Below are 115,343 nucleotides of genomic sequence, written 5' to 3'. Positions count from 1 at the left end.
CAAGGTGCTCTCATTGTGCTTGCCAGTCATGACGAGGAAGACCGTCGGATACTGGCAGATAGCGTCTGCAGTCTCTAAGCTAGTAAGCTAATAAACCGGACAAACCAACCTTTGGAATTCTGACACCCGTGCAAATACGTGCCAGTTCCCCAGAAAATGAAAACGCCTCCCAGGCCAGTCGCCAGCCTGGAAGGCTGACCGTTGAAAGCGGCGAGCTGGCTATCCACGGGGACTGGATGCTCGCCGACTATCAAACACTCAAACAGCGGGCGGCGGAGTATTCGGGCCAGCAGTGGAACTCTGACAACATTGATATCAAAGGCCTGGGACGAGTTGATACAGCAGGCGCATCTCTTCTGGCGAACCTGCTAGGCCCGGACTGCCTTGCCGCACTAGCGACGCAGGACAGCACCCTGCCCCAGGAACAAAGCGCACTGCTGCATGCTGTGGCGGATGCCATGCGGGAAAAGCAGCCGCCCCAGCCCGAAGGCCCTGCACCGGTCTCGCTATTCCTCACCGAAACTGGCAAGACGGTGGAGGCCCTTTGGCATCAGCTCTACTTGCTGGCCGGGTTTATTGGCCAGATTCTCGCAACATTGTTTGTTATTTTGCCAAGGCCCGGACGCTGGCGCATCACGCCGTTTGTCGCCGCCGTTCAGAACACAGGGCTCAATGCCCTTCCTATCGTTGCTCTACTCACGTTCCTCGTGGGCGCCGTGGTGGCCTTTCTTGGCGCCACAGTTCTGAAAGACTTTGGCGCCACGATATACACAGTCAATCTGGTCGCCTTCTCATTTTTGCGCGAGTTCGGTGCTCTGCTCGCCGCGATTCTGCTTGCGGGCCGCACCGCCAGCGCCTTCACTGCACAGATCGGCGCCATGAAAGTAAACGAAGAACTGGACGCCATCCGAACTCTGGGGCTGGATCCGGTTGAGCTGTTGGTGATTCCAAGGGTTCTGGCGATGATGGTGAGCCTGCCCATTCTTACCTTTGTGGGAATGCTCTCGGGCTTAATAGGCGGCGGTGTGGTTTGTGCGATTTCCCTGGACATTTCCCCGGCCCAGTTCATAGCGATTGTGGAACGGGATATTGCACTCAAGCACTTCCTTGTCGGTATGTCGAAAGCGCCCATCTTTGCCTTTCTGATCGCAGCCATTGGCTGCCTGGAAGGGCTCAAGGTAGGCGGTAGCGCTCAATCGGTTGGCGTGCATACGACATCCAGCGTGGTTCAATCCATTTTTATCGTTATTCTTCTGGATGCCGTTGCTGCACTTTTCTTTATGGAAATGGGCTGGTAAATCATGACCGACACAAAAGCTCAGAAAGCCGGCAGCGGGCCAACACCCGTCATCAAAGTCCGGGGGCTTGATAACCGCTTTGGCAGCCATGTTGTTCATGAGAATCTTGATCTGGATCTTTTCAAGGGCGAGATCCTGGGCGTTGTTGGCGGTTCGGGAACCGGCAAATCGGTGTTACTCAGAAGCATCGTGGGGCTACATAAACCCTCAAAAGGACAAATACGGGTATTCGGAAAGGATCTGGCCGGGTTGGGCGCCAAAGAGCGCTCGGAAACCGAGCAACGGTTTGGCGTTCTGTTCCAGAGAGGCGCGCTGTTCACCTCGCTGAACCTGCTGCAGAACATTGCCCTGCCATTGATTGAGCATTGCGGCCTGCCTCGTTCCGACGCGGAGGAACTTGCCCGCATGAAGCTCGCATTGACCGGTTTGCCGGCCGATTCCGCCCTCAAGTACCCGTCGGAACTCTCCGGTGGTATGGTCAAACGCGCAGCTCTGGCGCGATCCCTGGCGATGGACCCCGAAATCCTTTTCCTTGATGAGCCCACCGCTGGCCTTGATCCGATTGGTGCGGCGGCTTTTGACAAGCTGATTGTTACTCTCCGGGATGCACTGGGGCTGACCGTGTTTCTGGTCACCCACGATCTGGATACGCTGTATACAACCTGCGATCGGGTTGCCGTTCTGTCTCAAAAAAGGGTTCTGGTCGCAGACCGGATCGAAAAAGTCGCGACAACAGACGATTCATGGATTCAGGACTATTTTCAGGGCCCTCGCGGGCGGGCCGCCAGTTACGCATTCCGGGCTCAGGAAGAGCGCCGGCTAAGGGAGTAAGAGACTATGGAACCAAAAGCACATCATCTGATCATCGGGCTGTTTACGCTGATTGCGGTGGTGGCGGCACTGTTGTTCGCTTTGTGGCTGGCCAAGTCATCTGCTGACCGGGAGTGGGCCTATTATGAAATCGTTTTTGATCACGCTGTTGGCGGCCTGAGCAAGGGCAACCCGGTTCTTTATAGCGGTGTTGCAGTAGGCGATGTGCTTGAGCTGAACCTGGATCCGGACAACCCCAGCCACGTGCGGGTTCTGGTGCGGGTGGAGCAAAGTGTTCCGGTTCGAAAGAACACCCGGGCAGGAATGGTACTGGCTAATATCACCGGCAGCATGAGCGTTCAGTTCAGCGGTGGCAGCAAAGACAGCCCGGTGCTGAAGAAAGGCAGCAGAGATCACCCAGCGCTGATTACCGCTGAGCCTTCGCCGTTCAATAGCCTCCTGACCAACGGTGAAGTTCTGTTGACCAAAGCAGATACGTTGCTCACCCGCGCGAATAAGGTTCTTTCGGAAGAAAACACTGAAAACCTGACGATAATTCTCCGCAACGCCAGGGAAGCAAGCGACTCTCTGCTTGGCGGCCGTGATCAACTGATAGCCCTGCTTGAGCGTATGGACGATGCCAGTAAACGGACTGCCGAAGCGGCATCCAAGGTGTCTGCAGTCTCGGATAGCGCCAATGCCCTGATCCAGAACGAGGGCAAGACGGTACTGATAACAATGAACGCAGCCATGACAAGGGTTCAGGAAACAGTCAAACGTATTGATCAGTTAACCCGTGATAACGAAGGCGCTCTGGATTCGGGGCTACAGGGTATGGGTGAACTGGCCCCGGCGCTGAGAGAGCTTCGCAATACTCTCAGAAATCTGAACCAGTTTACCCGCCGACTGGAAGAAGACCCCACAGGCACTCTCTGGGGCGGCCCCACAATCAAGGAGGTACCCCAGTGAATAGAACTTATGCAAAAATTTTCAAGGCTGCAGGTACCGCGCTGGTGTTTTCCGGGATGATGACCGCCTGTACTGTTTTCCCGTCACCGGAAGCGCCGCGAGTGATGGACTTTCCGGTTCCGCAAAACCTGAAAAAGAGTGAAACCAGCCGGCCTCAAGGCCTTCGTATTGATACTCCTTTTGCTTCCGAACCCTTCAACAGCACACGGATTCTGGCTAAGCCTGAGCCTTGGGAATTCAGGGCTTATGGTGGAGTCCGGTGGCGGGATACGGCGCCGGTTATTCTGCGGGATATGCTGGTGGGCGCCTTCAGGGCAAACGCAGGCTTCCGTGATGTGACCATGGATACAGGCCCTGGCAATACTGATCTGACCCTGGTTACTGAAATTACGGCTTTCCATGCCGTCAGCCACGGTGACAGCACCCGGGCAACCGTTGCTGTCTATGGGCAACTGATCGATAACCACTCACGGGAAACACTCTGCTCCGATAACTTTATAGTTTCCACGCCTGCCGGAGACAATAGTATAGATTCGGTTGTCCAGGCGTTCGGAAGCGCCGGAGGAAGGCTGGCAGAACAGGTTATCGACTGGGCAAACGCCTGTGAAACGCGTCCTGTCAGCCCTCTTCAGGGAACAGGTCCGGCAAGGCGGCCTTGATGTAAAGCCCCATAGACCAGAGTGTTAAAACCGCTGCGACATACAATAGAGCCACGGCAACCTCTGAAAGAAGCTGACCCGGAGGAAACGCCAGCAACCCCACAATAGATGCCATCTGCGCCGTGGTTTTGATCTTGCCAATGTAGGAAACAGCAACGCTTGCGCGACTGCCGATTTCTGCCATCCATTCCCGCAGCGCGGATATCACAATTTCCCGGCCGATAATGATCGTGGCCGGTATCGTTAGCATAATCGCGGAATATTCCTGGATCAGCAGCGCAAGGGCTACCGCCACCATCAATTTGTCGGCAACAGGATCGAGAAAAGCGCCAAAAGGCGTGCTCTGGTCAAGCTTGCGGGCAAGATAACCATCCAGCCAGTCTGTCGCGGCCGCTATGGCGAAAATCGCCGCACTCAACATATAGCTCCACTGTACGGGGAGATAAAACACCACCACAAAGACCGGAATCATGATGATGCGGGAGAGTGTAAGCAGGTTGGGTAAATTCATACGGTTATTACTCGTCGTGCAGTGCTGCGTATATGTTTTCAGCCAGTGATTTGCTAATGCCCTGAACCTTGGTCATTTCATCAACGCTGGCCTTGCGTAGATCCTGTATGCCGCCAAAATAACGGATCAGCTCCCGACGACGTTTGGGGCCAACCCCTTCAATACCTTCCAGGGTCGACTGGCGGCGTTTCTTGTCACGTCCAGCACGGTGCCCGGTAATGGCGAAGCGGTGAGATTCATCCCTTATGTGCTGGATCAGGTGCAGTGCCGGCGAATCGGCAGGCACTCGGAACACGTCACCGGTCAGGGCATCAATCAACTGCTCCATGCCTGCACGCCGGGTTACGCCCTTAGCCACACCGATCAGGGGGATATCAGAAACCCCCAGTTCATCAAAGACTTCCCGGGCAATGCTCAACTGCCCCTTACCACCATCAATGAACACAAGATCCGGACGCTTGCCCTCACCCGCGACCATACGGCGATAGCGACGAGTCAACACCTGACGCATGGCGCCATAATCGTCTCCGGCTGTCACACCTTCGATATTATACAGTCGGTAATCACTTTTGAGGGGGCCATTCTCATCGAAAACCACACAGGATGCGACGGTATTTTCACCGTGGCTGTGACTGATATCAAAACACTCCATCCGTGACGGCGTTTCGGTGAGCTCCAGCATGTCTCGCAGCGCCAATAAGCGGCGATAGACGGTTTCTTTACTGGCGAGATGCGTAAGCAAGGTTTGCCGGGCGTTGGTCATGGCCAGTTCGAGCCAGCGACGGCGCTCACCCCGCACATTTTTACGTATGCGGGTCTCGCGGCTTGCCGCATCGGAAAGCGCCTGAGCAAGAAGCTCCTGGCCGTCGACATCGACAGGTACCAGAACATCTCTCGGAATTTCGCGGCGGGTGTTGCCGCCAAAATAATATTGACCGAGAAAGGCACTGAGCAGCTCGCCTTCGGACTGCTCCAGGGAATAGCGGGGAAAGTAATCCTTGGTCCCCAGAACCCTGCCGCCGCGCACAATGATAACCACAATGCACACAACACCGGCATCCTGCGCAATGGCAACAACATCAGCATCGCCGCCCTCGCCGTCTACCGACTGCTGTTCCTGTACGTGGCGCAGATGGTTGATCTGATCACGGCAGGAAGCGGCTTTCTCAAACTCAAGATTTTTGGCGGCCGCCTCCATGGCGTCCATCAAGTCACGAATAATGACCGGGTTTTTGCCTTCCAGAAACATGGTGGCGTGACGGATATCCTGAAGGTAGTCCTCGGGTGAAATGTACTCCACGCAAGGTGCCGTACAGCGGTTAATCTGATACTGCAGACACGGGCGCGTCCGATTTTTAAAATAGCTTTCACTACAAGATCTTATGCGGAAAACCTTCTGCAATACATTAAGACTTTCCTTGACGGCACCCGAGCTCGGAAACGGCCCATACCAGGTACCTCCTCCCTTTTTCGTGCGCCCACGCCGGAACGTCAGCGAGGGGTAATCGCTGTGGGAAGAAACGTAAATATAAGGATAGGACTTATCATCCCGGAGCAGGATGTTGTAAGGCGGCCGCAGTGACTTGATCAGGTTCTGCTCCAACAACAGAGCTTCTGTCTCACTGCCGGTGATGGTCACTTCAATAGAGGCAATCTTTGCGACCAAAGCTTCCGTTTTCGGTGCGAGGCCGGTCTTGCGGAAATAACTGCTGACCCGTTTTTTCAGGTTACCCGCTTTTCCGACATACAGAACGGAGCCGCCGTCGTCATACATTCGGTAGACACCGGGCCGCTCCGTCAGCTGTTTCAGGAAGTTTTTACTGTCGAACTCCCCGCTGCTTTCGCTCGTGGAATCAGACCTTGTGGGCATCAAGTAACCCGAGTCGCACTGCCATCAGGGCCAACTCAACATCGCTGGAGATCTCCAGCTTTTCAAAAATGCGGTAACGGTAGCTGTTAACAGTTTTCGGGCTGAGGCAGAGTTTGTCAGAAATGTTCTGAACTTTCTGGCAGTCCACCACCATCATGGCTATCTGCATCTCACGCTCGGAAAGGCGATCAAACAGCGACAACTCGCCCTCTTCGTCCTTGTCACCGCCCAACTGCTTGAGCGCCATTTTCTGGGCAATTTCCGGGCTGATGTACCGCTGCCCTGAGTGGGCCATGCGAATTGCACGAACCATTTCCTGGATATCAGCACCTTTGGTGATATAGGCGGAGGCACCGCTTTGCATTACACGGGCAGGATAAGGATCATCGGCGCAGGCGGTTACCACGATCACACGGATTGTATCGTCAATTCGCAAAATACGCCGCGTAGCTTCCAGCCCGCCAATGCCCGGCATCCGGATATCCATTAGTACGATATCCGGGCGATCTTTACGCACAAATGCTATAGCGTCTTCACCAGACTCAGACTGACCGAGAACATCAATATCCGGATTGTCCGCGAGCATCCGGGTTATCCCGGAACGAACCAGCTCATGGTCATCTACAACCAGTACCCTGATCAAAATTCACCTCGCACACTGCTTTCGGAAATCAGCGCGATTGTAACGGTTACAGACGTCCCCGGGTAGGTGCAAACCGAAATACACCGGGAGGTTAAGCATTCATTTCGGCGCACCAAGCCCGGCTATATTCTCCACCGGATCAAACCAGACAACCAGGTCGCCTCTGCTAATGGCCGCCAATACGTGACTCCGCTCGGCCAGAGGGTTTTCAGTATCATTAAGCCCATGGAGGCGAGTGCAATACTCCTCTGCCAGACCATTCAGTTGATCTTCCGTCAGCAATTCCTTGTCTACAATGAATTTTTCCTGGCGGGGATCGGGCTGTGGCTGGTGCGCGGCTTCGTCACTCATATAATCTCCAGTAAAGAACGCTATCTTAAGGATTATGCCGGCCAAGGAGAAGCCTCACCCACTTTCAAAATCCGCAACGATTCTCTATTATCCCTCGTTTTCAAAACGTTTGGATGCTAATGAACTCATTGGTTTTTCGCCTGACACTTCCGATTCTGTTCGGTTACCTCCCTCTCGGCATGGCTTTCGGGGTGCTCTTCACAACCCAGCTTGATTACCCATGGTGGGCTGCTCCGCTCATGGGCGTGGTGATCTATGCCGGTGCCGGCCAGATTCTCGCGGTCAGTCTGCTGGCAGCGAGCGCGGGCTTGCTGGAAGTATTCATAGCCATGTTCGTACTAAACGCCCGCCACCTTTTCTACGGACTTTCGTTGCTCGGGCAATTCCGGGGCGCAGGCTGGCGCAAGCTCTATCTGATTTTCGGGCTGACTGACGAGACCTACTCACTGCTCACCAGCCGGCCCCGCTCTCAGGACGCCATTCATGAGCTCGACGTGGATTTTCGGATCACGGCATTCAATCAGGTTTACTGGGTGATCGGCTGCACCCTGGGGGCGCTTCTGGGGCGGAATCTGGTCTTCGACAGCACAGGCATTGAATTCGCGCTTGTGGCTCTGTTTATCGTGCTGACCATAGAACAGCTCAAAGCCCTGGGGGATGCTTTTCCGGTCTGGGCCGGCGCGGCAGCTGCCGGGGTCGCTATGATTCTGCTGCCACCCGCTCATCAGCTAATCGGCGCGATCGCCATCGTTACTGCCGTGCTTTTGCTGCAATACCGCAATCTGCGGGCCAGATCCAGCGCGGAAGGCGACAACCATGTCTGAAACAGCCTATCTCGTTGCATTCATCGCCGTTGCTGCAATCGCGACCTTTGCAACCCGAATCATTCCTTTCCTGTTTTTTGAGCGTCATACCGAGCACCCTCTCATCAAACATCTGGGGCGTTATCTGCCAGCAGCCGTTATGGCTTTGCTGGCCACGGTGTTTTTGCAGCGTTCGGGGGATTGGTCAGCGACAGTGCCCGGGCTTGACGCCATTCTGGCGGGCGCGCTGGTGGTGATCGTTCATCTGTGGCGCCGCAATGCCCTCCTCTCGATTGCAGCAGGTACGGCGGTCTATATGCTAATACGCCAGACTGGCGTACTGGAATCGTTGCTCGTCGGCTGAGGCTTTGCCTCAGCGCTGTCCTTCCAGATTAGCAACCAGCCTTGAGTCACTCAGAGCAGCAGTGCGATGTTTGACCACCCCTTTGTACTCAGAGCTTTCAATCATTGTCATAAACGCGTCGATTGATGGATAGCGTACAAGCAGAACCTGATCCCAGGATTCATCTGGCGGCGCAATGAGTGAGCCAACGCTGCGACCAGACCAGATGACTTCGGCTCCCACGGTGCTGACACATTCAGCCGCCTCGCGCAGATAGAGCTGATAGGCTTCGCGCCCGCTTCGCTCAGCGGATTCATCGTCGTAGCTTGCTTTGTCGCGGAACCGTAGCAGGTTAAGCATCACCACAGGCTGGTCTTTAGGCGTGTCTGCCAGAACTCTCTTCAGCTGTTCCGGCGCGGGATTTACGGCGTTCATGCTGGCCCTCTTGTTCTGATAAGTTGCGGGTACTATAGCCCACCCGCTATGGCTCTCGGCAAGTGATTTCATTACCTTTGCGTCAGATCTATTATATGAGCTTCACTCCTTTGCCCCCTGGCCACCCCGAATGGATCTGATCAGCCTTTTTCAACAGACACTGGAAACCATCCTCCCGGTTTTTGCCATGGTGTTTATCGGGCTCGGGCTCCGAAAAGTTAGCTGGATTGACGACACCTTCGTGCACACGGCTTCAGCTCTGGTCTTCAAGGCAACACTGCCAACTCTGGTTTTTCTCAGCATTATAAAAGCCGACCTCAGTGCTTCACTCAATCCCCGGCTGCTGAGCTTCTACCTCTTTGCGACCCTGGCCAGCTTTGCCCTTGCCTGGCTGTGGGCCCGCTGGCGCGTAATCCAACAAGATCGCGGCGTCTATGTGCAGGGGGCCTTTCGGGGCAACTGCGGCATTGTCGGGCTGGCATTGGCGGCAAGTCTGTACGGGGATTTCGGGCTTTCAGCGGGCAGTATTCTGCTGGGGCTGGTCATTCTTTCTTACAACGCACTTTCGGTGATCGTGCTCGCAGCTTACCAGCCAGGGCAATCCCCGGAGTGGCGACGCATCCTTCAGGATATTCTGCGTAATCCTCTGATACTTTCAGTGTTCGCCGCCATTCCTGTGGCCTGGCTTGATCTGCAGCTGCCTGACTGGGTAATGACCAGCGGTGACTATTTTGCCTCTCTTACTCTGCCGCTAGCTTTGCTGTGCATCGGCGCAACGGTTTCGCTCAGCGCTCTGCGCAGTGACAGCTCAACCGCATTCAGCTCCGCGCTGATGAAAATGGTGATACTGCCTGCACTGTGCACCAGTGCTGCGTGGGCGGTAGGTTTCTCCGGCCCCGAGCTCGGCCTGTTGTTCCTGTTCTTCGCGAGCCCGACCGCCGCCGCCAGTTTTGTGATGGCCAAAGCGCTCGGCGGAAACGACCGACTGGCGGCGAACATCATTGCCATAACCACGCTGATGGCGAGTGTCACCATAACCTTGGGAGTATTTCTCCTGAAAGGTGCAGGGCTGATTTAACCTTCGTCCTGAGAAACCACTCAAAGGTGGCCGGCAACCTGCTTCACCATCAAAAATCCACGCCTGCAACCCTCCAGATAACCTGAACCGAACAGGTTGTAGTGGTTCAAATAATGGTAAACCCAGGTTGCTGACCAGCGGTTCGGTTGCGGCGACAGCCCTATGTAATTGTCGCCTCCCCAGCCATATTGAAGCTTCGGAGACTTGTGCATTTGCGCAAGCCCGTCGCCAAGCATCTGGAATGTGGCCGTTGTTGCGGCACCCGAATCAATCGCCTCAATCTCCATTTCCGTCTCGCCGACACTGCGTACCTCTGGCACCCGAATGCAGAATACTCCCGCATCACGAAGCGCGGCCCTTAGGCTATCAAGACCTTCCGCTTCACAGATCAATGCATCCGCATATCCGGCACCGTTATGTTTGGTGAATACGCCCGCCATTAGCCGTTAATCTCCTTGGACACTCGCGCGTTCAAACGTTAGATTCATACGAAGCTTGGCATTTCGAGCATTCACCGACAAATCAGGGCCACCGATGACTGAAGGAAAGCCGTTTTCTCAAGCCTGTGAGAACAATAAACAGGTTATTCTCGAAAAACTTGCTGCGGTATTCAGCAGCCCCGGAACCATTCTGGAGATCGGCACAGGCACCGGACAACACGCGGTTCATTTTGCCGGAAACCTGCGGCACGTAACTTGGCAACCAAGTGACCATCCGAGCAATTATCAGCTCTGCGAGCCACGGCTAGCAGAGGCACGGCTGCCAAACATCAGCAAACCATTGGCCCTGGACGTCAGTATCAGCGACTGGCAATTGCCACCGGTCAACGGCGCCTTTTCCGCCAACACCGCCCACATCATGTCGTGGCAGGAAGTTAAAGCCATGTTCCGGGGCGTCGCTGCCAATCTCCAGCAAGGCGAGGCTTTCTGCTTATACGGACCGTTCAATTACGGTGGAACGTTCACCAGTGCCAGCAACCAGCAGTTTGACGCATCGCTGAGGCGACAGAAACCGACAATGGGCATTCGGGATATGGACGATTTGGAGCAAATCAGCAGTGAAAACGGGCTGATTCTGGAGTCGGACTTTGAGATGCCGGCCAATAACCGGCTGCTGGTATGGAGAAAGCATTAAGCGTGGCGAGCGCGCACTGCTCAGTGCTGAAGAGTCTCCGTCGTCCAATGAAGCACAACGACGCACATTGAATGATTGCTCAAATTAATGTTGAACGATCACTCAAGTTCAGTTAATGTTGGTTCCTCAGGCGCACTCAACGAAAAATTACGCCCGAATATGAGCGATCGCTCAAGTTTGGATCGCCATCGTTGAGATAATGTAAGCATTTAACTTTCAAGCCCATTTTGAGGAGTCATACCATGACCAATCTTACCCTTCACGATAAGCAAAGCGCACCACAAGAAAGCCATGATCTGCTCGACAAATCCGTCAAGGCCTTCGGGAGACTTCCGGGCCTGCACGCGGTCATGGCTGAAGCGCCCGGACTGCTCGAAGGTTATCAGCGGCTTCATCAGCTGTTCCTGGACAGCAGCTTTGATGACGAGGAAACCACTGTGGTGTGGCAGACCATCAACGTTGAGCATGCTTGTCACTACTGCGTGCCAGCTCACACCGGCATCGCCAAGAGCATGAACGTTGATGACGCCATCACCGACGCGCTGCGTAATGAAACGCCGTTGCCGACGGATCGACTTGAAGCCCTCCGTGACTTCACCCTCGCCCTTGTGCGTGGCCGTGGCAACGTTGATGACAGCGCTATGAAAGCATTTCTGGATGCTGGCTTTACCAAGCGTCAGATCCTTGAGGTCGTTCTTGGCACGGCTCAGAAGGTCATGAGCAACTACACCAATCACCTCGCTGACACGCCGATAGACAAGCCGTTCCAGAAGTTTGAGTGGCACAAGGCTGATTAATTGCACAGCAAGTCAGCGGCGAGCAGTTTTAAACAACCCGCCATCTTCACTAAAGCAATGAGAGCCGGCAGATACGCACAGAATATCAGTGCGTATCTGTGTCTGTATCTGTACCACCATCTATACGCAGTGCTTCCAGAGACAGCGCCATATCTTCTGCCAAGGCGTGCACGGCAGCACTGCCCACATCACGCTGAGCAAAAGCCCGCAGCCCCATCACCTCTGCCTGTAACCGACGGCCGAGCCGAACCGGATCAAGACTGCTATCCAGCTCACCCACCTGTTGTGCGTCGGCGAAACGATCCACAAAGCGCTTTTCCATGCCAGCCAGCAAATCTTCGGCCTTGCGCCGGGCTACCTGTTCTCGCTCACCCAGCTCCAGCAAACTTTTTACCAGCATGCAGGCACGACTTGGCAAATCCTGGTCACAAAGCCCACCGAGCCCTCTTAAATAAGCTGCCAATCCCGCCAACGGTGACTCGTGGGCATACAACGTACGCTCGAGATTCGCCAGCCCCAGACTGGCATAACGTTCCAGAGACTCCTGGAAAAGCCCGTCTTTACTACCAAAGGTTGCATAGATGCTGCCCGGTCGCATGTCGAGCGCTTTCTCCAGGTCCTTCAGCGAGGTGGCATGAAAGCCTTTCTGCCAGAACAGGAGCAACGCCCGCTCCAGAGAATCCTGCCGGTTGTGAATCATTGCACGAGCCATGGTGATTTCCAGTTATCGGTGCCGCAATACAGCGCGGCAATGGAGTCTGAGTGATTACTCAACTTTATATTGAGCAACCACTCAAGTCCAGCTACAGTCCCTGAGTTGAACTACCATTCCGACACGCACCTGCGCCAGAAACAGCAAGAGGATGCCCCATGCAAAATAAAGCCTTCCCCTCGATAATCGTATTCGACGTAAACGAAACACTGCTCGACATCACTGCCCTGGAACCTTTGTTCGATCGCATCTTTGGCGATCCGCGCGTGCTTAGAGAATGGTTCGCCCAGCTTGTGCTTTACTCGCAGACAATGACCCTTTCCGGCCTTTTTACACCCTTCGGCGAGCTTGGCATCGGTGCGCTGAGAATGACGGCGAGTATTCATGAAGTGAGTATTACGGATGCAGATATTGCAGAGCTGAAAGAACGGATGAGTTCGATGCCGGCACATCCCGACGTTGTGCCGGCCCTCACCCGCTTGCAGAATGCCGGATTTCGCATGGTGACATTAACTAATTCCGCCAGCAGCGCTTCACCAACCCCGCTCGAAAAAGCAGGCTTAAGTCGTTTTTTTGAAAGGAATTTCAGTGTCGACGCTGTCGGCAAATTCAAGCCGGCCCCTGAAACCTATCGCCTGGTCGCCACAGAGCTATCTGTCGAAACTTCAGACCTGTGCCTTGTAGCCTGCCACCTGTGGGATACCATTGGCGCCCAGGCCGCCGGCTGCCGTGGAGCTCTTCTTACACGGCCCCACAACGCGCTACTGCCCGCCGCAGGCGTACCCTCTCCGCATCTTGTTGCAGCGGAACTCACAGCTCTGGCCGATGAGATTATCAGCCTTCAGTAAGCACCCTCAAATCTGGCTGGCTCCATTTAGGCCCCCTCAAGTTTTGACATTTTCCTGATAAAACCTCCACAAAGTCGTGACACGGAGTGGGCTATGGTACCCGCTCAATGTCAGGCCGACTTTGTCAGTCCTCAAGGTGGTTGTTTTCGTCATGAAAAAATTCTTACCGCTCCAATTGCAAGGATTTATTGCTGCCGGCGGCCTTGCCACGTTGTTTCACTGGCTTGTTATGGCTGCGCTGATCGGCGCAGGGCTTGAGCCAACGTTGGCGACCGCAACCGGAAGCGTATCTGGAGCCGCACTAAACTACGGCCTCCAGCGGCGTCTGGCGTTCCGAAATGCCGGCCCTCACAGATTCACCCTATGGCGCTATGTTGGCTCCTGTTTTGTCGCCTGGCTCTGCAATCTCGTTTTTTTCTTCCTGCTCAACAGTTTCCTGGAACTTCCTGTCATGCTTTCACAAGTCATTACCACAGGTCTTGTTGCTGCACTGAATTACATCGTCTACCAAAGGCTGGTTTTCCATGAACAAACACAGTGAATTTTCCGCTATGCCTTTCGACACGCCGCTGTTATCACTGGTGGTACCGCTATTCAACGAGCGCCCGATGCTGCCGCTTTTCTTTGAACGGGTTTTGCCTGTGCTTGCCAAGCTGGACCTACACTGGGAAATCGTACTGGTGGATGATGGCAGCGACGATGGCAGTGCCCAGTATATCCGCAGCGTTATCGATCGAACGCCCGGCGTCCGACTTATCAAACTGAGCCGAAATTTCGGCAAGGAAGCCGCCATGACGGCGGGGCTGGAGCACGCCAGGGGGGATGCGGTGATTGTGCTGGATGCCGATCTGCAAGATCCGCCTGAGCATATCCCCGCAATGGTCGAGTGCTGGCAGTCCGGGGTTGACGTTGTCCTGATGCAGCGTCGCTCACGGGCGGGCGAAACCGCGTTCAAACGCTGGAGTGCACACCTTTTTTACCGGTTGCTGAACCGAACAAGCCACACCGATATTCCGGTGGACACTGGCGACTTTCGGTTGATGAGCCGAAAAGCGATTGACGCTCTGCTGGTGCTGAAAGAACGGAATCGCTACATGAAAGGGTTGTTTGCCTGGATCGGCATGCCGACCCAGATAATCCAGTACGACCGTGAGCCTCGAGTGGCCGGGGAGACAAAATGGGATTACCCCGGGCTGGTAGGCCTAGCTCTTGAAGGGCTGACCTCGTTTTCTGTTTCGCCATTGCGCTGGGCGACCGTGATCGGGCTCATTGCCGCCAGCGTGGGTGCGGTATTCGGCCTGTGGATTGTAGTCAAGGCACTAATGCTGGGCGATGCCACCGCCGGTTATCCCTCGCTTGTGGCCATCATCAGCTTTCTAGGCGGCATCCAGTTGATGAGTGTGGGCATCGTGGGTGAATATGTCGGCAAGACCTACATGGAATCGAAACAGCGGCCGGTGTACCTCACAGAGGAAGTGATCGAAAGCCCGGAAGGTGTGCGTCAACACGCTAACCGCAAAATGACGGAGACGCGTCATGTCAAAGCGGTTTAACGTATGGCTGCTGATATTGGCAGCGATATTGATTAGCCGATTCATCGGCATGGCGCTGTTCCCCTTCGCCGACACCACCGAGCCTCGTTACGCGGAAATTGCCCGCTTGATGGCCGAAACCGGTGACTGGATTACGCCCTGGTTTGAGCCTGGTGTCCCTTTCTGGGGTAAACCGCCCTTGTCGTTCTGGGCCCAGGCGGCAGCCATCAAAATATTTGGTGTCTCGGAGTTTTCGCTGCGCTTTCCGTCCTGGCTGGCAACGCTTGCCATGGTCTGGCTGGTCTGGCGACTGGCGCGGCAACTCTGGAGTGTTCAGGTGGCTCAATGGAGTTGCCTGGTCTTCGCAACCATGGCGCTCACTTATATCAGCGCCGGTGCCGTGATGACAGACGCCTTCCTGGCGCTGGGCACCACGCTCACTCTGGTCAGCTTTTGTTTGGTAATGTCGGGAGAAAGCGGCCTTTGGCGATGGCTTTTCTTTCTTGGAATGGTTATCGGACTCCTGTCCAAGGGGCCGTTGGCCCTGGTGCTGATCGGGATTCCCATCGTATTGTGGTTACTCCTCTCATGGCGGGAAGCGACCAACAACCTGCGACGGCTGCCCTGGTTTAGAGGAACACTGATGACGGCCCTGCTGGTCTGTCCCTGGTACATACTGGCTGAGTTAAAGACCCCTGGATTTCTGGATTACTTTATCGTTGGGGAGCATATTCGCCGGTTTCTGGACCCGGGGTGGGCGGGAGACCTCTACGGCAGCGCCCATGATCAGCCCAAAGGCATGATCTGGATGTTCTGGTTGTGGGCCTCGTTCCCCTGGGGCATCGTCGCGCTTTTGAGCCTGACACTGGCGTGGTTAAGGGGCAAAAGAAGCGGCATTGTAAGCAAGACAATATCGAATCCCGGCGTTAGCTTTGTGCTGCTTAGCGCACTGGCACCGATGCTGTTTTTTACGCTCGCAGGCAATACACTCTGGACTTATATACTGCCGTCGTTGCCGTTTACCGCCATTCTGATCGGTCGCTGGGTGTCAGAATGCAAGTCTTTCTGGTTATCCTCTATACGGGGTGGCCTGGTGGCGTTTGTGCCTGTTTTACTCACCGTGCTCGTGGGTCTGGTCGCCATAGGCTGGATGCCGCTCAAGACAGAGAAAGAACTGGTAAGCTATTACCAACAGATCAGGGAAGCCAATGACAGCCCGCTGATCTATCTGGATGATCTGCCATTTTCAGCCAGATTTTACTCAGGCGGAACTGCCTTGGAAGTCACCAAGAACGGTTTGATCAACTTGCCCGGCGCCCGCGCATTTCAACACCTGTATGTCGCGGTGCCCAGAACCTGGTCAAGCGACAGAGTGGCTGATCTATCCCCGTCAGCTCGAAAGGTTATGGAAAATAATCGCTATCAATTGTTGGTCATTGGGGGGTTGCTCCGCGATCAGCAGCCGATGTCTGACGCCAACGGAGTTCGCTCGAATGACATCTAATCAAGCTTCTCTCAGGCTATTGATTGTAGAGGACCAAATGGACCTGGCGGAAAACCTGTTCGAGTTTCTGGATGAAGACCGCTACACCCTGGACTTTGCCGCTGACGGTTTGACCGCATTGCACCTGCTGGCCACGCAAAGCTATGACGTTATCGTGCTCGACCTGATGCTACCCGGTGTCAATGGTTATGATATTTGTCGGCGCATCCGTCAAGACCTGCAATGCCAGACCCCCGTTATTCTGATGACGGCATTAAGCTCCCTGACCGACAAGGAAAAAGGGTTTGATTGTGGTGCGGATGATTACCTCGTGAAGCCATTTGAACTGCGTGAGCTACAACTACGAATTGAAGCCTTACATCGTCGCTATTCGCCGCAGCGGCCGGTTTTAGCGGCCGGTGATATTCTGTTTGACCCGGGCACACTGGAAGTGGAGTTGCACGGGTTAAAAACGGCTTTATCCGGCACACCAGCGCGCCTGTTTGAATTGCTGGTGCGGGCGTATCCCAGTTTTCTTAGCCATGAGGCGTTAACTGATGCCTTATGGGGAGCCCACCACGGTGAAACGGAAGGCAATAGCCTCCGTACTCATATTTATACACTTCGTAAATCTCTGCAGACAGGCGTGGGCAACGGCCTGGTAAAAACAATCCATGGACGGGGGTACAGTTTGGAAGTCCCTGCAAAAGAGAACGCCGATACACCATGAAGTCATCTTTGACCAAACGCCTGGCCCGAACTCTGTTTTTCCTGCTTGCTGCGACCACAGCCACTTCCATGTTGATTGTCGAGCTGTTCGTTAATGACGTTGAGGACACCATTCTGGCCTTGGAGCTGAAGGCTGAAGCCGACTATTTCACGGAGCAGCTGGGGGACGGAAGTTTTCATCCCGTAAAAACGGCGCAACTGGAGGTGGTTTTCCTGCCACAAGGCGAGGCCGAGGCTGTACTACCGGAATATTTCCGGGGTCGATCCTTGCCATTTTCCCGGGAAATCATGGTGGGCAAGACAACACTGTTGATATACGGCGAACAGCTGAAAGCACCTTATGGCAAGCTCTTCCTGGCCCAGGATATTACCATCATGGAAAATCGTGAGTCCTTGGTTATGCTTGCCCTGGTTGGTGTGGCCGGCTTGATGCTACTAATCGGCTTTTTTGTTGCCCGAGCAGGAGCACGGCACCTGGTCCGTCCTTTCAAGAAACTAACTCATGAAGTCCAGAGCACGGTCCCCGGATCATCGATGCAGAAAATCGCCACGGACTACCGTGATCATGAGTTTTGCGATATCGCCGAGGCGTTTAACCGGTTTCTATCCGCGCTTGAACACCATATCGAGCGGGAAAAATCGTTTGTGAAGTTGGCCAGCCATGAACTTCGCACACCTCTGGCCGTGATGAGTGGCGCCCTGAACGTACTGGAACAACGCCAAAGCTTGTCGGCGGCGGATCAGAAAACCCTCGCCCGCATCCGTCGGGCCATGCAAACCATGAGCGACGATACAGAAGTCCTGCTTGAACTTGCCCGCAGTGAAGCATCCAGAGGCGATGCCAGAACCATTGTGCTGCAAGAGGTCGTCCAGAACACAATTGATGACCTGGAACATGGACACCCGGTCCATGCAGGCCGGATCAAGGTCTACAACGACAGCCCCGGGCTGAGAGTCAAAACCCATCCCGCTCTGGTACGTATGTTAATGCGCAACCTGTTGCAGAATGCGCTGCGCCACACCCGTGCTGACGTTGAGATTCGAATGATTGAAAACAGAATCTCGGTGCGAGACTTCGGGGCCGGGCTTCCTGATAAAGTAACCGAGCACCTGAGCTCTATTGCAGCGCCCAGTGCCATTACCTCCCCGACCGGAGAGCTCAGCAACACCACCTTTGGGTTGCTGATCGTCCGGCTGGTTTGTGAGCAACTGGGCTGGGATCTCGAGGTCGCACAATCAGACAACGAGGGAACGGAGTTTCTGATCCACGTTCATAGCGTCGTCTGATAATCGGGAGTGGAGAGTAGACCTCATCAGTAGCGGGTCAAGAAAGTACCAAGGAGTCGTCAAAGCCCACAGCGGCAATAGTCGGGGCCTTAAAATGAAAAACCCTGACTTTCGAGATGAAAGTCAGGGTCTTAAATTGGCGGAGAGAGAGGGATTCGAACCCTCGAAACGCTATTAACGTTTACACACTTTCCAGGCGTGCGCCTTCAGCCACTCGGCCACCTCTCCAATAACCTGTTTCAAATCAGCGATATCGTCGCTCATTTGAGGGCGCAAACTTTAATGGTTTTAGCGACGATTGGCAACTCCAATCGGATAAATCCCGGCAAAATTTACGGTTTACGGCAATAAATATCTGTATGGTGTTCGCCGCCCTCGTGCGAGTACCATGGTATGCATATGCTGTTCAGCGTGTTTACAAAGCTTGGAGGCTATCAATGCTCATGAAATCGGAACAATCCACCCTGCTGTTGATCGACGTTCAGGAAAAGCTGATGCCCGCGATTATCCATGGCCGAGATGTGATCAATCAGTGTGTCACTCTCGCCACGATTGCCGGGCTTCTGGAGGTTCCTGTTCTCGCTACCGAGCAGCTGCCGGAAAAACTGGGGCCGAACGTTGAGGGTGTGAAGGAGCTTTGTCTCCATACGCTGGCCAAATACCACTTCGACGCCTGCCCTGACGGGTTGGTTGAACACCTTCCGGAAGGCCGACAACAAATTGTTATTGCAGGCTGCGAAACCCATGTATGCATGATGCAAACGGCGCTGAGCCTGCTCGATGCAGGCTATAAGGTTTGGGTCGTTGCGGATGCGACGGGCTCCCGCAATGAATTCGACCGGGATGTTGCCCTTGACCGGCTCAGTAATAGCGGCGCACGCATTGTCACGACAGAAATGGTGGCTTTTGAATGGATGCGACACTGCAAACATCCTGCGTTCCGTGACGTGCAGATGCTGATCAAGTAGCCGAAAACCGGCTCATCTGTTCGTAGCTCTGCGTCGTAAACAACACCCCGACTTTGATCAGAGAGGCACGCAATGCTGAACATGGATTTTGGCCGTAAGGTTGTCGTCCGCACCAACGAACAGGAGTGGGTTCCCAGCCCCTCAGGCGGAGTCGTCAGGAAACCTCTGGCCAGGGAAGAAGCTGAGCGCGGACACGCTACCAGTATTGTTCGCTACGAGCCAGGTGCCTCATTCAACCGGCACGAACATCCTCTTGGTGAAGAAATACTGGTTCTGGACGGCGTATTTTCGGATGAAACCGGCGACTACCCTGCCGGTACCTATCTGCGCAACCCACCCGGGAGCGGCCATGCGCCGTTCAGCAAACCGGGCTGTACACTGCTGGTAAAATTGCATCAGTTCAATGAGCGCGATCTGGCTACGGTGCGGGTTGATACCCGAAACAGCGATTGGCTGCCCGGGATCGGTGGTCTTGAAGTGATGCCGCTTCATGAGTTTGAGCACGAACATGTAGCGCTTGTTAAATGGCCAGCCAATGAGGTGTTTCAGCCCCACAGGCATTTCGGTGGCGAAGAAATCTTTGTGCTTTCCGGGGAGTTCTGTGATGAACATGGCCGTTATCCGGAGGGCTCCTGGATAAGAAGCCCGCACTTGAGCCAGCACCACCCTTTTGTGGACCAAGAGACCGTTATCTGGGTAAAAACCGGCCATTTACCCTTCTGAAAGACAGCTATTCAACAGGGCTTTGATCCACTACAACAAGTTCCTCCAGATCAAAGCCCGCCTCCGCAGCCACTTCTCTGAACCGGGCGATAGCTTCTGCACTGACTTCGGGCGTCCGTGAGAGAAACCAAAGGTAATCCCGGTCGTAGCCGGTAACGTAGGCGTACTGGTATTTTTTCTTGTCCAACTCAAAAATAACGTACGAGGCATAGAACGGGCCGAAGAACGAGACCTTGAGGTGCCCAGTGCTCTCATTTTCTACAAACACCGCCCTGCCCTCGGCAACACTCCATTCGCCGGTCGCCGCATCAAAACCACGATTGGTCACTTTAATGCTACCGTCATCTTGCAGTTCGTACTCCGCAGCTACTCGGCTAAGCCCTTCCTCGAACGAATGATCCAGCCGGGCAATTTCATACCATTTACCCAGATATTTATCGGCATTCAGACCTGTTACGGGCTTTATGCCTTGTGGTACCCCTGTGCAGGCGACAATTAACGATAAAAGCGATAACAGGAATAACAACTTTAGACGACTGTTCGAAAATGCCATGGAAAGCCCTCTGTTCAAAACATAGGAAAGGTCTCAACCGCTTATTCTACGCAATGATTAACAGAAGGAACAAAAAGAGCCCCGGAGGGCTCCTGAAGAAGGGGAAGATAACGAAGCGAAAACTGCCTCACCAATCCGAAGAGGCTAAAGGCTGATTAATCAAAGCGTCATTCTCAGGTTTGACGCCACCAGACTCACCTTCTGAGGGAACTGCGAATACGTGGTACGCCTCAGGGCCGAATTGATCCAGCGCAGTGTCTATATATTCAAAGGTTCTGGGTACCGGCTCCCCGGAAAGGGCTACGCGGAACTGCCGCTTCAGTGCAGTGGCCCCCACATTCAGTGGTTGCTCTACCCACAGATAAACCGCTTTGTGTGGAACAATGTACTCACTCCGAACTACCCGGTAACCTTCGGTGAGCGATAAGGTGGTCGGCTCTTTACCCGGTTCAAGACGGAATTTATGGATAGTTTTCATGGCTGCTTCTCCTGTTCGGTTGCTGCCTTTTACATCTCCATAATGCCGGGAATTAAAGCTCGATAAAATAATGTTCTATAATCAATTCACATCGGTTTTTTCGATGCTTTTCTGGCGCTCCTGAAATCGATGCGCGCCTCACAAATGGCCCGGACGGCCTCGTGGTTCAGTCTGCTACCGCGAGTGATGGCGAACAGCTCATCGGTCACGTCATCAATTGCCAGGATGTGTTCCACTTCATATTGCCGGCAAACCTCATCCTGAATGACGGTGGGCGCAGCAAAAATACCATAACCTTCACGTCCGAAAACCTTGATCAACGCGCTGTCATCCACTCGTGCCACAAGGTTGACACGCACCCCATTCAATGAAAACCAGTTCATCAGACGCTCAAAGTAAGGCACATCGGTAGCATTGGCGAGAAACGGCTCCCCATTGAGTGACCCCGGCAATCCAGGCCTTAACCTTTGGGCCAGAGCAGGCGCTGCGAAAAGGCTGATACTGGAACTGGCAATCGGATGAACCGTCAAGTTGGTCTCTTCCTGGACACCCGGCATACGGTCTGTGAGAACAACATCCAGCTCTTTTCGCTTGAGACTGAGAATTAGCCCCTGGGTCCGGCCTGTCTGGCACTCAAGCTGAATCGGACGCTTAATCGCCATAGCCGGCTGCAGAAGATAATAAACGAGCAGTTTATGGATGGAGGCTGAGATACCGGCTGAGAGCGCCAACGGGCGATCTGCGGGGCCAGAGTGCAGGGTTTCCGTCAACTCTCCGGTCAGCGCAAAAATATCATCAGCGTACCCAAGTATCAGCCGCCCCAGGTCAGTAAGGATGAGCTTGCGCCTTTCCCGCAAAAACAAGCGACCACCTACGGAAGCCTCAAACGTGGCCAGCTGGCCACTCAAGGTTTGTGGCGCCAGCTCCAGAACGTCGCTGGCACGGGCAATGGAGCCTTCACGGCTTATCACCCAGAAATAGTATAGATGGCGCAGATTAAGCTGGTCCATAAACGCCTCAGGTTATGAAGGCTCAGTGACTCTGGCCTCTCCCCGGCTTAGCCAGAGCATCATCAGTACACCATGGATTATAAGGAAGGGCACAGCGAACATCACCAGCGCTGACCAGCCAAGCCAGGAGAGAATAACGCCCGCCGATAGAGCGGCTGTGGCTTGCGAGCCAAACACAAAAATATCATTGAGGCCCTGCACTCTGAAGCGCTCGGCGTCTGAGTAGCCGCGGGGCAACAAGCTGGTACCGCCCACAAACAGAAAGTTCCAGCCAACACCCAGCAACAACAGAGCAGACAGATAATGGTGAAAACTGACGCCACTGGCGGCCAGCACAACACACCCCAGATAGGCCAGCAGACCAGCTGCCATCATCAAAGGTATGCCGACAACTCGTGTCAGCCAGCCACTGATAAGCGATGGTAGATACATGGCCATGATGTGTAGCTGAATAACCCGCTTGGCGTCATCCAGATCATGTCCGGCCATTTCAGTCATGCTCAGTGGCGTTGCGGTCATGATAAAGCTCATGACTGCATAGCCAATCGCAGCGGCACTGATAGCCGCCCAGATCAGAGGGTTAGCGAGAATTTCCCGTAACGGCCTGCCACCACCGGCATGAGTTTCTCTTACCCGCTCATCCTGCGCCCGGTAACCCAGGCCAAGTATTACCAATGCCGAAAACTGAACACCAGCCAGGCCAAGCCAGCTTGTGAGAAACGGATAGCTTGCTTCTGTACCACTGCCGAGTGTGGCGATTTCAGGCCCAAGCCACGCAGCGACCAGCCCGCCGAGCAATACCCGTGCAGCGGCAGAGCCGGCCATGTTATCCGGCACTGACTCCATGGCCGCAAAGCGATACTGATGAACCACCGCCAGCCCGGTGCCACCTAAAACAGCAGCCAGACAAAGCAACGGGAACAGGCCGAGCCACGAAGCCAGGGCACCAAGAGTACCTGCCAGCATGCCCATGGACGCACCCAGCAGCATCACCCGCTTGCGACCAAGCCTCTGCATTAACCAGGTAGCAGGTTTGATGGCCAGAACAGTGCCGACTACAACCAACCCCACGGGCAGCGTCGCGTACTCCGGGGCCGGCGCGAGCATACGCCCTTGAATGCTTCCGATGAACACGATGAAAGGTGCTGTACACATAGCCAGCGCCTGTGCCGCCACCAGAACCCATACGTTAAAGGGCATTACTCATTTCTTCCTGTAGATGATTCCAGGCTGGCACTGCACCATCTCGTAAAGATCCGGTAGGCCGTTAAGGGATTCCGAAGCACCCAGTATCAGATAGCCACCGGGATTCAGCGTGGCATGAATGCGGGTCAGGATGTCTTTCTTCAGGTCTGCGGAGAAGTAGATCAGCACATTCCGGCACATCACTATATCAAACTTGCCCAGCATGTAGCGCTCGAGCAGGTTTAGCTCCTTGAACTCAACCATGCTTTTGATCTGTGGCCGGATCTGCCAGCCACCATTTGCAGAAGGTGTGAAGAACTGTTTCTGGCGTTCCGGCGACAGCCCACGGCCAATGGCGATCATCTCGTATTCACCGCGGCGCGCCACCTCGAGTACGCTTTTCGATATATCCGTCGCTGTAATTTTTACATCACGGAGTTTCCCGGGCTTCTGGCGCCTGAACTCATCGACGATCATACCTGCCGAGTACGGCTCCTGCCCTGTAGAGCATGCAGCCGACCAGACTCGTAAGGGCGCGAGAGAGGAGCGCGCCGCAAATTCCGGAAGCAGCTTTTCCTGCAGAATACGGAACGGATGATTGTCCCGGAACCAGAGAGTTTCGTTGGTGGTCATAGCATCTATTACCACCTCCTTGAGGCTGGCCCGCCCCGGCCTTTTCAGGCGTTCAAGTAACGCCCCAAGAGAATTCAGCCCATTCTCTTCCAGAACCCGCCGTAACCGGCTTTTCACAAGGTATTGTTTGTTGTCTCCCAACAAAATACCACACGCATCCTGCAGGAACGATTTGAAGGCTTCATATTCCTGTGGGGTAATTTCCGCTTTCATTGGCTCTCAGTTCTTAATGAATTACCGGATGAATAAAGGGTCAGCTCTGGTCGACGATTTCCATGATTCGTTCAGCGAGCTCATCAGGGCTGAATTTTGCCATAAAATCATCCGCGCCGACTTTCTGTACCATCGCTTTGTTGAATACGCCACTCAATGAGGTATGGAGCATAACAAACAGATCAGCGAGTGCGGGATCACTCTTGATCCGGGTAACCAGTGTATACCCGTCCATTTCGGGCATTTCTACATCGGAGATTATCAGTGAAAGAAGGTCCTTTGCTTTTGAGCCGTCTGCCGTAATTTCTTTGAGGTATTGGAGGGCCTGCTTACCATCATTCCGAGTTACCACTTCCATGCCAATCGCTATAAGGCAGCGCTCTATCTGGCGGCGTGCCACCGCGGAGTCATCAACTACCAGAACCGGCAGATGCCCCGAAACCCGCTCAGCGCTTTTGCTCAGAATTGCTTCGGTTACATCCTCCCGGAGAGGAGAAACCTCTGAAAGAATCTTCTCTACATCTATGATTTCAGCCAGTTTATCATCGATTTTCGTGACCGCCGTAAGGTAGATATCCTTACCAGTGCCCTTGGGGGGAGGAAGAATATCTTCCCAGTTCATGTTCATGATGCGGTCTACCGCGGTTACCAGGAACCCCTGAGTTTTGCGGTTGTACTCGGTAATAATCACAAAGCTGTTGGGCAGGTCTTCCTGAGGAATACCCGGCAGACCAATAGCCATACCCAAATCAATTATCGGGATTGTTTCGCCCCGGGTGTGGGCCACACCGCGAACTACCGCACGGCTGTTAGGTATGGAAGACAGTTTGGGGCACTGCAGCACCTCCTTAACCTTAAACACATTGATGCCGTATATCTGTCGCCCACGCAAACGGAACAGAAGAAGTTCAAGGCGATTCTGCCCGACAAGCTGCGTACGCTGGTTAACACTGTCCAATACCCCTGCCATAGCAGTCTCCTCTGGCCGGCCGGAAGCACCGGCATGCATTTTGCTGTTCTTTAGAATGAGTTGCCTGGATGACAGAATAACGTCGCCCAAAAGCGGATTAACCAGTTTAACGGCCGGAATACCGCAATCCTTAGGCATTTACATGCGTAATTTTGCCGTAATACTGACAGCATAGGACAAACCAGGACATATGCGCACCACGCTTTTAGTCTCGCTCATATTCATGTCGGCCTTGGCCACCCCTGTGCTGGCAGAAACGACTGCGGATGATATTCGCCTGGCGACCACATCATTTCTTGCTGCCTTTGGCCGCACCCAAGCCAAAGAGGGTTATAAGGTTACGTTTGAGACAGGCGGTATCGATAGCAGAATTGCCCTCGCACCTTGCTCGGCCCCTCTTGCTGTGGAATTTACCGGTGATCCCTGGAAAAGTGAGCATCCCTCTATACAGGTAGCCTGCAGCGGCGAGCGACCCTGGCGTATGTTCGTAACAACCACGGTTTCGATCAGTGGCCCCGCGCTGGTTGCAGCCCGTCCTTTCGGACGGGGTGAGCGGATAACAACCGGCATGCTTAAAACCCGTTCTGTCGTCGTTAATGCCACCCGACGAGGAATAATGACCGACGTTGACCTTATAGAAGGCATGGTTGTTCGCCGACCGGTAAATGCGGGCTCGGTTCTGACGCCGGATCTTCTTGAAGCACCTGATGCCGTTACGCGGGGCGACCATGTTATTATCACTGCCCGCAGCGGATCCTTTTCGGTTCGTTCCCGTGGCAAAGCCCTGGCTAACGCATCCATTGGCGAGCAGGTTCTGGTAGAAAACCTTGCCTCGTCTCGCACCGTAAGGGCGAACGTTACTGCACCCGGCCACGTCGAGGTGCCAATGTAGTGGTCTCTGCGACTATTGACTGGCAGATTCTTTCCGCCGGCAAAAAACTGCCACCGGATGACCGCCGTCGCAAATACCCGTCATGAATGTGACGAAATGTTAACAAAAAGCATATATCCGCCCCTAAAGTATGCCGGCATTGTGCCGTTAAGTGGATATAAACCCGAGTCAGCCCACGTATGTGCGGCTCAACTGTAAAGCAGGTAATGATATGTCAGTTGACTTAAATGGAATTGGCCAAGGCCAGGTCAACACCCAGAGAACAACGGCCGACAAGCCCGCCACCAGCCAGAATACCGGGAAAACGACCCCGGAACAGGCCAATGCCAAGGCCCAGAGTGCGCGCGGCGAGAACGTAAACCTGAGCAGTCAGGCCAAGAATCTTAAACAGCTTGAACAGAAGCTGGGAGATTATCCTGAAATGGATGATGGGCGGATTGAAGAGATTCGCTCAGCGCTCGAAAACGGCACCTATAAAGTCGATGCAGAAAAATTGGCCCAGAAAATGCTTGATATGGATAAAAGCATTTTCGGGTGAGTAAATCATGGCTGCAATTGATGATCTGAAGAATCTCCTTTCCCTGGATGTCCGCCAGCTTGAAACTCTGGCGGAGATTCTGCAAAAGGAGAAGTCCTGCCTGTCCGGTTCTGATACCAAAGTTCTCGAGACACTGACTCAGGAAAAGAACGCCGTTCTCGGAGAAATACGGGAGCGCGCAAAGCAAAAGATCCGCACACTTGTAGCAATGGGGTTCCGGCCAGACAGCGGCGACCCTTCCCGCTTTATCCGCAGCGCCGGCCTCAATGATCTTTACGCCCTCTGGCAGGAAGCTGATACAAAGCTTCGGGAATGCCACATTCTTAACGAAAACAACGGGCGGATTATTAACCATCTGCAGAAGCGCCTGACCCGGCTTACGGACATCTTCAGGGGCGCCTCCGGCCAACAGAAGCTATACGGCGCCAAGGGCCAGCAAACAACCGTATCAAGCCGCACGGTTCTTGCCAGCGCCTGATCAGCGCGCCGCACTCACCAGAGACACTCTCCGCCATACCGGCAATGAGGCCAATGCGGTCAAGCAGCGAGCTATCGTCAATTCTGCGCTGGCGTGCTTCTCGAACAATGAATCAAATCTGTTAAGATCGAAATACGATCAAGTCCATGTGATTATTGCAGGAACTCTACCTGCCGCTAACCGACTGAGAGCCCCGGAAATGACAAATTTGGTAAAACCACTGACTAACGTGATGCACGTCCTGATTATGATTCTAGGTTTGTCCTTTTTAACGCTTCAGGCCCACGCCCAGACCGACACTACTGACACGAAAGCGGCGCTGCCGAAAGTACGGATCCTGACCAGCGAAGGTGCCATTGAACTGCAACTCCGCCCGGATGTCGCTCCGAAAACGGTCGAGAACTTTCTGCAGTATGCCCGCGATGGTTATTTTGATGGCACGATTTTCCACCGGGTCATTCCGGGGTTCATGATCCAGGGCGGCGGGTTTACAGGCGACATGGTGCGCAAGGAAACTCGCACACCTATCCAAAATGAAGCCTCGCCAACCATGCCCAATCTGCGTGGTACGGTTGCCATGGCACGCACCAATGCCCCCGATTCCGCAACCTCCCAGTTTTTCATCAATATAACAAACAACGATTTCCTGAACGCTGGTGTTCGAGGAGCCGGCTACGCGGTCTTCGCAAAGGTTACGGCAGGCATGGGCGTAGTTGATACCATTGCCGGCGTGAAGACTGCGCATGTGCGGGGCATGGCTGATGTACCCGTAAATCCTGTGGTAATCGAAAGCGTTACCCTGCTGGAACAGGAATGACGGCAGGGCACTCAAAATGACTCTTTCCACTGCTCCACCAGCAATAGAGCCGGCGGAGCTAAGCTGGCACCACGGTGTTCCCGAATCCAAGCAATTCGGGGATGGCTATTTCAGCCGCAACAAAGGGCTGGAGGGATTTCGTTCCACGTTTATCGAACACAACAACTTGCCGGCGCGTTTCTCCTCAGTTCCTGAAGCAGGATCTTTCGTGGTTGCAGAGGCCGGGTTCGGCACAGGCCTTAATTTTCTTGCCACATGGCAGGCTTGGCAAACTTGGGGCCCATCCCACGCTGCGACACTTCATTTCGTCGCCTCTGAACGTTTCCCGCTGACCCCGCAAGATCTCAAAAAAGCGCTTTTGGTGTGGCCAGAGCTCGGGGAGCTAGCTGAAGAACTGGTTGCCAGCTATCCACCACTGGTTCGCGGCACCCACCGCATTGTTTTGGCTGGAGGCCGGGTTCGTCTGACACTGTTCTTTGGTGACATGCACGACGCTTGGAACACACTGCACTTTAAGGCCGATGCCTGGGTACTGAACGGTTTTGAGCCAGCTATAGCCCCTGAAACCTGGCAAAAAACCACTACCAGCGAGACCCGCCAACACAGTAAGCCAGGCACGCCTGAAGCGCCGGCACCCTCCGTGGCTGTTATTGGGGCTGGCATTGCGGGGTGCCTGCTCGCAAACAACCTCGCACGAAGAGGTTACGCCGTTACACTGATAGATTCCGCAGATGAGGTTGGCTCGGCTGCATCCGGTAACCTTCAGGGCGCCATGTACGTAAAACTCGGCGTGGAGTTTAATCACCAGACCGAACTCGCTCTCTCTGCGCTGACGTTTAGCCAGCGGTACTACGACACCTATCGCGATCAGCTTTGGCATCCGACCGGTCTGCTGCAGCTGGCCTGGAGTGACAGCGAGCAGGATCGTCAACGCCGGTTCATTGAGCGCAACCAGTACCCGGAAGACGTTTTGCGCCCAGTCACCAGACAGGAAGCCGAAGCTCTTGCAGGCGTTGGCCTCGAGAGTGGAGGGTTGTGGTTTCCAGGCAGCGGCTGGCTGGAACCAGGCAAACTTTGCAAATCACTCGCTTTGCATCCGTGCATTCACAAAGTATTTGGTTTCTCAATGGAGCAGATGGCGATCTCTGATGGTAAATGGCGTCTTTCCGGGGCTGACTCTGAAACCCCGGACATTCACGCAGATCAGGTTGTTATCTGCGCCGGGCATCTCAGCCCGCAACTGCTTCCAGGCTCGGGCACATTCCGCTTCAAGGCGATTCGTGGGCAGGTAACTCACCTGCCTGAGCCCATCATAGACAGCCCCCAGGCTGTTATCTGCGGCGCCCGCTATTTCAACCCGACCCACGACTCCCAGGGTCAACGGTTGGCGGTTATAGGTGCTACATTTGACCTTCACAGTGATGAGCCTGATCCCACGACGGAGAGTCACCGGGAGAATATCCGGGAGCTTTCAGCAATGGTGCCACAAATGCTGCCAACGGAAATGGCAACCGGTGACCTGCCAGAGCAGCTTACGGGCCGCGTCGGGTTTCGCTGCACAACTCACGATTACCAGCCTGTTGCAGGGCCATTCTTTGATGCCGAGGGGCAGGAGATGGAAGGGCTCTATCTTTTGACCGGCCTGGGCAGCAAAGGCCTCACCTATGCTCCCCTGCTCGCAGAGTTTGTCGCAGACCAGTTAACGGGGCAGCCGTCCGCCCTTCCAGTGTCTCTGGCCAGAAGGCTGGCGACCGGGCGCATGCATCAGACAAAGGTGGCGCCTTCGTAATCAATTACCGCTAATGATCCGCGCTCCTGCGCCGATACACGATCTGAAAGGTGTGTTCTCCAGAGGGTAAGGCAAGTGTCCATTTTTGTCAGCGAGCCAGGGCGTCCCGTCGGGACAAGATTGCCGGAAATATTCCGTGGGCGACGCGTGGGTGATGTCAGCGAGCTGACAGAGAGCCAGCCGATTAACCCCGGTCGCAGTGAAGCAACGGACGCCGAGTTTCAGCTAGCAGCGCGGTCGGGCCGGCATCGCGCACTGGAAGAGTACGGGGCGGCCGCCGCAGGCGAACGCAAAGACCAGCGGCCTTATCTGCCGGTCTCCTCTATCTGCTCCCCGGCACTTTACTCTATACCCGCCTCAGCTACCGTGGCAGAGGCTATCACCATGATGGACGAACATAGCGCCAATCATCTGGTAGTGACCGCAGACACTCACGTTGCCGGGCTGGTAGGACAGCAATGGCTTTTGGCCTGGCTTCACGAGCACCAGGCCGATGCAATGAGCCAGAGCCTGACCTATATCGAGTTGCCGGCGTTCCTGACCGCTTTCCCTGAAACCGATGCCCACCAGCTCGCCAGGCTTATGCTGGCACACCAGCTCAGTGCCGCTCTGGTTGTGGACGCTCAAGGCGAGGCCATTGGTGTTGTCACCAGCACAGACTACCTGCGCCTTTACGCCAGCGTTGGCGGACAGCAAGGCAGCGTTTAGGGGCCGCCAGCCAAGGATCCAGGAACTAAGGGGTCAGCAACACACCCTCAGGGCTAAACAGCAGTATCAACCGATAATCAGTAATCAGCTGGCAGTGCCGGCCACTAAAAGCTCAAGAAAACGAGGGTATCTGAGAACTGCGACGCCAGTGCTTACAACAGATCATATTCCTTCAGCATTTCCAGCAAAGCCTGCTCATCCAGCACCTGCAAACCTAGCTGTTCAGCCTTCGCCAGCTTGGAACCAGCTGCCTCACCCGCCACAACACAAGCTGTTTTTTTGGAAACACTGCCAGCCACTTTTGCGCCAAGCGCTTCCAGTTTTTCCCGGGCCTCATCCCGAGTCAGTTCTGACAAGGTGCCTGTCAGTACCCAGGTCTGGCCCTGAAGCGGCTTGGCGCCAGCGGTAATCTCCTCTTCCTGCCAATTCACGCCGGCTTCACGCAGGGCGTCGAGTGTTTCCCGGTTATGGAGTTGCTCGAAAAAGCTGCGGATATGACCGGCTACAATCGGCCCGACATCCTGTACCGCTATGAGGGACTCTTCATCAGCTTCTGCAACAGCCTCAAGCGTGCCGAAATGAGACGCCAATGATTTCGCCGTGGCCTCACCCACTTCCCGGATACCCAACGCATAAAGAAAGCGCCAGAGCACCGGCTGCCGGGAGCGATCAATGGCCGCGACCAGGTTACTGGCAGATTTTTCCCCCATGCGTTCCAGTCGTGTCAGGTCCCTGGTGGTAAGGTGATAGATATCCGCAACGGTTTTAACCATGCCCTGGTCAACCAGGATATCGACCCACTTATCCCCAAGTCCTTCAATATCCAAGGCCTTTCTGGACGCATAATGCCGGATCGCCTCTTTTCGCTGGGCGGGACAAAACAGACCGCCCGAGCAACGCGCGACCACTTCGCCTTCTATCTGGATAACATCCGAGCCGCAGACAGGGCACTGCTTGGGGAGTTCGACCGATTTAGCGTTTGCCGGGCGCTTTTCCATAACCACTTTAACAACTTTCGGAATAACGTCGCCGGCCCTGCGGATAAACACCGTGTCACCGATATGAAGGTCCAGGCGGCGGATCTCATCCATGTTATGAAGCGTGGCATTGCTTACCGTCACACCACCCACAAAGACCGGCTTGAGACGTGCAACCGGTGTAACCGCTCCCGTGCGCCCCACCTGAAACTCAACATCTTCGATAACGGTCAGCTCTTCCTGAGCGGGAAACTTTTGGGCAATGGCCCAGCGCGGCGCTCGGGAGACAAAACCCAGTTTTTCCTGTTGGTCCAGCCGATTCACCTTGAATACGATGCCATCAATCTCATACGGCAGCGCATCGCGCTTCTGCATCAGTTCTTCATAGGCCTCGAGGCATTCGCCTGCACCCAGGGCCTTACGCATCTCGGGATTAATCCGAAACCCCCAGCGTTGAACTTGTTGGAGACTCTCCCATTGCGTACCTGGCAACAGGCTTTCGTCAGTGACCGCAACGCTGTAAGCACACATTTCCAGGGGGCGCCGTGCAGTGACCGTGGACTTTTTCTGGCGCAGGCTGCCGGCTGCCGCGTTCCGGGGGTTTACGAAGGTTTTCTCACCCTGGTCTGCCAGCCGGCGGTTCAAACCCTCGAAGCCGGCTCGCGGCATGTAAACCTCGCCCCGGACTTCCACCAGATCGGGAACATCGTTGCCTCTCAACCGCAGCGGAACCGACGGAATAGTACGGATGTTTGCCGTGATATCCTCCCCGGCATAACCGTCGCCCCTGGTCGCCGCCCGCACAAGCGAACCTTGCTCGTAATGCAGGCTGACAGCCAGCCCGTCCAGCTTCGGCTCACAGACGTATTCAACGTCGTCATCGATGCCGAGCCTTTCCCTCACCCTACGGTCAAAATCACGGAGCTCGTCTTCGCTGAATGCATTGTCCAGCGACAGCATGGGCAAACGGTGGATCACCTCCTCAAAGCTGGTTTCTGCACTACTGCCTACACGCCGGGTCGGCGAATCTTCCGATGCCAATTCAGGGTATTCGATCTCAAGCTTCTGCAGCTCCCGAAACAGACGGTCATACTCCGCATCCGGAATACCGGGATCGTCGAGCACGTAATACCGGTAATTATGCTCATCAAGGGTAGAGCGCAGTTCCTCTGCCCGCGTGATAGTGTCCGGTGAAGGCTTGCTCATAAACTCGTGCTCTTGGCTGTCAAAATAATGCCCGGATAATTCCGGGCATTATTATTTCAGATCTGACTCAGGCGGGCTCAGTGCTGCGGCGATCGCTGCTTGCGCTCGAACTCGCGAATGCGCTGGCGGCAGTGCTCAATCGTTTGGGCCGTCATCACGCTACGACGTTCATCCTTAAGCTCGCCGCCAAGATTTCGAACAACGCATTGTGCAGTTTCGAGCATGAAATCAAAGGCCTGCAACGCGCTGGTCGGGCCCGGTAGACTCATGAAAAAGCTGATTCCTGGTGTCGTCATAGCAGCTACGTCGTTGGGTTTAAACGTGCCCGGCTCCACGGCATTCGCGACGCTGAACTGCACGGGGCTGATGGTGTCCTCTGCTTCATGGCGGTGATAGATTTTCATATCACCATGAACCAGGCCGCAGGCTTCAAACAGCTTCTGCAATGCGCTTCCACTAAAATCCTCTCCCTGGCGGGCGAGCACGTTGATCACAATAACCTCACGGGCTTCCGGCCGGTTAGCGCCGGCCAGCGGCTGCTCCGGACCAACGTTTCGAGGCTCACGGCGGGCCGTATCTTCTTCCACGTCGATGGTCGTTTCAGCAGACTGTTCTGGCGGAGAGAGATCGTCATCTTCCGCGCCCCAACCTGTATCAACCGTTAAATCTTCCTGCTCAATGGAGGACAGACCAGAATCTTCACCATCACTCTGAGGTGAATCGTCGGGCAAAATGTCATCTTTCAACCGAGCTTCACGAACGGGCCGTGTCGGCTTTTGTTTTATAACGCGGGAGCGCGACGGTTTTTCACGTCGCACATACCCGCGCTCTTCCAACGTATCTTTTGAAATAGTCCTCGCCCCTCCATTCGGGAGCTCAGGATTATGATTTTCATCCAGCGGAGATTCTTTCAGGTCATCAACGCCCATACCGGAAGAAATCTCAATAGACTCCTTTCGGGCGCGGCGCATGCGCCTTAAACCGTCTATAACAATGCCGATGATAACGAGGGTACCGATGGCAATTAACCATTCCCTAAGTGACATAGTGCTGCTGTCCTGTTTGCAGATCGGGTCCGGGAGCGAATGAAAAGCTCCCGCTGCTACTCTAAAAAAAGCCCGTAGTGAATACAACGCAAAGCCGCTTCACATGGCCTTTTTGTCATTCTTGGCGGATTTCTGGCCAACCAGGTTTCAGGCCTCTGCCAAAGCAGCCGCCTCTTCCACATCCACGGAAACCAGACGCGAACATCCGGGTTCGTGCATGGTAACGCCCATAAGCTGGTCCGCCATTTCCATAGCGATCTTATTATGGGTTATGTAGATAAATTGTACCTGTTTCGACATTTCTTTCACCAGATTCGCATAACGGCCGACGTTGGCGTCGTCAAGAGGCGCGTCTACCTCATCCAGCATACAGAAAGGCGCCGGGTTGAGCTGGAAAATGGAAAATACCAGAGCAATCGCGGTCAATGCCTTCTCGCCACCGGAAAGCAGGTGGATGGTGCTGTTCTTCTTGCCCGGAGGGCGCGCCATGATCGTCACGCCCGTTTCCAGAAGGTCCTCGCCCGTCAGTTCCAGATAGGCATTGCCGCCGCCAAACACTTTCGGGAACAGTGCCTGCAAGCCTCCGTTAATCTGATCAAAGGTTTCCTTAAAGCGCTGACGGGTTTCGCGATCAATCTTGCGGATCGCTGTATCAAGAATCTCCAGAGCTTCCATCAGGTCTTCGTGCTGGCTATCAAGATAGGTCTTGCGCTCACTCTGAACCTGATACTCATCAATCGCCGCAAGGTTTATGGCACCAAGGCGCTGAATGCGGCTACCGATTCTTTCAAGCTCTGCCGCCCATTCATCCTGATTTGCATCCCCAGGCAGCTGAGGCAATATGTCCTGAAGCTTTACATCCAGCTCTTCAAGCTGCTCAATATAATTCCCGGAGCGGATCTCGAGCGCCTGAGATTCCATTTTCAGCTTTTCGAGCTTTGACCGGACGTCCTGTATCCGGTGGTCCGTACCACTTCTGCCCTGCTCTTTTTCCCGCACCTCGCGATCAATTTCCTCCAGCGCATCACGGGCCGCACCCAGCTTTTCTTCCTCCGCAAGCCGGCGATCCAGCAGCCCTTCAAGCTGCATCTGAAGATCTTCCATAGGCTCTTCCGCACTTTCCCGGGATTCCCTGAGCATTTCCAGGCGTTCCTCCAGCCGCTCTTTCTGCAGCTGCATGCGGTCTATGGTCTGGCTAAGCCCGTCGCGCTGACTGCTGAGCGTCTGCATCTGAAGTTGCAGCTGATGGGCGTGATCCCGGTCGTGGCGCGCTTCCTGGCGCAGGCCATCGAGCTTTTCTCTGAGCATGTCGCGCTGCTCAAGCAGGCGCTCTTTTTCATCATCCCCGTCTTCCGTCAGGATCAGCGCCTGCTGCCATTCTTCACGGGCGACGCCGAGATTTTCCTGCTGCTCTGCCAGGTTTAGCGCTACGTCCGATACATCCTCGTGAATCCGTGCAAGTCGCGCATCAATCTGTTCGGCGCGAGCGCGAAGTCCACTAATCCTGGAGACCACCAAACCAAGCTCTCGATCTGTTTCGCTCAGCCGTGCCTGGGTATCATCCCTTGCTGTTTCTGCCCTTTCAGTGCGTTCCTGTAATGCCTCATGACGAGCCCTTACCTCTTCCAGAGACTGTTCCGCTTGCGTCAGCTGATGCGCCAGATCATCCACTTTTTTCTGGCGTTCGATAACGCCAATCTGACCGGCGTCAGAATCTGGCATCAGCACCCAGTCACGCGCAATCCAGACACCCTCACGGGTAATGATACTGCGGCCTTCTGCAAGCTCAGCTCTCAGTGACAACGCATCAACGAGGGTTTCGGCAGTATCGATTCCCGCCAGCATGGCATTTACAGAAGTCATTCCATCTACTTTGCCTGCCAGTCCCTGAGTGGGAGCTGAAGCACCGCCGCCTGTGCCAGGCTGAATAACGGCAAGGCCCTTTGGCGCTCCTTGCAAGGCCTGTGAAAACTGATCAATTTCCGGCAACAAAAGCCCCTGACTGAAGCGCCCGATCACCTGCTCCAGCGCAAATTCCCAGCCATCAAGTATGCGAAGCTGGCCGGCCACCCGGGGCAAGTTGCCCAGATTGTGTTCCGACAGCCACGCCTGCAGGGTGTCATTCTGCCCGCCCATTTGTTCATCAAGCAAAGCCTGCTGGGATTCCAACGCCGCCTGCAGGCTCTGAACCCGCTGTCGCGCATCAGCCAGACTCTGCTCTGTATCACGCTGGTTATGACGAGCATCATGGAGTTCATCCTGCACTGCTTCGATGCGCTCAGCGGCTTCCTCGCGCTGAAGCTCCAACGCCTCCTGCTGTTCCTGAAACTCCTCAAGCCCTGCCCGATCAACCTGCCCGTCCAGCTGCGCCTGCTCATCGTGAAGCTTGCTCTGGCGTGCGAGCAACTGGTCTATAGCCTCTTCCAGGGAACGGATGCGGGATTGTGCAAGCTCCGCCTCGCGGCGGGCATCTGCGGAGCGTGAGCTGAACTCTTCCCAGCGCTGCTGCCACTCGCTCATGGCGTCTTCCGCTTGCTGAAGCTTGTCACCGGATTCTTCCGAGCGGATAACCAGAGCCTCCTGCTCCGGCTCAATCATGTCGAGCTCTTCACGGATCCCGGCCAACTTGTCTTCATCCTGGTTCAGTTCCCGGGCAAGCTCTCGCTGGTTGGCCATGGCCTGATCCAGCTCTGCAGCGGTCTGTCGGCTGCGATCGCGCTGATGCTCAAGGCTTTGTTCGATGCGGGCAATATCAGCGCCAGCCTCATAATAACGGGCCTGGGCGCGGTTAAAGTGTTCAGTTCGTTCGTGGTGGCCATCCCGAAGCGATTCGAGAGACGTTTCCAGGCTAATGCGCTCTGTCAGCTGCTTTTCAAGCTCCAGCTCAGTATCGCGGATTTTGCTGCGCCAGCTTTGCAGATCGTTGTCCAGTGACTGCCAGCGCAGAACCGTGAGCTCGGCTTTTTTCTGGCGCTCATCGTGTTTGTAGGTTTTGTACTTTTCTGCTGCCGCAGCTTGCCGCTCAAGATGCTGCAACTGCCGGCCAAGTTCTTCGCGAAGATCAGTCAGGCGCTCAAGATTTTCCTGGGTGCGCCGCATCCGGTTTTCAGTTTCCCGGCGGCGTTCCTTGTATTTCGATATGCCGGCCGCTTCCTCAATGTAGGTCCGCAGCTCTTCCGGCTTGGCTTCAATCAACCTTGAGATCATGCCTTGTTCAATAATGGCATAACTCCGAGGCCCAAGGCCTGTGCCCAGAAACAGGTCGGTGATATCCCGGCGGCGGCATTTTGCGCCGTTGAGGAAGTACTCTGACTGGCCTTCACGTGAAACCCGGCGGCGCACTGAGATTTCGTTAAAGCGAACAAATTCACCGGGAGCAGAGCCGTCGCTGTTATCAAATACAAGCTCGATTGATGCCTGACCCACCGGCTTGCGGGCACTGGAACCATTGAAGATGACATCGGTCATGGATTCGCCCCGCAGATACTTGGCAGAGCTCTCTCCCATCACCCAACGGACGGCGTCGATAATGTTGGACTTTCCGCAGCCATTGGGGCCAACCACCGCCGTCAAATTCGTAGGGAACGGAACCGTAGTGGGGTCTACAAACGACTTGAACCCGGCAAGCTTGATGGACTTCAGGCGCATGTCACGCGCTCTCCTCCTCCCTGAGAATACTTAACACCTGCTGACGCTGATGTTCGCCAAAGGCTTTTATTGCCGACTGCAAACGGTCTGCATCCCCACTCACGGCAGCTTCTCCGAGACGGCTGAAGAAAACAGCCGTCTGTCCAATGCCTTCCCGAAAATTCTCAAGGGCGACAAAATAGGTGCGACTGATGGCCGGTCGAAAGTTTTCCAGAGTTTCCTCGAGAAACGGATTGTCTACTAGGCCGTAGGCGTAATGCATGACACCAAAACCCGCATCGATAACTTTCTCTGCCGCATCCGGGCCCGTGGAGTTCACAGCCTGGATGACTGCCTCAACTTCCCGGACTCGCCCCATAACGCCGCCCAGTTCATCACCCGTCCAACGTTCGATGACTTTGCGTCCGAGCATGCACAGGAGGTCGATGTAAATATCATAGAGACCGTTAACGCTGGCCACCGTCAGGCTGGAAACGACCGCGCCTCGACGCGGGAAAATCTCCACCAGATGCCGGCGCTCCAAAACCAGCAAGGCTTCACGCACCGAGCCGCGGCTGACGTTGAGGTCGCCGGAGACCTTAAGCTCCTGGATTCGACTCCCGGGCTTCAGATCCCGTGTAACGATCCGCTGCCCCAAATGCTGGGCGATCTGTTCGGAGAGACTCTCTGGGGCCTGAAACGTCATACGGAATATTGCTCACTTCTGAAAAAGGCGCGGATATAAGATCGGGAGTTTAACACAGGGACTCTTCATCCCCATCCCCCTTGAAGGGCATTTTGCGCCTGTGTGTGCATCCGCAGGAAGAAGCTTGCCGGGTTTTTGACGCTTTGCCCGACACTTGCCAAAAGTCCCATTAAAATGCTTTAGAGATAAACTATATAAATCTGATTTATATGAAAAAAAATAAACAGGCACGATCGATGCTTGAAACGTTAAAACGCATGGATAAATTCTGCCAGAGAGTGAGCCGTAGTGAAAAACATACCGTCGATACAGCGAACCACCACTCAGCCAAAAGATCTGGTGGCATTGAGGCAGGCGTACCAAGGCTGGTCAAACACTCCCGACCCCCTCACAAGACTTACGCGCCGCCTTTCCACGACTCTTTCTCTGGAAACTCAGCTTGGTATTCTGGCCGAGGAGATGGGCAGTATCATTCCGTTTGATGCCCTGAGCTACCGGCACCAGATCGCACGCCGTGATTTCGTATACGCAACCGGGATGGGAGGGCCTCACCGCTGTGAATACCGGCTTGGTCTCGAAGGCGTGTGCTACGGAACGCTGACCCTGAACCGCAGGCATAAATTTTCGGATGAGGAACTGCAGGGCGTTGAAATGATCATCAGTGCGGCCATCTGCCCGCTCCGCAATGCCTGCCAGTTTATTGCGATTGAGCAGGCAGCGCTGACCGATGCGCTTACGTCGATTCCCAACAAACGCGCCCTGGACGAACACCTTCAGCGCGCAAGCCTGCTTGCTGAACGTCACGCCGAAGAGTACTCCCTGATTCTCTGCGATCTGGATCATTTCAAAGAGGTAAATGATCAGCACGGGCATGTGGTGGGCGATCACCTGCTGCGATTGACCGCTGGGGCACTGGAAACTGCTATCAGAAACTCAGACAGCGTTTACCGGTTTGGTGGAGAAGAGTTCGCCATTCTGCTGCCCCACACGGGCGAGCAGGAAGCACGGGATGTAGCAGACCGCGTACGCAGCGCTGTTGCAAATCTTCGGATAGACTGCGGAGGCACCGAGCTGTCTGTAACGATCAGCTGCGGTGTTGCCCGATATATGCCGCCAGAAGGCGCGGAACAATGGATAACCCGCGCCGACGAGGCTCTTTACAGAGCTAAGGATCAGGGCCGGAACTGCACCCGCGTGTTTGCCACCATTCGCTGAACTGCCCGGCTCAGAATCAACACACGGCCTTACCTGCCCGACTTACCGGCACTTCCGGAATGGGCTTTACGAGGCCTGCCAGATCCTGTCTTCGGCTTACCCGCCCCGCCTCGGGACTTATCAGAGCCCCCATTGCGAGTCGGTTTGGTATCGCTGACATCCCAGCGCCGACTTCCGGTTTTTTTGCCACCACTCCCCGGGCTCTTTCTTCTCTGCCGGTCATGGACAGCCTGCTCATCCGGGGTTTTCTGCGGAATATCAACAGGGGCAAGGCCGACAGATCCGCTTAGAGCATCCACCGCTTTCTGATCCAACTCTTCCCATTTGCCAAGTATCAGCCTGCTGGGCAGAAAAATCGGCCCATAACGTACACGCTTCAAACGACTTACGCGCACCCCCTGGGACTCCCACAAGCGCCGAACCTCACGGTTACGACCTTCCAGAAGCGTAACGTGGAACCAACGGTTGATTCCGCTGCCGCCCGCGGGGCTTAAATCACTGAATTTGGCAATACCGTCTTCAAGAAGGACACCCGCCATCAGTCGCTCGATCATGGCGTCATCAACCTCGCCAAAAACCCGGACTGCGTATTCCCGGTCAATCTCACTTGAGGGGTGCATCAGGCGATTAGCAAGCTCACCGTCGGTGGTGAACAACACAAGCCCGGTGGTATTGATATCCAGGCGCCCTATGGATATCCAGCGGTTATCCTTGAGCCTGGGCAGGCGGTCGAATACCGTAGGCCGGCCCTCGGGATCCTTCCGGGTAGTCACCTCGCCTTCCGGCTTGTTATAGATAAGCACCCGGCGCACATTGCCAGCCGCGGCCGCGACCTCCAACCGCTTCTCGTCCAGCTCGAAACGATCATCCGCGGTTGCCTTCTGGCCCGGCACTGCGGCCTCACCATTGACAGTCAGGCGCCCAGTTTCCATCCAGCCTTCGATTTCCCGACGCGAGCCGATACCAGCACGGGAAAGAAGCTTCTGGATCCGCTCCGGGCCTTCGTTAGTAGCCGTATCTGCGGCCGGTTTTGCCTTTCTTCCGGGGCGTTCTGACGCCATGAACATAATCCTTAATCGCTGACTGACACCCGAATGGTATCAGTGAAATGTCTCACCCGGAGGATTATCCTCGGCGGGCTGTGCCGGAGCTGAATCAAACTTGATCTCGGCCTGAATACTTTTTTCAATTTCCCTGCCTATTTCTTCCAGATCCCGGATCTCGGACAAAGGTGGCATCTGATCCAGGCCAGAAAGATTGAAATAATCCAAAAACTGCCGGGTCGTCGCATACATGGCAGGTCGACCCGGAACATCCCGATAGCCCACAACGCGAACCCACTCTCGCTCAAGTAATGTGCGAATGATATTGCTGCTTACCGTAACACCCCGGATGTCTTCAATCTCCCCGCGGGTGATGGGCTGACGGTAAGCAATAAGGGCAAGCGTTTCCAGCAGGGCCCGGGAATAGCGCGGAGGCTTTTCCTCAAAAAGCCGACTGACCCAGGGAGCAAACTCCTCACGAACCTGAAGCCGATAGCCGCTGGCCACTTTACGAAGCTCAAACCCCCGGCCCTTGCACGCACCGTCAAGGAGCATCATGACATGCTCCATAACCTGCCGGGCCGGGCGCTCATCTTCCGTAAACAGTGCTCGTAACTGGTCAAGGGACAGAGGCTTGCCCGCTGCCAGAAGCGCGGCTTCGGCAATCGCCTGGATTTTGGAAAGTTGTTCTTCATTCATGATCGCTATCCGTTCTTCGGTGCGCCGTTTTCCGCTGCGGAATGATCTAGCGGGCAGCCCGGGCGCGCACGTGAATCGAACCCAGCACTTCTGTCTGCACCACTTCAATCAGCTGCTCTTTCACCAATTCCAGCGTTGCCAAAAACGTAACCACCACACCGAGCCTTCCTTCTTCTACGGTAAACAGGCTCTGGAAGGTAACAAACTGATCATCCTGCAACACCGACAGAATGGCAGACATGCGCTCCCGGGTGGAGAGCTTCTCTTTTTCCACATGATGACTGGTGAAAAGGTCGGCTCGTGCCAGTACACCCCGAAGAGCATGAAGCATATCCCGAAGATCGACATCGGGATGCTGTTGAGTGGACGGCAACTGCGGCAGCGCTGCTGATGCAGAAAAACTGTCACGCTCCATACGCGGCAATGCGTCGATATCCTCAGCGGCCTGCTTGAAACGTTCGTACTGTTGCAGCCGGCGAATCAGTTCAGCCCTTGGGTCCAACTCTTCTTCTTCATCGCTTTCGTGCCTCGGCAACAACATGCGGGATTTTATTTCCGCCAGAGTAGCCGCCATCACCAGGTATTCTGCAGCCAACTCGAAGCGCATAGCTTCCACGGCTCCGATATAGTCCATGTATTGCCGGGTTATTTCGCTCACGTCTATATCCAGAATATCCATATTCTGGCGACGGATGAGGTAAAGCAAAAGATCGAGCGGCCCTTCAAAGGCTTCCAGAAATACCGCAAGGGCATCCGGCGGAATATACAGATCTTTGGGAAGATCAATCAGCGTCTTCCCTGACACCCGCGCCAATGGGGCCTGCTCTGGCTTAGCGATAGCTCAGGCCCATTGCTGCGCGGACTTCTTCAAGCGTGTCACGGGCTGCGTCCCGGGCATGTTCACGCCCTTCCTGCAGAATCGAATGCACAAGATCTGCATTGCCTTCGTACTCAAGAGCCCTCTCACGCAGGGGGCGCTGCTCTTCTACAATCGAATCAATCAGCGGCTTTTTGCAGTCAAGGCAGCCGATACCCGCGCTGCGACAACCCGTCTGGACCCACTCTTTTGTTTCTGCATCCGAGTAGACTTTATGCAGGCCCCATACCGGACACTTCTCTGGCTCGCCAGGGTCTGTACGCCGAACACGCTGAGGATCGGTCTGCATGGTACGGACCTTCTGTGCCACGCTGTCCGGCTCTTCCCGCAGGCCAATAAAATTGTTATAGGACTTGGACATTTTCTGCCCGTCCAGCCCGGGCATTTTGGATTCTGGCGTCAACAGAGGCTGCGGCTCTGGAAGAATCACCTTGCCGCCGCCTTCAATGTATCCATACAAGCGTTCACGATCACCAATGGAAGTATTCTGTTGCTCCATCAGTAAAGCGCGAGCTGTATCCAGAGCCTCCATATCGCCCTCTTCCTGGTATCTCTTTTTGAGACTGCGATAGAGTTTGGCGTTTTTCTTGCCCATCTTGACGATGGCCGCCTCCGCCTGTTCTTCAAATCCGGGTTCGCGGCCGTATATATGATTAAAGCGGCGAGCTATCTCACGAGTGATTTCAACGTGGGATACCTGGTCTGCACCAACAGGCACCTTACCCGCACGGTACATTAGTATGTCGGCGGTTTGCAGCAACGGGTAGCCCAGAAACCCGTAGGTGGCCAGGTCCTTTTCCCGCAGCTTTTCCTGTTGATCCTTGTACGTCGGGATACGTTCCAGCCAGCCCAGAGGCGTAATCATGGATAACAACAGGTGCAATTCCGCATGCTCGGGCACCTGTGACTGGATAAACATGGTGGATGAACCAGGGTTTACCCCGGCGGCCAGCCAGTCGATCACCATATCCCAGACACTTTGTTCGATGCCGGAAGGGTCATCGTATTGCGTAGTCAGGGCATGCCAGTCGGCAATAAAGAAGAAGCACTCAAATTCGTGCTGGAGTTTCACCCAGTTTTTCAGCACACCGTGGTAATGACCAAGATGAAGCTTGCCGGTCGGACGCATACCGGACAAAACCCTTTGCTGGGAATCTACAGAACTCAAAGCACAAACTCCTTCTTTTGAATGGTATTCGCCCATAGTAGATCAGACGGCCCGGCATTATAAATAAAAAACCCCCGCTCTGCAGAACAGAAACGGGGGTTTTAGTGAAAGAAGCCAGCTTACCAGCCAGTTACTTCCTTCAGCGCCTTGCCAATCTCGGCCAGACTGCGCACGGTTTTAACACCAGCGTCATTCAAGGCCGCGAACTTCTCGTCCGCCGTACCCTTGCCGCCAGAGATTATGGCGCCGGCGTGGCCCATACGCTTGCCCGGAGGTGCTGTTACACCGGCAATGTAGGAAACCACCGGCTTGGTGACGTTATCCTTGATGAAGGCTGCCGCTTCTTCTTCAGCGGTACCACCAATCTCACCAATCATCACGATAGCTTCTGTCTGCGGGTCGTCCTGCAGCAATTTGAGAATATCAATGAAGTTGGAACCCGGGATCGGGTCACCACCAATGCCCACACAAGTGGACTGGCCGAAGCCAAAATCAGTGGTCTGCTTGACCGCTTCGTAAGTCAGGGTGCCGGAACGGGATACGATACCGACCTTGCCTGGCTTGTGAATGTGACCCGGCATGATACCAATCTTGCACTCTCCCGGAGTGATAACGCCCGGGCAGTTAGGACCAATCATGCGCACGCCTTTACGATCAACGTATTCTTTGGCGTACAGCATGTCGATGGTTGGAATGCCTTCGGTGATGCAGACAATCAGTTCAAGGCCCGCATCTGCCGCTTCAATGATGGCGTCTTTACAGAACGGAGCCGGAACATAGATCACGGTAGCCTGAGCACCGGTTTTTTCCACAGCTTCACGTACGGTGTTGAATACCGGCAGACCCAGATGTTCAGTACCGCCTTTCCCCGGGCTAACGCCGCCAACCATCTTGGTGCCATACTCGATGGCCTGCTCAGAGTGGAATGTACCCTGCGCGCCGGTAAAGCCCTGGCAGATTACCTTGGTGTCTTTATTAATCAGGATGCTCATTATTTACCCCCTGCGGCTTTAACGACTTGCTCTGCAGCATCCGCCAGACTAGTGGCGGCGATAATGTTAAGGCCACTTTCGGCGAGTACCTTGGTGCCCTTCTCCGCGTTGTTACCTTCGAGGCGCACAACCACAGGAACCTTGACGCCCACTTCCTTAACGGCACCAATAATACCCTCGGCGATCATATCGCAACGAACGATGCCACCAAAGATGTTCACCAGAACGGCCTGCACGTTGTCGTCAGACAAAATGATCTTGAACGCTTCGGATACGCGCTCTTTAGTCGCTCCGCCGCCAACGTCCAGGAAGTTGGCCGGGCGGCCACCAGAAAGCTTGATGATGTCCATGGTACCCATGGCCAGACCAGCGCCGTTAACCATGCAGCCAATGTTGCCTTCAAGCGCAACATAGTTCAGTTCCCAGGCTGCGGCTTCCGCTTCGCGAGCGTCTTCCTGCGAAGGATCACGCATGGCCTGAAGCTTCTTCTGGCGGTAGAGTGCGTTGCCGTCGACGCCAATCTTGGCATCCAGGCAGTGCAGGTCACCGGCCGGAGTGATAACCAGCGGGTTGATTTCCATCAGTGCCAGATCGTAGTCTTCAAACAACTTCGCCAGGCCCATAAAGATCTTGGCGAATTGCCCAATCTGCTTGCCTTCCAGGCCAAGCTTGAACGCCAGTTCGCGACCCTGGTATGGCTGTGCGCCAACCAGCGGATCGATTTCAGCTTTCAGGATTTTTTCCGGAGTTTCTTCCGCAACCGTTTCAATTTCAACACCACCTTCGGTGGAAGCCATGAATACGATACGGCGAGTGCCACGGTCTACAACCGCACCCAGATACAACTCCTGATCGATATCTGTCAGGGATTCAACCAGAATTTTGCTGACCGGCTGGCCGTGCTCGTCGGTCTGGAAGGTAACCAGATTCTTACCCAACCACTTTTCTGCAAACGCGCGGATGTCGTCGGTATTCTTGACCAGCTTTACGCCGCCGGCTTTACCACGGCCGCCAGCATGAACCTGAGCCTTGACAACCCAGCTGTCGCCGCCAATCTTTTTTGCAGCTGCTACAGCTTCGTCCGGGGTATCGCAGGCGATGCCCTGTGATACCGGCAAGCCATATTCAGCGAAAAGCTGTTTGCCCTGATATTCGTGCAAATTCATAGTTAGTGTCCCGCTTTTTGATGAAGGATAACCACGTACGGAAAGTGAACCCGCGACTCCCCATCCGGAGAGTCTTCACTGCGAATTCGGTTCGACGAGAAGGGGGTCACCTCTGCTCGCCATGATCGCAACAGGAAATCAGCTGTTTTTATGGTAAAGGGGCGCCATCACGGGCGCCCCTGCTTCCTGGTCTGCGTTACTTCTTTTTGCGACGGTTCGCGATATGAATCGCGCCATCGTTAACGGCCAGCGCTGCCTCATGCACAGACTCGGACAGAGTCGGATGTGCAAAACAGGTCAGGGCCAGATCTTCTGCACTGGAGCCAAACTCCATGGCAATAACGCCCTGAGCAACGATCTCCGATGCTTGCGGACCTATGACATGGAAGCCCAGAATCCGGTCAGTCTTCTCGTCGGCGATTATTTTCACCATGCCAGAAGCAGAGTTTGCCGCCATCGCACGACCGTTAGCCGCAAACGGGAAGGTACCAACCTTATAGGCTTCACCATCACTCTTGAGCTGCTCTTCCGTTTTACCAACCCACGCCACTTCCGGCGATGTGTAGATAACATTTGGAATGCAGTCATAGTTTACCTGAGGCTTATGGCCGGCAATACGCTCCGCCACCATAACGCCCTCTTCCGAAGCTTTGTGCGCCAACATCGGACCACGTACCACATCGCCCACGGCCCAGACACCTGGGGCGTCGGTTTTGCACTTTTCATCAACAAAGATGAAGCCACGCTCATCCATGTTAACGCCAGAATCTGCTGCAAGAAGATTATCCGTGTATGGCCGACGGCCAACAGCAACAATCAGCTTGTCGACTTTCAGTTCCTGCTTACCCTTGCTGTCTTCGTAGTTCACATAGACCAGCTTGCGCTTGACCTCGGCGCCAGTTACCCGACCGCCCATTACGATATCCAGACCCTGCTTACGGAACTGTTTCAGCGCATCCTTGGCAATCTGCTGATCAACTGCAGGCAGGAAGGTGTCCTGAGCTTCCAGTACGGTGACTTCGGAACCCAGCCGCGCCCAAACGCTGCCCAGCTCAAGTCCGATAACACCGGCACCGATAATGCCAAGCCGCTTGGGAACTTCATCAAATTCCAGCGCGCCTTCAGAGTCCACAATATAACCTTCCGTCATCGGAGCGGGCGGAATATCAATGGGTTTGGAACCAGTGGCGATAATGACGTTTTCAGCTTCGTAGGTGGTTGTCTTGCCGTCATTGTCCGTGACTTCAACCTGACGATTAGCAAGTAGTTTGCCGTGGCCATGAATGGCTGTTACACCATTGGATTTAAACAGCCCTGCGATACCGCCAGTCAACTGTTTAACGATGCCACTCTTGCGCTCCATCATCTTGGCGATGTCGATTTTGACATCCTTGGCAATGATGCCCTGCATTTCGTAACCGTGACTCGCTTCCTCAAACTTGTGGGAAATTTCCAGCAATGCCTTGGAAGGAATACAACCCACGTTCAGGCAGGTGCCACCAAGCACCTGGCTTTTGCCATCTTTAGAGTTCCACGACTCGACACACGCAGTCTTAAGGCCGAGCTGAGCGGCTTTTATGGCGGCAACATAGCCACCGGGGCCGGCGCCAATGACGATTACGTCGTACTTATCAGACATAGTTAATCCTGTTTTCCGATTCGTTAAGTGTCAGCTCAGACGTCCAGCAGAATACGCGCCGGGTCCTCGAGCATTTCCTTGATGGCGACAAGGAACTGCACCGCCTCCTTGCCATCGACCATACGATGGTCATAGGACAACGCAAGGTACATCATTGGACGGATTTCCACCTTGCCATTGACCGCCATCGGGCGCTCCTGAATTTTGTGCATACCCAGAATAGCCGTCTGCGGTGGATTAAGGATCGGCGTGGAAATAAGCGATCCAAAAATACCGCCATTGGTAATGGTGAAGGTACCACCGGTCATATCATCAATTGAAAGCTTGCCACCTTTTGCTTTGGTGCCGTATTCAACAATCTTCTTCTCGATATCAGCAAGGCCCAATGCATCAACATCACGGATGACCGGAACCACCAGACCACGCTCGGTAGACACAGCCACACCGATGTCCTGATAGCCGTGGTACACCATATCGTTACTGTCGATAGAGGCATTAACCGCAGGGAAGCGTTTAAGCGCTTCGGTTGCAGCTTTGGCAAAGAAAGACATAAAGCCCAGCTTAATATCGTGACGCTTCACAAAGCTTTCTTGGTATTGCTTACGCAGCTCCATAATGGGGCCCATGTCGACCTCATTGAAGGTCGTCAGCATGGCTGCGGTTTGCTGGGCATTCACCAGACGTTTGGCGATGCTGGCGCGCAGGCGTGTCATGGGTACACGTTTTTCTATGCGCTCACCTGCAGAAACATTGACCTCAGGCATCGCAGCCGGTGTCGCAGCCTTCGAGGAACCACCCGAAGACTTAGCGCTATCCACATGATTCTGAACGTCTTCTTTTGTCACGCGACCGTCTTTTCCAGTGCCCTTCACGGAACCCGGATCGACACTATTCTCGTTGGCCAGCTTGCGCGCGGCCGGACTGAGGATAGCGTCGTCAGAACTCTGGCTTTGCTCAGCCTTGGCTTCGTCCTTGTCGGCGTCGGCTTTACTGTCGTTGCTTTCTTTACTGTCTTTGCTGTCGGCAGAGCCGGTATCGCCCACAGCACCTTTTTTAAATGTGCCGACAACTTCACCGCTTTCCACGGTGTCACCTTCGCCTTTGATGATCTCCTCAATCACGCCGTCAGCTGGCGCTACCACCTCAAGGACCACCTTGTCGGTTTCAATATCGACAATCAGGTCATCACGTGAACAGGCTTCGCCAGGCTGCTTATGCCAAGTCGCGACGGTACCCTCTGCGACCGACTCCGGGAAAACGGGTGCTTTAATCTCAGTAGACATTACAGTTCCTTAGTTCGGTAGCTCGTCAGATTTCAAACGCATCATTAACAAGTTTTTTCTGCTGCTCAATATGGACAGACATATGACCTGCTGCCGGGGCAGCAGAAGCATCACGACCGGCGTACTGAAGATTAAGCTTGGGGTTCAGCCGTTGTAGCGCATTACGCATGTGATGCTGACTGCAATACCAGGCACCCTGGTTCATAGGCTCTTCCTGACACCACACCACGTGTTTCAGCTTTACGTACTGGGCCAGAGTTTCATCCAGATCTTCGCCGGGGAACGGATAGAGTTGCTCAATGCGCACAATGGCAACATCATCACGCTCGTCGGTTTTCTTCTTTTCCAACAGGTCAAAGAAGACCTTGCCGCTGCAAAGAATAACCCGGGTGACTTTCTTGGCGTCCGGCAGTTCTTTCTCGGAAAGAACGGTCTGGAACGTGCCGGAGGTCAGGTCATCCAGATTTGAGGTTGCTTCTTTGTGACGCAGAAGACTCTTGGGCGTGATGGCTATCAGCGGCTTACGCAGCGGACGCTTCACCTGACGACGCAACATGTGGAAGACCTGGGATGGCGTCGTCGGCACACACACCTGAATATTCTGTTCTGCTGACAGCTGCAGAAAACGCTCAAGGCGCGCAGAACTGTGCTCAGGACCCTGCCCTTCATAGCCGTGCGGCAAAAGCAGGGTCAACCCACACAGGCGCCCCCACTTATGCTCACCACTTGTGAGGAATTGATCGATAACAACCTGGGCGCCGTTAGCGAAATCGCCAAACTGGGCTTCCCAGACCACAAGCGTATCCGGTGTGGTCGTTGAATACCCGTATTCAAACGCCATCACGGCTTCTTCAGACAACAGCGAATCGTATATTTCAAACTTCGGCTGTTTCTCGGAAAGCTGAGCCAGCGCGATGTGCCTGGAGCCATCCTTCTGGTTGTGCAGCACCGCATGCCGGTGAGAGAAGGTTCCACGCCCCACATCCTGACCGGTGAGCCGGATCGGATGTCCTTCGTTGAGCAGAGTGGCATAAGCCATAATTTCGCCGTAGCCCCAATTGATGGGTAGCGCCCCTGCTGTCATTTTCTCGCGATCGGAAACGATCTTGGAAACCTGACGCTGAACGCTGAACCCTTCAGGAACCTGGGTCAGCTTTTTGCCCAGCCTCTGAATCGTTTTCAGCGCAACACTGGATTTACACTTGGCCGTCCACTCATGGCCAATATGAGGCGTCCAGTCAACGTACAGATCCTTGTTTGGTTCTTTCACAAGAGATTTGACCACGTGTTCACCGTTATCGAGCGCGTCACGGTAGTCGTTTTCCATCTGCTTGGATTCATCTTCGGTAATCACGCCGGCAGCGATCAACTTATCCGCGTAAAGAGTACGCGTGGTCTTCAGTTTACGAATCTTCTCGTACATCACCGGCTGGGTTGCAGCAGGCTCGTCGGCTTCGTTATGCCCCCGACGACGATAGCAAACCAGATCTATAACAATGTCACCCTTGAATTCGTTACGATAGTCCATCGCCATCTGGGTCACAAACACAACTGCCTCAGGATCGTCGGCGTTCACGTGGAGTATCGGCGCGTGAACCATTTTTGCGACGTCAGTACAGTACTCCGTGGAGCGGGCGTCTTCCTGCCTGCTGGTAGTGAAGCCGACCTGATTATTGATAACGATGTGGATAGTACCGCCCACGCCGAAACCACGGGTCTGGGACATCTGGAAGGTTTCCATGACGACGCCCTGACCCGCAAACGCAGCATCACCGTGCATGATGACCGGCACCACCTGATTACCTTCGTTGTCTTTGCGACGGGTCTGACGGGCACGCACTGAACCTTCCACCACCGGAGATACTATTTCCAGGTGCGACGGGTTGAACGCCATCGCAAGGTGTATTTCACCACGATCCGTCATTACGTTGGATGAGAAGCCCTGGTGATATTTGACGTCACCGGAGCCTGAATCGGCTAGCCTCTTACCCTCAAATTCGTCAAACAATTCCTTGGGGTTCTTGCCCAGGGTATTTACCAGGATGTTCAGACGGCCGCGGTGGGCCATACCCAATACAATTTCCTTGGCGCCATAATGGCCTGCGCGCTGGATCAATTCGTCCATGCAGGGAATAAGGCTTTCTGCACCTTCAAGCCCGAAACGCTTGACGCCCGGGTAACGGGAACCAAGATATTTTTCCAGGCCTTCAGCCGCCGTGAGGCGTTCCAGAATATGTTTGCGGGTATTGGATTCATAACCGGGTTCAGAGCGAACAGGCTCCATGCGCTGCTGAAACCAGCGTTTAATGCGGGTATCAACTATATGCATATATTCGGCGCCGATGCTACCGCAGTATGTCTGCCGCAGTCCGTCGACAATATCGCCGAGCTTCATGGTTTCAGAGCCGAAGCTCAGGGAGCCGGTCTGGAACTCCAGATCCCGGTCAGATTCTGACAAGTCATGAAAAGACGGATCAAGATCCTCTACTTTCGGACGCTGCCAGACACCGAGAGGATCAAGCTTTGCTTCCTGATGACCGCGGAAGCGATAGCCATTGATTAACTGGAGAACACGGATCTGCTTTTTATCAGCATCCGACGTTGCACTGACAGGCACGCCGTTATTCGCGAGAAAACGCTGATTGCGGGATATGTGCTCAAACTGCTCGCGGATCGAAGAGTGAATGACATCACGGCCTTGATAGCCGTCAACGCTCGGAAGCTTGTCAAAATAACTGCGCCACTCTTCGGGAACGGCATTAGGGTCTGTCAGGTAGGTTTCAAAAAGCTGTTCAACATAGGCCAGATTTCCACCCTGCAAGTGGGAAGTCTGCCATAACTGCTCCATGATGCTTTCTTGCATTTTGACTAGCTCACCTTGGGCTGGTGCGGGGGAGCCCGGTATGGTCGGCCAGGGGTAATTATCAGTCAATACGGGTTTTTACGGGATCGACTGTGGCAACCACGCCCAACACGGATGTTTTCCGTTCCCCAATGATTTTTTTGTACTCAGCAAAACCGAAGGAAAACATGATGAGTTCCCGCCACGGCTTGCGTAGTGTGCACCCGGGTAAGACCATTGACTATAAGCCTTTGGTTGAAGGCCCCGCATATACGCGAGGCCTTCCGGGTTCCAACCTGATCAGATCAGTATAGCGTCTGTCTGCAATTTTGCTGCTTAAGTCGCCCGATGCAGCAGAAGATTACGGATATGACCGATGGCCCTTGTGGGGTTAAGGCCTTTCGGACAAACGCTGACACAGTTCATGATGCCTCTGCAACGGAAAACGCTGAACGGATCGTCGAGATCGGCAAGGCGCTCTGCCTGAGCGGTATCACGGCTGTCCGCGAGGAAGCGGTAGGCCTGCAGCAGTCCAGCCGGTCCAATAAACTTGTCCGGGTTCCACCAGAACGACGGGCAGGACGTTGAACAGCAAGCACAGAGAATGCACTCGTACAGGCCATCCAGCTTTTCGCGGTCCTCCGGTGACTGCAGTCGCTCAATGGCGGGCGCCGGCTTGTCGTTAACCAGGTAAGGCATCACCTTTTCATACTGCTTGTAGAAAAGGCTCATGTCGACGACCAGATCGCGGATAACCGGCAGGCCTGGCAGCGGGCGTAATACCAGCTTGTCATTCTTGACGACCTGGGACATCGGCGTGATACACGCCAAGCCGTTCTTGCCGTTCATGTTCATGCCGTCAGAGCCGCATACACCTTCACGGCATGAACGGCGATAGGCCATTGATGAATCTTTCTCTTTAATGAGATTAAGCACATCAAGGACCATCAGATCCTTGCCAGCCGGAAGCTCGACATCGACGTCCTGCATATAAGGGGCGTTGTCAGTTTCCGGGTTATAACGGTAAAGGCTTACCAACATAGTGTACGTCCCCCTTTAATAAGTCCGGATTTTCGGCTGGAAGGTATCAACTGTCTTCGGCGAGAAGTTTACAGCGCGTTTGCCGATACGCTTGTCCAGCGGGAAGTAGAGAGAGTGCTTCAGCCAGTTCTCGTCATCACGCTCGGTGAAGTCGTTACGGGCGTGAGCGCCGCGGCTCTCTTTACGCTCATTCGCGGAAATTGCGGTAGCCTGAGCCACTTCATACAAGTTATCGAGCTCGAGGGCTTCGATACGTGCAGTGTTGAAGGCATTACTGGTATCGGTCAGCTTGGTGTTACGCACACGCTCGCCAATTGCTTCCAGCTTTCTCAGACCTTCTTCCATGCTCTTGCCGTCACGGAAAACACCGAAATAAAGCTGCATGCAGTTCTGGAGATCCTTGCGAACGTCGGCAACACTTTCACCTTCCGATGCACTGTTCAGACGATCCAGACGCGCCATGGCACGCTTGATATCCTCATCAGTTGCACCATCTGTCACAAAACCACCGCGCAACTGCTCTTCAATGTGAAGGCCGGCTGCACGTCCGAAAACAACGAGATCCAGCAGTGAGTTGCCACCAAGCCGGTTTGCGCCGTGAACAGAAACACACGCCGCTTCACCACAGGCAAACAGGCCCGGGATCGGCTGATCGCTGCCATTTTCGTCCTGGGTCAGCGCCTGACCACCTACATTTGTAGGAATGCCACCCATCATGTAATGACATGTTGGCACAACCGGAACCGGCTCTTTCACCGGATCCACGTGGGCAAACGTGCGAGCCAACTCGCAGATGCCTGGCAGGCGCAGGTTCAGTGTTTCTTCACCCAGGTGATCCAACTTCAGTAGAACGTGGTCCTTGTCCGGGCCACAGCCGCGACCTTCGAGAATCTCGATAACCATGGAACGCGCAACAACGTCACGTCCAGCCAGATCTTTGGCGTTCGGAGCATAACGCTCCATGAAGCGCTCGCCGTCGGCGTTAATCAGGTAACCACCCTCACCCCGGCACCCTTCCGTTACCAGCGTACCGGCACCGTAGATACCCGTCGGGTGGAACTGCCACATTTCCATGTCCTGCATCGGGAAACCCGCACGCAGCGCCATGCCAATGCCGTCACCGGTGTTGATCAGCGCGTTGGTAGTAGAGGCATAAATCCGACCTGCGCCGCCTGTTGCTAAAACCGTCGCCTTGGCCTTGATGTACGCCACTTCACCGGTTTCAATTTCAATCGCAACAACACCAACAACTTCATTTTTGCTGTTTTTGACCAGATCAACAGCGTACCACTCGTTCAGAAAGGTAGTGCCACCTTTGAGGTTCGCCTGGTAAAGCGTGTGCAGCAGCGCGTGACCGGTACGGTCTGCAGCAGCACAAGTACGAGCAGCCTGAGTAGAATCATTCGGCCCTTTGGACTGGCCACCGAACGGACGTTGATAGATACGACCCTGTTCGGTCCGGGAAAACGGCAAGCCCATATGCTCAAGCTCAAAAACCGCCTGAGGCCCGACTGAACACATATATTCAACCGCGTCCTGGTCAGCAATGTAATCAGACCCCTTGACGGTGTCGTACATGTGCCAGCGCCAGTCATCATTGGGGTCAGCACTTGCGATCGCACAGGTGATACCACCCTGGGCAGATACTGTGTGCGAACGGGTAGGAAATACTTTTGTAATGCACGCTGTCTTAACGCCCGACTCAGTTAACTGCAGGGCGGCTCGCATACCGGCACCACCGCCACCGATAACAATCGCGTCGTATGACATGGTCTTGATATTAGCCATCAATTAAAGCCCCCAAATAATCTGAATGCCCCAGACCACATACACGAAAATCACGAGAATGCATGCTGCCTGAAAGAGAAAACGCTGCATCGCGGATTTGATGTAGTCGGTAGAAACTGTCCAAAGCCCGACCCATGCGTGAGCACCGATCGAAAGCAACGCCAGCAACGTGAAGATTTTGAACCAAGTCTGATCAAAAAGCGCCGACCACGATTGGTAATCAACATCTGTTGTCACAAAAAAGCCGAGCAAAAACAGCGTATAGAAAGCTAATACGTAAGCAGAGACTCGCTGGATGAGCCAGTCCTGGATACCGTTTCGGCCTATATTGGTCACACTATTCATGCCCATACGAAGACTCCTGCCAGAACGATGAGGATGACGGAAACTGCAATTGTGATCTTCGCGGCCGTACGCCCGCTCTCCAGCTCTTCACCGATGCCCATGTCCATGAGCAGGTGCTTGATGCCAGCAACCAGATGGTAAAGCAGAGCAGACAGAATGCCCCAGGTAATCAGCTTGGCGAAGAAGCTGTTCAGCAATTCACTGACCTGACTGAAGCCTTCTTCCCCGGAAAGGGAAAGCTGAAGTCCATAAAGCATGAATGCAACACCAACAAAAATGATGATGCCGCTTGCGCGGTGCAATATGGACGTAATGGCTGGCAGCGGAAAATGAAACTTGCCGAGATCGAGATTTACTGGTCGTTTACTATTCACAGCGCTCTCACACTCTCTTTTGGTTCCGCGGAGCCGGCGAACCGGTGGCGGATAGTTGGTATGTAAGGGTCGGATGTACGATACGGTATCGACAGCCGATTGGTTCAGGAGGGCGGACACCAGCCAGGTAGCTTGCTATGAACAAACGCCCATGAAGATGAATCCCCGATTCCGGGCTACGGATTATAAGGAGGCGCCCGTATAATTACAAACGCGCAACCCATGTCAAAGCAGCGCATAGACAGCAGTGAAGCAAGCTATAAGGCGTATTGACAAATACTTTTTCTGGCTCCGAGCCGCATTATTCGTGATATCCCTGATTTACAACAAGGACAGCATCATAAGGTTTCCCCACTCTTTCATTGACAAAAAAAGCCTACGCCCTATATTTTGCCGCCAGTTTTGCGATAATACGCGCCTTCTCGCGCAACTATAAAGGTAGCCTATGCTGCCAAAGCTGATAAACAGGAGAGCACTATGACCGACAGGAAAGCCACGCTCTCGGTGGGGGACAAGTCCATTGAGCTACCGGTTTATTCCGGCACAGTTGGCCCTGACGTCATCGACGTACGAGGCCTAGTTCAGCAAGGCGTTTTCACTTACGACCCGGGGTTTGTTTCAACAGCAGCCTGCGAGTCAGCCATCACGTACATTGATGGTGAAAACGGCGTTCTCCTGCACCGGGGTTACCCAATTGAGCAGCTCGCAGAGCACTCAGATTACCTGGAGGTCTGCTATTTGCTGCTGAAAGGCGAGTTGCCTACCGCAGCAGAAAACAAACAGTTCCACGACACCATCAAAAACCACACCATGCTGCACGACCAGATGCGCAATTTCTTCCACGGCTTCCGCCGGGACGCGCATCCTATGGCCATCATGTGCGGCGTTGTCGGGGCGCTTTCTGCGTTTTATCACGACCAGATGGACGTTACCAACGAACATCAACGCGATATCACCGCACACCGCCTGATTGCCAAGATGCCGACTATTGCAGCCTGGTGCTACAAATACAGCATTGGCCAGCCATTTGTATATCCCAGGAATGACCTCTCCCACTCCGAGAACTTCCTGCAGATGATGTTTGGTGTTCCCTGCGAGGAATACAAACCCAACCCTATCCTGTCCAATGCTATGGACAAGATTTTCATTCTGCATGCCGATCACGAGCAGAACGCGTCGACCTCCACCGTACGCCTGGCCGGCTCTACCGGCGCCAACCCCTACGCCTGCATAGCTTCTGGTATTGCAGCGCTGTGGGGCCCCGCTCATGGAGGTGCCAACGAAGCGGTTCTGGATATGCTGGCGGAAATTGGCGATGAATCAAACATTGATACCTTCATCGCGAAAGCCAAGGACAAGGACGACCCCTTCCGCCTCATGGGCTTTGGTCACCGGGTATACAAGAACTTCGATCCACGCGCCAAAGTAATGGCTGAAACTGCGCATGAAGTGCTGACCGAACTGGGACTGGAAAACGATCCACTGCTCAGAATTGCCCAGCGCCTTGAGAAGATCGCGCTCGAAGACGAATACTTCGTCAAGCGCAAGCTCTATCCGAACGTGGATTTCTACTCCGGCCTGATCCTCAAGGCAATCGGAATTCCGACCTCCATGTTCACAGTAGTCTTTGCCCTGTCCAGGACCATTGGCTGGTTCTCTCACTGGAACGAAATGGTCAGCGGCGACTATCGCATTGGCCGTCCGCGCCAGCTTTATACCGGCTCTCCGGCACGGGATTACCCTGAAAAATAAATCTCTGCCAGTTCCGGAAACCAAAAGGCCGCTGATTCAGCGGCCTTTTTTTTGGCGTGCTGAACAGATATGCCCTTTTCTCCGGCAACCCGCTCACTCTGTGCTAAGTTAAACTCCATAACCCTACAAGGAGAAAATAATGACTACCGCAACTTTTATCGGTCTCGGCGTTATGGGGTACCCCATGGCCGGCCACCTGGCCAACGCCGGCCTTACTGTGCGGGTATGGAACCGCTCAGCTGAAAAATCTCTGCAGTGGGCCAAGGAGTACTCGGGAACCGCTTGCAAGACTATTGAAGAAGCCGTGGAAGGCGCTGATTTTGTCATGACCTGCGTCGGCGCCGACAAGGATCTTATTGCGGTTTATGAAGGAAGTGATGGCATTCTGGCACACGCACAGTTTGGTGCCATTCTGGTGGATCACACTACCGCTTCCGCAGGAGTTGCCGAGAGACTGGCCGAAGCTTCCCAAAAGGCAGGCATGGGTTTTATTGACGCACCGGTTTCAGGGGGCCAGCAGGGGGCGCAGAATGGCCAGCTCACCATCATGTGCGGTGGCACCAAACCGGACTACGCCAAAGCCCAGCCCCTGTTGCAACACTATGCCAAGGCTCTGAACCTGATGGGCCCGGCCGGCAGCGGCCAAAAGACCAAAATGGTGAACCAGATTGCTATTGCCGGCCTGGTCCAGGGACTCTCTGAAGCGCTGCACTTCGCAGAGCAGGCTAACCTTGATGTCAGAAAAGTTGTGGATGTGATCTCACAGGGAGCCGCTCAGTCCTGGCAGATGGAAAACCGCTCAGGAACCATGATTGACGGTGAGTTTGATCATGGATTTGCTGTGGACTGGATGCGCAAAGATCTTGGCATATGCCTGGATGAGGCCCGGAAAATAAACGCCTCATTGCCGGTCACAGCCCTGGTCGATCAATTCTACGGGGATGTTCAGGAGATGGGAGGAAAACGTTGGGATACGTCTTCACTGATTCAGAGATTGCGAAAATTCAGATGAACTAAATAGCTCAGATAAATAAAAAAAGAGGTCAGAACGCCCGTTCTGACCTCTTTTTTCTCACAGAACTGTTATGCAGCCACTACTATTTCTCGCGAGGCTGCCACTTCCCGTTCACGTACCACGCAGACCAACCCGTTGCTTTGCCGTCTTTCTCCGACATCACGTACTGCTCTTTGGTCTTGCGACTGTAACGAATGACCGTAGGGTTACCCTCCGGATCACGTTCCGGAGCCTCCATCAGATAATCGTGCTTCGGATCAATTTCCTTTCTGTGCGGCTTGATTTCCATAACCAGAGGTGGCCGAGTCTCACGATTTTTCGGAAACTTGCTGGCCGCCAGAAACATCCCAGATGCGCCATCACGCAATACGTAGGTGTCGTCTACTTTCTGGCATTGCAGTTCGGGCATTGGCACCGGGTCCATTTTGGGAGGTGCGGGCTCCCCACTTTTCAGAAGCTTACGGGTGTTTTTACAAGTGTCATTCATGCAACCGAAATATTTGCCAAAGCGGCCTGTTTTCAGCTGCATCTCAGAGCCGCACTTATCACATTCCAGAGTTGGACCGTCGTAGCCCTTTATGCGGAACGTACCTTCTTCTACCTCGTAACCGGAACAGTCAGGATTGTTACCGCAAACGTGCAGCTTGCGGGCTTCATCCACCAGATAACTGTCCATAGCCGTAGAACATATCGGGCAACGCCGCTTCTTGCGCAACAAGCGGGTTTCACCCTCGCCTTCAACGTCATCATCGGCACTGACAACTTCATCGCCCGACACAAGGTTGATAGTGGTTTTACAACGTTCTTTCGGCGGCAGCGAATACCCGGAACAGCCAAGGAACACGCCGGTACTGGCCACCCGTATCTGCATATTGCGACCGCAGGTCGGGCATGGAATAGTGGTTTCGGTCGGATCATTCGGGCGCATGCCGCCCTCACCATCAGCCGCCTCGGCAGAGTCCAGCTGTTGACGGAACCGCGCATAAAAATCGTTCAGAACCGTCTTCCAGTTCACATCCCCTTCGGCAATGTGATCCAGATCGCCTTCCATCTTTGCGGTAAAGTCGAAGTCCATCAGGTTGGAAAACGACTCACATAGCCGATCGGTGACGATCTCACCCATCTTTTCAGCATAGAAGCGCCGGTTCTGCAGACGCACATAGCCACGATCCTGAATGGTCGAGATAATCGACGCATAGGTGGATGGACGGCCAATACCCTGCTTTTCAAGTTCTTTTACCAGGCTCGCTTCCGTATAACGAGGTGCCGGCTTGGTAAAGTGTTGGCTCGGCTCAAGCTTTTCGAGAGTCAGAGCCTCCCCCACTTTGATATCTGGCAGAGCAATATCTTCTTCTTTTTTGCCCGACTGAGGTGCGACCTTGAGAAAGCCCTCAAATTTGATGATACGGCCACGTGTACGCAGTTCGTAGTCACCGTTGGCAACGACAATCGATGTACTGAGGAATTCAGCTTCTGACATCTGACACGCCACAAACTGACGCCAGATCAGCTCATAAAGTTTCTCCGCGTCCTTTTCCAGGCCACTGATAGCTGCTGCCTGCCGTGTCACTTCAGTCGGACGAATGGCTTCGTGAGCTTCCTGAGCACCTTCTTTACTGCCATAAAGCTTTGGCTTTTCTGGCATATAGCGGTCACCGAACTGATCCTGAATGTAATCACGACAGCCACTGACGGCGTCCTGACTCAGGTTTGTCGAATCGGTACGCATGTAAGTTATGTACCCGGCCTCATAAAGACGCTGGGCCAGCATCATGGTTTTCTTGACGCTGAAACCCATCCGGTTACTCGCCGCCTGCTGCAGGGTCGATGTAATAAACGGTGCGCCCGGGCGGGAACTGGTCGGCTTGTCTTCCCGCTTGGATACCTCAAAGCTGCCCGACTTGAGCCGCTCTACGTGCTCCGAACTCTGCTGCTCGCTAACCGGGCGATATGGCTTATCGTTGTAACGGGTAACCTCAAACCGCACGGGTTGTGCGCTGGCTTTGGCACCCAGCCCGGCGAACAACTGCCAGTATTCTTCCGGTACAAACACCCGGATATCCCGCTCACGCTCTGCAATTAACCGCACAGCTACCGATTGAACACGACCTGCAGACAGACCGCGGGCAAGCTTGGCCCATAACAGAGGCGAGACCATGTAACCCACAACCCGGTCAAGAAAACGACGGGCTTGTTGGGCGTTTACCCGGTTGGTATCAAGGTTCCCGGGGTCTTTGAACGCTTCCTGTATGGCGCGTTTGGTAATTTCGTTGAACACCACACGACTGTACTTTTCTGGCTCGCCACCAATGGTCTGCTGGAGGTGCCATGCAATAGCTTCCCCCTCGCGGTCAAGATCCGTCGCGAGGTAGATATGGTCTGCGGACTTGGCCAGCCGCTTGAGCTCACTGACAACCTTTTCCTTGCCAGGAAGAATCTCGTAACGAGCACTCCAGTCCTGATCAGGATCAACACCCATCCGGGCAACCAGCTGCTCCCGGGCCTTGCGTTTTTTGTGCGCAATCTTGTCCTCGGGGCCAAGTTTGCGCGTGAATGCTGCCTGTCTGGCACGCTCTTTCGGATCAGACTGGGATCCGTTGCCACTGACCGGAAGATCACGAATGTGCCCGACACTCGACTTCACGATGAAGTCGGGGCCCAGGTACTTATTGATGGTCTTCGCTTTCGCTGGTGACTCGACAATTACGAGACTTTTACCCATATCGGAGATCTGTATCCTTGGCGATAAATCGGTCCGTTAACAAGCAGACCGCAAACACGCTGTAAAATCAATCGGCTGGAAAAACTATAGGAGCCGCCATTGTGTATAGGCCCATTGTTTTACAGGGTCAGGAATAGCAAGACAACCCATTCTTTGTTTCAGTCACACTTTTTCAGCATTTCAGGAAGCGCCCTTAGAGCGCCCTGAAAGCAGAAAGGCCCGGCGCATGCCGGGCCTTTCCATGAAAGCGTTACTGTGTCCGTCTAACGGATCACAGACGCTCCCAGACAGTCGCAATGCCCTGACCCATACCGATACACATGGTGGAAACACCAAGCTTACCGCCTTTGGCCAGCATTACATTCAACAGAGTTGTGGAGATACGCGCACCAGAACAGCCCAGCGGATGGCCAAGGGCAATCGCACCGCCGTTCAGGTTAACCTTCTCTTCCATCACACCCAACAGTTTCAGGTCTTTCAGTACTGGCAGAGACTGGCCAGCAAAGGCTTCGTTCAGCTCCCAGAAGTCGATATCTTCAACTTTCAGGCCTGCACGCTTCAGCGCCTTTTTGGTTGCCGGCACAGGACCGTAACCCATGATCGCGGGATCACATCCGGCTACGGCCATACTGCGGATCTTCGCAATAGGCTTCAGACCCAGCGCTTCTGCACGTTCTGCGGACATCAGCACCATCGCTGAGGCACCGTCGGTCAGCTGCGAGGAAGTACCCGCTGTCACGGTCCCGTTCTTTGGATCAAAAGCCGGCTTGAGCTGGCCCAGTGACTCCACAGTGGTGTCAGGACGAATGGTCTCATCATGCTCAATCAGCATTTTAAAGCCATTCTCATCGTGACCTTCAATCGGCACGATTTCATTCTTGAAACGGCCTTCCAGCGTCGCTTCATGGGCAAGGCGGTGAGAACGTGCGCCGAACTCATCCTGCTGCTCACGGGTAATACCGTGCATCTTCGACAGCATTTCTGCCGTCAAGCCCATCATGTTCGATGCCTTGGCAGTGTATTTAGACGCAGCCGGATTATGGTCGAAACCTGCCGTCATGGGTACGTGCCCCATGTGCTCAACACCACCGACCATGAACATATCACCGTTGCCGGTCATGATGGCCTGTGCCGCTGTATGGATTGCGCTCATGGCGGAACCACACAGACGGTTTACCGTCTGGGCTGCAGATTCATGAGGGATACGTGTCAGCAGGGAAATCTGCCGGGCCACGTTAAAACCCTGCTCCTTTGTCTGGTTTACACAGCCCCAGATCACATCTTCAACTTCTTTCGGGTCGAGCTTCGGGTTGCGCTCGAACAATGCTTCGATCAGCGCTGCCGACAGGGTCTCCGCACGTACGTTACGGAAACAACCATTTTTGGCACGACCCATCGGAGTCCGCACGCAATCGATGACGACAACGTCTCTCGGATTAAGGCTCATAGATCTTTCTCCGTTCGGAAATCTCGTTCAGGGTTAACCAAAGAACTTTTCGCCAGTTTTGGCCATTTCACGCAGCTTCTCGGTCGGGTGGTACAAGGGACCGAGGTCTGCAAACTTGTCTGCCAGCTCTACGAACTTGTCTGCGCCCATATCATCGATATAACGCAGGGCACCTCCCCGGAACGGCGGGAAACCGATACCGAAGATCAGACCCATATCAGCATCAGCCGGGGCTTCAACAATTCCGTCTTCCAGACAGCGAACAGTTTCCAGACACAGAGGGAGCATCATGCGAGCGATGATATCCTCATCACTGAAATCGTTCTTACCCTGAACAACTGGCTCAAGCAGCTTATAGGTTTCTTCATCGACAACCTTTTTCTGCTTGCCCTTGCGGTCCAGCTCATAACGATAGAAGCCTTTCTCGTTCTTCTGACCGTAACGGTTGTTATCGAACATAACGTCGATAGCCGTTGTGCCTTCGTGCTTCATACGATCCGGGAAACCGTCAGCCATGACCGCGCCGGCATGCTTGCCGGTGTCCATGCCGACAACGTCAAGCAGGTAAGCCGGGCCCATAGGCCAGCCGAACTTTTCCATCACCTTGTCAACGTGCTGGAAATCAGCACCGTCACGCACGAGGCCGATGAAACCACCGAAGTACGGGAACAGAACCCGGTTGACCAGGAAGCCGGGGCAGTCCTTGACAACGATTGGCGTTTTACCCATGGCCTTGGCGTAGGCAACCGTGGTGGCGATCGCCCGGTCACTGGTCTTCGCGCCGCGAATAACCTCAACCAATGGCATCATGTGTACCGGGTTGAAGAAGTGCATGCCGCAGAAGTTTTCCGGACGCTTGAGGTTCTTGGCCAACAGGTCGATGGAAATGGTTGAGGTGTTTGACGTCAGAATCGCATCTTCGCGAATGTGGTCTTCCGTCTCACGCAGAACCGCATCTTTTACTTTCGGATTCTCGACCACCGCCTCAACAACCAGGTCGACGTTCTTGAAATCACCGTAGTTCAGGGTTGGCGTAATGCTATTCAGGACGTCGGCCATCTTGCCCGCGTCCATCTTGCCTTTATCAACGCGCTTGACCAGCTGCTTCTTGGCTTCGTTCAGGCCGAGCGTGATGCCTTCCTGAGCAATGTCCTTCATGATAATCGGTGTGCCCTTCAGTGCTGACTGATAGGCCACGCCACCGCCCATGATTCCGGCGCCCAAAACGGCGGCCAGTTTCACTTCAGAGGCTTCTTTTTCCCATGCCTTGGCTTTTTTCTTCAGCGCCTGATCGTTCAGGAACAGGCCAACCAGGCAGGCCGCCACATTCGTCTTTGCCATTTTGGCAAAGCCTTTGGCTTCCACTTCAACCGCCTTGTCGCGAGTCAAGCCAGCGTGCTTCTGCATCACCTTGATAGCTTCTACCGGCGCGGGGTAGTTCTTGCCCGCTTTACCACCGACAAATGCCTTGGAGATTTCGAACGCCATCATGCTTTCCATGGCATTCAGCTTGATTTTACCTTTTTTCTCTTCACGTCGAGCTTCGTAGTCAAGCTTGCCTTCATTACACTGGTTGATGATTGCCACAGCGGCCTCAACCAGTTTTGCCGGCTCAACGATTGCATCTACGGCGCCGGTTTTCAGAGCTGCGTCGGCACGGTTTTCTGTACCACCACAAATCCATTCAACGGCGTTGTCTACGCCCACCAGGCGCGACAGACGAACGGTTCCACCAAAGCCTGGAAAGATGCCCAGCTTGACTTCAGGCAAACCAACTTTCGCCTTCGGTGCCATGACCCGGTAATCCGTCGCCAGGCACATTTCAAAACCGCCACCCAGAGCCATACCGTTAATAGCCGTCACTGTCGGGAACGGAAGGTCCTCTACAGCACTGAAAATGGCGTTGGCGTTAAGGCTGTTGGCTATCAGATCTTCTTCGGAACCGGCAAACAGATCGGTAAACTCTGTAATATCGGCACCAACAATGAAACTGTCTTTGGAGCTGGTTATCACCAGGCCCTTGAGTTTCTTCTGAGCTTTAAGTGCATCAGTCGCGGCGTGGAGCTCTTCAATGGTAAGACGGTTGAACTTGTTTACCGACTCGCCCTGCAAGTCGAAGTCCAACTGAGCGATCCCGCCTTCGATCTCTTTAACCGTGATGGCTTTACCTTCGTAAATCATCAACTGATCTCCAGTCTGTGTTTGGAACTGCTTCCAATTCTGGCCAGACCCAGTTAAGAGCTGCCAGAGCTGTTTTGTGCAGCGAGATTTCGGTCACTGCCCGATTAATCGACTCAAAAATTCATACAGTCGTTTGAATCGTGAGGGCACACGATGAAAAAAAACAGCACGTTTGTCAATTCGTTTCTTTCTAAACGCGCACCACATGCGTAACATTTCGCCCCTTCCTCAGTGCTTAGCTCTTTTTTTTCAAATAGCTACGCCCTATACATAGAAAAAACCTGAACTTCATCACGCAAATTTCAAAAATGTTTACATTTCCCCGACTCAGCGCCCGCAAAACCGCTTGATTGGCCGGGGAAGTTACTTTACCTTCGATCTACGACTTTGGTACACAATAATAAACGCATTACGGAGACTCATCCGATGAAAACCACCCGCCTGCGGACGCACTCCCTGGTCTCTGCACTCTTATTGTTAATGCTCACCTCCCTGAGTGTCAGGGCGCAGGACGCTGACGATTTCCTGTCTCAGCTTCACAGCTTTCGCGTCAGCAACTACGTTTCTCTGGATGCCTACTACCGATTCATCGGAAGCGGCACCACCGACACCCTGAACGAGATCGTAGCTGGCATCAACACTGCCAACGATTCCATGAATCTTCTCGCAAAAAGCACAAGCGGCGTTTTGACAACCGAACAGATTGAAGCGCTCAACAGTGAGTTCGACAAGTTCAAAGCCCTGATGCGTGACAACATCAATGATGTGCGCGATACCGGCTACCCGGATTTGCGCCTGGTTTCCGATATGGCGAACCAGGCGTTGATCATGAACGATACCGCAACGGAGCTTTACGAGATTGCCCAGGAAAACTCCCAGACAGAAACCAGCCCGCGGGTGGAAGCGGCACGAATGGGCGCTGTGAAGATCGCCCAAATGATGGCGAAATACTCCGTTCGAACCAATTCATCCGTTGCCCAGACCTTTCAGGGCACATCTACCGAGAAACCTCTTGATGAGCAGGCAAAAGAGTTTGACCAGCTTCTGGCGATTGTTGTTAAAGGCAAGACTGATACTGAGCTGAAGTCACTTTTCAACGACGTTGCGGCCAAATGGCAGTTCATCCGCAGCTCTTACGTCAATTACAATGAAAACAACGTAGGCTTTATAATTGACAGGTATTCGAAAAGGATTCTTGAAAGCCTGACCACGGCTATCGGATTGCTGCAGCAAAATGCGTGAGAACCCCGGTACCTCTTTCCCTCATCGGGCTCGCGTATTATGCTGTCGTAAAGCCTGAACACGAAGGAGTTAGGGATGTCTGCGTACAAGAAAATGCTTGTTGCCATAGATCTTACTGAAGAAGCGCCACAGGTTCTGGATAAAGCCAGATCTATGTGCGAGGCGCATGGTGCAAACCTGGTTCTGGTGCACGTTGTAGAACCGGTAGGTTACGCCTACGGCGGTGATATCCCCATGGACCTGACAGAGCTGCAAGATCAGCTCGACAAAGCTGCCCGTGAACAGCTTGGGGCTTACGGAAACCAGTTTGGCGTTGATAAGGCCAACCAGATTGTGACCGTAGGCCGGCCAGAATCTGAAATTCATCGCCTCGTCAAAGAACACGAAGTCGACCTCGTGATTGTCGGAAGCCACGGAAGGAAAGGCTTCCAGCTGCTTCTGGGCTCAACAGCCAACGGCGTTCTGCATGGAACCGAATGCGACGTTCTGGCCATCAGGATTCGCTGACACCCTGCGCCTGAACAGCGCATGAAAAACCAGCCCGGGGCATGACCTGTCGCCGGGCTTGTTTTTATCTGCAGAAAGCTTAGTTAAGCGCCTGCTCCTCAAGCTCCATCCACCGCTCAACCACTTTCTCCAGGCGCGCTTCCGCTTGCTCCAGCTCTTCCAGCGTGGTTGCAACCTCATCCGACGAGCCTGAATAAAAGTCCGCTGATGAAATACGCCCCTGAATGCCGGCGACTTCCTGCTCCAAGGTTTCTATTTGCCCCGGCAACTGCTCAAGCTCAAGCTTCAGCTTATAACTCAACTTGGGCAACTTGGGCTTATTTGCGGCGCCGCCCCGGGAGTCTGACTCACCCTGAACCTTCTTTACAGGCGAGTCGTTCTGCTTTCCGCCACGACTCTGTTTACCGGACTTCGCCGCCTTGTCGTGCCTGTCAGGACGAGCGCCACTCGCTTCGGAGGGGAAGCAACCGCCCTGCCGACGCCAATCGCTGTAACCGCCCACGTATTCACGAACCTTGCCCGAACCATCCAGAAAGACGGTTTCAGTGACAACATTATCCAAAAACTCACGGTCGTGGCTGATAACAATCACTGTGCCGGCAAATTCCGCAAGCTGCTCCTCCAACAGCTCCAGGGTTTCAACATCCAGATCGTTGGTCGGCTCATCGAGCACCAGAATATTCGCTGGTTTGCTGAACAACTTGGCAAGCAACAGCCGTGCACGCTCACCTCCAGAAAACACCCTGACAGGAGACCGGGCTCGCTCTGGCGTAAAGAGAAAATCCTGTAGGTACCCGAGCACATGCTTACTCTGGCCGTTGATATCGATAAACTCTCGGCCTTCGGACAAGTTATCAAGCGCATTGCGGCTCAGATCCAGCTCGCCGCGGAGCTGATCAAAATAGGCAACCTGAAGGTTGGTACCCAGCCGGATTGCACCTTCTGTCGGCTCAAGATCGCCCAGCAGTAACCGTACCAGCGTCGTTTTACCCGTTCCGTTTTCGCCCACAAGGCCAATCTTGTCGCCCCGGAATACGGTGAGATTCATATCACGCATAACCGGCGTCCCGTCGGGATAGGCAAAGCCAGCATCAACCGTCTCGACCACCAGCTTGCCGGAGCGCACTGCATCTTCCACAGCAAACGTTGCTGTTCCGCCGCGAACCCGTCGCTGCCGGTGCTCTTCGCGCATCGCCTTAAGCGCCCTCACCCGCCCCATGTTACGGGTACGACGAGCCTTGATTCCTTGGCGGATCCAAGTCTCTTCCTGCTTCAAGCGTTTATCAAAAAGCGCGTTCTCCCGATCTTCTTCCTCAAGCGCTTTTTCCTTTAGCTCAAGATAGCGATCATAAGAGGCCGCAAAGCTGACCAGCTTGCCGCGATCCAGCTCCACAACCCGGGTAGCCATGCGCCTTATGAAGGCACGGTCGTGGCTCACGAAAAGCATGGCCCCACGGAAGGCTCCAAGCGCTTCCTCAAGCCACGCAATCGCTGGCACATCGAGATGGTTGGTGGGCTCGTCCAGCAACAGAATGTCAGGCTCTCCTACCAGGGCTCTGGCCAACAATACTCGGCGCTGCCAGCCGCCAGAGAGCGTATTAAGGCGCTGATCCGGATCTATACCATATTGCGCCAGAACGGCCGCAACCTTCTGATCAAGCCGCCATCCGTCAAGCGCTTCAATGCGCTCCTGAACCTTCATCATCCGGTCGAGGCTGGCTTCATCGGCCTGTTGTGCAAGCGCATGGAACTCGGCCAAGAGCTGACCCGTCTCAGGGAATGCACCGGACACGACCTCGTACGCCGTTCTCGAATCGTCAGACGGGAGATTCTGCGGCAGTACGGCCAACACCGCACCGTCGTCGAGGCGAACTCTGCCGCCATCCGGCACGACCTCCCCGCTGACAATCTTAAGCAGGGTTGATTTGCCCTCACCGTTTCTTCCTAAAAGGCACACACGCTCTCCGGCATCGATAATAAGAGAAGCCTGATCCAGCAGCGGGTGCATCCCAAAGGCCAGAGAAATCGAGTCCAGTGTTAACAGTGGCACGTTGCGTTCTACTCCGATTCAATAACAGTGACGGAGTCATCCACGTGGATGATTCCGGATGATTCGTGAATTGCGTTCTGGCCGAAAATCACACCGTCCGCCGTTCTGCGATAGCCAGAAAGCGTTCTCAACGGTTGCAGGCCGGGGTCTTTTAGCCCGGTATCCGGATCAACGGTCGTCAGAACACAGCGGGAGCAAGGCTTTACAATATCAAAATATTGCTCTCCCACCTTAAGCTTGCGCCAGTGGTCTTCCTGCCACGGAGCCGCTCCCTCAACGACAATATTGGGCCGAAACCTGCGCATATCCACCGGTATTTCAAGGCGCCCATTCAACTCCTGCAGTGAGGCCAGGCTGGTAATCAGAAAAGGGAACCCATCGGCGAACCCTACGCGACGGTATTCGGTTACGCGCCCAGCATCAACACGCCTGAAAGAGGAGTCTGACATATAGACAAATCGCAGATCTTTGCCACAGAAACGACTCAGCGCTTCGCTTGCAGCCGCCTCACCTTCATGCGCCTTTACCCAGTCGCACCAGACCAACACTCGCAACTCCTCATCAGTTGCCTTTAGCGTGAAATCTCCCTCGCCCGGAATACGGATGCTGACGCAGCCATCCACAACTGAAGTAGTAATCTTCGCCAGTTCAGGAAAGGTCCTCTGGGTAGCAAAGTTGCGATCCGCATCAACAATCATCCAGCGTCGGTCGCCTTTCGGACCGAAATCGTCCATTTCAAAGGATGGAACCTGAATGCCGGTGAGAGACTTAACCGGATAGATATGGAGTGAATGGATTTTCACAAGGCGCGTCTCCCGGAACAGAGCGTTAATGTTGACGAGGCGGCCCAGTATAACGAAAAACAAAAAGCCCGACCTCTTTCGAGGCCGGGCTTCCGAAATCTGGAGCGGGAAACGAGATTCGAACTCGCGACCCCAACCTTGGCAAGGTTGTGCTCTACCACTGAGCTATTCCCGCAATGTTGAACGGCTGGTACCGACAACGGATGAGTATTTTACGCATCCCACCCCTTTCGTCAACCTCCTTTCAAACTTTTATTGTCCAAAACGGCGAGCGGTGCCGAGATAATCCTTTTCAGCTACAGTCGATGGCCGACTGAGGGCCTGGTTTCTGTGAGGAAACCGACCAAAACGCTCGATGATCTCTTTATGATCCTGCGCCGAGCGTAAAAAACTTTTCATAAAGTCCTGGAGCATTCCGGTAGTAGAAGCAACCAATTGTTCATAGCACTCAACTGACAGAGCCTGATCTTCAAGACGCTCGGCATGCTCCAGCGGCATGTAGATAAACGCCCTCTGAACCGGAGGAAGCGCCATATCATGGCCCTTGCGCATAGCCTCTTTGCATAGCTTGTTTGCCAGTTTGTCCTGTTCGAAGGCCAACGCTCCGCCCCGGAATATATTCCTGGAGAGCTGATCGAGCAGTATGATTTCAGCAAGCCTGCCACCTGCTGTCTTGCGCCAGTGATCAAGCCCCTGCTCAGATGCAAACAAAACCATGGAAAGAAACCGGCGCCGAATTTCCTGATCAAACCTCTTGCTTGAACGAAACCAGCGGTTGCGGTGGAAGCTGTCAGGCAATCCGTGTTCATCAAGATCTCCGAACCAGAAATCCAGAATCTCTTTCCAATCGAACATTAGATGACACCCTGTTATCGTGATTGACGGGACTGGCAGAGAATACCGGCCCGAAACAGAAATTACGACAGACACCTTCTACACCGATTATTCGGGAGCTTTAATGAATAGCCGCCGCATTATTCTGTTAGCACACGGAAGCAGCGACAAACGCTGGTGTGACACCTTCGAGGCCCTCGCCGAGCCCACTTTAACGGCTGTCAGCAATTCCAGAATCGCTTATATGGAACTGGCCGAGCCATCCCTGGACGCGGTGGTGCATGAGGGGGTTGCCGCAGGTACCCGTGAATTTACCATCGTACCTCTGTTTCTGGCAGCCGGGCGCCACCTGCGCAAGGATGTGCCGGCCATGATAGAGGCTCTCGAACAATCCACTGGGGCCAGCATTCAGCTCTGCCCCCCTATCGGAGAAAATCCGCTGCTAGGCCAGGCGATCAAGGATGTTGTTGCTCTCCAGCTTGGGCAGAACACTGGGCAATTGGGAATACAGTCATGAAAAAGCGTGTACTGATTACAGGCGGCACCGGGTTTATTGGCAATATGCTATGCCGCGAGATGCTGAAACGGGGCTATGAGCTGACAGTACTAAGCCGGCAATCTGCGGATAAGGTGCGCTCACTGTGCGGCCAGGTTGAAGTCATCGCTGACCTTGAGAACCTGAGATCCCACCCGGGTTTTGATGCCGTGATCAATCTCGCAGGAGAAGGCATAGCGGACAAACGCTGGACAGATCAGCGGAAACAGGCCCTGCGGAATAGCCGTATAGGCCTTACCAATACCCTCACAGAAATCATCACCAGCTGGGGTCAGCCGCCAGAGGCGCTTATTTCAGGTTCTGCGGTTGGTTTCTATGGCGATCAAGGCAACACTCTGGTAACCGAAGATACGGTACCCCATGATGAATTTACCCATCGGTTGTGCAGGGACTGGGAGGACGCTGCTCTTAAGCTGCGGTCACACCGTGTGCGCGTATGCCTTTCCAGAACGGGCGTTGTGGCAGGCCCTGGAGGTGGCTTCCTTCAGCGCATGATCCCGCCGTTCAAATTTGGCTTGGGTGGCCGGCTTGGTGATGGCCTCCAGTATATGCCCTGGGTTCACCGCGATGACGTTGTGGCCGCACTTATCTGGATGCTGGAGACGCCTGAAGCTTCGGGGGCATACAACGTGGTAAGCCCAAATCCGGCTACGAACCGCGAATTCACCTGTTGCCTGGCGGGTACACTCAGACGTCCGGCGATATTCCCGGTACCGGCACCCGTTCTTAGAATCGCTCTTGGGGAAATGTCACGCCTGCTACTCACCGGACAACAGGCTGTGCCCGCAAGGCTGACCGATTCCGGGTTCGGGTTTAGCTACCCAACGCTTGAGAAGGCACTTGCAGATGCTACAAGTTGAAACGGCAGCTTTTTTTGATAAAAGCGTTGACAGGTGGAAGAGGCTTACTTAATATACGCGCCACCTCGACGAGGCACGGTTTTGAAGCGTTGCGTCCCCTTCGTCTAGTGGCCTAGGACTCCGCCCTTTCACGGCGGCAACAGGGGTTCGAACCCCCTAGGGGACGCCATTTCTTCTCAGACCGGTTTTCCACCAGTCTTCAGATCTTCCTTGTGCTGATCTCCTCCATGCGCTTTTTGATCGCGCATAATGAATATGCCCACTCCAACAAAAAACACGACCATCAGTAGAACAGTTGCAATTCCAGCGAAAACGACTGGGTCCATATACATAATTTTTCTCCTGCCCTATATCAAACTTGATTAAGTTCAGATTACGTCACCTCTGAATACAGATATTGATCTGCGTCAATCAACCATCTCACTCCTCGACTCGAAAATTCAGGAAAGGTCAAAGCGAGCACGTTTCTCCCACCTTTTCGCGTATTTGCAGGGAATTTCGAGAGCAGGCCTGTTATAGTTCCGGAGTGATAGACTGTCTGTATTTATCAACCGGTCTGGGTGGCTGAACTTACGAGATGCCAAAATTACTGAAGCGTCTTCAACGTTTTCGTTCGGGCTCCCCCCTGTCTTTCAGGTTGCTTGCCTGGATACTTCTGTTCAGCTCGGCTTTCACTCTGATCGCCTCTGCTCTCCAGATCTATTCCGACTACAGGAAAGATCTTTCCCAGATTGACAGTCGCATGCAGGCCGTTGAGTCCGGGTATTCCTCCAGCCTCGCCAGAAGCCTTTGGGCCCTTGATCAGAAATTGCTCCAGACCCAAATGGAAGGGATTCTCAGCCTTCCGGACATCGTGCATCTGCGGCTGGGCATCGAACCCGACTCCGAACTGGTAATGGGTGAGATCCCCCGTGGAGCTGATATCCAGTCACACAGTTTCGATCTGGTTCACCAAGGCGATGAAGCCTTCAAACTCGGTGAACTCACGGTAACAGCCGATCTGGATCGCGTTTATCAGGATATGAAGGTAAAGGTTGGCGTCATCATGGCCACCGAGTTCCTCAAGACCTTTTTCGTGTCCATACTGATCATATGGGTTTTCCAGCACTTCGTTACCCGCCACCTTACGGCCATGGCAAATTACGCAAAAGACTTTTCCCTGACAAACCTCAACACCCCGCTCACTCTCGATCGCCCGGACACGCCCTCACACCGTAATGATGAAATCGGCCGCGTGACCGAAGCGTTTAACCAGATGCGCGAGCGGCTGAACGACGATATGGCGCGCCAGGAAAGGGACGCTGCGGAAATCCACAAATTCTCCAAAGCAATCGAGCAAAGCCCCTCCTCCGTCGTTATCTGCGATCGCCAGTGGCGGGTCGAGTTCGCCAACCGCAAATTCACGCAGCTCACAGGTTATGACGCAAAATCCATTGTCGGCCGGCACCCTGGTGCTTTAAGCAACGACAACCTGGAAAACCGCGACAACAGCCACCTGTGGCAATCCATCCGGTTGCAGGTGCAGCGGGTCGGTGTCTGGCAGGGTGAAGTGAACAGCTTACGGCGCAATGGAGAGCGTTTCTGGGAGCAGCTGATCGTTACGCCAATAAAGGATGGGGCCAACGACACCACCGGCTATATGATACTTGGCGAGGATATCAGCATCCGAAAGCGCTATGAGCAGCAGCTTCTGCGCCAAGCCAATTACGACATCCTGACCGGCCTGCCCAACCGCATGCTTGCTCTGGACAGGCTCAAACTGGCGCTGGCTCAGGCCAGGCGCGAGAGTTCGATGGTTGGCGTCATGTTTCTGGATCTTGATAACTTCAAGCACATTAACGACACACTGGGCCATGATGCCGGTGACAACTTACTGATTGAATCAGCCCGGAGAATCTCCAGCAGCCTGCGCGGAACCAGCACGGTGGCGCGACTCGGCGGAGACGAGTTTCTCGTTATTCTGCCAGGCCTCACCGGCCCGGAATCGTCCTCGCAGGTTGCAGAACGCATTTTGAAAACTTTTACTCCCGCCTATTCTCTGAATGGCCAAGAGGTGTTCGTTACTACCAGCATTGGCATTGCCATTTTCCCTACGGATTCCGACAACAGTGGCACTCTTCTCCAACACGCCGACGCGGCTATGTATCAGGCAAAACACCAGGGGAAAAGCTCCTATGCGCATTTCACCCCTGAATTGTCTGAGATATCCCATGAGCGCCTGCAAATGGAGTCTCGTATGCGGCGGGCGCTCGAGCTACAAGAATTTGAACTCTACTTCCAGCCAATCGTAGATACCGCGACCGGCAAACTGAGGGCGGCCGAAGCACTTTTACGCTGGAACAACCCGGTTATGGGATTGGTAATGCCCGATCGGTTTATACCGCTGGCCGAAGAGACCGGCCTGATTGTACCCATTGGCGAATGGGTACTTGAACAGGCCTGCCTTGCAGCTACCGGCTGGAAGGCCATTACCGGCCAGGACATTGGCATATCGGTAAACGTGTCTCCGCGTCAGTTTCGCGATCCCGGGTTTACTAAGGCGGTTATGCGTGCACTCTCCAACAATGAGCTGGCCCCAAAAAGACTGGAGCTGGAAATTACAGAGCGCCTGCTGCTTGATAATTCAATAGAAACGGCCGAGATTCTCAGAGAGATGGATAGCGCTGGAATCCGCCTGTCAGTGGATGACTTTGGTACTGGCTACTCCGCCCTCAGTTACCTCAAGAGTTACCCCTTTGATACTCTTAAGATCGACAAATCGTTTGTTCAGGATGTGATGAAAGAGTCTGAGGACGCTACCCTAGTGCGTGCAATCATCAATATGGCTCACAGCCTCGGCCTGACCGTAGTAGCCGAAGGTGTTGAGGATGAGCAGCAGACCCATTTCCTGCAACAGGAAGGCTGCGATTTCGCCCAGGGCTATTTTTACAGTCGCCCTCTCCCCGCCGGAGAGTTTACTGAGTGGCTAAGAACCAATCACCGTATATCAATATGATATCCGGGGACCTGAGGGAACAATGAAACAGTCCATTCTTGTCGTTAACTGCGGCAGTTCGTCTCTCAAACTCGCCCTGTTCGACGAACGTTCAGAGAAGATCGCCTCAGCGGTGGCGCAGCGGCTTAACGAGCAGGACGCGTTTGCGCGAATTGATGGCGACAATCACACGGTTGAACTGCCAGCCAATGCCAATCACAAACAGGCACTGCAGACACTGGTTTCTGCTCTCCGCGATCGTCAGTTGATGGCTTCGGCTCCCTTGTGCATTGGCCACCGTGTTGTCCATGGCGGAGAAACCTTTCGCGAAGCAGTTCTGATTGATAGTGATGTGATAGAGACCATCAATGACTGTGCTGGCTTGGCTCCTCTCCATAATCCGGTCGCCCTTGCCGGAATCGAAGCTACCCGGGAGCAATTCCCCGACATTCCTCAGATTGCCGCATTTGATACCGCCTATCACCAGACTCTTGCACCGCGAGCGTACCTTTATGCGCTACCAGAAGCCTACTATCGGGACTGGAGTGTGCGGCGCTACGGATTCCACGGAATCAGCCATTTCTTCATGGCAAATGAAGCCGCTCGGCGGCTCGGGAAAACACCTGCAACCACCTCTATCATTTCAGCTCATCTTGGCAACGGTTGCAGTATAACTGCAATCAAGGATGGCCTGAGTGTCGATACCAGCATGGGACTGACGCCGCTCGAAGGGCTGGTTATGGGAACCCGCAGCGGTGATGTCGACCCAGGTCTTTTCGGTTATCTCGCCTCACGAGGCATGACGCTGAACGAGATTCATGAGGTACTTAACCACAAGAGTGGCCTTCTCGGTATATCTGGGCAGACCAACGATATGCGCTCTTTATGCGAGCTGGCCGATCATGGTCACGAGCCTTCGGCTCTTGCCATCGAGATATTCTGCTTCCGCCTTGCAAAGTACGTAGGAGCCATGATGGCTTCGCTGAGCCACCTGGATGCGCTGGTGCTCACTGGCGGCATCGGGGAGAACAGCAGCCGGGTACGAGAGAAAACACTGAGTCACTTGAAGCTTCTCGGGTTTCATATTGATGCGGATATGAATGAGCATCACGGCTGTTACAGCGATGGCAGAATAGAACACGCCGATTCACGCTTCCCGATTCTGGTCATCCCAACCAACGAAGAACTTGTGATCGCCCGCGAGGCCGCGCGCCTGGTCGCCAACTCCTAAAGAACTTTCTGGAACTCCGCTATGGCTAAAAGCCTGTTTATTGCCCCTACATCCATGGACTCGGGACTCACGTCGGTTTGTCTGGGCCTGTTGCGCGCCATGGAACGTGTGGGCATCAGTGTCGGATTCTACAAACCCTTTTACCAGTCGGTTAACCTGGGAGAGTCCTTACATAATGCGGTTAACGATTCTTCCGTTACCTTTGTCCGCTCACGCAGCCACCTGCAGCCGCCAGATCCGATTCCACTCAAGAAAGCACAGCAGTGGCTGAACCGCGGAAAATCCGACCTGCTGATGGAAACGGTAGTTGGCGAGTACCAGAAAGTCGCCAGAGATGTCGACGTGGTGATCATTGAGGGCCTTGTTCCCGATCGCAGTGAAGCTTACATAGCCCGGCTTAATGTGGAAGTGGCACGCAACCTCGGATCCGATGTCGTACTGGTCAGCACGCCGGGCAAAAGCAGCGCTAACGAGCTGGACGAGGAGCTGGATTTCTCCGCACGCCTGTTTTCCGATGCGTCCGCGCAGGATGTTATTGCCGTTATTCTGAACAAACTCGGCGAGCCCGAAAGGTCGGGGCTAGAGCCTCGCCGCAATATCAGCGAGACGGAATGTGGAACCATAGACTATCGAAATGCCTGTAAAGTCTTCCGGGAAGGCCGCTTCCGTTTGCTGGCCGAAGTCTTCTGGCAGTCCGATTTGCTGGCGCCCCGGGTGTCCGATATCGCCCGGGAGCTTGATATCCCGGTGCTGTACGAAGGCCAGATGCACACCCGCCGGGTTCAGAAAGTTTCTGTGTGCGCCCGGTCAATCCGCAATATGACGGAAACGCTGAGCCCGGGCACATTGATGGTTACCCCCGGAGATCGTGAGGACATCATCGTGACGACTGCGGTTGCAGCTCTCAACGGTGTGCCCTTGGCTGGCCTGATGCTGACGGGTGGGCTCATGCCGGATCAGCGGGTTATCGATCTGTGCTCCCGTGCGCTGCATACCGGTTTGCCGGTGCTTAGCTCGCAAACCAATACCTACGAAACCGCCCACATGCTGGCGAACCTTTCCACCTCGATTCCTACCGACGACCCCGACAGAATCGAAAAAGCGATGGAGACGGTAGCAACAAAGGTTGATACCAATTGGCTTCAAGAACACCTCCGCGTTGAAGTTCAGAGCCGGTTGTCGCCCCCGGCGTTCCGCTATCAACTCTCTGAACGTGCACGTGCAGCTGGCAAGCGCATCGTGCTTCCAGAGGGCAGCGAACCACGCACCATTCAGGCTGCAATCATCTGCCACCAGCGCAAGCTTGCGCGCTGCGTTCTGATCGGCGGCGAATCCGAAATCCGTAACGTCGCGGCTTCCCAGGGCCTCGAACTCCCCGACGATATCGAAATCATCGATCCAGCCCGCGTGCGAAAAGACTATGTCGCACCGATGGTTGAACTGCGTAAACACAAAGGGCTGACCCCGGATATGGCCGAAGCCATGCTTGAGGACAACGTGGTTATGGGCACCATGATGGTCGCTCTGGATGAGGCCGACGGGCTGGTTTCCGGAGCAATCCATACCACAGCCAACACTGTGCGCCCTGCCCTGCAGCTGATCAAGACACACGATCAGGCCCGGGTTGTCTCCTCAATTTTCTTCATGCTGCTTCCACAGCAGGTTCTGGTCTATGGCGACTGCGCGATCAACCCCGATCCCAACGCAGAAGAACTCGCCGACATTGCCATACAGAGCGCCGAATCGGCGGAAGCCTTTGGCATTGAGCCTGTGGTAGCCATGATCAGCTACAGCACCGGCGAGTCTGGCAGCGGACAAGATGTGGAGAAAGTACGGGAAGCGACCAGAATTGCCCGCGAACGCCGGCCAGACCTGCTCATTGACGGCCCATTGCAATACGACGCTGCTGCTATCGAGAGCGTGGCACGCAGCAAGGCGCCGAAAAGCAAGGTGGCGGGTAAAGCGACGGTGTTCATCTTCCCTGATCTGAATACCGGCAATACCACCTACAAGGCGGTTCAGCGGAGCGCCAATGTCGTGAGTATCGGGCCTATGCTTCAGGGTCTGAGAAAGCCGGTTAACGATTTGTCTCGGGGTGCGCTGGTAGAGGATATTGTGTTTACCATTGCGCTTACAGCGGTACAGGCGAAGCAGGTAGAGGATGCGGGGCGGGCCTGAGTCAGCCCCTCACAACAACCCGCCCCGTCAGCGCTTGAGGCTTTTCTGACGGGTCCTTTTTGAGTGGCGCCCTGCCTTCAGATCATTATCTTGTTTGACCTTTTGGCGTGGCGTTTTCCGGTCAACATTACCGGAAAAGGGGTTCTCACCGGAACGGAACTCAAACCGGATCGGCGAGCCCGTCACGTTCAATACCTTGCGAAACGTGTTTTCGAGATAGCGTTTATAAGAACCCGGCAAGGCAGCTGTCTGATTGCCATGAACAACAATAACCGGAGGATTTGAGCCACCCTGGTGGGCATAGCGCAGCTTGATCCTGCGCCCGCGAACCAACGGAGGCTGGTGTTGCGAAATCGCATCCTCAAGGATTGCTGTCAGGCGATTCGTTGGCCACTTGGCCATGGCGGATTCGTAACAGGCTTCTACCGACTCATACATAACGCCCACACCGGATCCGTGGAGTGCGGATATATAGTGTTTGTCAGCGTAATCAAGGAAGTCCAGGCGACGCTTTACCTGCTCCTTTACCTTGGCGCGATCTTCCGGATCCATGCCGTCCCATTTATTGACCGCAACGACCAGTGATCGGCCTGCATCAAGAACAAAACCGATAAGGTGCAGATCCTGATCGACCAGGCCCTGCTGCGCATCAATTACCAGTATCACCACGTGGGCATCATCTATAGCTTTCAACGTCTTGATAATAGAAAACTTTTCGACAGCCTCATTAACGTTCTTGCGACGCCGGATACCTGCAGTATCAATCAGGGTGTATTGTTTTTCGTGGCGCTCATAAGGAATGTAGATACTGTCCCGGGTCGTTCCGGGCATGTCGTAAACAATGACCCGCTCTTCTCCCAGCATCCGGTTAACCAGCGTCGACTTGCCTACATTGGGGCGGCCAACAATACCTATACGGATGCCCGGATACCGATCCGCGCGATCGGCTTCAACACGATCTTCTTCAGACGGCAGCAACAACTCCAGCATCGAACGGATGCCCCGGTTGTGGGATGCCGCTACCATAAAGATAGATTCGAATCCGAGGCTATAAAAATCAGCTGCGGCGATGTCGGGATCCTGACCATCCGTCTTGTTAACCACAAGATGTGCCTGCTTGCCAGACCGTCGCATGTGATCAGCAATCAGCTCATCGCCGGCTGTCAGACCGGCGCGCCCATCAACCATAAACAGAACAATGTCCGCCTCTTCGACAGCCTGCATGGATTGCCGGGCCATTTCAGCATCCAACCCTTGTTCTGTGCCCGTAAGACCGCCGGTATCAATGACGATGAAACGCTGGTCCTCGTAGATACCCTCACCGTATTTACGATCCCGGGTCAGGCCAGGAAAATCCGCCACCAGCGCATCCCGCGATCGCGTCATCTGGTTGAATAGTGTCGACTTGCCGACATTTGGCCGACCGACAAGGGCAATTACTGGGGTCATAATGGTTCGCTATACAGTCGTTTTAGGCCCGGCTTAAGGCAGAGTGTTGAGGGAATGCGGATCAGTTCCGCTCCCTGAGTTTGAATACAGACAGTTTACCGCCGTTTCCGAAAACCATAAGGTTTCCGTTGGCCATGCGCTGTAACGGAACCCGAAGACCATCGCTGTCGTAACGTTTCTGGCCTACGAGGCTTCCATCATCGCTGGAAAGCACATGCAGATAGCCTTCATAATCGCCAACCACCAGATAGTTTTCATAGACGGCAGGCTGAGTTAGCTGGCGCCAGGATAAAGCATCCTGAAGCCAGATTTCTCTGCGGTCAGAGCCGCGATACGCAACAACATCGCCGTTTGCGGAAGACAGGTAAATATTGCCTCCTCCGACCATTGGAGCATGCAGGCTGGATGCCTTACGGCTCCAGATTTCCTGGCCGGTACGGATATCAACCAGGGCAAGCTTGCCCTGGTACCCGGAAACCATCACCGCAGTGTCGAGAACCAGCGGCTGGCCAGAGATGTCTACCAGCCGTTCAAGCTCCGTGCGCCCCTGAGGCTGCCCTACTTCGTATTGCCAAAGAGGCTGGCCAGCATCGGCTGACAACGCAATGAGCTTGCCGTTGGAAAACGAAGCAAGCACAACGTCGCCACCTACCAGTGGTGCTGCAGCAGCTCGCAGTGAAAGTGCCGGCACCACGCCATCATACTGCCAGCGTTTTTCACCGGTGGCCGTATCGAAAGCAAGGACTCGGCCATCTGTGGTCTGAGCCACCACCAAAACACCGTTTGACTGGGGAGCTGCCAGCGCTTCCGTTGGCAGTGCTCTGCGCCAGAGTTCATCGCCGTTTTCACGGGAAAAAGCGACCAGATCCGCTTCACGGGTAACCAGATAAAGCTGGGTTCCGTCACCACCAACGCCGGCAAAGATACGGTCTTCCAGATCCCGCTCCCACTGCAACTTCCCGGTCTCGGCATCCATGGCTAACAGTTCACCATCAGCGGAAGCGGCATACACTGTGTCGCCGGCATTCAGTGGCGACAGGTACAGAAAGTCGCCATCATGTCCATCGCCGACAGACTGACTCCAGACCGTTTTGAACTCAACAGTGCTGTCCACATCCGGAACAGGCACCGGCTGTTCAAAGGTATCAGTGGTGCTGCATCCGGAAACGCCCAGTGCCGTCGCCAGAACGGAAAAAATACCGGCCCGGACCAGCCTGCTGCCATTCAACCGCATCAGGCCTCCTCTCCAACACCGAGGTCAGACAGCTTGAGCTCCAGAATGCCGCTGCGGCCTTGCTGGCTAAGCTCGCGGGCCGCCAGATAGGCATCACGGGCACCCTTCTCATCGCCCTGGGTCAGCAGTATGTCACCGCGCAATTCAGAGAAAATGGCAGCGAACGCATCCTCGCTCTCCAGGGTTCCTGCGCCCTCAATGGTCGCCAGTGCATCGTCATAGCGATCGGCAGAGAATTGCGCTCGGGCCAGGCGATTACGGACTACCAGTGCCAGAGCCTTGTGCTCACCCGCTTTTTCGAGGGCCCACTGGAGCGAATCTATCGCCGCTTCCGCATCGCTTTCCTCAATCAGTTGCTGGCGAGCCAGAATCAGGTTGCCGTATACCGCGTAGGCGCTGTCGGTGTAATCCTCACGCAGGGTCTTTGCTACGTACGCCACTGTCTGGCCGGAGGTTTCATCTGCTTCGTTGGCAAACGCATTCAGCAGCGTTGCGAATTGACTCGCGGCCTCGGCTCGCTGCTGGTCCTGATGGTTTTGCCAGGCCTGCCAGCCAAACACAATCGCCAAGGCGGCACCGATACCAATGAGCAGAGAACTGCCATTCCGCTTCCACCATTCCTTGATAGCCTGTACCTGTTCTTCTTCGGTGCGCAATTCCGCCATGTTGACTCCTGTAATGTATTTTTACTTTTATGTTCGTGCGAATCAGTTCGCCAGGGCTTTCGCAAGAACCGCTGCCAGATCACTCTGCGCCACACTGCTCTGGCCTTCGTCCGAGCGCAGCGGTTTGAGACCTGCCGTCGTATTCTCCAGCTCGTTCTCCCCCAATATTACCGCGTAGCGGGCACCACTTCTGCCTGCTTTCTTCATCTGACTCTTGAAGCTGCCGCCGCCGCAATGGCTGATAACCACCCGGCCCTCTAACTCGTCACGCAAATTCTCAGCCAGTGCCAGTGCCGGTGCGACCGCCGCTTCACCCATAGCCGTTACATACACATCCGCGTTACTGTTAGCTTCCTCCGGCACCAGCCCGAGCGTATCGAGCAGCAGAATGAGGCGTTCAAGCCCCATAGCAAAGCCAACAGCAGAGGTCGGTTTCCCGCCAAGCTGTTCTACCAGACCGTCATACCGCCCACCTGCACAAATAGTGCCCTGGGCGCCAAGACTATCGGTAACCCACTCAAAAACAGTTTTTCCGTAGTAGTCGAGCCCGCGAACCAGGGCCGGGTTAACGGTGTATGCAATTCCTGCTACATCAAGCAGCTTCTTGAGCTGGTCAAAGTGCTCCCGTGATTCGGCATCAAGATAATCTTCCAGACGCGGTGCGTCTGTAAGCAATTTGCGCGTGCCCGGGTCTTTACTGTCGAGAATACGCAGCGGATTGGTGTCGAGGCGTCGCTGGCTGTCTTCGTCAAGCTGCGCTTTATACTGCCCCAGGTAGTCCACCAGGGCACCACGAAACTCTTTGCGTGCCGCCGACGAACCAATAGAGTTAATTTCCAGACGTGCATGCGTGCCAAGGCCGAGCTCTTGCCAGAGCCTTGCTGTAAGAATCAGCAGCTCCGCATCAATATCCGGGCCCTGAATGCCAAAACACTCAACACCGATCTGATGGAATTGACGGTAACGGCCCTTTTGTGGCCGCTCATGCCGGAACATCGGCCCGGTGTACCACAATCTGCGAGTCTGGTTGAACAGCAAACCGTGCTCTTCCGCTGCTCGGACACACCCGGCAGTACCTTCGGGACGAAGAGTCAGGCTGTCACCGTTGCGATCCTCAAAGGTGTACATCTCCTTTTCGACGATGTCCGTAACCTCGCCGATGGAGCGCTTGAAGAGATCCGTCTGCTCCACCACGGGCATACGGATTTCCTGATAACCATATTGCCGCAAAACCCTGCGCGCGGTGGATTCAACAAACTGCCACAGCGGTGTCTGCTCTGGCAGGATATCGTTCATCCCGCGTATTGCCTGAATCTTAGCCAATGTAAACCCTTAATTCTTTCTGGATAATCGTGCCTGACCGAGGTAAACGATCACTTGTCTGAACGCGCAATAATGGCATCTTCCCGTTCTTTGCGATTGGCGATCTCTTCACGAATCAGCCGCTCCAGATCGTCGGTAAGGTTTGCATTATCAAGCTTCTGATTCGGCTTTCCGCCCATATAAAACAGGTTTTTCGGACTTCCACCGGTAAGCCCGATGTCGGCCTCTTTGGCTTCACCGGGGCCATTCACGATGCAGCCAATAATGGCAACGTCCAAAGCTTCACGTACATCTTCAAGCCGAACTTCAAGATCGTTCATGGTCTGAATGACATCAAAGTTCTGGCGGGAGCAGCTTGGGCAGGCAATAAAGTTAATGCCCCGGCTACGCAAACGCAGGCTTTTGAGGATATCGAAACCAACCTTGATTTCCTCAACCGGATCTGCCGCCAAAGAAACCCGGATAGTATCGCCGATGCCGTCCATCAAAAGCATACCGAGGCCAATAGATGATTTCACCGTACCTGAGCGGAGCCCGCCGGCTTCGGTAATGCCAAGATGCAGCGGCTGCTCGATCTGGGAGGCAATTTTGCGGTACGCGGCCACGGTCATAAAGATTTCTGAAGCTTTCAGGCTGACTTTGAAATTCTGAAAATCATGCCGGTCCAGAATATCGATATGGCGCATAGCCGACTCAACCAACGCATCGGGGGTCGGCTCTCCGTACTTGCGCTGGAGTTCTTTTTCCAGAGAGCCTGCGTTTACACCGATACGTATCGGTATATTGCGGTCGCGCGCCGCGCTGATCACAGCGCTTACCCGATCTTCTCGACCAATGTTGCCCGGATTGATACGCAAGCAGTCTACGCCCAGCTCGGCAACCCGCAGCGCGATTTTGTGATCAAAGTGAATATCGGCAACCAAAGGCAGCGAAACCCGATCACGAATCTTTCCGAAGGCATCGGCGGCTTCCATTGAAGGAACGGATACCCTCACGATATCCGCACCTGCTTCCTGCAACGCGGCAATCTGGCCTACCGTCGCATCAACATCGCAGGTGTTGGTATTGGTCATACTTTGCACTGCGATTGGCGCATCACCGCCAACGGGTACATTCCCGACCATGATCTGGCGGGATTTGCGTCTTTTGATCGGGGACTCGTGTTTCATTTGCTTGCGACCAACATGAATAAATGCAAAAAATGTTCAGATTGTCAGGGTGAACTCAGATCGATTGTTCACGACCGGAAAGTCGGCGATATCCACAGGTTCACCCTGAAAGCGAATCGCTTTGACGGTATCTACGGCACCAATAACAACTTTCAAAGGCGACTGCCCGGATACTTCGAGCTTGTCTCCCGCCCTTTTCAGGGAGCTTGCCAGGCTATTACCGGTCGCGTCCTGCACCTGTACCCAGCAATCGCCCGTAAAATCTATTTCCAGCCTGCCTGATAAAGAGGCTGCATCTTCACTGACCAATGACTGAGCCAGCGCGGGCTCAGTGGATTGGGCAACAACTGGTATCTGGTCTTGTACAATGTCGTCGGGCAGCACAGAGCCTGCCGCCCCAGCTTCAGGAGCAGCGGCCGCTTCGGCTTCAGTTTCAGTTTGAGGGTCAGGTCGATCACTATTCAGGCCTTGCAGCGTATCTGAAGCAGCTGTTGAGCCTGCTTCAGAAGCCTGATTGCCCGGTGCCGACATTGTGGAAAGCGAGTCTCCGACTTCCCCGGAGCTGAACTTTGGCACAACGAACATGACAACGAGACCGCCGATGAACACAGCCGCCGCGACCAGCAAAAGTAGCTTGCCAATCCTTTGTTTTCTGCGCCTCCGCCGCTCAATATCTACTAGCGGATTGGCTTCCAGCTCGCGGGCTTTCTGTAGTCGCGCGGGTTCAAGCTCTCTATTCAGATCCGCAATAATTGTGTCGCCGTTGAGGCCAACCTGCTTGGCATAGGCCCGAGCATAGCCCTTGAGAAAAAGCTCACTGTCGATCTGCCCGTAGTCACCGTTCTCAATTGCCTGGATAACAACGATTCTCAAATGCTGCGCGTCAGCAATCTGGGAAATGCTCAGTCCATGCCTTTCCCTTGCCTTCTTTAACTGTTGACCAACGGTTTCAGTCGACACGGTCTGTTGGGTTTCATCACTTGTCATTAGAAATCAGCGCCTTGTATTGTTGGTACTCTACTGACTCCGGGTACTTGTTTTTCAGTTGCAACACCATGCTGGACTCCTGGTTTCCGTCTCCAAGATACCGCGCGATGCGGATGCCCGTTAACAGACTTTCAGGTGAATGCTGCAGACGCTCGTTTCTCTGCATTATCAGCAGCAGACGATCGTAATAACGTGCAGCGCCTGCCAAATCGCCGGACTCCACCATCACACGGGAAAGCGAAAGCAACGAACGAGCGTCGCCGCGGCTCAACTCAGAAGCACGACGATAAGACACTATAGCTTCATCCAGCTGGCCGAGTCGTTCCTGCGTCATACCCAGATTATAAAAAACGGACCCACGATCGCTGTACTCGGTATCTCTGGACGCGGCACGAAACTGATCACGAGACTCTTCCATCCGCCCTTGGGAATAGAGAAATGCACCGTAATACACTCTGGCACGGGTGTAACCGGCATCTTTGGCAATTGCCTGCCTGAAACTCTTTTCTGCAAGCTCGGGCTCGCCATCAGAGTGATAGATTAACCCCTGCGTCGCAAGAGCAGAAGGGCTCTCCGGCGCAAGTTCCAGAGCACGATCAAGATGGTGTCTCGCCCGCTCGACATTACCCTGACCAATGTAAGCGGTAGCAAGCTGAACATAGGTTTCGACGGCTTTCTGATGATCCTCCTCGCGGGAGAAACGGCTGTCTGTTGTGGTGACGCAGCCGGTGATAAAAAGAGCGACCAGCAAGGTTGCTACAGCAGCAAAACGCCTACTCACCGATTCTATAGCCACAAAATGTATCCCTCGAAGATTAAGCGTTGCAGACGTCCCCTTTCAGGGGTTCACCTGCTGAACATTGATATATCGTTGGCTTCGACGGGTGCGGTCTTCCACCTTGCCAACCAGCTGGCCGCAGGCAGCGTCAATATCATCGCCCCGGGTCGTTCTGATGGTAGCGATATAACCCGCTTCATTGAGAATGGCCTGAAAACGCCTGGTGGCGTTCATGCTTGGCCGGCGAAAGTCGCTCTCAGGGAACGGATTAAAGGGAATAAGATTGATCTTGCAAGGCAGATCCCGCAGCAGTTCAGCAAGTTCTCTGGCGTGCTCCGGCTTGTCATTCATGCCTTCAATGACCGTGTATTCAATGGTCGCCTTTCGCTTTTCAGGCAAACGGCTAAAGTACCGACGCGTTGCAGCGAGAAGTTCCGCAATCGGGTACTTCTTGTTAAGCGGAACCAACTGATTCCTCAACTCATCATTGGGGGCATGCAGCGAAATGGCCAGTGAAACATCTGTAACTTCCGCTAGCTTGTCAATACCCGGTACTACCCCGGATGTGCTCAGCGTAACCCTGCGTTTGGAGATGCCATAAGCGAGATCTTCCATCATCAAAAACATGGCATCTACCACGTTGTCAAAGTTCAGCAGGGGCTCACCCATGCCCATCATGACAACGTTGGTAATTGGCCGATCCGGGCCCGGCTCAAAAGGCATGAACGCCTTACGTGCAACCCAAACCTGGCCGATAATTTCAGCAGCCGTGAGGTTCCGGTTAAAACCACGCTTGCCGGTAGAGCAGAAGGTGCAGTCAAGGGTGCAGCCGATTTGCGACGATACGCACAACGTACCGCGTTCGCCGTCAGGAATCAGCACAGTTTCAACGTTGTTGCCGTTATCCATGCGCATGACCCACTTGCGGGTGCCGTCTTTTGACGTTTCGTCATAGACAACTTCCGGGCCGCGAACCTCAGCCACCTGCTTAAGCTTGTCCCGCAGGGGTTTGCTCATATTGGTCATTTGATCGAAGTCATCCACGCCGCGCTGATGCATCCACTGCAGCAACTGAGTGGCGCGAAAACGTTTTTCTCCCAGGGAATCAAAGTAAGCCTCAAGCTTGGCCTTCGGCATCCCCAGAAGATTGGTTTTTTCAGCGGCCGCTGTCATTTTATAACCTCGATCAGATAACCAATACGGAGACTGCCAACGGCAGCCCCCTAGCAACAGAATCAGCCGCGCGGGCAGATTTCGTTGTCATTGAAAAAATAGGCGATTTCGCGCTCTGCGGAAGCAGCAGAGTCAGATCCGTGAACCGCATTCGCGTCGATAGATGAAGCGAAATCGGCGCGAATTGTGCCTGCGTCGGCTTCCTTCGGGTTGGTAGCGCCCATCAGGTCACGGTTTTTCAGGATGGCGCCTTCGCCTTCCAAAGTCTGAACGACAACCGGGCCGGACGTCATGAATGCCACCAGATCGTTAAAGAACGGACGTTCTTTATGCTCAGCATAAAAGCCTTCAGCCTGTTCCTGGGTCAGGTGCATCATGCGCGAGGCAACAATGCTCAGACCAGCTTTCTCAAAGCGGCTATAAATTTCACCGATCACATTCTTTGCAACTGCATCGGGCTTGATAATAGAAAGCGTGCGCTCGTTAGCCATTGTATTTCTCCTGTAAGGTTCGGTTAAATTTCAGGCCTGAGATTATACGCAGTCGAAGGCCCACTGCCTACCGCACTGCACGAAGGCGAGTAACAACATCAACAATTTGCGCACTGGCAAAGGCAATTTCTTCGGCGGTTGTGTAACGCCCGACAGAAAACCGCAACGAGCGATGGGCCAGCTCATCGCTCAACCCGATACCACGAAGCACAAAAGAAGGCTCTACGGTGGCAGAGGCGCAAGCGGAACCAGAGGATACTGCCAGATCCCGCAGCCCAAGCATCAGAGACTCCGCTTCGACCCCCTCAAACGACAGATTGATAATTCCTGGTACGCGACAGGTATCGGAACCGTTCAGGGCCACCCCGGGCAACGCTTCCAAGCCGGCCAGAAACGATGAGCGCAAATGCTCCAAATGCTGTATCTCGTCCTCAAGACAGGCCTCAGCGATTGCAAATGCCTTACCCATACCCGCAATCTGGTGCGTTGGCAGGGTTCCGGAACGCATGCCACGCTCATGACCACCGCCATGGATCTGAGCCTCTATGCGCACATCGGGCGAACGCCTGACATAGAGCGCACCAACACCTTTGGGGCCGTATACTTTGTGGCCAGAGAGAGACATCAGGTCCACTGGCATGGCGGTGACATCAATGGGCAGCTTGCCGGCAGCCTGAGCCGCATCTACGTGAAACATCACGCCACGACTGCGGAGCTCTGCACCAATAACCGCTATATCGGTCACGCAACCCAGTTCATTGTTGACGAGCATCAGGCTCACCAGAACGGTTTCCGGCTTAAGCGCACTGAATACCTGATCAGGCTGTATGCGACCGTCACTGCCTGGATCCAGCCAGGTAACCCCAACGCCCTGCGCTTCCAGCCACTTACAAGTATCCACAACAGCCTTGTGCTCAATGGTTGACGTTATGATGTGCGCATTATCACGACCGGCAACCGCTCCCTTGATAGCAAGGTTGTCCGACTCGGTGGCTCCGGAGGTCCAGACAATTTCGCGGGGATCGGCATGAATCAGGCTCGCAACCTGGCCACGGGCTGACTCCACAGCAGCTTCCGCTTGCCAGCCAAAGCCATGAGAGCGGGAAGCCGGATTGCCAAAAACGCCATCAAGGGTCAGATATTTGATCATTTCATCAGCGACTGCGGGGTCAACGGGCGTCGTTGCAGCGTAATCGAGGTACACAGGCTTTTTCATAAAATACAGAGGCTTGATTCAGGCGGGCGCCTGATCAATCAGACGCTCGGTATTAATCGTGTCAGAGTCGCCATCAGCCTGACGGCGGTTCTGCCTGTCCGCAACCTGGCGGATTTCGTATCTTTTCATCAGGTCACCGAGACTGATCTCGCTGAGAAACTGATGAATCTGATCACTCAGATCGGACCAAAGGTGATGAGTCAGGCATTTTTCACCGTTCTGGCAATCACCCTTATTTCCACATCTGGTCGTATCGAGGGACTCATTCACCGCATCGACCACATCCGCAATGTAAATATCGGCGGCGACACGACTCAAACGATACCCTCCTCCGGGACCACGGATACTGGCCACCAACTCCCGGCGGCGAAGGCGTGAAAACAGCTGCTCCAGATAGGAAAGAGAAATTTCCTGACGGGCTGAAATATCCGCAAGAGTCACCGGCCCTTGCCCTCCGTGAAGAGCAAGATCCAGCATTGCCGTGACGGCGTAGCGGCCTTTGGTAGTCAACTTCATGGCATCAGCCCCGTGATGGGATTGAATCTCGATATCGGAGACCGAGTATGAATTGACCAAGTAATCCAGTCAAGTATTCAGCCCCGATCCTCGCTGTCGTCTCGCACGCAATCAAAATCCTCTTCATCCAGAACCGGTAACTCTCCGTTCTGGTATTCACTGTTCACTTTACGGAGCGCTTTGCACATGGTCTCGATGCGATCATCTACGGCATGCATGTGATCCAGCAACGCTCGCACGGAGCGGGCCACGGGATCCGGCATTTCCTCCGTCACGCCATAAGCATCGAACCCCATACGCTCTTCCATTATCTTGCGACGAGCGTCGTCTCCCGTCTTCTGTTTCACGATGATCCTGCCCGGAATACCCACAACAGTCGCGCCGGCAGGGACCGCCTTGGTTACCACGGAATTCGACCCGATTTTGGCACCCTCACCCACCTCAAAAGGCCCCAGTATCTTGGCGCCAGCACCCACAACAACGCCGTCGCCAATAGTGGGGTGGCGCTTACCCTTATTCCAGCTTGTCCCACCGAGGGTGACACCCTGATACAGGGTAACGTCGTCTCCTATAACGGTTGTTTCACCTATGACCACACCCATGCCGTGGTCAATAAAGAACCGCCGGCCAATCGTGGCTCCCGGATGTATTTCTATACCCGTAAACCATCGCGCCAGTGTAGAAATAGTGCGCGCGAGCCATTTAAGCCCTGCATTCCAAAGCCAGTGTGAAAACCGGTGGATAAGCAGAGCATGGAGCCCCGGGTAGTTTGTCAGCACCTCGAAGGTATTCCTGGCAGCAGGATCCCGATGAAAAACGCTCTTTATATCTTCACGCAAATGCTTAAACATGGCCGTCTTCCTGTCCGGTCGGTTCTGTACCGGCCTGGGTTCGTTTCTCATTCCCCGACGCCCCGGCGGCCTTTTGCACCGCACTCAGAATCCCCCGGAGGATATTGATCTCCATCTGATCAAGCTTTGCCCGCTGAAACAGACGACGTAAACGGGACATCAGTTGCCGTGGATTATCCCGGCGGTGAAAGTCCACATCTTGCAAAGTCTGTTCAAGATGACCGAAAAAGCCCTCAACATCACCCACCTTGGCAGGTGGCACATCCCAGCCCGCATCACCGGGCGCCAACATCGGTGTTAAATAAGGGCTACCCTTACCGCCTTCAAGGTTACGCAGAAAAAGCATGCGCAATTCGTAGCACATGACTTGAACCGCCATGGCCAGGTTCAGTGAGCTGTAATCAGGGTTTGATGGAATGTGAATGTGATAATGGCAACGGTGCAGTTCATCATTGCTCAAGCCGTGGTTTTCCCGCCCGAACACGAGCGCTACCGGGCCAGCCAGACTATTTTCCGCCGCAATGGCAGCCGCCTCCGGTGGTGGCAAAACCGGCCAAGGCACCTTGCGCCCCCGCGCGCTGGTACCCATAACCATCACACAGTCTTCCAACGCCTCGTCCAGGGTTGGCACTACCTGTGCCCGATCCAGTATATCGGAGGCTCCGGCCGCCCTGGCGTATGAAGCCTCGTCGGGGAATGAATTCGGGTTTACCAGCCAAAGATTGGCGAGCCCCATATTCTTCATGGCGCGGGCAACGGCTCCGATATTCCCCGAATGAGAAGTCTCAACAAGGACAATCCGGATCTGATCCTGAAACGCGTCCGGTCCTTCCAGTGGCGGAGATGGTTTGTGCATTGGCTGCAGGCCCAAAGTTAAAATTTAAGGGCGGCCATGATAGCAGATAGCAATCACTTTCTGCGCCCCGGATAATCCCTGATATCGCCTTATCCGTGCTATTCCTCAGTCAAAAAACATACAAGGGCGGTCATCTTTTGCTATCATGCTCGGCCTTCACACACCCGGATAACGAACTCTCAGATGCAACCAGCTATTAAAATGGCCCTGCGCGTCGCGCGTCAGGGGTCGGATTACCTGAAAGCCCACTTCGAGCGCCAGGAGCCTACCGGGAAGGACGACGACGAACGTCGCCTCCAGTTGGACCGGGTAGAGCAATCCATTTATGACAACTTTGCCGAGCAGCTCGAAAAATCCTACAAAGATCACACCATCGCGCCGCTGAACGAATCAGACGCCGGAACCAGTGAAAGAAGCTGGCATATTTTCCCGGTTATGGGTCGCGAAAACTTCCTGAGAGGCATCCCCGAGTTTGCCTTGGCTCTGGCACAGAAGAAAAACAACCGCACCGAGAGCCTGCTTCTGGTGAACCCGGTTACTGGCGAAGAATATTCTGCCAGCCGTGGGCGTGGAGCTTCGCTGAACAGCCGCAGAGTGCGCGCCTCAGAGGTTAAGCACACAGAAAAGGCAGCCTTTTCCACCAACCTGCTGGATCAGGCACGCAAGAGCGACAACCCGCTCCTCTGGGGTGAAATGGCCGCCGTACTGGCCCAGAACTCCTCCATGTTCCGCACGTCCGGCTGCGTGGTTCTCGATATTGCTCGCGTTTCCGCCGGCCTTCTGGATGCGGCTGTGATCTTTCGCCCGGAAGCCGTAGACCTGGATCTCGGCGTAACCCTGGCCATGGAATCCGGCGCACTCAGCGGCGACTTCTCAGGCAACCCATCGACAGGCAACGCCCGTCAATTGGTGGTTGCGAACCCGAAACTGTTCCGGGAAGTCCTTAAAGTGCTGCACCCGTTCCGTGGCCGCATACCCGGCTAAAGTGAACACCCGGTTCTGAGGCCAAAGCGAGGTTCCGGGCACAAAAAAACCGCCACTTTTCAGTTGGCGGTTTTTTTGTGCCCGAAGATCAGCCCCGATAAAGAATCACATACGATCGAGCCATTCCGGTGGCTGCTCGTCCTCTTCGGCATCTACAGCACCCTCTTTCGCCGGAACCATAAGATCCTCGCGGGAAACGCCCATAACCATCAATAGATTGGCGGATACATAAATGGACGAGTAAGTACCCACTACAACACCGATAATCAACGCGAGAGCAAAGTTGTTGATCGCTTCACCGCCCAGGAAATACAAAGCCAGTAAAACCACCAGCGTGGTGCCCGAAGTGTTTATGGTTCGGGCGATGGTCTGGTGAATAGACTCATTGATAATATCCCAGGGTTCACCCACCCGCATTTTGCGAAAGTTTTCACGGATGCGATCCGCCACAACGATGGTGTCGTTCAGCGAGTAGCCGATAACAGCCAGCAGTGCAGCGAGAACCGTCAGATCGAAGGTCCACTGGAACAGTGCAAAGAGCCCCAGAACGATAATAACGTCGTGAGCCAAGGGCACCACCGAGGCAATACCAAACTTGAACTGGAATCGCATGCCCACATAAATCAGCACTACCGCAAGCGCAAGCAGAAGCCCAAGGCCGCTTTCCTCCTTCAGCTCATCACCGACCTGTGACCCCACAAACTCGGAGCTTATCAGCTTCGGCTTATCACCGGTTGCAGCCAGAACACTCATGATCTCCTGAGCGAGCTGATCGTTGCCCGATTCCGACAAGCGCACCAGAACGATGGTGTCGGCGCCGAAGTTTTGCACCACAAACTGGTCGTATCCCGCCTCCGTCAGGCTGGAACGCAGCTGACCCAGCTGCGGCGCTTGCTTGTATTCCAGCTCGACTGACGTACCGCCGGTAAAGTCCATACCAAAGTTAAGGCCACGAACTCCCAGAAGCACGATAGACGCTAGCACCAGAACAATGGAGATTACAGAAGCAACCTTCCGGAACCCCATAAAATCAAACGGTTTCTTCTGATCATCAGACATTGGCGAGCTTTCCTCCGATCGACAGTTTCTCGACCCTACGGCCGCCATAAACGATATTGACGATACTCCGGCTGACCATCAGCCCGGAGAACATCGACGTCAGAATCCCGATACACAATGTTATCGCGAAGCCTTTCACCGGACCGGTGCCCATTGCGAAGAGAATAATGGCAACAAGCAAGGTAGTAATGTTCGCATCAAAGATGGACACAAAGGCACGGGAGTAACCCGTGTTTATAGCAAGCTGCGGTGATGCGCCCCCTTTGAGCTCCTCTTTGATGCGCTCGAATATAAGCACGTTGGCGTCCACCGCCATACCTACGGTTAGCACGATGCCAGCAATACCCGGCAACGTTAGCGTGGCAGAGAGGATGGACATACAAGCTATAAGAAGCATCAGATTAATGGTCAGAGCGACATTCGCCACAACCCCGAACCCGCGGTAATAGGCCGCCATATATAGCAGAACAAGAATAAACCCGAGGGCTACCGACATCATGCCGGCATCGATGTTCTTCTGCCCAAGGCTTGGCCCGATGGTGCGCTCCTGTACAAAGTACATGGGCGCCGCCAAAGCACCGGCTCGCAGAAGCAGTGCAAGTTCCGATGCCTCAGGAATAGAATCAAGCCCCGTGATTCGGAAGCTGCTCCCCAGAGCGGATTGAACGGTAGCCAGGCTGATAATGCCCTTCTCCACAACCCGCTTTTCTGTTTCCACCGGCTCGCCGTTTACCATTCTGGTTTCGGTTTCCGTACGGAACTCTATAAACAGAACAGCCATGCGTCGGCCGATGGCGTTGCGTGTTGCGCGATTCATCAGGTCGCCACCCACAGAGTCCATTGTAATGCTGACCTGTGGCTGACCATTCTCATCGAACGCCTGTTGCGCATTGGCAACGTTATTACCGGTGGCAATAAGCTCACGCTGCAGGCGGGCAGTGCGCTGCGGTTCGTCACGGAAGCCGAACGTCTCGGTTTCACCTGCCGCTGCATCCGGACGCGCCTCCATACGGAATTCCAGATTTGCTGTGGCACCAAGAACACGTTTGGCCTGGGCGGTGTCCTGAACACCAGGAAGCTCCACAATAATCCGGTCAGCACCCTGCTGCTGAACCAAAGGCTCAGCCACACCAAGCTCGTTTACCCGGTTACGGATCGTGGTCAGGTTCTGCTCAAGGGCATACTCGCGGATGGCGCTCACCTCACCTTCAGACAAGGTAAGAACGATCTGGAGCTCGTCACCGCTGGTTCTCTGGTCCAGCAAAAACTCATTGTATTGGCGCCGTATCAGGGCAAAAGCCTCAGCACGCGACGCTTCATCCCTGAAACTCAGAACGATGTCACGCTTACCTTCAACATCACCGCCGCGATAGCGAATACGCTCGTCACGAAGCTCCTGCTTTATCTGACCCGAGACAGCTTCCAGTCTCTGGCCAACGGCTGTATCCATGTCCACTTCCAGAAGAAAGTGAACACCACCACGGAGGTCGAGACCGAGCTTCATTGGCCCCGCACCCAGACTTTTCAGCCAGGACGGCGTGGACGCTGCCATATTGAGCGCGACAAGGTAGTCTCTACCAAGGGCCGCCTGAACGGCAGGACGGGCGCGCAACTGGTCATCGGAGCTGGTTAACCGGATAAGGGCATCCCGATCCTCAAGCGTACTGCTTTTAACCTCAATACCGTCCGATTCCAGCGCTTTAACGGCTCTGTCGAGCACAACAGAATCAACTTGGGTGCTGCTACGTGCACCGGTGATCTGCACAGCGTAATCATCGGGGAACAGATTGGGTAAAGCATAGATAAACCCGATCAAGATCGCGATCAGGATAACCAGGTTTTTCCAAAGCGGGTACTTGTTCAGCATGGGATCCCTTGTAGCCGGCCCGGCGGCCGGCCTTGGTGTTTCAGCCAGGAAGGTTAAGGCCAGCGGGTCTCAGGGCCGGCCAGAAAGACCTTGCTTAGATATCTTTGATCGTACCTTTCGGCAGTGCGGCGGCAACCGCCACTTTCTGTACCTTTACTTCAACATTGTCAGCAATTTCAACAACGATGAAATCGTCAGTTACTTTGGTGATTTTTCCAGCAATACCACCGGAAGTGACTACTTCGTCACCCTTGTTCAGGCCAGACATCAGTGATTTGTGCTCTTTGGCGCGCTTGGATTGCGGACGCCAGATCAGGAAGTAGAAAATCAGAATAAAGCCGGCGAAGAAGATCACCTGACCCATAACGCCCATTCCACCAGCTGCGCCGCCATCCTGAGCCATCGCCAGTGCGGGCATCATTGCCATAAGGCCGACTAAAAACAACTTGATTGATTTCATTAAAACTCTCCGTTGATTAAGAAAAATGGTTACCCATTACCCATAGCTGGCACAGTCTCGCCGCGCAGAGCATAGAAGTCGTTTATAAAGTTCGACAATGTACCTGCTTCAATGGCCCCGCGCAATCCGGCCATCAGGTTCTGATAGAAACGCAAGTTGTGAATTGTATTCAGCTGAGCGCCGAGCATTTCTCCACATTTATCCAGATGATGCAGATAACTTCTCGAAAAGTTCTCACAGGTATAGCAGTCACACCGCTCATCCAACGGTGCAGTATCGTGGCGATGCCTGGCATTACGGATCTTGACGATACCGACAGAAGTGAACAGGTAACCATTACGGGCATTTCTCGTAGGCATCACACAGTCGAACATGTCGACGCCCCGGCGAACCGCTTCAACGAGGTCTTCAGGCCGCCCTACCCCCATCAGATAGCGCGGCTTGTCGCCGGGCATTTTCGACGGCAGGTGGTCGAGTATGCGAATCATATCCTCTTTCGGCTCACCAACCGACAGACCTCCAATGGCGTAACCATCGAACCCGATATCCGTCAGGCCTTCCAGAGAACGATCTCTCAGGGATTCGTACATTCCGCCCTGAACAATTCCGAACAGAGCGGCAGGATTGCCCTCATGGGCATCTTTGCTGCGCTTTGCCCAACGCAAGGAGAGCTCCATGGACTCCTTCGCCTGCTTCTCAGTTGCAGGGTAAGGAGTACACTCATCAAAGATCATTACAATATCGGAGCCCAGATCGCGCTGAACCTGAATCGCTATTTCCGGTGACAGCTTAACCGGCGAACCATCTATCGGAGAGCGGAAAGTTACCTCCTCTTCGGTAATCTTGCGCATTTCGCCCAGGCTGAATACCTGAAAACCGCCTGAGTCCGTAAGGATCGGCCCCTTCCACTGTGTAAAATCGTGGAGATCACCGTGGGCTTTTACCACCTCTGTGCCAGGGCGCAGCATCAGGTGGAAGGTGTTGCCGAGAATGATTTCAGCGCCGGTCTCATGGATATCGCGTGGCAACATCCCTTTAACCGTTCCGTAAGTACCTACTGGCATAAACGCCGGGGTTTCAACCGTACCCCGCGGAAAGGTCAGCCTGCCACGCCGGGCCAGGCCATCTTCTCCCAGTTTTTCAAAGGACATGAAACAGGACTGGCTCACGGCTTGTCTCCGCTATTGAGTGGTGATGGGCTGACTGCCTGAGCAGGCTCATCCGGTGCACCAAGCAGCATACCCCGGCTCGGTTCCTGCCCGGTTATGAACATGGCATCGCCATAACTGAAAAACCGATACTTCTCGGCAACCGCATCGCGGTAGGCATGCATCACATGCTCATAACCTGCGAACGCACTGACCAGCATGATCAGCGTGGATTCCGGCAAGTGGAAATTGGTGACCAACGCATCAACGGCCTGGAACCGGTAGCCCGGATGAATAAAAATATCCGTTTCACCCCGGAAAGCTCTCAGATAACCACCCCGGCTTGCAGACTCAAGAGACCGCACCGACGTAGTACCAACGGCGACCACGCGGCCACCCCGGGCACGGACGCGGTTAACCGCCTCTACCACTTCCTCGGGCACATGCACTATCTCACTGTGCATAATATGCTCATCTATCCGGTCTACGCGCACTGGCTGAAACGTTCCGGCTCCCACATGCAAGGTAACAAACGCGCTCTCCACGCCCCGTGCTCTCAGGGCTTCCAGAACGTCGTCATCAAAATGCAGGCCGGCCGTAGGCGCTGCAACAGCGCCGGGTTCCTTCGCGTAGACGGTCTGATAGCGCTCACGATCGGTAGATTCATCAGGCCGGTCAACATAAGGCGGCAGGGGCATGTGCCCGATGCGCTCCAGCATATCGAGCACCGGCTCATCGGCCTCGCTCTCCAGATGGAACAGGGCATCACTCCGGCCGGTCATACGCAGTGCGGTACCGTCCTCAAGAATGACCTTCTGACCTTCTTTCAGCGCTTTGGACGCGCGAACGTGTGCAACAAGATCATGCTCACCGGTTACCCGCTCTACCAACACCTCAACCTGACCACCGGTTTCTTTTATTCCGAACAGGCGGGCCGGTATAACACGGGTATTATTGAAAACGAGCAGATCACCGGGCTGTAGCAAATCCGGGAGATCAGTGAAAAGACGGTGTGCAATATCACCGGTATTGCCTTCAAGGCATAGAAGACGGGAAGCGCTGCGCTCCCTGAGAGGGTACCGGGCGATGAGTTCGTTCGGGAGATCAAAGTGAAAATCGGAGACGTTCATGGACTGGGCTGTTCACGACGCCGCATTATGCGACTTGAATATGGTAGCGGCGGGCGGACTCGAACCGCCACACTATTTCTAGCAACGGATTTTGAATCCGTCGTGTCTACCAATTCCACCACGCCGCCAACGAAGTGGGAGGATTATACTTAGCCTGATCGTGAAAGCAATACACAGAGCCTGCGAGTTTTCCCGCAAGCTCTGTCATTTATAACCGATCGAATAACGACAACTGGGAAACCTGGGCAAACGATTGCTGCGCCGCCTGCAGCACAAAACTCTGGAAGCTGAGATTGCTGATCGCTTCTGCGTAATCCACATCCTGCAACTGCGAGCGGATCTCGTTGGTATACACCGAGGAATCTGCAAGAAAATTCCTGGTAGATTCCACAGCGTTCATGCGACCGCCAAGCTCCGTCTGTTTCAGCAGCATGCTCTCCTGAGCGCTGTCGAGGTTAACCAGAGACTGCGCGATCAAATCATCATACGCTGCGCGACCCTCTGCCGTGCCCTTGTCGAGGGAATCAAGGCCGGCAATCAGGTTTTCGATGGTTCCAAAAACAGACTGTTTCTCATTGATTTTCAGTGTGAAGGAATCTCCTGCTCCCGGCGTTACATCCGAAATGGTTGCTTCCACCCCGGCAACCACAAAAGGCTCTCCGCTCTCGTAAGCTGGCGGGCTGACCGTAAGCGTGTTGCCCTGGCTATCTTGGGCCTGGATATTACCGGCGCCGTCTACCGTGAGAGCAATATCATCTGGGAAGGTGCCGCTATAGGCTGCGCTAAGATCAGCTTCATTAACAACCGAAACTCCAGAGATAAAACCACCTGAAACATTGTTGGTGTAATCTCCGGTAGCCGCTGCAGGAACATTCACGAAAATGCCCTTGCCGTTATCGCTGATAGGCACGGTCACCCCATCATCAATCTCCAGAACCCGCTGACCTTCGTCGCCCTGATAAACGTACTTTCCTGCATCATCCTGCTGGAAAGCCTGAACCGAACCCTGGAAGCCGCTGAAAATATATTCACCAGATGCATCCCGGGTATTCCCGATATTGGCAAGCTGCCCCAGTCTCTCTTTCATTTCCGAAGAAATTGACCGCCGGTCATTGGGCGATAGAGACCCGTTACCCGCCTGCACCGTCAGCTCACGAATACGCTGAAGCACGTCCACAGAACCCGCCAGAGCGCTCTCCTCCTGACTGAGGCGATTGTCTGCGAGGTTCACGTTGCGCTCATAGGTGCTCACCCGCGACAATTCCTGGTCAAGCTTCAGAATGCGGGCTGCAGCCACCGGGTCGTCGGAAGGCTTGTTCACCCGCTTACCCGTGGATATCTGTTGTTGCGTGCTGTTCAGATTGCTGTTCAGCTCCTGCAAACGGTTGATACCACCAGAGAATATCTGTTGTGATGAAATTCTGATCATGTCACATCACCTCATCTGTTACCGGAAAGTCTGCAACAGCGTATTGAACAAATCCTGGGCTACCGAAATCACCTGTGCCGAGGCGTTATAGGCGGCCTGGTACTGAATGAGTCTGCCGGCTTCTTCATCAAGGTTTACCCCTGAAACCGACTCCCGCTGGCCAGTGGATTGCTCCAGCAGGGTTTTACCGGCCTCCAGATCAAACTGGCTCTGGCGGGTTTTTACGCCAATATCTTCCACCAGCCCGGCATAGCCTTCGGTGAAGCTCTGGCTGTTGCCGTTCAGCGTATTGGCGGTACCCAGTGCGGCAAGCAGCTCGGCGTTGCGGTTGTCTGAAACCCCGTTGCTGTTATAGGCAACCTCAAAGGTATCGCCTGTTGCGGGCTGACCCGTAAGCTTGAACTGAAACCCCTGGTAATCCGCACCCGCAGCAGGGTCGTCGCTGAACACGGTATTGATCTTGCCTGCTTCATAGGGCTGGTTTGCCGTTCCCACAGTGGCATTCGCCGGCGGTGGCCCGGTCACGGTAAAGGTCATGCCCGTTGGGCCACCCGAGGCAAAAGAGATTGTCAAAGGCCCGTTAGCCAGCTCACCAGCAGTCTGAAAGCCTGGCAACAGAGAGCCAGTGAACGGGTTGCGCACGTTCAGCATGGTTCCCTGATCGATTTTTCCGGTGCCGACATTCTGATCACCGGAGGTAGCTCGTATCGGGCTGGCAAATGCCAGATCTTCTTCCCGGTTTACCTGCAGGCCCATCGATTCCGCAGCATTACGGCTGGGTTGAATCAGGTATTTATCTCCGGCGTTGAAGGTTCCGCCTTCAACGCGAATATTGAATCCGGGCATGGAGATTTCGGACTGCACCGGATCCGGTAACCGACCCTGATTTACAATTTTTCCGGAAGCCTTGTCGATGAGCTCAAAATTGCGCCCGTCGCCGCTGAACTGCAGCGTCCAGCTTCCGGCCGGCAACTTGCTGCTGTCAGTAATTTCGACCGCCAGCTGGCCATCTCTCGGTAGCTGGTTGTCGGCGTTAGCCACTACTCGGCTTCTCTGAACCGCCAGACCGTTAACATCGTTAAAAAACAGCCCGCCCAGGTCGCCTTCAAGGTCCATACCGATTTCGTGCTGGTGATTCATACTGGCAGAAATGCCTATGGCGAGCCGCCCCAGCTCATCAAACGCCGGCTTCAGCGCCTCATTGTCAAAACGTCTCAATCCGCCAAGTTTGCCTCCGGTGATTTGCTCGTCAATATTGAGCGTGCGACCACCATTGGTGAGTGTGAATTCCAGGCGGGTCGGATCTTCGGCGCTGCCTCGGGTACCCATCTGTGCAGCGTTATTTCCCACAACCAGAGACAGCCCGTTGGAAAGCGAAACGCTTACCTGGCTACCCTCGGTTTCTGTCACTCTTATGGTGACCAGTTCAGAGAGCTGCCGCAGTTTTTCATCCCGCTGATCCAGCAGCTCGTTCGGCATCCTGCCCTGTGCCAGACCCGGAGATTCAGAAATAGCCAGGTTCAGATCTGCGATGCTGTTGAGCAGGGTGTTGGCATCTTTGGCGCCCTGCTGCATCTGGGTTTTCACCGATTCACGCTGCTGGATAAACTCCTGGCTCAGCGCCTGAAAGCGGTTAACGACCTGGTTTGCCTCGCTCAGCACCAACTGGCGCTGCGGCAGAGAGGCAGGATCCTCTGCGGCATTTTGCAGGCTTGCAAAGAAATTGTTCAGAGCATTATTCAGGCCGGTGGATTCGCCACCCAGCAAGTTGTCCAGCCGGCTCAGTTCGGAATTGAGGGCTTGATGCTCGCCCGTCAGCGTGCTGTCTTCGCGCACCTGTTGGACAAGGAACTCATTCGCCAGCCTGCGGATATCCACAACACTGACACCTTTGCCAATCGTTCCGGCACCCGTACGCTGCCCCTGCTGGGTTTCAAACACCACTTCCTGCCGACTGTAGCCAGGCGTATTCGCGTTGGTGATGTTATTACCGGTGGTATTCAAAGCACTCTGGTGGCCAAGGATACCGGTCAGGCCAATTCCTATCAGTCCCGCCATAATCGTTACTCCCCGGCTCCGTTACCCATTGAAAATGTCATCAGCGAATCACGGTTCATTATCTGGTTGATCTTGTCACCGTATTGCGGATCTGTGGCGTAGCCGGCTTCCTGCAGTTTTCTGGCGAAAACATCTGGCTGATCAGCACTGGCCAGCACATCCCGATACCGGGGGTTGGACTCCAGAAACGCAACATAATCCCGGAAGCTGGATTCGTAATCCGGATAGGCACGGAAGTCCGCGCGCTCTTTCATCGGCACACCCTCGCGGAATTCGGTCGTGGTGATGGTCACCGCATCGCCTTGCCAGCGACTGTCAGCCTTGATACCGAAAAGGTTATAACTGGGCTGACTGTCATCACCCCGGATCATGTGCCGCCCCCAACCCGTTTCCAGAGCCGCCTGTGCAACCATCAGCTTGGGATCAATGCCGGTATCCGCAGAGATACTCTGGGCAACTGGCAGTAACGTGCTTACAAAGTGCTCGGGAGACTCAAACTGTTCCGGCCATGCACCGGCATCACTGGCCGGCAATGAACTGCTTTCTGCGGCTGCCTTGGTAACGTCCTCAACCCGCTCCGGCAGTCTGGGAGAGAGAGGCGGCAAACTGCGGTTATAATCCGCCAGCGCGGTCTTGTGAGACGCAAGAGGAGCACCCTGTTCATCGGCGCCGGGAATGTACTTGCCCAGTTGCCGCACCAGAGCATCAGCAAGCCCGGTTCCCTGCCCACTGGCCATCGTCAAGCTCATCTGACTGTCGAACATGTCGCGGTAGAATTCCGACTGGCTACTTTTCAGGAAGTTACCCTCAGACAAAACATCCCCAGCTTTGCGCATGGACTTCAGCATTTCAGACAGGAACATGCTTTCAAACTGGCGCGCAATTTCCTCAAGCGCAGTCTGCTTATCTTCACGGGCACCGTTTTTCAGAGCATTCAGCCCGGTGAAATCTGTGTATATCCTGGCTTGTTGAAGCTGATAGTCCTGCATCATGTCACCTAGATAACAATGAGCTCGGCGCGCAACGCGCCAACCTGTTTGAGCGCTTCCAGCACGGCCATGACGTCACCGGGGGCAGCACCCACCTGATTCACGGCCTGCACAATTTCATTTAGCGTAACCGCCGGCCCAAACTTGAACATGCGGGCCGGGTCTTCAGTAACGGCAATCTGGGAATCCTGTACAACCTCTGTGGTGCCGTCGGTAAACGGATTGGGCTGCTGTACTTCCGGGTTTTCCTGAATAGTCACCGTGAGGTTGCCGTGGGTAACGGCCGCCGGGCTCACCCTGACGTTCTGCCCGATAACGATGGTGCCGGTGCGGCTATTAATCACCACTTTTGCGGCATCTTCCGCCGGATCCACTTCAAGATTTTCCAGAATGGAAAGAAAACTCACACGCTGAGAGGGGTCGCGGGGAGCGCGCACGGATATCGACGTCGCATCGTGGGCATAGGCCATATCCGGGCCAAGGTGCTCATTGACCACTTCCACCACACGACGCGCTGTTGTGAAATCCGGGCGCATCAGGTGGAAGGTGATCGTGTCGCCGCGAGTAAAGGGAGAGGCTATTTCGCGCTCAATAGTCGCGCCGTTGGGAATACGGCCAACGCTGGGCACGTTTACGGTTATACGCGAACCGTCCGCACCCTGGGCCCCGAACCCGCCTACCACAAGACTGCCCTGTGCCATGGCATATACGTTGCCGTCAGCACCTTTGAGAGGAGCCATCAACAGGGTTCCACCCCGCAGGCTGTCTGAATTACCGATGGAAGAGACTGTAATGTCCAATTCCTGGCCAGCCTTGGCAAATGGCGGCAATGTTGCACTTACGGTAACCGCCGCCACATTAGCCAGGTTTGGGTTCACGCCATCTGGCAGGGTGATACCAAACTGGTTCATCATGTTGCGGAAGGTCTGATTGGTGAAGGGTGCCTTGTCGCCAGTGCCATCCAGACCCACTACCAGGCCGTAGCCCACTAGCTGGTTATTACGCACACCTTTGATCCGAGCCAGATCCTTCAGGCGGTCTGCCATAACGGGCGCTGCCATTACAGCAAGCATCAGCGAGAGAACTACGCATCGGCGTATTGTCATAAGGGCCACCACTCGCTGTTGAAGAACCGGGCCATCCAGCCCATCTGGTTCGCCTGGTCGAAATCACCTGTGCCACCGTAAGCAATGCGGGCATCGGCAATGCGGTTGGAAGCGACCATGTTGCCTGGGGCAATATCCTGCGGCCGCACCAAGCCAGTCAGCCGTACATATTCATCGCCGTTAGTCAGCGACAACCACTTCTCACCACGAACTCTCAGCACGCCGTTTGGCAGAACTTCCGTAACCGTAACCGTAATACTGCCGGCCAGGCTGTTACTCTGGTCTGCCTCTGCTTTTCCCTGGAAGTCCCGTTCATTTTTGATGGACGTCGCAATCCCGAAACTGTTCTTACCCAGAATGTTGGGTTCCGGTAGCGAGATGTCACTATCCTTGTTGATCTTGGTTTCAGCGTTCTTACTGGCGCGGGTTGACTCATCGAGCGTAACCGTCAGCACGTCACCAATATTCAGGGCGACCATGTCCCCATAAAAATTGTAGTTTCGCGAGCTCTGGTAGATAGCTCCGGACTCCGGATCACGCTGCATCATTGCCTGAGCGCGCACAGGTGCATAAGCGGGATCGTCCGGCTCAGCTCGTGGACGGCTCATGGCGGTACATCCCTGCAACAAGATAAGCAGCCAAACCAGCAGAAAGGTTCCCGCAGATCTGGTTAACCAGGTTGATGTAGTTGATTTCATGAGCTCGTTCCTCACCAGTTTCACCTATTTTCTCGCGCTGTTTATCTAAAATTTGTGGTTTTCCAGCACATTAGCCGATGTTATTAGTAATAAACTGGAGCATCTGATCCGTCGTGGAAACGACTTTTGAGTTCATTTCATAAGCCCGCTGGGTGGTGATCATGTTCACCAATTCTTCAACAACCTCAACGTTGGACGACTCCACCATGCCCTGCTCCAGTGAACCCAGCCCGGCCAGACCCGGCTCGCCTTCAGCAGGATCGCCACTGGCGTTGGTTGCCTTGAACAGGTTGTTGCCCATAGCCTGCAAACCCTGCGGGTTGACGAAATTCACCAACGTGATCTGGCCCAGGTTAATCGGTGCTGCCTGGTCATCGGTTATGGCGGATACGGTGCCATCTTTGCCGACCGTTACCGTTGTGGCGTTCGCAGGCACATTGATGTTGGGCTGAAGTGCATAACCATCCGGTGTAACCACATCGCCGTCAGAGTTGAGCTGGAACTGGCCGTCCCGCGTATAGGCGGTCTGGCCATCCGGCAGCTCGATTTGCAGGAACCCACGGCCATTAACCGCCAAATCGAGAGGCTGCTCGGTAACCTGAAGGTTACCTTGACTAAATTGCTTTACGGTGCCGACCACCCGCACACCGGTGCCCAGTTGCAAACCCGAGGGCAGCTCAGAGTTCTGCGTGTTCAGCCCGCCAGGCTGTCGGTTGATCTGGTACAGCAGATCCTGAAATACCGCCCGATCCCGCTTGAAGCCCGTGGTATTTACGTTGGCAAGGTTGTTGGAGATGGTGGACATGTTGGTGTCCTGGGCACTGAGACCCGTCTTACTAACCCATAGAGCCGGATGCATAGTCTTTACTCCTTGCCGGTGTCTGGGCTGCGGCTAAAATTTGCCGCTTCTGGCCAGACTGGCGTTGTTTTCACGTTTTTATCAAAAGCTATCAGAGGTTCTGCAACAGCCGTGCCGCTGCTTCGGAATTCTCGTTTGCGGTGCTCATAACCTTCACCTGCATCTCGTACTGACGGGACAACTGAAGGTTGGAAATCATTTCTTCCACCGCATTAACGTTAGAACTTTCAAGAAAACCCGAGGCCACACGTAACGCAGCATCGGCCGGCTCTTCGCCATCAATCGCCTGATCGGCCTTGCGGTGGATAAAGCCGTCCACGCCTTTCTCAAGCGCCTCCTGCGGCGGATTGACAAGCTTCAGCCGGTCGACTTCCACCAGCTGATCCGGGGGGCCACCTGTGGGAACGATAGAGACAGTGCCGTCAGCACCGATCTGCACATTATCAAAGGGAGGCAACGCGACCGGGCCGCCATTGCCCAGCACCATCTCGCCACCAGCCAGACGCACCAGGCCGTTAACATCGATCTGCAGGCTGCCGGAGCGGGTAAAGACTTCTTCGCCGAGGCTGTTCTGAATAGCCAGCCAGCCATCGCCTTTTATGGCGACGTCCATTTTTCGACCGGTTTGCATCAGTGCTCCGGCCGAGAGATCGGTGCCAGGACGCTCAGCCATGGCGTAAGCACGGGTAGGATGATGCCCCCCAAACACGGGCATGCTCCGGGCCTGGGCAAAGTCTTTCTTGAAGCCTGTGGTGCTTACGTTGGCCAGGTTGTTGGCATGGGCACGCTGGGAAAGCATATTTTGCTTCGCACCAGACATACCGAGATAAAGTGCTTTGTCCATGGGAAAACTCCTGCCGGAATTTTGACTGTTTCCAGTGCTCTTTCAGACATTCTTGCAGGAGTCATGCCATATTCAGATCAAAGCCAATTTAGCGGAGGTTGATGATGGTCTGAGTGACCGCATCGGAGGTCTCAATTGTTTTCGCGTTCGCCTGATAATTGCGTTGGGCAATGATCAGGTTCACCAGTTCAGCAGAAAGATCCACGTTGGATTCCTCAACCGAGCTTGCTTTGATGCTTCCCAGTGTTCCGGTATCCGGCTGACCAATAATCGGCTGTCCTGACTCAAAGGTTTCAACCCAGCTGGTATCCCCTACCGGCGACAAACCGTTGGTGTTGTTGAATCCCGCTAGCGCAACTTGCCCCAAAGCCTTGGATTGGCCGTTGGTATAACGGGCGAACAGAGTCCCCTGCCCCGAAACATCAAGGCCAGACAATCGACCGGTGGTGTAGCCATTCTGGCGCTGATCATCAACACCAAACGCTGCGCCATACTGGGTGGTCTCTCCGAGATTCAGCACAAAGGCTGACGAGGTCGGCGGCTCCGGAATGGGTGTAACCACAGTGACGCCCGGTGCCGGAGGGCCATCAGCACCATTAGGCTGGCCGCTGTCATCCTTTGGAATCCAGTCGGTGATCAGAATTTCGCCGTTGGGGTTACCATCGATGGATTGCAGGGTACCGTCCTGATCAAACCTTGCTGTGAAAGGCGTCGTGTCAGTGCCGGCAACCATCTCCCCGTCGATCTGCAGATACACAGACCACTCACTAACCCCCACACCGTTTCCGGGTGACGGTTCTTTAACAAAGAACTGCGTCATCTCGTGGGAGTTGCCCAGGCTATCGAAGATCGACGTGGATGTGGCGTGATTATAAGTACGCTGATCCTGCGGGTTGAACTCATTGGTTATGCGGATGGGAGAATTGCTGTACGCATCCACAAAATCCGTGTCTGCGCCAAGGGCCGTCAGGCCGACAATCGTCCGGTCGCCAGTCACATTGATATCACCTGATACCGATACCGGCGTGCTGACCGATTCAGCTGGCACACCGTTACCATAACTGAACTGCACATCCTCACCCTGGTTGTGAATAACCCGCAGCACATCATTGCCAGTGCCGTCATCCACGACCGACGCCGAAATAGCGGTATCGCTGGAGCGATTGATGGCATCCCTGAGCCCCAGCAACGAGGTCGCGGTGCTGGTATCAAGCTGAAGCGGCGCATTATTGACACTGAGACTGAACGAAAAGCTACCCGCGGTCTGTGCCGCCGAAATATAGGCGTCTGTCAGTGGCAGAGCTGCCGGCACATTGGTATCTACGATCGGCACGGTTGTGGTCGCGGAAGCGCTCAGACCCGGCGCAGCGGTGATGATGTCTGCAGCCTCACGAGCCGTCGTCGCCGAACTCAAATCCACAGAGAAGTTTGGAGTTCCATCAGAATATGCAATGTCAAACTGTTCGCCGCTTATAGCGCTAAATGCCACCGGCCCCACGTCGCGCACCCGGGATTCGAGTACAGACTCTCGGGAATCCAGGTTCAGATCAGAGCGCAGATTGGTAGTACGACGCGGTGCCAGGTTATCGGTCGCAATTTCCAGGTCATCACGGATACCGGAGAGGTTACCGTCATCATCGGCGGTGTAACCCTGAACCCGCATGGACTGGCTATTCACCACAAAACCATCTTTATCAATAGTGAACTGCCCGGCCCGCGAGTATCGGGTTTCGCCGCCGTTGTTCAGAATAAAGAAACCATCGCCATTGATTGCCATGTCGAGGCCGCTGTCAGTAAAGCTGATATTGCCCTGACTGAAAGACTGCTTTACGTCCTGAACGTTTACGCCGTCACCAACCGGGCTGGAGCCTCCGCTCAGAAAGCCGCTGGCGTATAGATCACCAAACTGCACGCGACTACCTTTAAAACCAACGGTGCTGGCGTTGGCAATGTTGTTGCCGGTTACGTCCAGATCTACCGCTGCCGCCCGCAGGCCGCTGAGTCCTGTATTAAAAGCCATAATTCACCCCTGGTCTGACACCGGTATCAATTGATTTGTTTAACATCTGACAGCGCAATGGAACCCATGCCTGCCAGGTTCAGAGTAACGGACCCGCCCTTCCCAAGTGACACGCTGTCTACATTGGCGCTGACAAGAGTCGGAAGCTGCACGCTACCCTGCGGATAAGAGGCTTCAGCCACAATTTGATAAGGACCCGCCGGCAAGCTGTTGCCGTTACCATCCTTGCCATCCCAGCTGAACGCTTTAACGCCGGCCGAGCTGCTGCCGAGATCAATCTGGCGAACCAGTTCACCGTTCGCGCTCTGGATAGACAAGCGCACACCACCGGTGGATGCGGGCACCTCTATGTTGCCGGAAATTTCACCTTTAGCGCCGAGAATACCTACCTCAGAAGGTGCAAGAACCGTCTTGCCAACCATCGCAGAGGCCTGAAGCGCCTGAGTAGAGCGGAACTGCCCGACCACATCGTCAACGGTACCCGACAGCTTCTGCATTTCTTCCAGCGAGCTGAACTGCGCAAGTTGCGAGATAAACTCGCCGTTGTCCTGAGGCTCCAGCGGGTTCTGGTTTTTCAGCTGCGCCAGCATCAACTCCATAAACTCGTTCTTGCCGAGTTCGCCTTTGCCGCTGGCGCCATCCTGCTGCTGCGTTCTGTAACTACTCAGTACATCTGAGGCTTCGGTTGCGTTAACTATACTCATGGTTCAATCCTCGCCCCGTTACTGCTGACCAAGTGTCAGGATGCGCTGCATCATGGATTTGGCCGTGTTCATAATGTCTACGTTCATCTGAAAGCTTCTTGACGAAGACATCATGTCCGCCATTTCTTCCACCACATTCACATTGGGATAGAACACGTAGCCGTCTTCATTGGCTGCCGGGTGGTTGGGTTCGTAACGCATCTGCAGCTCGGCATCGCTTTCAACAATGCCCTCAACACGAACACCCGCGCCCGCATCCTCTCCACCCTGAACACCAAAGCCCTGCTGGTCGGGATTCAGCATCGACTGCTGAATCGCTGAGAAAACCGGCTTCCGGGCACGATAGGTCGTATCCGTACTGGAACTCGCCGTCTCCGCATTGGCAATGTTTGAAGCGGTCGTATTCAGCCTCAGCGATTGCGCGGTCATGCCAGAACCAGCGATATCAAAAATGTTGCCCAGTGACATTGTGCTTCTCCTTCCCTAATCGTGGAACTGCGGCTTACTGGCCTGTCAGGGCTTTCGTCAGGCCGGTAAATTTGCTGTTCAGAAACTGGAAGCTGGCCTGGTAATCCATCGCGTTACGCATGAACCGGGTCTGCTCTGCCTCAGCATCTACCGTGTTGCCATCAACTGAGGGCTGGCTTGGCACCCGGTACAGCAAATCCGAATCTCCGGCGCCTGCCGAGGTGTCCATGTGGCCTGGGTGGGTTTTCTCCATACCAAAGCCACTCATGTTGTCCTGGGCCCTCTGCATCATGGCCTGGAAGTCCATATCCCGGGCCTTGAAGCCCGGTGTATCGGCATTAGCCATATTATTCGCCAGAACTTCAGCACGCTTTACTCTGGCTTCCAGCGCGTACTGGTGAATGCCAAGAGCTTTATCAAAAGTGATCGCCATACAACCTCCGAAACCTTGTCACCGGCGGCTTAAGGCGTTGCCGGTTTCGCTATATGGCAGAACTAAAGCAATGCTAATGCCAGATTTCGGAACCCCTCTGAATCAGGGCTCTCTCAGCGGGTTACGGGAGAAAATCGGGGTAAGAAAGCGGGGGAAGGAGCGGCAAATCCAACGAAAGCGGCAAGCTGTTTCCCCCATTGGAATAGCGGGGGAAACAAACCTGTTCATCACGCTGGCCAGCGTTCGACAAACTCGGCCAGCTCTGGCCTGGGAACCGCAGGTTTGGCAGAAGACACAGTACCTGTGTAGAGAAAGCCGGTGATCGACTCTCCTTCATCAAGGCCAAGCCCTTCCTGAACCACCGGGTTATAGGCCATTTCACCTGTGCGCCACATAACCCCATAGCCGGCATCCTGCAACGCCAGCACCAGAAAGCTCATACTTGCTCCGGCTGAGAGCATTTGCTCAACCTCGGGCACTTTGTGATGTTTTTTCGGTGACGCAATTCCGACAATAATCATGGGAGCACGCTGCGCCTTATTGCGCATCTTCTCCAGCTTCTTCTCATCGCCCTTATCGGAGCACCCGGCGGCAAACAGCTCACCCAGAGCTAGCAAATCCTCACCTTCGATTACCAAATAACGCCATGGACGCAACAAAGCATGATCTGGCGCGCGGGATGCACAGGCAAAGGCGCGGTCAAGCGTTGATCCATCGGGAGCTGGCATATCCAGGCGTGGCTCAGATGCCCTGTTGAGCAAAAAGTCAGTGACTGAACTCATATCAATTTTTCCGCTAACTGAAGTTTGGCCAGGTATCACTCGAACACGACCAGTGAATTGTGGCTTCTACGTAATACTGCTAACCTTTAGTCGTATTCTTGGATAGCACTTTCAATCTGATTGTATTCGGCATAAAACAAATAAAATTATACGGTTCCAGCGCCATGAGTGATCAGCTTACATGATGAGTGCTCCGGCAGATCTGCGCAATGCCAGCACCAGCGCAGGAAAGTCTCTGGCTTCCGAGGTTCTCAACAGCCCGATAGCCATCCCTCCAATGCCTGACTATAACGGGCGCCTGCTTGCTTACACCGCTACGGCGGCCATTATTGTTGTGGGCGTTTTGCAGGGAGCATTCCAGCAATGGAACCTCTGGCTGGTTGCCGGCGCGCTGATCTGGCCCCATATTGCACACCAGCTTACCCGACGCACGTTTCTGAGAAATTCCCCCCGCATTCGCCAGAAAATGCTCACAGCAGACTGTGTTATTGGTGGCGGTTTCATAGGCTGCATTGGCCTGATTGCCATCCCATCGGCCTCGGTAGCATTGATGTTGATGTTCAGCGGCCTGATCATTGGCGGTATACGCCAGTGGCTGATTGGCTGTGCCTTTATGGCGGCCACCATCCTTGCTTTTTTCGCCATCGTGGGCCCTGCGGACTCCTTCCAGTCGCCACTGCTCACCAGCATGCTGGCCATTTTCTCCACGGGCCTTTACATCTGTGTTACAGCGTTTTACTCGCACCAGCAAGCCCGCGCTCTGATGCTGGCAAAAACCCAGATACAAAGCCAGCGCGAGCAATCCATTGCGCTCTCCCACAAGCTTTCAAAATACCTTTCACCTCAGGTATGGCAGTCCATCTTTACCGGGGAAAGAGACGTCCGTCTTGAAACCCAGCGCAAGAAGCTCGCCGTCTTCTTCTCTGATATAAAAGGCTTTACTGAACTTTCAGAAGAAATGGAGCCCGAAGCACTCACGGAGCTGCTCAACCACTACTTCAACGGCATGGCTGAAGTAGCCCTGAGGTACGGCGGCACCATCGACAAATTTGTGGGCGACTCGATCATGGTTTTCTTTGGTGACCCCACCAGCCGGGGCCAGCGGGAGGATGCCTTTGCCTGCGTGTCCATGGCCATTGATATGCGCAAGCACATGAAGATCATGCGGCAGAAGTGGCGCAGCCAGGGTATAAAAACCCCACTCGAGATCCGCATGGGCATCAGCACCGGCTACACCACCGTAGGGAACTTCGGGGCTGAAAACCGCATGGATTACACCATTATCGGTAAGGAGGTGAACCTCGCCAGCAGGCTGGAATCTCTTGCAGAGCCGGGGGAAATACTCGTTTCCTACGAGACCTTCTCTCTGATCAAAGATCGGATCATGTGCCGAGACAAAGGTGAGATCACCGTAAAAGGCTTTGGCAAACCCATACCTATTTATGAGGTTGTGGATTTCCGCAGAGATATGGGCCCGAACCGAAGCTTTATGGAACACGAGCACAGCGGCTTTGCCATGTACCTGGATTCCGACAAGATCACTGAACGAGAGCGCCGGAGCATTCTCAGCGCCCTGGAAGATGCCGCAGATCGCCTGCGGCAAGAAGAAGATTTAGCCAGGGACTGATTTATTGTCGAATCAACCTTGGACCAGCCTGCTCTTCCGGCTCCGTACTGCGCCAGGGGTTTATATCAAGACCACCACGGCGGGTGTAGCGGGCGCAGACTGTCAGGTTCTGCGGCTTACACCGGCGCAACAGGTCGGTGAACAGCGTCTCTACACAGTGCTCATGAAAATCCTGCTTCTGCCGGAAACTCACGATATACCGCAGTAATCCGGCCCGGTCGATGGCCGACCCAGTATAACTGATCAGCACCGTCCCCCAGTCCGGCTGGCCGGTCACCGGGCAGTTACTCTTCAGCAGGTGCGAGCAGAATTTTTCGGTAACCACGGGGCCGGTCGCAGAAAGTGACTCCGGGGCATAGTCGTACACCACATCTTCAACCGGCTCGTTATCAATCAGCTCATAGCCCGACGGGCGCCCGATGGCCGTACCGGAATCGTCCACACTCAGGAAGCGGACATTCACCGCCGCACCGCAAGCACTGGACAAATCCCCTGTGATAGCTTCAGCAACCTGATCAGCGGATGAGAACGCTGTCTGGTTCAGAGAGTTCAGGTAGAGCTTGAGTGACTTGGACTCAATAATCGACGGCGAGGCTGCCGGAAACCGGATTTCCGCCCAAGCCAAATCCGGAATCCCGCCGGGGCGCAGCCAGGAGATCTCCCAGGCTTGCCAGAGATCACCTCCGAACCAGGGCCAGCGACCGTCTTCAAGGCCGATGCGGCGACGGTTTTCCTCACGCGCTACCGGGAAAAGCAGAGCTGGATCGTAGCGATCCGGATAATCGCTGGCTTTGCCAAGCGGTGCATTATCAAGAGCCATAGTATTTCCTGAAAATAATCCTGAAAACAGTCCTGAAAGAAGAGCGCCCTGACATCAGCTGCGGATGCCCTTCCCTCGCGCCAGCAATTTAAGCGCAATGAAGGTAAGCACTGCTATGAACGCCAGAATCATACCAAGGGACACAAACGGGTTAACATCAGAAACACCGAGTATGCCGAACCGGAAGCCATTTACCATATACAGAATCGGGTTAACCATAGAAACGCCCTGCCAGAAATCCGGCAGCATATCGATGCTGTAAAACACCCCGCCAAGATACGTAAGCGGCGTCAGAACAAAGGTGGGCACAATGGAAACATCATCAAATTTGGTCGCCAGCAGTGCGTTAATAAAACCGCCCACCGCAAACAGTGCAGAGGTCAGAAATACAGTCACCACAACCATAGGCAGGCTATGAATCTGCAAGCGCGTAAACGCCAGCGACAAGAGGGTTACGATAACCCCTATTCCCAAGCCACGGGCCATGCCTCCGGTTACGTAACCAGCCAGTATTACCCAGTTAGGCACCGGCGATACCAGCAACTCTTCAACACTGCGCTGGAACTTCATGGAGAAAAACGACGACACCACGTTAGCGTAGGAGCTGGTAATAACCGCCATCATGATCAGCCCGGGCACGATGAACGACATATAGTCGAAACCGCCCATGTCGCCGATTCTGGAGCCAATCAGGTTCCCGAAAATTATAAAGTACAACGTCATGGTGACAGCCGGCGGCAGCAGCGTCTGCGGCCAGATGCGGGTAAACCGTCGAATTTCCCGCTGCACAATCGTGCTGTAAGCGGTGAACAGAGCCTGAGCATTCATGTTCTGCCCTCCGTTGTCGCTTCGGCTTCGGCAGAGGGTGCGTTGTGCTCAACCATGCGAATAAACAACTCTTCCAGCCGATTTGCTTTAGTGCGCATACTGACTACTTTTATCCCTTGCCGTTCCAACTGTATGAACACGTCGTTGAGCGCCTGCCCTTTGTGCACATCCACTTCAATTGCGCCCTCGCCGTCGAGCCTGCAGGAAAAGCCTTCCAGTTCCGGCGCTTTGTCCGGCGTTGTCTCCGCATCCAGCAGAAACGTCTCGAGGCTAAGCTGCTGCAGCAATTCCCGTTTGCTGGTATTCCGGATAATCCGGCCGCGATCAATAATGGCGATGTTCCGGCACAGGGCTTCCGCTTCTTCAAGATAATGGGTAGTCAGAATAATAGTGGTGCCCTGCCGGTTCATTTCCTCGAGAAACGACCACATGGATCGCCTCAGCTCAATATCTACGCCGGCAGTAGGCTCATCCAGAATCAACAGTTTCGGTTCATGCACCAAGGCGCGGGCAATCATCAGCCTTCGCTTCATGCCACCAGAGAGCATTCGTGCCGGCGTATTGCGCTTATCCCAGAGCCCGAGTTTCTTCAGGTACTTCTCAGCAGATACGGCTGCTTTTTTCAGGGGAATCCCGTAATACCCAGCCTGAATGGTGACAATATCAAACACCTTCTCAAACTGGTTGAAGTTGAACTCTTGGGGCACAACACCCAAATGGAGTTTGGCATCAGAGAGATGGGTATCGATGTCGTAGCCGAACACTTTCACCTTGCCAGCGGTTTTAGTCACCAAGGAACACACGATGCCCAGAGTGGTAGATTTGCCGGCGCCGTTCGGGCCCAGCAATGCAAAGAAATCTCCCTGCGCCACGTGAAGGTCGATTCCCTTGAGAGCTTCAAAGCCACTGCCGTAGGTTTTGGTAAGCCCCTCAATTTCCAGCGCATTGGTCATAACAGGTTCCGATTCTAAAAAGCGATATTCAAGAGACACTCATTTATTGAGGCGCGTCAGGCTTTTTCAAGGCTGAAGCGCACACGCTCAAGCGCCGCGAAATCCACGAGCTGCGACAGGTATCCCGATATAGCCAGTGGCGGCTCCCTATAATGCGGTTACAACAACTGGATGCAGCGCTGCCCAACCGAAGACGATATCAACAATGCGCCCGAACGCCCCGTAAATGAGGACGACTGGGATCCGGATGTTGAGTACAAGCAGGAATTACGCGCAAAAAGGCAGCGAATTATTGAAGCCACCCGCTCCATGGAGAAAGTCGATACTGAAGATGCACGGCTCTATCTGACGCGGGAACTGAAAACCATCTCCACCATCATTGGAAACCGCTTCTATCTGGATAACCACATAGCCAGACACCCGGCGACCGATACGAGCATCAAACAGGTAAACATACGGCGAATCGGCGGAGGCATTGATCTTTCGAGCGTAGAGGCCATCACGACCCGCTCACAGGACGTGGTTTTGCACTCCTATAGCTGGCAGACGGCAGAAGTATACTACTACGTGGCCGGTCCGGCCGGTACGGAAAAATCTTCGGGTTGTTATTACCGACTGATCAGCCGGGCAAAGCTCCAGCGCGACTCAGCGCCGGCCCCATCGTAACCAGCAGGATCCAGGCCCTCGGTACCGTGCACAAGGCATTCCTTGATGGCGAGTATTTCTGTAGCTGTGCGGCTTTCGTTGTACTTCGCAAGATCAACAACCTTGGCGGTTTTCAACGGCGCATGATAGCGGTCCGTCATAACCATAACGCGCGGCCAGAGCCGGCGTTCGGCGGAGTGAGAAACCACAATTCCGCGCTGGCCGTCTGTCAATTCAACCAGGCTACCCGTTGGGTAAATGCCAATAGCCTGAATAAAACTCTCGACCAGGTCATCCTGAAACTCAATGTTCCGCATATCGTAGAGCAGAGCCACGGCTTTTGCCGGTGTCATAGGCTCAGCAAGGCTTTCCCTGGGCCCGATAAGAGATTCAAAGAACTCTGCAAGCCCGGCAATTTTGGCCAGTAGGGGGATCCTGTCTCCGCGAATACCTTCAGGAAAGCCCGAACCGTTATGTCGCTCACGATGACCCTGCACGACACTCAGAACCGCCCGCGAAAGACCACTCTCCTCAAGAATTGTCATACCCTCATCAACATAGGTACGGTAAAGCGCATATTCTTCCGGGCTCAACTGCCCTTCCCGGCTGAGCAATTCAGCGGACAATCTGGTTTTACCAACCTGGGATAACAGGCAGCCCAGGCCAAGGTGGTTCAGCAAGCCTTCATTCAACCCCAGCTCACGCCCGCAAACGAGCGCCCAGACCGACGTATTCAGGGCATGCCGGTAAACATGATCATCATGTTGCCGGATACGACTAAGCCAGAGCAACGCATCCGGTTGCCGGATCACGCTATGCACCATTTTATTGACGATCACAGCAACCGGCCGAAGATCACGAATATCCTGCGTGGTAAAGGTGTCGTACAAACGGTCAAGCGCATCGCCGGCATCTTCCAGCAGATGTTTCGAGGTCTTCACTTCCCGCTTCAGAGTGGTGACGGGCTGATAGGTTACAGGCTCCCGTATACTCAGCGGAGGAAGGTGGAGCTCTTCACGGCCCTCCCCCCTGTGCCGGCTTTGTGTTCCGAACGCGGGGCGGGAAACTTTGGTGAGCTCAACGGAATCACGGGTTTCTGCAACGTCGATAGAGACCCACTTGCAGTGGGATAGCAAAGCACGGATGTCATCCTGGGAGCGGATGTGAAAGCCCTGAATGGGGAATGGCGTCTGATGCCACGGCCGATCAAGATCGGACACAAACATGCCAACCTCCAGATCATGTACCGCAATTTTCCTCTGACAAGCGCCCACGCTTCACTCCTGAACGTACATTTTCGATGACTACCATTCTTCAATGGCTGGCTGGAATAGTCCATTACAATTTGGTATTCCAAGGTAACGACAACAAGACAATTCGTAACGATAATCGTCAGCCCGAAACAATTTGTAGCAACGTGACGGGCATCACAGGGCCAGAACAAACAGCATCACTCTTAATCAGTCTATACCACACGCTGAGCGGTCGAATTGTGGCGGGCGGGCTTCCATAGCACCGCGAAGCGTCTTGCGCGTGTATATTGTGTAAGGCACCGCCTCACCTCCCGGAGCCCGGCGGTCAAGACCAATCACACCACAGCCGCGAATACCCTGAGCACAACTCGCTGCTTCGGTTCAGTTAACACTCTCGCCAAACTGTAAACCGAAGCCATCAATGGTTTTGCGGACAACAACCATATCCAGTTCCGGCGCCGGCACAGGCAACCCCTGCACCTGAACCTTCACCTTATCCCCCAGTTCGGGAGCGAATGGCTCATTATCCACCACAATGAAAACACCACCATCTGATATGTCCCGGGTCGAGAACACAAACTCACCCAGTTGTTCGTGGCACACTTTTACCTTGGCACTCATCGCTGTGCGACAGTACTCCCTGCGATCATCTACGGCCATCTTCGACGTTCCACGGCTTTAATACGGTACATTGCGGATATCGTATGTTCCTGCGAATTATATCTTTTATAGAACAATACGGAGAATAACACCATTCTAAAGGAATTATTCCCCACCGATTATTCCATAGCATTATTGACTTCATGCGTAATACAAATGAGAATGGTTGGCGTTTTTA

General features: G+C 54.4%; 109 protein-coding genes and 4 tRNA genes (1 of these 113 only partly in view). 38 read left to right on the top strand and 75 right to left on the bottom strand.

The features are described from left to right. The 5 genes in view from BUA49_RS12980 to BUA49_RS12960 are tightly spaced (at most 56 nt apart) and all read left to right on the top strand, a layout consistent with a single transcriptional unit that may run on beyond the window. On the top strand, window positions 1-78 hold the final stretch of the coding sequence (locus tag BUA49_RS12980; protein WP_072798349.1) for a thiamine ABC transporter ATP-binding protein. Its footprint begins 537 nt before the window's first position; the window shows 78 of its 615 coding nt (coding positions 538-615); the start codon falls outside the window, past its left edge; the stop codon is at window positions 76-78. A 56-nt stretch (window positions 79-134) separates the two neighbouring features. Beyond that, window positions 135-1,298 (top strand): MlaE family ABC transporter permease, encoded by a 1,164-nt coding sequence (locus BUA49_RS12975; protein ID WP_407656705.1) that lies wholly within the window; start codon window positions 135-137, stop codon window positions 1,296-1,298. A gap of 3 nt (window positions 1,299-1,301) precedes the next feature. Next, entirely contained in the window at window positions 1,302-2,129 is an 828-nt protein-coding gene (locus BUA49_RS12970) for an ABC transporter ATP-binding protein (RefSeq protein WP_072798347.1), read from the top strand. 6 nt (window positions 2,130-2,135) lie between these two features. Then, window positions 2,136-3,077, top strand: a complete 942-nt coding sequence (locus BUA49_RS12965) for an MlaD family protein (RefSeq protein ID WP_072798345.1) — start codon at window positions 2,136-2,138, stop codon at window positions 3,075-3,077. After that, the gene (locus BUA49_RS12960; RefSeq protein ID WP_228704486.1) at window positions 3,074-3,736 is read left to right on the top strand and encodes an ABC-type transport auxiliary lipoprotein family protein; all 663 of its coding nucleotides are present in this window, start codon (window positions 3,074-3,076) and stop codon (window positions 3,734-3,736) included. Before BUA49_RS12965 ends, BUA49_RS12960 begins: the two co-directional genes overlap by 4 nt. Here BUA49_RS12960 and pgsA read toward each other — a convergent pair. The 4 genes from pgsA to BUA49_RS12940 form a co-directional block, all read right to left on the bottom strand. Then, window positions 3,696-4,247 (bottom strand): CDP-diacylglycerol--glycerol-3-phosphate 3-phosphatidyltransferase, encoded by a 552-nt coding sequence (pgsA, locus tag BUA49_RS12955; protein ID WP_072798344.1) that lies wholly within the window; start codon window positions 4,245-4,247, stop codon window positions 3,696-3,698. The two genes, BUA49_RS12960 and pgsA, sit on opposite strands and share 41 nt — an antisense overlap. Before the next feature lie 7 nt (window positions 4,248-4,254). Then, a complete protein-coding gene (gene uvrC / locus BUA49_RS12950) occupies window positions 4,255-6,117 on the bottom strand; it encodes an excinuclease ABC subunit UvrC (RefSeq protein ID WP_072798342.1) in 1,863 nt (620 codons plus the stop codon). After that, window positions 6,101-6,760, bottom strand: a complete 660-nt coding sequence (uvrY, locus tag BUA49_RS12945) for a UvrY/SirA/GacA family response regulator transcription factor (protein ID WP_072798340.1) — start codon at window positions 6,758-6,760, stop codon at window positions 6,101-6,103. The genes uvrC and uvrY overlap by 17 nt, the downstream gene beginning before the upstream one ends. A 99-nt stretch (window positions 6,761-6,859) precedes the next feature. Then, the gene (locus BUA49_RS12940) at window positions 6,860-7,111 is read right to left on the bottom strand and encodes a hypothetical protein (RefSeq protein WP_072798338.1); all 252 of its coding nucleotides are present in this window, start codon (window positions 7,109-7,111) and stop codon (window positions 6,860-6,862) included. A 119-nt stretch (window positions 7,112-7,230) separates the two neighbouring features. Between BUA49_RS12940 and BUA49_RS12935 the strand changes: the two genes are divergently transcribed. Together BUA49_RS12935 and BUA49_RS12930 are read left to right on the top strand one after the other, a co-directional pair. Then, the gene (locus BUA49_RS12935; RefSeq protein WP_072798337.1) at window positions 7,231-7,935 is read left to right on the top strand and encodes an AzlC family ABC transporter permease; all 705 of its coding nucleotides are present in this window, start codon (window positions 7,231-7,233) and stop codon (window positions 7,933-7,935) included. Further along, the gene (locus BUA49_RS12930; RefSeq protein ID WP_072798335.1) at window positions 7,928-8,278 is read left to right on the top strand and encodes a branched-chain amino acid transporter permease; all 351 of its coding nucleotides are present in this window, start codon (window positions 7,928-7,930) and stop codon (window positions 8,276-8,278) included. Before BUA49_RS12935 ends, BUA49_RS12930 begins: the two co-directional genes overlap by 8 nt. 9 nt (window positions 8,279-8,287) lie before the next feature. On the opposite strand, the gene BUA49_RS12925 is transcribed toward BUA49_RS12930, so the two are convergent. Beyond that, a complete protein-coding gene (locus tag BUA49_RS12925) occupies window positions 8,288-8,692 on the bottom strand; it encodes a DUF1330 domain-containing protein (protein WP_072798333.1) in 405 nt (134 codons plus the stop codon). 130 nt (window positions 8,693-8,822) lie between these two features. Between BUA49_RS12925 and BUA49_RS12920 the strand changes: the two genes are divergently transcribed. Next, window positions 8,823-9,770: an AEC family transporter gene (locus tag BUA49_RS12920; protein ID WP_072798331.1), complete on the top strand. Its 948-nt coding sequence runs from the start codon at window positions 8,823-8,825 to the stop codon at window positions 9,768-9,770. Window positions 9,771-9,790: 20 nt separating this feature from the next. On the opposite strand, the gene BUA49_RS12915 is transcribed toward BUA49_RS12920, so the two are convergent. Beyond that, window positions 9,791-10,210: a fructosamine kinase family protein gene (locus tag BUA49_RS12915; protein ID WP_072798330.1), complete on the bottom strand. Its 420-nt coding sequence runs from the start codon at window positions 10,208-10,210 to the stop codon at window positions 9,791-9,793. A gap of 94 nt (window positions 10,211-10,304) precedes the next feature. On the opposite strand from BUA49_RS12915, the gene BUA49_RS12910 reads away from it, so the two are divergent. Next, the gene (locus BUA49_RS12910; protein WP_072798328.1) at window positions 10,305-10,904 is read left to right on the top strand and encodes a DUF938 domain-containing protein; all 600 of its coding nucleotides are present in this window, start codon (window positions 10,305-10,307) and stop codon (window positions 10,902-10,904) included. Between the two features lie 242 nt (window positions 10,905-11,146). Beyond that, the gene (locus BUA49_RS12905) at window positions 11,147-11,701 is read left to right on the top strand and encodes a carboxymuconolactone decarboxylase family protein (RefSeq protein ID WP_072798326.1); all 555 of its coding nucleotides are present in this window, start codon (window positions 11,147-11,149) and stop codon (window positions 11,699-11,701) included. 85 nt (window positions 11,702-11,786) lie between these two features. Here BUA49_RS12905 and BUA49_RS12900 read toward each other — a convergent pair whose 3' ends face one another. Next, on the bottom strand, window positions 11,787-12,413 hold the full coding sequence (locus BUA49_RS12900) for a TetR/AcrR family transcriptional regulator (protein WP_072798325.1): 627 nt from the start codon (window positions 12,411-12,413) through the stop codon (window positions 11,787-11,789). A gap of 158 nt (window positions 12,414-12,571) precedes the next feature. Here BUA49_RS12900 and BUA49_RS12895 point away from each other — a divergent pair, with 158 nt between their 5' ends. From BUA49_RS12895 to BUA49_RS12870, 6 genes are all read left to right on the top strand, one after another. Then, window positions 12,572-13,261 carry a haloacid dehalogenase type II gene (locus BUA49_RS12895; protein WP_072798323.1) on the top strand — a complete coding sequence of 230 codons (690 nt, stop codon included), beginning with the start codon at window positions 12,572-12,574 and terminating at the stop codon, window positions 13,259-13,261. A gap of 121 nt (window positions 13,262-13,382) precedes the next feature. Then, on the top strand, window positions 13,383-13,802 hold the full coding sequence (locus tag BUA49_RS12890) for a GtrA family protein (protein ID WP_323807520.1): 420 nt from the start codon (window positions 13,383-13,385) through the stop codon (window positions 13,800-13,802). Then, entirely contained in the window at window positions 13,786-14,814 is a 1,029-nt protein-coding gene (locus tag BUA49_RS12885; protein WP_072798320.1) for a glycosyltransferase family 2 protein, read from the top strand. Before BUA49_RS12890 ends, BUA49_RS12885 begins: the two co-directional genes overlap by 17 nt. Continuing rightward, window positions 14,798-16,297 (top strand): ArnT family glycosyltransferase, encoded by a 1,500-nt coding sequence (locus BUA49_RS12880; RefSeq protein WP_072798318.1) that lies wholly within the window; start codon window positions 14,798-14,800, stop codon window positions 16,295-16,297. The genes BUA49_RS12885 and BUA49_RS12880 overlap by 17 nt, the downstream gene beginning before the upstream one ends. After that, window positions 16,287-17,006: a response regulator transcription factor gene (locus tag BUA49_RS12875; protein WP_072798317.1), complete on the top strand. Its 720-nt coding sequence runs from the start codon at window positions 16,287-16,289 to the stop codon at window positions 17,004-17,006. The genes BUA49_RS12880 and BUA49_RS12875 overlap by 11 nt, the downstream gene beginning before the upstream one ends. Next, on the top strand, window positions 17,003-18,292 hold the full coding sequence (locus tag BUA49_RS12870; protein WP_072798315.1) for a sensor histidine kinase: 1,290 nt from the start codon (window positions 17,003-17,005) through the stop codon (window positions 18,290-18,292). Before BUA49_RS12875 ends, BUA49_RS12870 begins: the two co-directional genes overlap by 4 nt. Window positions 18,293-18,429: 137 nt before the next feature. Here the strand turns inward: BUA49_RS12870 and BUA49_RS12865 are convergent. After that, window positions 18,430-18,520: transfer RNA gene (locus BUA49_RS12865), tRNA-Ser, on the bottom strand. A gap of 209 nt (window positions 18,521-18,729) precedes the next feature. Between BUA49_RS12865 and BUA49_RS12860 the strand changes: the two genes are divergently transcribed. Further along, window positions 18,730-19,260 carry an isochorismatase family protein gene (locus tag BUA49_RS12860; RefSeq protein WP_072798313.1) on the top strand — a complete coding sequence of 177 codons (531 nt, stop codon included), beginning with the start codon at window positions 18,730-18,732 and terminating at the stop codon, window positions 19,258-19,260. Between the two features lie 72 nt (window positions 19,261-19,332). Beyond that, window positions 19,333-19,983 (top strand): cupin domain-containing protein, encoded by a 651-nt coding sequence (locus tag BUA49_RS12855; RefSeq protein WP_072798312.1) that lies wholly within the window; start codon window positions 19,333-19,335, stop codon window positions 19,981-19,983. 7 nt (window positions 19,984-19,990) lie between these two features. Here BUA49_RS12855 and BUA49_RS12850 read toward each other — a convergent pair whose 3' ends face one another. From BUA49_RS12850 to BUA49_RS12825, 6 genes are all read right to left on the bottom strand, one after another. After that, window positions 19,991-20,536 (bottom strand): lipocalin family protein, encoded by a 546-nt coding sequence (locus BUA49_RS12850; RefSeq protein WP_072798311.1) that lies wholly within the window; start codon window positions 20,534-20,536, stop codon window positions 19,991-19,993. A 127-nt stretch (window positions 20,537-20,663) separates the two neighbouring features. Further along, on the bottom strand, window positions 20,664-21,014 hold the full coding sequence (locus BUA49_RS12845; RefSeq protein WP_072798310.1) for a DUF7352 domain-containing protein: 351 nt from the start codon (window positions 21,012-21,014) through the stop codon (window positions 20,664-20,666). Between the two features lie 86 nt (window positions 21,015-21,100). Then, window positions 21,101-22,024: a LysR family transcriptional regulator gene (locus BUA49_RS12840; protein WP_072798309.1), complete on the bottom strand. Its 924-nt coding sequence runs from the start codon at window positions 22,022-22,024 to the stop codon at window positions 21,101-21,103. A gap of 12 nt (window positions 22,025-22,036) precedes the next feature. Beyond that, on the bottom strand, window positions 22,037-23,224 hold the full coding sequence (locus tag BUA49_RS12835) for an MFS transporter (RefSeq protein WP_072798308.1): 1,188 nt from the start codon (window positions 23,222-23,224) through the stop codon (window positions 22,037-22,039). A 3-nt stretch (window positions 23,225-23,227) separates the two neighbouring features. Continuing rightward, window positions 23,228-24,055 (bottom strand): CheR family methyltransferase, encoded by an 828-nt coding sequence (locus BUA49_RS12830; protein WP_072798307.1) that lies wholly within the window; start codon window positions 24,053-24,055, stop codon window positions 23,228-23,230. Window positions 24,056-24,095: 40 nt separating this feature from the next. Beyond that, on the bottom strand, window positions 24,096-25,025 hold the full coding sequence (locus BUA49_RS12825) for a chemotaxis protein CheV (RefSeq protein WP_072798672.1): 930 nt from the start codon (window positions 25,023-25,025) through the stop codon (window positions 24,096-24,098). A gap of 190 nt (window positions 25,026-25,215) precedes the next feature. On the opposite strand from BUA49_RS12825, the gene flgA reads away from it, so the two are divergent. The 6 genes from flgA (at window position 25,216) to BUA49_RS12795 (ending at window position 30,247) form a co-directional block, all read left to right on the top strand. Then, on the top strand, window positions 25,216-25,917 hold the full coding sequence (flgA, locus tag BUA49_RS12820; RefSeq protein WP_072798306.1) for a flagellar basal body P-ring formation chaperone FlgA: 702 nt from the start codon (window positions 25,216-25,218) through the stop codon (window positions 25,915-25,917). Window positions 25,918-26,128: 211 nt separating this feature from the next. Beyond that, complete coding sequence (flgM, locus tag BUA49_RS12815; protein WP_072798305.1) at window positions 26,129-26,455, top strand: flagellar biosynthesis anti-sigma factor FlgM; 327 nt, start codon at window positions 26,129-26,131, stop codon at window positions 26,453-26,455. Between the two features lie 7 nt (window positions 26,456-26,462). Further along, window positions 26,463-26,933, top strand: a complete 471-nt coding sequence (locus tag BUA49_RS12810) for a flagella synthesis protein FlgN (RefSeq protein ID WP_072798304.1) — start codon at window positions 26,463-26,465, stop codon at window positions 26,931-26,933. Window positions 26,934-27,180: 247 nt separating this feature from the next. Then, window positions 27,181-27,750, top strand: a complete 570-nt coding sequence (locus BUA49_RS12805) for a peptidylprolyl isomerase (protein ID WP_228704501.1) — start codon at window positions 27,181-27,183, stop codon at window positions 27,748-27,750. A gap of 16 nt (window positions 27,751-27,766) precedes the next feature. After that, the gene (gene mnmC, locus BUA49_RS12800; protein WP_072798301.1) at window positions 27,767-29,539 is read left to right on the top strand and encodes an FAD-dependent 5-carboxymethylaminomethyl-2-thiouridine(34) oxidoreductase MnmC; all 1,773 of its coding nucleotides are present in this window, start codon (window positions 27,767-27,769) and stop codon (window positions 29,537-29,539) included. 75 nt (window positions 29,540-29,614) lie between these two features. Next, window positions 29,615-30,247 carry a CBS domain-containing protein gene (locus BUA49_RS12795; RefSeq protein WP_072798291.1) on the top strand — a complete coding sequence of 211 codons (633 nt, stop codon included), beginning with the start codon at window positions 29,615-29,617 and terminating at the stop codon, window positions 30,245-30,247. A gap of 152 nt (window positions 30,248-30,399) precedes the next feature. Here BUA49_RS12795 and ligA read toward each other — a convergent pair whose 3' ends face one another. From ligA to BUA49_RS12775, 4 genes are all read right to left on the bottom strand, one after another. Then, window positions 30,400-32,430, bottom strand: a complete 2,031-nt coding sequence (ligA, locus tag BUA49_RS12790; protein ID WP_072798289.1) for an NAD-dependent DNA ligase LigA — start codon at window positions 32,428-32,430, stop codon at window positions 30,400-30,402. A 77-nt stretch (window positions 32,431-32,507) separates the two neighbouring features. After that, the gene (gene zipA, locus BUA49_RS12785; RefSeq protein ID WP_072798287.1) at window positions 32,508-33,476 is read right to left on the bottom strand and encodes a cell division protein ZipA; all 969 of its coding nucleotides are present in this window, start codon (window positions 33,474-33,476) and stop codon (window positions 32,508-32,510) included. 147 nt (window positions 33,477-33,623) lie between these two features. After that, window positions 33,624-37,124: a chromosome segregation protein SMC gene (smc, locus tag BUA49_RS12780; protein ID WP_072798286.1), complete on the bottom strand. Its 3,501-nt coding sequence runs from the start codon at window positions 37,122-37,124 to the stop codon at window positions 33,624-33,626. A 1-nt stretch (window position 37,125) separates the two neighbouring features. After that, window positions 37,126-37,809 carry a GntR family transcriptional regulator gene (locus tag BUA49_RS12775; protein WP_072798284.1) on the bottom strand — a complete coding sequence of 228 codons (684 nt, stop codon included), beginning with the start codon at window positions 37,807-37,809 and terminating at the stop codon, window positions 37,126-37,128. Between the two features lie 288 nt (window positions 37,810-38,097). Between BUA49_RS12775 and BUA49_RS12770 the strand changes: the two genes are divergently transcribed. Next, window positions 38,098-39,024 (top strand): GGDEF domain-containing protein, encoded by a 927-nt coding sequence (locus BUA49_RS12770; RefSeq protein ID WP_072798282.1) that lies wholly within the window; start codon window positions 38,098-38,100, stop codon window positions 39,022-39,024. A 29-nt stretch (window positions 39,025-39,053) separates the two neighbouring features. Here BUA49_RS12770 and rluB read toward each other — a convergent pair whose 3' ends face one another. The 13 genes from rluB to sdhC form a co-directional block, all read right to left on the bottom strand. Continuing rightward, window positions 39,054-40,085, bottom strand: a complete 1,032-nt coding sequence (rluB, locus tag BUA49_RS12765; RefSeq protein WP_072798281.1) for a 23S rRNA pseudouridine(2605) synthase RluB — start codon at window positions 40,083-40,085, stop codon at window positions 39,054-39,056. A gap of 39 nt (window positions 40,086-40,124) precedes the next feature. Continuing rightward, window positions 40,125-40,766, bottom strand: a complete 642-nt coding sequence (gene scpB, locus BUA49_RS12760; protein ID WP_072798279.1) for an SMC-Scp complex subunit ScpB — start codon at window positions 40,764-40,766, stop codon at window positions 40,125-40,127. 46 nt (window positions 40,767-40,812) lie between these two features. Further along, window positions 40,813-41,580, bottom strand: a complete 768-nt coding sequence (locus tag BUA49_RS12755; protein ID WP_228704485.1) for a segregation and condensation protein A — start codon at window positions 41,578-41,580, stop codon at window positions 40,813-40,815. Between the two features lie 16 nt (window positions 41,581-41,596). Continuing rightward, window positions 41,597-42,811: a tryptophan--tRNA ligase gene (locus BUA49_RS12750; protein WP_072798275.1), complete on the bottom strand. Its 1,215-nt coding sequence runs from the start codon at window positions 42,809-42,811 to the stop codon at window positions 41,597-41,599. Between the two features lie 119 nt (window positions 42,812-42,930). Further along, entirely contained in the window at window positions 42,931-43,803 is an 873-nt protein-coding gene (gene sucD, locus BUA49_RS12745; protein ID WP_072798266.1) for a succinate--CoA ligase subunit alpha, read from the bottom strand. Then, on the bottom strand, window positions 43,803-44,969 hold the full coding sequence (gene sucC / locus BUA49_RS12740) for an ADP-forming succinate--CoA ligase subunit beta (RefSeq protein ID WP_072798265.1): 1,167 nt from the start codon (window positions 44,967-44,969) through the stop codon (window positions 43,803-43,805). Before sucC ends, sucD begins: the two co-directional genes overlap by 1 nt. 196 nt (window positions 44,970-45,165) lie before the next feature. Then, window positions 45,166-46,608, bottom strand: a complete 1,443-nt coding sequence (gene lpdA / locus BUA49_RS12735) for a dihydrolipoyl dehydrogenase (protein WP_072798263.1) — start codon at window positions 46,606-46,608, stop codon at window positions 45,166-45,168. A gap of 35 nt (window positions 46,609-46,643) precedes the next feature. Continuing rightward, window positions 46,644-47,891 (bottom strand): 2-oxoglutarate dehydrogenase complex dihydrolipoyllysine-residue succinyltransferase, encoded by a 1,248-nt coding sequence (odhB, locus tag BUA49_RS12730; RefSeq protein ID WP_072798261.1) that lies wholly within the window; start codon window positions 47,889-47,891, stop codon window positions 46,644-46,646. A 25-nt stretch (window positions 47,892-47,916) separates the two neighbouring features. Further along, a complete protein-coding gene (locus tag BUA49_RS12725; RefSeq protein ID WP_072798259.1) occupies window positions 47,917-50,754 on the bottom strand; it encodes a 2-oxoglutarate dehydrogenase E1 component in 2,838 nt (945 codons plus the stop codon). Between the two features lie 315 nt (window positions 50,755-51,069). After that, complete coding sequence (locus tag BUA49_RS12720) at window positions 51,070-51,774, bottom strand: succinate dehydrogenase iron-sulfur subunit (protein ID WP_072798258.1); 705 nt, start codon at window positions 51,772-51,774, stop codon at window positions 51,070-51,072. Between the two features lie 15 nt (window positions 51,775-51,789). Next, on the bottom strand, window positions 51,790-53,562 hold the full coding sequence (gene sdhA, locus BUA49_RS12715) for a succinate dehydrogenase flavoprotein subunit (RefSeq protein ID WP_072798256.1): 1,773 nt from the start codon (window positions 53,560-53,562) through the stop codon (window positions 51,790-51,792). Window positions 53,563-53,565: 3 nt separating this feature from the next. Next, window positions 53,566-53,913 carry a succinate dehydrogenase, hydrophobic membrane anchor protein gene (sdhD, locus tag BUA49_RS12710; protein WP_072798254.1) on the bottom strand — a complete coding sequence of 116 codons (348 nt, stop codon included), beginning with the start codon at window positions 53,911-53,913 and terminating at the stop codon, window positions 53,566-53,568. Further along, window positions 53,904-54,281, bottom strand: coding sequence for a succinate dehydrogenase, cytochrome b556 subunit (sdhC, locus tag BUA49_RS12705; RefSeq protein WP_072798253.1), 378 nt, complete (start codon window positions 54,279-54,281; stop codon window positions 53,904-53,906). Before sdhC ends, sdhD begins: the two co-directional genes overlap by 10 nt. A gap of 477 nt (window positions 54,282-54,758) precedes the next feature. Here sdhC and gltA point away from each other — a divergent pair, with 477 nt between their 5' ends. Together gltA and BUA49_RS12695 are read left to right on the top strand one after the other, a co-directional pair. Further along, the gene (gltA, locus tag BUA49_RS12700; protein WP_072798251.1) at window positions 54,759-56,033 is read left to right on the top strand and encodes a citrate synthase; all 1,275 of its coding nucleotides are present in this window, start codon (window positions 54,759-54,761) and stop codon (window positions 56,031-56,033) included. A 139-nt stretch (window positions 56,034-56,172) separates the two neighbouring features. Next, window positions 56,173-57,045 carry an NAD(P)-dependent oxidoreductase gene (locus BUA49_RS12695; protein ID WP_175547587.1) on the top strand — a complete coding sequence of 291 codons (873 nt, stop codon included), beginning with the start codon at window positions 56,173-56,175 and terminating at the stop codon, window positions 57,043-57,045. Window positions 57,046-57,130: 85 nt separating this feature from the next. Here BUA49_RS12695 and topA read toward each other — a convergent pair whose 3' ends face one another. The 3 genes from topA to fadB form a co-directional block, all read right to left on the bottom strand. Beyond that, window positions 57,131-59,770: a type I DNA topoisomerase gene (topA, locus tag BUA49_RS12690; protein ID WP_072798248.1), complete on the bottom strand. Its 2,640-nt coding sequence runs from the start codon at window positions 59,768-59,770 to the stop codon at window positions 57,131-57,133. Between the two features lie 271 nt (window positions 59,771-60,041). After that, window positions 60,042-61,217: an acetyl-CoA C-acyltransferase FadA gene (fadA, locus tag BUA49_RS12685; RefSeq protein ID WP_072798247.1), complete on the bottom strand. Its 1,176-nt coding sequence runs from the start codon at window positions 61,215-61,217 to the stop codon at window positions 60,042-60,044. Between the two features lie 33 nt (window positions 61,218-61,250). After that, window positions 61,251-63,398, bottom strand: a complete 2,148-nt coding sequence (gene fadB / locus BUA49_RS12680; RefSeq protein ID WP_072798246.1) for a fatty acid oxidation complex subunit alpha FadB — start codon at window positions 63,396-63,398, stop codon at window positions 61,251-61,253. 426 nt (window positions 63,399-63,824) lie between these two features. Between fadB and BUA49_RS12675 the strand changes: the two genes are divergently transcribed. Next, entirely contained in the window at window positions 63,825-64,640 is an 816-nt protein-coding gene (locus BUA49_RS12675; protein ID WP_072798245.1) for a hypothetical protein, read from the top strand. Window positions 64,641-64,715: 75 nt separating this feature from the next. Continuing rightward, on the top strand, window positions 64,716-65,147 hold the full coding sequence (locus BUA49_RS12670) for a universal stress protein (protein WP_072798244.1): 432 nt from the start codon (window positions 64,716-64,718) through the stop codon (window positions 65,145-65,147). A 79-nt stretch (window positions 65,148-65,226) separates the two neighbouring features. Here the strand turns inward: BUA49_RS12670 and BUA49_RS12665 are convergent, their stop codons facing one another. The 4 genes from BUA49_RS12665 to BUA49_RS12650 all read right to left on the bottom strand — a co-directional run bounded on the left by BUA49_RS12665 (window position 65,227) and on the right by BUA49_RS12650 (window position 68,855). After that, on the bottom strand, window positions 65,227-67,197 hold the full coding sequence (locus tag BUA49_RS12665) for an ATP-binding cassette domain-containing protein (RefSeq protein ID WP_072798243.1): 1,971 nt from the start codon (window positions 67,195-67,197) through the stop codon (window positions 65,227-65,229). Window positions 67,198-67,205: 8 nt separating this feature from the next. Beyond that, window positions 67,206-68,063, bottom strand: a complete 858-nt coding sequence (locus tag BUA49_RS12660) for an MOSC domain-containing protein (RefSeq protein WP_228704484.1) — start codon at window positions 68,061-68,063, stop codon at window positions 67,206-67,208. Window positions 68,064-68,100: 37 nt separating this feature from the next. Further along, window positions 68,101-68,175 (bottom strand) — tRNA-Gly (locus tag BUA49_RS12655). A gap of 77 nt (window positions 68,176-68,252) precedes the next feature. Further along, window positions 68,253-68,855: a DUF924 family protein gene (locus BUA49_RS12650; RefSeq protein ID WP_072798242.1), complete on the bottom strand. Its 603-nt coding sequence runs from the start codon at window positions 68,853-68,855 to the stop codon at window positions 68,253-68,255. Between the two features lie 19 nt (window positions 68,856-68,874). On the opposite strand from BUA49_RS12650, the gene BUA49_RS12645 reads away from it, so the two are divergent. The 3 genes from BUA49_RS12645 to BUA49_RS12635 all read left to right on the top strand — a co-directional run bounded on the left by BUA49_RS12645 (window position 68,875) and on the right by BUA49_RS12635 (window position 70,419). Then, window positions 68,875-69,351, top strand: a complete 477-nt coding sequence (locus BUA49_RS12645; RefSeq protein ID WP_228704483.1) for a sirohydrochlorin chelatase — start codon at window positions 68,875-68,877, stop codon at window positions 69,349-69,351. Next, on the top strand, window positions 69,348-70,250 hold the full coding sequence (locus BUA49_RS12640; protein WP_072798241.1) for a TIGR01777 family oxidoreductase: 903 nt from the start codon (window positions 69,348-69,350) through the stop codon (window positions 70,248-70,250). Before BUA49_RS12645 ends, BUA49_RS12640 begins: the two co-directional genes overlap by 4 nt. Before the next feature lie 93 nt (window positions 70,251-70,343). Continuing rightward, a tRNA-Glu gene (locus BUA49_RS12635) sits at window positions 70,344-70,419 on the top strand. 7 nt (window positions 70,420-70,426) lie between these two features. Here BUA49_RS12635 and ccoM read toward each other — a convergent pair. Further along, entirely contained in the window at window positions 70,427-70,582 is a 156-nt protein-coding gene (ccoM, locus tag BUA49_RS18280; RefSeq protein WP_175547586.1) for a cytochrome c oxidase subunit CcoM, read from the bottom strand. A gap of 245 nt (window positions 70,583-70,827) precedes the next feature. Between ccoM and BUA49_RS12630 the strand changes: the two genes are divergently transcribed. The 3 genes from BUA49_RS12630 to pta are packed head-to-tail and all read left to right on the top strand — an operon-like array spanning window position 70,828 to window position 76,633. After that, window positions 70,828-73,245 carry a bifunctional diguanylate cyclase/phosphodiesterase gene (locus BUA49_RS12630; protein WP_072798240.1) on the top strand — a complete coding sequence of 806 codons (2,418 nt, stop codon included), beginning with the start codon at window positions 70,828-70,830 and terminating at the stop codon, window positions 73,243-73,245. A gap of 22 nt (window positions 73,246-73,267) precedes the next feature. Next, entirely contained in the window at window positions 73,268-74,455 is a 1,188-nt protein-coding gene (locus BUA49_RS12625; RefSeq protein WP_072798239.1) for an acetate/propionate family kinase, read from the top strand. Between the two features lie 21 nt (window positions 74,456-74,476). Beyond that, window positions 74,477-76,633, top strand: a complete 2,157-nt coding sequence (gene pta, locus BUA49_RS12620; RefSeq protein WP_072798238.1) for a phosphate acetyltransferase — start codon at window positions 74,477-74,479, stop codon at window positions 76,631-76,633. Between the two features lie 27 nt (window positions 76,634-76,660). Here pta and der read toward each other — a convergent pair whose 3' ends face one another. The 13 genes from der to trmJ form a co-directional block, all read right to left on the bottom strand. After that, entirely contained in the window at window positions 76,661-78,082 is a 1,422-nt protein-coding gene (gene der / locus BUA49_RS12615; RefSeq protein WP_072798237.1) for a ribosome biogenesis GTPase Der, read from the bottom strand. A gap of 61 nt (window positions 78,083-78,143) precedes the next feature. After that, the gene (gene bamB, locus BUA49_RS12610) at window positions 78,144-79,316 is read right to left on the bottom strand and encodes an outer membrane protein assembly factor BamB (protein ID WP_072798236.1); all 1,173 of its coding nucleotides are present in this window, start codon (window positions 79,314-79,316) and stop codon (window positions 78,144-78,146) included. Continuing rightward, entirely contained in the window at window positions 79,316-79,981 is a 666-nt protein-coding gene (locus tag BUA49_RS12605; RefSeq protein WP_072798235.1) for a YfgM family protein, read from the bottom strand. Before BUA49_RS12605 ends, bamB begins: the two co-directional genes overlap by 1 nt. A 42-nt stretch (window positions 79,982-80,023) precedes the next feature. Beyond that, complete coding sequence (gene hisS / locus BUA49_RS12600; protein WP_072798234.1) at window positions 80,024-81,304, bottom strand: histidine--tRNA ligase; 1,281 nt, start codon at window positions 81,302-81,304, stop codon at window positions 80,024-80,026. A gap of 50 nt (window positions 81,305-81,354) precedes the next feature. Beyond that, a complete protein-coding gene (ispG, locus tag BUA49_RS12595; protein ID WP_072798233.1) occupies window positions 81,355-82,473 on the bottom strand; it encodes a flavodoxin-dependent (E)-4-hydroxy-3-methylbut-2-enyl-diphosphate synthase in 1,119 nt (372 codons plus the stop codon). A 36-nt stretch (window positions 82,474-82,509) separates the two neighbouring features. Next, complete coding sequence (locus tag BUA49_RS12590; RefSeq protein ID WP_072798232.1) at window positions 82,510-83,460, bottom strand: RodZ domain-containing protein; 951 nt, start codon at window positions 83,458-83,460, stop codon at window positions 82,510-82,512. Then, entirely contained in the window at window positions 83,450-84,256 is an 807-nt protein-coding gene (gene pilW / locus BUA49_RS12585; RefSeq protein ID WP_228704482.1) for a type IV pilus biogenesis/stability protein PilW, read from the bottom strand. Before pilW ends, BUA49_RS12590 begins: the two co-directional genes overlap by 11 nt. 42 nt (window positions 84,257-84,298) lie before the next feature. Further along, window positions 84,299-85,411: a 23S rRNA (adenine(2503)-C(2))-methyltransferase RlmN gene (gene rlmN, locus BUA49_RS12580; protein ID WP_072798231.1), complete on the bottom strand. Its 1,113-nt coding sequence runs from the start codon at window positions 85,409-85,411 to the stop codon at window positions 84,299-84,301. 62 nt (window positions 85,412-85,473) lie between these two features. Then, entirely contained in the window at window positions 85,474-85,902 is a 429-nt protein-coding gene (ndk, locus tag BUA49_RS12575) for a nucleoside-diphosphate kinase (RefSeq protein WP_072798230.1), read from the bottom strand. A 67-nt stretch (window positions 85,903-85,969) separates the two neighbouring features. Then, window positions 85,970-87,118 carry an IscS subfamily cysteine desulfurase gene (locus BUA49_RS12570; RefSeq protein ID WP_072798229.1) on the bottom strand — a complete coding sequence of 383 codons (1,149 nt, stop codon included), beginning with the start codon at window positions 87,116-87,118 and terminating at the stop codon, window positions 85,970-85,972. Between the two features lie 18 nt (window positions 87,119-87,136). Next, a complete protein-coding gene (gene iscR / locus BUA49_RS12565; RefSeq protein ID WP_072798228.1) occupies window positions 87,137-87,634 on the bottom strand; it encodes a Fe-S cluster assembly transcriptional regulator IscR in 498 nt (165 codons plus the stop codon). Between the two features lie 77 nt (window positions 87,635-87,711). Continuing rightward, the gene (cysE, locus tag BUA49_RS12560; protein WP_072798219.1) at window positions 87,712-88,485 is read right to left on the bottom strand and encodes a serine O-acetyltransferase; all 774 of its coding nucleotides are present in this window, start codon (window positions 88,483-88,485) and stop codon (window positions 87,712-87,714) included. Then, window positions 88,478-89,341: a tRNA (cytosine(32)/uridine(32)-2'-O)-methyltransferase TrmJ gene (trmJ, locus tag BUA49_RS12555; RefSeq protein WP_072798218.1), complete on the bottom strand. Its 864-nt coding sequence runs from the start codon at window positions 89,339-89,341 to the stop codon at window positions 88,478-88,480. Before trmJ ends, cysE begins: the two co-directional genes overlap by 8 nt. A gap of 183 nt (window positions 89,342-89,524) precedes the next feature. Here trmJ and BUA49_RS12550 point away from each other — a divergent pair, with 183 nt between their 5' ends. Next, a complete protein-coding gene (locus BUA49_RS12550; protein WP_072798216.1) occupies window positions 89,525-90,325 on the top strand; it encodes an inositol monophosphatase family protein in 801 nt (266 codons plus the stop codon). Window positions 90,326-90,430: 105 nt separating this feature from the next. Here BUA49_RS12550 and secF read toward each other — a convergent pair whose 3' ends face one another. The 18 genes from secF to BUA49_RS12460 form a co-directional block, all read right to left on the bottom strand. Beyond that, window positions 90,431-91,384 carry a protein translocase subunit SecF gene (secF, locus tag BUA49_RS12545; RefSeq protein ID WP_072798215.1) on the bottom strand — a complete coding sequence of 318 codons (954 nt, stop codon included), beginning with the start codon at window positions 91,382-91,384 and terminating at the stop codon, window positions 90,431-90,433. Further along, the gene (secD, locus tag BUA49_RS12540) at window positions 91,377-93,251 is read right to left on the bottom strand and encodes a protein translocase subunit SecD (RefSeq protein ID WP_072798213.1); all 1,875 of its coding nucleotides are present in this window, start codon (window positions 93,249-93,251) and stop codon (window positions 91,377-91,379) included. Before secD ends, secF begins: the two co-directional genes overlap by 8 nt. A gap of 94 nt (window positions 93,252-93,345) precedes the next feature. Further along, the gene (yajC, locus tag BUA49_RS12535; RefSeq protein WP_072798212.1) at window positions 93,346-93,711 is read right to left on the bottom strand and encodes a preprotein translocase subunit YajC; all 366 of its coding nucleotides are present in this window, start codon (window positions 93,709-93,711) and stop codon (window positions 93,346-93,348) included. A gap of 29 nt (window positions 93,712-93,740) precedes the next feature. Further along, on the bottom strand, window positions 93,741-94,862 hold the full coding sequence (gene tgt, locus BUA49_RS12530; protein WP_072798665.1) for a tRNA guanosine(34) transglycosylase Tgt: 1,122 nt from the start codon (window positions 94,860-94,862) through the stop codon (window positions 93,741-93,743). A 14-nt stretch (window positions 94,863-94,876) separates the two neighbouring features. Then, window positions 94,877-95,989 (bottom strand): tRNA preQ1(34) S-adenosylmethionine ribosyltransferase-isomerase QueA, encoded by a 1,113-nt coding sequence (queA, locus tag BUA49_RS12525; RefSeq protein ID WP_072798210.1) that lies wholly within the window; start codon window positions 95,987-95,989, stop codon window positions 94,877-94,879. A gap of 41 nt (window positions 95,990-96,030) precedes the next feature. Beyond that, window positions 96,031-96,117: transfer RNA gene (locus BUA49_RS12520), tRNA-Leu, on the bottom strand. Window positions 96,118-96,197: 80 nt separating this feature from the next. Continuing rightward, the gene (gene flgL / locus BUA49_RS12515) at window positions 96,198-97,418 is read right to left on the bottom strand and encodes a flagellar hook-associated protein FlgL (protein WP_072798208.1); all 1,221 of its coding nucleotides are present in this window, start codon (window positions 97,416-97,418) and stop codon (window positions 96,198-96,200) included. Window positions 97,419-97,436: 18 nt separating this feature from the next. Next, complete coding sequence (flgK, locus tag BUA49_RS12510) at window positions 97,437-99,476, bottom strand: flagellar hook-associated protein FlgK (protein ID WP_072798206.1); 2,040 nt, start codon at window positions 99,474-99,476, stop codon at window positions 97,437-97,439. 5 nt (window positions 99,477-99,481) lie between these two features. Continuing rightward, window positions 99,482-100,465, bottom strand: coding sequence for a flagellar assembly peptidoglycan hydrolase FlgJ (gene flgJ, locus BUA49_RS12505; RefSeq protein ID WP_072798204.1), 984 nt, complete (start codon window positions 100,463-100,465; stop codon window positions 99,482-99,484). 8 nt (window positions 100,466-100,473) lie between these two features. Then, window positions 100,474-101,571, bottom strand: coding sequence for a flagellar basal body P-ring protein FlgI (locus BUA49_RS12500; protein WP_072798202.1), 1,098 nt, complete (start codon window positions 101,569-101,571; stop codon window positions 100,474-100,476). Beyond that, window positions 101,568-102,269: a flagellar basal body L-ring protein FlgH gene (flgH, locus tag BUA49_RS12495; protein WP_072798200.1), complete on the bottom strand. Its 702-nt coding sequence runs from the start codon at window positions 102,267-102,269 to the stop codon at window positions 101,568-101,570. The genes BUA49_RS12500 and flgH overlap by 4 nt, the downstream gene beginning before the upstream one ends. Window positions 102,270-102,339: 70 nt before the next feature. Continuing rightward, window positions 102,340-103,128: a flagellar basal-body rod protein FlgG gene (gene flgG, locus BUA49_RS12490; RefSeq protein ID WP_072798198.1), complete on the bottom strand. Its 789-nt coding sequence runs from the start codon at window positions 103,126-103,128 to the stop codon at window positions 102,340-102,342. A gap of 91 nt (window positions 103,129-103,219) precedes the next feature. Then, the gene (locus BUA49_RS12485; protein WP_072798196.1) at window positions 103,220-103,972 is read right to left on the bottom strand and encodes a flagellar basal body rod protein FlgF; all 753 of its coding nucleotides are present in this window, start codon (window positions 103,970-103,972) and stop codon (window positions 103,220-103,222) included. Window positions 103,973-104,060: 88 nt separating this feature from the next. Further along, window positions 104,061-105,992, bottom strand: coding sequence for a flagellar hook protein FlgE (locus BUA49_RS12480; protein WP_072798194.1), 1,932 nt, complete (start codon window positions 105,990-105,992; stop codon window positions 104,061-104,063). Window positions 105,993-106,018: 26 nt separating this feature from the next. Further along, window positions 106,019-106,696: a flagellar hook assembly protein FlgD gene (locus BUA49_RS12475; protein ID WP_072798192.1), complete on the bottom strand. Its 678-nt coding sequence runs from the start codon at window positions 106,694-106,696 to the stop codon at window positions 106,019-106,021. Window positions 106,697-106,714: 18 nt separating this feature from the next. Continuing rightward, a complete protein-coding gene (flgC, locus tag BUA49_RS12470) occupies window positions 106,715-107,164 on the bottom strand; it encodes a flagellar basal body rod protein FlgC (protein WP_072798190.1) in 450 nt (149 codons plus the stop codon). A 34-nt stretch (window positions 107,165-107,198) separates the two neighbouring features. Further along, entirely contained in the window at window positions 107,199-107,597 is a 399-nt protein-coding gene (flgB, locus tag BUA49_RS12465; RefSeq protein WP_072798188.1) for a flagellar basal body rod protein FlgB, read from the bottom strand. 227 nt (window positions 107,598-107,824) lie between these two features. Beyond that, window positions 107,825-108,379, bottom strand: coding sequence for a nitroreductase family protein (locus BUA49_RS12460; protein ID WP_072798186.1), 555 nt, complete (start codon window positions 108,377-108,379; stop codon window positions 107,825-107,827). 181 nt (window positions 108,380-108,560) lie between these two features. On the opposite strand from BUA49_RS12460, the gene BUA49_RS12455 reads away from it, so the two are divergent. Beyond that, window positions 108,561-110,006 (top strand): adenylate/guanylate cyclase domain-containing protein, encoded by a 1,446-nt coding sequence (locus tag BUA49_RS12455; RefSeq protein ID WP_072798183.1) that lies wholly within the window; start codon window positions 108,561-108,563, stop codon window positions 110,004-110,006. Window position 110,007: 1 nt separating this feature from the next. On the opposite strand, the gene queF is transcribed toward BUA49_RS12455, so the two are convergent. Genes queF through BUA49_RS12440 form a run of 3 tightly spaced genes read right to left on the bottom strand, consistent with a single transcriptional unit; the run spans window position 110,008 to window position 112,607 of the window. Next, complete coding sequence (gene queF, locus BUA49_RS12450) at window positions 110,008-110,826, bottom strand: NADPH-dependent 7-cyano-7-deazaguanine reductase QueF (RefSeq protein WP_072798181.1); 819 nt, start codon at window positions 110,824-110,826, stop codon at window positions 110,008-110,010. 54 nt (window positions 110,827-110,880) lie between these two features. Continuing rightward, window positions 110,881-111,654 (bottom strand): ABC transporter permease, encoded by a 774-nt coding sequence (locus BUA49_RS12445; RefSeq protein WP_072798180.1) that lies wholly within the window; start codon window positions 111,652-111,654, stop codon window positions 110,881-110,883. Then, window positions 111,651-112,607 (bottom strand): ABC transporter ATP-binding protein, encoded by a 957-nt coding sequence (locus BUA49_RS12440; RefSeq protein WP_072798178.1) that lies wholly within the window; start codon window positions 112,605-112,607, stop codon window positions 111,651-111,653. Before BUA49_RS12440 ends, BUA49_RS12445 begins: the two co-directional genes overlap by 4 nt. Window positions 112,608-112,778: 171 nt before the next feature. Between BUA49_RS12440 and BUA49_RS12435 the strand changes: the two genes are divergently transcribed. After that, window positions 112,779-113,273: a hypothetical protein gene (locus tag BUA49_RS12435; protein ID WP_072798176.1), complete on the top strand. Its 495-nt coding sequence runs from the start codon at window positions 112,779-112,781 to the stop codon at window positions 113,271-113,273. Here the strand turns inward: BUA49_RS12435 and BUA49_RS12430 are convergent. Together BUA49_RS12430 and BUA49_RS12425 are read right to left on the bottom strand one after the other, a co-directional pair. Beyond that, complete coding sequence (locus tag BUA49_RS12430) at window positions 113,216-114,526, bottom strand: HD-GYP domain-containing protein (RefSeq protein WP_072798175.1); 1,311 nt, start codon at window positions 114,524-114,526, stop codon at window positions 113,216-113,218. The genes BUA49_RS12435 and BUA49_RS12430 overlap by 58 nt on opposite strands. A 360-nt stretch (window positions 114,527-114,886) precedes the next feature. After that, a complete protein-coding gene (locus BUA49_RS12425; RefSeq protein ID WP_072798173.1) occupies window positions 114,887-115,165 on the bottom strand; it encodes a PilZ domain-containing protein in 279 nt (92 codons plus the stop codon). Between the last annotated feature and the right edge of the window lie 178 nt (window positions 115,166-115,343).

The organism is Marinobacter antarcticus (genome assembly GCF_900142385.1).
Classification (GTDB): Bacteria; Pseudomonadota; Gammaproteobacteria; order Pseudomonadales; family Oleiphilaceae; genus Marinobacter; species Marinobacter antarcticus.
Note: the sequence above shows the minus strand (reverse complement) of the source record. Positions and strands in the feature narration are given on the sequence as shown.

Bases quoted from the DNA above. Each gene is read 5' to 3' on its own strand.
- sucC (WP_072798265.1), bottom strand. From the start codon at position 44,969: ATGAATTTGCACGAATATCAGGGCAAACAGCTTTTCGCTGAATATGGC.
- BUA49_RS12630 (WP_072798240.1), top strand. From the start codon at position 70,828: ATGCCAAAATTACTGAAGCGTCTTCAACGTTTTCGTTCGGGCTCCCCC.
- BUA49_RS12880 (WP_072798318.1), top strand. From the start codon at position 14,798: ATGTCAAAGCGGTTTAACGTATGGCTGCTGATATTGGCAGCGATATTG.
- BUA49_RS12905 (WP_072798326.1), top strand. From the start codon at position 11,147: ATGACCAATCTTACCCTTCACGATAAGCAAAGCGCACCACAAGAAAGC.
- BUA49_RS12435 (WP_072798176.1), top strand. From the start codon at position 112,779: ATGCAGCGCTGCCCAACCGAAGACGATATCAACAATGCGCCCGAACGC.
- BUA49_RS12480 (WP_072798194.1), bottom strand. From the start codon at position 105,992: ATGGCTTTTAATACAGGACTCAGCGGCCTGCGGGCGGCAGCGGTAGAT.
- yajC (WP_072798212.1), bottom strand. From the start codon at position 93,711: ATGAAATCAATCAAGTTGTTTTTAGTCGGCCTTATGGCAATGATGCCC.
- BUA49_RS12920 (WP_072798331.1), top strand. From the start codon at position 8,823: ATGGATCTGATCAGCCTTTTTCAACAGACACTGGAAACCATCCTCCCG.
- queF (WP_072798181.1), bottom strand. From the start codon at position 110,826: ATGGCTCTTGATAATGCACCGCTTGGCAAAGCCAGCGATTATCCGGAT.
- BUA49_RS12885 (WP_072798320.1), top strand. From the start codon at position 13,786: ATGAACAAACACAGTGAATTTTCCGCTATGCCTTTCGACACGCCGCTG.
- ispG (WP_072798233.1), bottom strand. From the start codon at position 82,473: ATGAAACACGAGTCCCCGATCAAAAGACGCAAATCCCGCCAGATCATG.
- topA (WP_072798248.1), bottom strand. From the start codon at position 59,770: ATGGGTAAAAGTCTCGTAATTGTCGAGTCACCAGCGAAAGCGAAGACC.
- BUA49_RS12830 (WP_072798307.1), bottom strand. From the start codon at position 24,055: ATGAAAGCGGAAATTACCCCACAGGAATATGAAGCCTTCAAATCGTTC.
- tgt (WP_072798665.1), bottom strand. From the start codon at position 94,862: ATGTCCTTTGAAAAACTGGGAGAAGATGGCCTGGCCCGGCGTGGCAGG.
- queA (WP_072798210.1), bottom strand. From the start codon at position 95,989: ATGAACGTCTCCGATTTTCACTTTGATCTCCCGAACGAACTCATCGCC.
- cysE (WP_072798219.1), bottom strand. From the start codon at position 88,485: ATGTTTAAGCATTTGCGTGAAGATATAAAGAGCGTTTTTCATCGGGAT.
- BUA49_RS12810 (WP_072798304.1), top strand. From the start codon at position 26,463: ATGGCTGCAATTGATGATCTGAAGAATCTCCTTTCCCTGGATGTCCGC.
- ndk (WP_072798230.1), bottom strand. From the start codon at position 85,902: ATGGCTAACGAGCGCACGCTTTCTATTATCAAGCCCGATGCAGTTGCA.
- secD (WP_072798213.1), bottom strand. From the start codon at position 93,251: ATGCTGAACAAGTACCCGCTTTGGAAAAACCTGGTTATCCTGATCGCG.
- flgH (WP_072798200.1), bottom strand. From the start codon at position 102,269: ATGAAATCAACTACATCAACCTGGTTAACCAGATCTGCGGGAACCTTT.
- BUA49_RS12550 (WP_072798216.1), top strand. From the start codon at position 89,525: ATGCAACCAGCTATTAAAATGGCCCTGCGCGTCGCGCGTCAGGGGTCG.
- scpB (WP_072798279.1), bottom strand. From the start codon at position 40,766: ATGAATGAAGAACAACTTTCCAAAATCCAGGCGATTGCCGAAGCCGCG.
- rlmN (WP_072798231.1), bottom strand. From the start codon at position 85,411: ATGACAGCGGCCGCTGAAAAAACCAATCTTCTGGGGATGCCGAAGGCC.
- BUA49_RS12855 (WP_072798312.1), top strand. From the start codon at position 19,333: ATGCTGAACATGGATTTTGGCCGTAAGGTTGTCGTCCGCACCAACGAA.
- BUA49_RS12850 (WP_072798311.1), bottom strand. From the start codon at position 20,536: ATGGCATTTTCGAACAGTCGTCTAAAGTTGTTATTCCTGTTATCGCTT.
- BUA49_RS12825 (WP_072798672.1), bottom strand. From the start codon at position 25,025: ATGGCAGGGGTATTGGACAGTGTTAACCAGCGTACGCAGCTTGTCGGG.
- BUA49_RS12930 (WP_072798335.1), top strand. From the start codon at position 7,928: ATGTCTGAAACAGCCTATCTCGTTGCATTCATCGCCGTTGCTGCAATC.
- BUA49_RS12965 (WP_072798345.1), top strand. From the start codon at position 2,136: ATGGAACCAAAAGCACATCATCTGATCATCGGGCTGTTTACGCTGATT.
- BUA49_RS12455 (WP_072798183.1), top strand. From the start codon at position 108,561: ATGATGAGTGCTCCGGCAGATCTGCGCAATGCCAGCACCAGCGCAGGA.
- mnmC (WP_072798301.1), top strand. From the start codon at position 27,767: ATGACTCTTTCCACTGCTCCACCAGCAATAGAGCCGGCGGAGCTAAGC.
- BUA49_RS12935 (WP_072798337.1), top strand. From the start codon at position 7,231: ATGAACTCATTGGTTTTTCGCCTGACACTTCCGATTCTGTTCGGTTAC.
- BUA49_RS12640 (WP_072798241.1), top strand. From the start codon at position 69,348: ATGAAAAAGCGTGTACTGATTACAGGCGGCACCGGGTTTATTGGCAAT.
- BUA49_RS12870 (WP_072798315.1), top strand. From the start codon at position 17,003: ATGAAGTCATCTTTGACCAAACGCCTGGCCCGAACTCTGTTTTTCCTG.
- flgJ (WP_072798204.1), bottom strand. From the start codon at position 100,465: ATGCAGGACTATCAGCTTCAACAAGCCAGGATATACACAGATTTCACC.
- BUA49_RS12875 (WP_072798317.1), top strand. From the start codon at position 16,287: ATGACATCTAATCAAGCTTCTCTCAGGCTATTGATTGTAGAGGACCAA.
- BUA49_RS12445 (WP_072798180.1), bottom strand. From the start codon at position 111,654: ATGAATGCTCAGGCTCTGTTCACCGCTTACAGCACGATTGTGCAGCGG.
- sdhD (WP_072798254.1), bottom strand. From the start codon at position 53,913: ATGGGCATGAATAGTGTGACCAATATAGGCCGAAACGGTATCCAGGAC.
- BUA49_RS12940 (WP_072798338.1), bottom strand. From the start codon at position 7,111: ATGAGTGACGAAGCCGCGCACCAGCCACAGCCCGATCCCCGCCAGGAA.
- pta (WP_072798238.1), top strand. From the start codon at position 74,477: ATGGCTAAAAGCCTGTTTATTGCCCCTACATCCATGGACTCGGGACTC.
- BUA49_RS12900 (WP_072798325.1), bottom strand. From the start codon at position 12,413: ATGGCTCGTGCAATGATTCACAACCGGCAGGATTCTCTGGAGCGGGCG.
- BUA49_RS12925 (WP_072798333.1), bottom strand. From the start codon at position 8,692: ATGAACGCCGTAAATCCCGCGCCGGAACAGCTGAAGAGAGTTCTGGCA.
- BUA49_RS12910 (WP_072798328.1), top strand. From the start codon at position 10,305: ATGACTGAAGGAAAGCCGTTTTCTCAAGCCTGTGAGAACAATAAACAG.
- der (WP_072798237.1), bottom strand. From the start codon at position 78,082: ATGACCCCAGTAATTGCCCTTGTCGGTCGGCCAAATGTCGGCAAGTCG.
- BUA49_RS12605 (WP_072798235.1), bottom strand. From the start codon at position 79,981: ATGGCGGAATTGCGCACCGAAGAAGAACAGGTACAGGCTATCAAGGAA.
- flgA (WP_072798306.1), top strand. From the start codon at position 25,216: ATGCGCACCACGCTTTTAGTCTCGCTCATATTCATGTCGGCCTTGGCC.
- pgsA (WP_072798344.1), bottom strand. From the start codon at position 4,247: ATGAATTTACCCAACCTGCTTACACTCTCCCGCATCATCATGATTCCG.
- BUA49_RS12835 (WP_072798308.1), bottom strand. From the start codon at position 23,224: ATGCCCTTTAACGTATGGGTTCTGGTGGCGGCACAGGCGCTGGCTATG.
- smc (WP_072798286.1), bottom strand. From the start codon at position 37,124: ATGCGCCTGAAGTCCATCAAGCTTGCCGGGTTCAAGTCGTTTGTAGAC.
- BUA49_RS12840 (WP_072798309.1), bottom strand. From the start codon at position 22,024: ATGGACCAGCTTAATCTGCGCCATCTATACTATTTCTGGGTGATAAGC.
- BUA49_RS12675 (WP_072798245.1), top strand. From the start codon at position 63,825: ATGAAAACCACCCGCCTGCGGACGCACTCCCTGGTCTCTGCACTCTTA.
- BUA49_RS12500 (WP_072798202.1), bottom strand. From the start codon at position 101,571: ATGACAATACGCCGATGCGTAGTTCTCTCGCTGATGCTTGCTGTAATG.
- flgL (WP_072798208.1), bottom strand. From the start codon at position 97,418: ATGATCAGAATTTCATCACAACAGATATTCTCTGGTGGTATCAACCGT.
- trmJ (WP_072798218.1), bottom strand. From the start codon at position 89,341: ATGCACAAACCATCTCCGCCACTGGAAGGACCGGACGCGTTTCAGGAT.
- BUA49_RS12845 (WP_072798310.1), bottom strand. From the start codon at position 21,014: ATGAAAACTATCCATAAATTCCGTCTTGAACCGGGTAAAGAGCCGACC.
- rluB (WP_072798281.1), bottom strand. From the start codon at position 40,085: ATGGCGTCAGAACGCCCCGGAAGAAAGGCAAAACCGGCCGCAGATACG.
- BUA49_RS12860 (WP_072798313.1), top strand. From the start codon at position 18,730: ATGCTCATGAAATCGGAACAATCCACCCTGCTGTTGATCGACGTTCAG.
- flgB (WP_072798188.1), bottom strand. From the start codon at position 107,597: ATGGCGATCACTTTTGATAAAGCTCTTGGCATTCACCAGTACGCGCTG.
- BUA49_RS12460 (WP_072798186.1), bottom strand. From the start codon at position 108,379: ATGAGTTCAGTCACTGACTTTTTGCTCAACAGGGCATCTGAGCCACGC.
- BUA49_RS12695 (WP_175547587.1), top strand. From the start codon at position 56,173: ATGACTACCGCAACTTTTATCGGTCTCGGCGTTATGGGGTACCCCATG.
- flgM (WP_072798305.1), top strand. From the start codon at position 26,129: ATGTCAGTTGACTTAAATGGAATTGGCCAAGGCCAGGTCAACACCCAG.
- gltA (WP_072798251.1), top strand. From the start codon at position 54,759: ATGACCGACAGGAAAGCCACGCTCTCGGTGGGGGACAAGTCCATTGAG.
- sdhA (WP_072798256.1), bottom strand. From the start codon at position 53,562: ATGGCTAATATCAAGACCATGTCATACGACGCGATTGTTATCGGTGGC.
- BUA49_RS12590 (WP_072798232.1), bottom strand. From the start codon at position 83,460: ATGACAAGTGATGAAACCCAACAGACCGTGTCGACTGAAACCGTTGGT.
- zipA (WP_072798287.1), bottom strand. From the start codon at position 33,476: ATGTCACTTAGGGAATGGTTAATTGCCATCGGTACCCTCGTTATCATC.
- BUA49_RS12570 (WP_072798229.1), bottom strand. From the start codon at position 87,118: ATGAAAAAGCCTGTGTACCTCGATTACGCTGCAACGACGCCCGTTGAC.
- bamB (WP_072798236.1), bottom strand. From the start codon at position 79,316: ATGCGGTTGAATGGCAGCAGGCTGGTCCGGGCCGGTATTTTTTCCGTT.
- BUA49_RS12915 (WP_072798330.1), bottom strand. From the start codon at position 10,210: ATGGCGGGCGTATTCACCAAACATAACGGTGCCGGATATGCGGATGCA.
- BUA49_RS12625 (WP_072798239.1), top strand. From the start codon at position 73,268: ATGAAACAGTCCATTCTTGTCGTTAACTGCGGCAGTTCGTCTCTCAAA.
- secF (WP_072798215.1), bottom strand. From the start codon at position 91,384: ATGTCTGATGATCAGAAGAAACCGTTTGATTTTATGGGGTTCCGGAAG.
- BUA49_RS12775 (WP_072798284.1), bottom strand. From the start codon at position 37,809: ATGACGTTTCAGGCCCCAGAGAGTCTCTCCGAACAGATCGCCCAGCAT.
- iscR (WP_072798228.1), bottom strand. From the start codon at position 87,634: ATGAAGTTGACTACCAAAGGCCGCTACGCCGTCACGGCAATGCTGGAT.
- BUA49_RS12805 (WP_228704501.1), top strand. From the start codon at position 27,181: ATGATTCTAGGTTTGTCCTTTTTAACGCTTCAGGCCCACGCCCAGACC.
- BUA49_RS12650 (WP_072798242.1), bottom strand. From the start codon at position 68,855: ATGTTCGATTGGAAAGAGATTCTGGATTTCTGGTTCGGAGATCTTGAT.
- ligA (WP_072798289.1), bottom strand. From the start codon at position 32,430: ATGAGCAAGCCTTCACCGGACACTATCACGCGGGCAGAGGAACTGCGC.
- BUA49_RS12440 (WP_072798178.1), bottom strand. From the start codon at position 112,607: ATGACCAATGCGCTGGAAATTGAGGGGCTTACCAAAACCTACGGCAGT.
- odhB (WP_072798261.1), bottom strand. From the start codon at position 47,891: ATGTCTACTGAGATTAAAGCACCCGTTTTCCCGGAGTCGGTCGCAGAG.
- lpdA (WP_072798263.1), bottom strand. From the start codon at position 46,608: ATGTCTGATAAGTACGACGTAATCGTCATTGGCGCCGGCCCCGGTGGC.
- flgC (WP_072798190.1), bottom strand. From the start codon at position 107,164: ATGTCACTGGGCAACATTTTTGATATCGCTGGTTCTGGCATGACCGCG.
- BUA49_RS12475 (WP_072798192.1), bottom strand. From the start codon at position 106,696: ATGAGTATAGTTAACGCAACCGAAGCCTCAGATGTACTGAGTAGTTAC.
- BUA49_RS12725 (WP_072798259.1), bottom strand. From the start codon at position 50,754: ATGCAAGAAAGCATCATGGAGCAGTTATGGCAGACTTCCCACTTGCAG.
- ccoM (WP_175547586.1), bottom strand. From the start codon at position 70,582: ATGTATATGGACCCAGTCGTTTTCGCTGGAATTGCAACTGTTCTACTG.
- BUA49_RS12670 (WP_072798244.1), top strand. From the start codon at position 64,716: ATGTCTGCGTACAAGAAAATGCTTGTTGCCATAGATCTTACTGAAGAA.
- sucD (WP_072798266.1), bottom strand. From the start codon at position 43,803: ATGAGCATCCTGATTAATAAAGACACCAAGGTAATCTGCCAGGGCTTT.
- flgK (WP_072798206.1), bottom strand. From the start codon at position 99,476: ATGGCGGGACTGATAGGAATTGGCCTGACCGGTATCCTTGGCCACCAG.
- BUA49_RS12485 (WP_072798196.1), bottom strand. From the start codon at position 103,972: ATGGACAAAGCACTTTATCTCGGTATGTCTGGTGCGAAGCAAAATATG.
- BUA49_RS12425 (WP_072798173.1), bottom strand. From the start codon at position 115,165: ATGGCCGTAGATGATCGCAGGGAGTACTGTCGCACAGCGATGAGTGCC.
- fadA (WP_072798247.1), bottom strand. From the start codon at position 61,217: ATGAGCCTTAATCCGAGAGACGTTGTCGTCATCGATTGCGTGCGGACT.
- BUA49_RS12970 (WP_072798347.1), top strand. From the start codon at position 1,302: ATGACCGACACAAAAGCTCAGAAAGCCGGCAGCGGGCCAACACCCGTC.
- BUA49_RS12720 (WP_072798258.1), bottom strand. From the start codon at position 51,774: ATGTTGGTAAGCCTTTACCGTTATAACCCGGAAACTGACAACGCCCCT.
- fadB (WP_072798246.1), bottom strand. From the start codon at position 63,398: ATGATTTACGAAGGTAAAGCCATCACGGTTAAAGAGATCGAAGGCGGG.
- BUA49_RS12895 (WP_072798323.1), top strand. From the start codon at position 12,572: ATGCAAAATAAAGCCTTCCCCTCGATAATCGTATTCGACGTAAACGAA.
- flgG (WP_072798198.1), bottom strand. From the start codon at position 103,128: ATGCATCCGGCTCTATGGGTTAGTAAGACGGGTCTCAGTGCCCAGGAC.
- uvrC (WP_072798342.1), bottom strand. From the start codon at position 6,117: ATGCCCACAAGGTCTGATTCCACGAGCGAAAGCAGCGGGGAGTTCGAC.